The sequence below is a fragment of the Thermus sp. H19.2 genome (genome assembly GCF_054979525.1).
In genome coordinates, this window is the sequence record NZ_CM143429.1 from 1,954,932 (window position 1) to 2,061,657 (window position 106,726).

Below are 106,726 nucleotides of genomic sequence, written 5' to 3' on the forward strand. Positions count from 1 at the left end.
CCACCCGTAGCCCGCCGGGTGCTCGTGGAGGTCCACGTCCAGGAGGAGGACGGTTTCCGCCTTCTCGGGGGCGTACACGGGCCAGGCCCGCCGGCCGAAGAGGAGCTCCGCCCCCCCGTAGACGTTCTCCAGGCTCCAGGCCTCAAAGCGGGCCACCCGCAGGCTGGGGTAGCGGGCCTGGGCCCTCTGGAGGAGGGCCTCGAGCCTAGGCGAGGTGGTGCGGGGAAGGACAAGGAGGGTCTCCCCCTCCCCCAAGGCCCTCCTCCAGGCGGCGAAGAAGCCTTCCCAGTCCGGGGCTTTGCCCTTGCGGGCGGGGTCATAGAGGCTGTAGAGGCCGGCTAAGGGGTAGGGGCCCATGGCCTCCTCCAGGGGGGCCAGGAAGAGGGGGCGCTCCTGGTAGACCTTCACCCGCACCGCTTCGGCGATGCCCGCGTGGGGAAAGGCGGTGACGAACTCCGCCTTCCCCCCTTCCACCACCCACTCCGGCTGGCGCACGTAGGGGATCCCCTTCCGCCGCACCACGGGGGTGCAGGCGGCCAGCGACATCAGCCCCAAGGCCAGGAAGCCCCTCCGGCTCACCGCCCCGAAGGGAAACTCCTCTCGGAAGAACTCCTTTTCCAAAGCGTCTTCGTACCCGCGTCCCTGCATGCTCCCTCCTAGCGGTGGCAGGTGTTGCAGCTGGTGAGGGCCTCGGGAGGGCGCACCTGGTAGACCTCCTTCAGCTTCCTCCCGAGCTCCGGGTCGGGCCGGTAGGCCATGTTGAAGACCTGCTCCCGGGGCCTCAGGTGGGCCTCGGGGTTCCGGTGGCAGGAGAGGCAGAACTTCATGGTGAAGGCCTGGGGCTGGTAGACCACGTTCATCTGGTCCACCCGGCCGTGGCACTCGGCGCACCCCACCCCCTTGGCCACGTGGGGGGCGTGCTGGAAGTAGACGAAGTCCGGGAGGTTCACCACCCGGTTCCAGGGGATGGGTTCCCCCGTTTCCCAGCTCCTGCGCACCAGGGCCAGGTTGGGGCTATCCGGCTTCACGAAGGTGTGGCAGGTCATGCAGGTCTCCGTGGGGGGAAGCCCGGCGTAGGCCGCGTGCTCCACGGAGGGGTGGCAGTAGCGGCAGGAAAGCCCCAGGCCCCCGGCGTGGAAGGCGTGGCTGAAGGGCACGGGCTGCTCCACCGGCAGGGTGCGCTGCTCAAAAGCCCCCACCGCCACCCCGGAGAAGACCACCACCAGCAGGGCGAACACCCCCAGCACCGAACCCCAAAAGAGGGTTTTGACCCAACGGTTTCTTCGCCGCATGCCGCCTCCGGTCTTAAGGGGCAAGGCTACGGGACCGCGCCCGGTGGGTCAATCAAGGGGTTGCACGGATTCCATAAGCAAACCGGTGGTCCCCGCCTCTACCCTTTAGCAAAGTCGTTGCATAGGTACCCTACCGTAAAGGGGTAGGGACAAATGTCCCACCCCCCTTTGGAGAAGGTCCCTGCGCCTAAATGCCCGCTTCGCCACGTGGGCGCCCGAACCCGGGCTAGGAGAAGGCTCTTTTGGGGCCCCCACCGCGGCTTTCGCCGCGGTGGGGTACTTAACGGAGGACCACCCCGGGCTGGACCCTCAGGGCCCGGAATAGGGGCAGGAGGGCGGAAAGGAAGGTGGCGAGAAGGCTCGCGCCGCTTACCTGCAAGAAGTCCCCTACCCGCATCTCCACGGGGAGATGGGTGAGGAAGTACAGCTCCCCCGGCAGGCCCACCGGGCGCCAGGAAAGGTAGAGGCAAAGGAGGTAGCCCAAGAGGTTCCCCAGGGCCACCCCTCCCAGGCCCAAAAGCGCCCCTTCCCAGGCGAAGACCATCCCCACGGTGAGCCTCGAGGCCCCCATGGCCCGGAGAAGGGCGATCTCGGGAACCTTTTCCACCACCTTGAGGACCAAGAGGTTGGCCACCCCCAAGGCGGCCACGGCCACGATGAGGAAAATCAGGACCCCCAGAACCCGCTTCTGCAGGTAAAGCTGCTCCAGAAGGGTGCGTTGGGTGTCCTGCCAGGCCTGGGGGAAGAAGCGGGTGCCCGCCAGGGCCTGGCCCACCTCCCTGGCCCGCCAGGGGTCCTCGAGGCGCACCTGGTAGCCCTGGGCCTTGGTCCCGGAGAGGCCTTCCACCGTGGCCAGGTCCACAAAAGCGTACCCCGAATCCAGGAGGTAGTTTCCCGTGCGAAAAGAGCCCAGCACCTTGAGGCGCACCCTTTCCTGGGTGGCCGAGAGGGCGGTGAGGGACTCCCCGGGGTAGACCCCCAGGCTCTGCGCCAGGGCCGCCCCCAGGTAGATGCCCCCCGGCTCCAGCCTCAGGCCGAGGTCCGGGTAGAGGGACTCCCCCCCCTCCCCCAGGCCCACCAGGGTGGCGAAGTCCACCCCCGGCCCCCGGGCCCCCTCGGCCGGACGCACCAGAAGGGCCTTGGTGGCGGCGAAGGGGGCGCTGGCCTCTACTTCGGGATGGGGAGGCAAAGGGGGAAGCCCCTCCCCCAGGCGAAAGAGGACCAGGTGAGGGTAGGCCTTCAAGGTGGCCCGCACCAGGCCGCTGGTGAAGCCGTTGGCCAAGGAGAGGGCCGCCAGGAGCACCGCCACCCCTACCCCCACCCCTCCCAGGGCCAGGGCGGTCTGCAGGGGGCGGCGCCTCAGGTGGGCCAGGGCCAGAAAGAGGGCAAACCGCACGCCCTTTAGGATACGGGGTCTAAGTGCCCGCACTTTGGTTTCGCGACATGGGATGCCCGAAACGGGTTTAGAAGAGGGCTTTTTTGGGGCCCCCGCCGCGGCGAAAGCCGCGGTGGGGTACTTAACGCCCGGGGTACTCCACCACCTCCAGCCGCACCAGGCGGCGGCCGAAGCGCAAGGCGGTGGCCCGGTCCGGAAGCCACACGTCCACCTTCTCCCGCATCCTGGGGTGCATCACGTCGGCCACCACGAAAACGCGTCCCGCAAAGAGATAGTCAAACTGCCCCCGGCCCCGGCCGTAGACCGAGCCTAGGTCCACTAGGCGCACCTTGGTCCCGTAGGGGAGCACCTTCAGGAGGTCCGGGCTCACCGCCAGAATCCCCAGGCGGGTGCGCATCCCCGTGGCGGTGACGAAAGGGGTGCTGTCGGTCTCCCGCACGCTGGAGGTGTAGGCCGTGGCCTGCAAGATTAGGACCTTCTTGTCACCCGTCTTTGCGAAGGCCCCCGCAACGGCGAGGGCGAAGAGAAGAGGCCAAAGCCAAACCCGCATAGCGAACCCGAGTATGCCCGGGAGTACGGGAGGAACCTTAGAACCATGAGGCCCCCTCCTCATGGGAAGGGGGCCACGCTATTTTAGATTCACTCTGATGGCTCAAGAACCCCGCCCCAAAGGGACCTTCTTTAGGGGGATTGGATGAGAAAACTGATAATGTCCTTTAGCTTTCCCTCATTCTGCGCAAAGGCGGCCTAGGGGCAGGACGCACCGGAAAGCTCCAGGGCGTACCGGCCGCTTCCCGCCTCGTCAAAGCCTGCCCGGGCGAGGCCCCGGTCCCGGACCACGAGGAGGGTGGCCGGGGAAACGGGGGCGCAGTTTTGCACGGCGTCCAGGGCCCTCGGGTAGGGGTCATTCGGGCCGTTGTAGAGGAGGGCCACCAGGTCCAAAGGCCCGGCGTAGGTTAAGCGCAGGAAGCCGGTGGCCGAGCGCACATTGTAGCGGTCAAACTCCCCAATGAACTCAATGGCCCCCTCGAGGCTCCCCGAGGTGAAGGCCTCCTCCTGGCCACGGGGGTTGGGGGTAAAGGGCGTGGCGTCAAGCCCCACCCGGTCCTCCGCCAGGGCGTAGTTTTCCACCCGCAGGTAAAACGCCTGGCCCGCCTGGCCCTTGAGGTTCAGGCGCACCCCGGGGTCGGAGGTGATCCCCTGGGGCCTGAGGGCGAGGGGGGCCACCTCGGGGTAGGCCCCGAACCAGTTCCGGGCCACGCTCACCGCCTGGACCACCCCCCGCTCGTCCAGGAGGACCAGGCGGAGCCGGGCGCTGAGCTGAAGCTCTGCGGAAACCGCCGCCACCCGCACCGCCCCGTCCCGGTCCAGAAGGATGCGGTAGACCCTCACCCCAGGGCGCAGGCTTCCCCCCGGCCCTTCCTGGGCCGGGGGCAGGAGGGCCACCCGGCTACCCCCCACCGGGAGGTCGCCCTCCACGGGCGGGTTGCCCGAAAGGTTGCACGCCGCGAGGAGGAGCGCCAATAGGCCCAGGATCCGCCACATACCAACCCCCTTTCCCCAAAGGATAACCCAAGGAGGGGGAAGGGAAGTTTGGGGTTTTCTTTAGCTACTCCAGCACCCCCAGATAGGCGTAGAGGTCGGGCCCGCCGGGGAGGATTTCCACCGCCAGCTCGGGGAACCTTTCCGCCACCTCCTGCGCTTTCTCCTTGGGCGTGTTGGGCCCCAGGAAGAGGGTGAGGACCTCCTTCCCCTCCTTGGCCAGGCGGAGGAGGCCCTCCAGGACCTCTTCCGGGGTCTTGCCCACCAGGACGAGCCTTCCGTCCAAAAGGCCGATGGGCTTGTCCTTCAGGACCTTGAGGCCGTCCACCTCGGCGTCGCGGCTGGCCCAGGTGACCTCGAGGGTCGCCGCCCCCTGCATGGCCTTTTCCATCTCGGGAAGGAGCTCCTCGGGAAGGCTTTCCGGGTGGTAGCGCACCGCCGCCGCCAGGCCCTGGCCCAGGGTGCGGCTTTTGAGCACGAAGACCTCCTTCCCCTCCTCCTTGGCCAAAGCCGCCGCCCGCTCCGCCGCCAGGAAGACGTTGGGGTTGTTGGGCAGGAGGATCACCTTGGGGTTGGGCAGGCTTCTAATGGCGGAAAGCAGGTCCTCCACGCTGGGGTTTTGCGTCTTTTCTCCGCCCACCACCCGGGCCCCCAGGCTACGGAAGACCCGGGCCACCCCGTGCCCCAGGGCCACCGCCACCAAGCCCGTGGGAGGAGGGGCCTCGTCCAGGAGGCCCGCCATGGCCAGGATCTCCGTGTGCTGCTCGGCCATGTCCTCCACCTTGGTGCGCACCATGCGCCCGAAACGGGCCACGGTGGAAAGAAGGCCGTCGGGATCGTTGGTATGGATGTGCCCCTTCACGTACCCCTCAGCCCCCACCACCAGAAGGGAGTCCCCAAAGGGGGCCACGGCCTCGCGGATGCGCTCTATGGGCACCTCCACCCCCTCCATGAGGAACTCCGTGCAGTAGCCGAAGGCCTCCGTGGCGAAGGCGGTCTGGGCGTAGCGCTCCACCTTGGGGGGCTCGGGCAGGGGAAGCCCCAGGGCGTAGCCCCGCAGACCCTCCAGAAAGCGCACGTACCCCGCCCCGCCGGCGTCCACCACCCCCGCCTGTTTGAGGACCGGAAGCAGCTCGGGGGTCTTCTCCAGGGCCTGGCGGGCGGCCTCGAGGGCGCTCTCCAAAACCGCCTCCAGGGTTTCCCCCTTGGCCCCCTCCCCGGCCGCCCGGGCCACGGTGAGGATGGTCCCCTCCACGGGGCGCATCACCGCCCGGTAGCCCGTCTCCGCCCCCTGGCGCAGGGCCTCGGCCAGGGCCTGGGCGTCCAGGGCCTCCCTTCCCCGGACGGCCTCGCTGAAACCCTTGAGGATCTGGGAGAGGATGACCCCGCTGTTCCCCCGGGCCCCGAGGAGGCTCCCGTAGGCGATGGCCCGGGCCACCTCGGGCATCCGGGAGGTGTCGGCGAGGTCCAGCTCGCGCCTTGCGGACTGGAGGGTAAGGTGCATGTTGGTGCCCGTGTCCCCATCGGGCACGGGGTAGACGTTGAGGGCGTTGAGCTCCTCCACGTAGACGGCGAACCAGTCCGTGGCGTAGCGGAAGGCCTCCGCCAAGGCCTCGGGCTCCCAGCTAGCCACGCCCCACCCCCACCACGTGGACCCGCACCTGGGAAAGCTCCACGCCCGCAAGCTTCTGGGCGGCGAACCCCACCCGCTCCGCCAGAGACTCCACCACCGTGGGGATGCGGACCCCCGGGGCCACCACCACGTAAAAGTCCGCCTGGTACTTCCCCGGGGCCTGGGGATCGGGGCGGACCAGGACCCCTTCGCTGGCCTCCTGCCGCCCCAGGATCCGCACCACCTGGTCCTTGAGCCCAGCGGGGGCCATCCCCACCACCCCGGGAACCTCGTGGGCCGCCAGGGCCAGGAGGGAGGCCAAAGCGCTCTCGGTAAGGGTGATCCGGCCTGGCATCCTACCTCCTCAGGGCCTCCTCCGGAGGCGTGTAGGGTAGGCCGAAGGCCTCGGCCACCCCGGGGTGGGTGAGGAGGCCCTTGTGGGTGTTGAGCCCCTTGCGCAAGGCCTCATCCTCCAGGAGGGCATCCAGCCCCTTCTCGGCAAGCTTCAGCACGTAGGGCAGGGTCTGGTTGGTGAGGGCGAAGGTGCTGGTCCTGGGCACCGCTCCCGGCATGTTGGCCACCCCGTAGTGCACCACCCCCTCCACCACGTAGGTGGGCTCGGCGTGGGTGGTGGGGCGAATGGTCTCCACGCACCCCCCCTGGTCCACGGCCACGTCCACGATCACCGAGCCCTCCTTCATCAAGGGGAGCATGTCCCGGGTGACCAGCTTGGGCGCCTTGGCCCCAGGCACCAGAACGGCCCCAATCAAAAGGTCGGCGTGCTGGATGCTCTTCTTGATGTTGGCCTCCGTGGCGGTGAGGGTCACCACCCGCCCGCCGAAGACGTCGTCCAGGTACTGGAGGCGCTTGTGGTTCACGTCCAGAATGGTCACCTGGGCCCCCATCCCCAGGGCGATCTTGGCGGCGTTGGTGCCCACGGTTCCACCTCCCAGGATCACCACGCTGGCCGGGGCCACCCCCGGCACTCCCCCGAGGAGCACCCCCCGGCCCCCCTTGGGCTTCTCCAGGAACTGGGCCCCCACCTGGGGCGCCATGCGCCCCGCCACCTCGCTCATGGGGACCAGAAGGGGTAAGGAGCCGTCGGGAAGCTGCACCGTCTCGTAGGCGATGCCCGTGACCCCGCTCTTGAGCATGGCCTCGGTGAGGGTGCGGTCGGCGGCCAGGTGCAGGTAGGTGAAGAGGACGAGGCCCTCCCGCAGGAAGGGGTACTCCTCGGGCAGAGGCTCCTTCACCTTCACCACCATCTCCGCCCCCCAGGCCTCCTCTCGGCTCACCAGGAGGGCTCCTGCCCGTTCGTACTCGGCGTCGGTGAGGCCCGAGCCTAGCCCCGCTCCCCGCTCCACCAAAACGGTGTGCCCCCGCCTTACCAGGCTTTCCGCCCCCCCGGGGGTAAGGGCCACGCGGTTTTCCAGGGTCTTGATCTCCTTGGGTACGCCCACCACCATGCTAGACCTCCTTCACGAAAACCCGCTTGATCTTGAGCTTGAAGCCATCCCCCTCGGCGATGGCCAGAAGCCGCCTGCGGGAGTCTACCAGGGTCACGTAGCCCAGGGCAGGGATGGGCAGGGGAATGCCCTCCAGAACCCGCCGGGCCTCGGTATGGGAAAGCTCCACCACGGGGAAGGGAAGGGCGTCCACCTCGGGGATGGCCTTCTCGGGGCTAAGCTCCCCAAGCCCCACCGCCCGCTCCAAGCCGATCTTGCCGATGCGGGTGCGCACCAGACCGGAGAGAAAGGCCTTGGTCTTCAGCCTTTCCCCCAGGTCACGGGCGAAGGCCCGCACATAGGTGCCGGGCCCCACCACGAGCCGCACCACGGCGGTGGGGTAAGGCCCTAAGGGCTTGGGGAGTTCCACCCTCCGCCCCCCCTTCTCGGCCAAACGCCACCCCTTGGCCGAGGGGGCCAGGGGATGGGGAGTGGGCTCGGGGTCCAGGGCGAGAAGCTCCACCTCCAGGTACCTCACCGGCCTCGGCCCAAGCTCCAGGGGCTTCCCCTCCCGGGCCGCCTCGTAGGCCCGCTTCCCCCCCACCTTGATGGCCGAGTACAGGGGGGGCACCTGTTCCTTGACCCCAAGGAAGAAGGCCAGGGCCGCCTCCAGCTCCCGGCGGTCAAAACGCACCGGGGCCTCCTCGCTGATGGGGCCCTCGGCGTCCAGGGTAGGGGTGGTGGCCCCGAAGGAGACCCAGGCGATGTACTCCTTGTCCTCCGCCGAAAGGAAGGGGACCAGCTTGGTGGTCTCCTCGGAGACCAAAAGGAGGAGCCCGGTGGCCAAGGGGTCCAGGGTGCCCGTGTGCCCCACCCGGCGGGTAGAGAGGCGCTTCCTCGCCTCTTCCACCACGTCGTGCGAGGTGAGGTGGAGGGGCTTGTCCACCGCAAAGAGGGCCATGCCTATGGGATTGTATCACCCCCTAGAATGGGAGGGTGGACCTGCAAGGGCGGTATCCCAGCCTAAGCTTCGCCTGGCCCCGGCCCGGGGTGCTGGAGATCGCCCTCGAGGGCGAAAAGCTGAACGCCCTGGGGCCCGCCGCCCACCGGGAGCTGGCCCGGGTGTGGCGGGACTTGGAAGAGGTGGAGGGCTTGCGGGCCGTGCTCCTCCGAGGGAAGGGCGGGGTCTTCTCCGCCGGGGGTTCCTTCGGCCTCATCGAGGAGATGCGCTCCTCCCACGAGGCCCTCCTCCGGGTCTTCTGGGAGGCCCGCGACCTGGTGCTGGGGCCACTCAACTTCCCGAGGCCCGTGGTGGCGGCGGTGGAAGGGGTAGCGGTGGGGGCGGGGCTCGCCCTGGCCCTCGCCGCCGACATCGTGGTGGCGGGGAAGGGGGCGAGGCTTCTGGACGGCCACCTCCGCCTCGGGGTGGCGGCGGGGGACCACGCCGTCCTCCTCTGGCCCCTCCTCGTGGGCATGGCCAAGGCCAAGTACCACCTCCTCCTGAACGAGCCCCTCACGGGGAAGGAGGCGGAGCGCCTGGGCCTCGTGGCCTTGGCGGTGGAGGACGAAAAGGTCTACGAGAAGGCCCTCGAGGTGGCGGAAAGGCTCGCCCAGGGCCCCAAGGAGGCCCTAAGCCACACCAAGCACGCCCTCAACCACTGGTACCGAAGCTTCCTCCCCCACTTTGAGCTCTCCTTGGCCCTGGAGTTCTTAGGGTTTTCCGGGAAGGAGCTGGAGGAGGGCCTCAAGGCCCTCAAGGAGAAGCGCCCCCCCGAGTTCCCATGAAGGAACTCCGCCTCCAGGCCTTCCTCGCCCGGGCCGGGGTGGCGAGCCGCCGCAAGGCGGAGGAGCTCATCCGCCAGGGGCGGGTGCGGGTGAACGGGAAGGTGGCGATCCTCGGCCAGAAGGTGGGGCTCGAGGACCTCGTGGAGGTGGACGGGAAGCGGGTGGCCCTGCCCCAAGAAAGGGTGGTCCTCGCCCTCCACAAACCCAAGGGCTACACCACCACCCGCCACGACCCCCACGCCCGGCGCACCGTCTTTGACCTTCTCCCCGATATCCCCGGCCTCCACCCCGTGGGCCGCCTGGACCGGGACTCCGAGGGCCTCCTTCTCCTGACCAACGACGGGGACCTGACGCAACGCCTCACCCACCCCCGCTTCGGGGTGCGGAAGGTCTACCGGGTGTGGACGGAGGGGGGGACGCTCCCCGAGGCGGTGTGCGGGAGGCTCCTTTCGGGCGTGGACCTCGAGGACGGCCCCGCCCGGGCCCTGGCCTGCCGCCCGGCCCCTGGGGGGGCGGTTCTCGTCCTGGGGGAGGGGCGCAAGCGGGAGGTGCGGCGGATGCTCCAGAGGGTGGGCTACCCGGTGAAGCGCCTCCTGAGGCTCCAGGTGGGGCCCATCCGCCTCGGGGACCTCCCCCCCGGGAAGTGGCGGAGGCTTTCCCAGGGGGAGGTCAAGGCCCTCCTCCGGCTCGTGGGGCTAGAATGAAGGGCATGTTCACGCCGGGGGACGGACCCGTGCAGATCAGCGCCGAGGCCATAAAGAAGCGGGTGGAGGAGCTGGGGAGGGAGATCGCCCGGGACTACCAGGGCAAGACCCCCCACCTGATCTGCGTCCTGAACGGGGCCTTCATCTTCATGGCCGACCTGGTGCGGGCCATCCCCCTGCCCCTCACCCTGGACTTCATCGCCATCAGCTCCTACGGGAACGCCTTCAAGTCCAGCGGGGAGGTGGAGCTTTTGAAGGACCTCCGCCTTCCCATCCACGGCCGGGACGTGATCGTGGTGGAGGACATCGTGGACACGGGGCTCACCCTCTCCTACCTCCTGGACTACCTCGAGGCCAGGAAGCCCGCCTCCGTCCGCGTGGCCGCCCTCCTCTCCAAGCCCAGCCGCCGCCAGGTGGAGGTCCCCATCCACTACCTGGGCTTTGAGATCGAGGACGCCTACGTCTACGGCTACGGCCTGGACCGGGCCCAGTTTGACCGCAACCTGCCCTTCATCACCTCCATCCGCCCGGAGGAGGAATGAGGTACCCGGACCTCCTCACCGCCCTCTTCGCCACGGTCCTCCTCGTCTCCAACGTGGCCTCCACCAAGCTCGTGGTCTTGGGGCCCTTCACCTTTGACGGGGGCACCCTCCTCTTCCCCCTGGCCTACATCTTCGGGGACGTCCTCACCGAGGTCTACGGCTACCGGAGAAGCCGCAGGGTCATCTGGATCGGCTTCTTCGCCCTCCTCCTCGCCACCCTCACCTTCCAGGCCGTGGCCCACCTCCCCGCCCCGCCCGACGAGGAGAGCCAGCGCTTCGGCGAGGCCTTTGGCCTCCTCCTGGGCCTCACCCCGAGGATCGTCCTGGGAAGCCTCCTGGCCTACTTCCTGGGGGAGTTCGCCAACGCTTACGTCCTGGCCAAGCTCAAGGTGCGCACGGAAGGGCGCTTCTTCTGGCTCCGGGCCCTCGCCTCCACCCTGGTGGGCCAGGGGCTGGACACCGGGGTCTTCCTCCTGGTGGCCTTCCACGGGGTCTTTCCGAGCGAGGTCCTCCCCGCCGTCTTCCTCTCCAACTACGCCTTCAAGGTGGGGGTGGAGGCGGTCATGCTCCCCCTCACCTACGCCGTGGTGGGCTTCCTCAAGCGGGCCGAGGGTCTGGACGTCTACGACCGGGACACGGACTTCAACCCCTTCCGCCTGGCATGAGCCCCGGAGGAAGTGGCGTAAGCTTTAGGGGGATGCCGGGGATCGCCATCATCGGAGCGCAGTGGGGGGACGAGGGCAAGGGCAAGGTGGTGGACGTCCTGGCCCGGGAGGCGGACTACGTGATCCGCTACCAGGGCGGGGCCAACGCCGGGCACACCGTGGTGGCCGAGGGGAAGGTCTTCAAGCTCAACCTCCTGCCCTCGGGGGTCATCCACCCCCACGCGGTGAACGTCCTGGGGGACGGGATGGTCATCGACCCCTTCCGCTTCCAGGAGGAGGTGGAAGGCCTGCGGAAGGAGGGGTTTGACCCCAAGATCCTGGTCTCGGAACGGGCCCACCTCGTCCTCCCCCACCACAAGCACGTGGAAAGCCGCCACAACTTCGTGGGGACCACGGGGCGTGGCATCGGCCCCGCCTACTCCGACCGGGCGCGGCGGGTGGGGATAAGGGCCGGGGACCTTTTGGACGAGGCCACCCTGAGGGAGAGGGTGCGCCGCCTCCTCTTAGAGAAGCCCAACTCCACCCGGGAGGCGGGCTGGGACACGGAGGAAAAGGCCCTCGCCGACCTCCACCGCATGCGGGAGATCCTAAGCCCCTACATCGCCGACACGGGGACCCTCCTCCGGGAGGCCTGGCGCAAGGGAAAGCGCCTCCTCTTTGAGGGGGCCCAGGCCACCCTTTTGGACCTGAACTACGGCACCTACCCCTACGTGACCAGCTCCCACCCCACGGTGGGGGGGATCCTGGTGGGGACGGGCCTCTCCCACAAGGCCATCACCAAGGTCTACGGCGTGGCCAAGGCCTACACCACGCGGGTAGGGGAAGGCCCCTTCCCCACGGAGCTCCAGGGGGCGCTGGCCCACCACCTCCGGGAAAAGGGCGGCGAGTACGGCACCACCACGGGAAGGCCCAGGAGGGTGGGCTGGCTGGACCTGGTGGCCCTCCGGTACGCCTCTGAGGTGAACGGCTTTGACGGCCTCGTCCTCACCAAGCTGGACGTGCTCTCCGGGCTGGAGAAGGTGAAGGTGGCCGTGGAGTACCTAGACGGGGCCCGGCCCGGGGAGGCCAGCCCGGAAGCGGTGCGCTACCTGGAGCTTCCCGGCTGGGGCGACCTTTCCCATGTGAAGCGCCGGGAGGACCTCCCGCCAAGCCTCCTCCGCTACCTGGAACTCATTGAGGAGCACACCGGGGTCCCGGTGGTCCTCTTTTCCACCAGCCCCAAGCGGGAGGACACCTTCGGAGCGGTGAGCTGGGTATAACCACCGCCGTCTGCCCGACGGAAGCCGGCGCTACGAGGTGGTGGAGAAGGACCAGGTGGAGCTCCCTGCGTGGGAGCGGTCCTGGACCTGGAGGACTTCCCCTAGGGCCTGAGGAAGGCCACGTAGCGCTCCAGGAGGAGGTAGGCCTCCCCCGAGGCCAAAACCTCCCGGGCCAAGGCCACCCCCTCCCTCAGGGAGGGGGTTTTCCCTGCGACGTAGAACCCCGCCCCTGCGGCCAGGGCCACGGCGTCGGCCAGGGGGCCCCTTTCCTCCCCTTTAAGGAGGCGCCGGGCCAGCGCAGCGTTCTCCTCCGGGCCTCCCCCTTTCAAGGCCTCGAGGGGAGCCCTCTCTAGGCCCACCTCCTCCGGGGTTAGGGTGTAGGCCCCCTTCCCCACCTCCACCACCTGGTTCTCCCCCAGCACGAGCTCGTCCGCCCCCTCCCCGTGGACCACGAGGCCCCGGGCCCCAAGCCTTTCCAGGGCCTCGGCCATGGGGGCGAGCCACCTCGGGCTAAAGACCCCGAGGACGTAGGCGTCCGCCCCGGCGGGGTTGGTGAGGGGCCCAAGGAGGTTGAAGACGGTGCGCACGCCGAGCTCGGCCCGCACCGGGGCCACGTGGCGCATGGCGGGGTGGAAGAGGCGGGCGAAGAGGAAGCCAAAACCCAGCTCCCCTATGGCCTCTTCCACCCTCTCAGGGGGGGCCTCCAGGTCCACCCCCAAGGCCTCCAGGAGGTCCGCGCTCCCCGCCCTGGAGCTCGCCGCCCGGTTCCCGTGCTTGGCCACGGCCACGCCCCCCGCCGCCGCCACCAGGGCGGCCAGGGTGGAGAGGTTGAGAAGCCCTTTCCCGTCCCCCCCGGTGCCCACGATGTCCAAGAGGGGGCGCCGGTTCACCCTTAGGGGCCTCGCCGCCTCCCGCATGGCCTTGGCCATGGCGGCGATCTCGTGGGGCCTCTCCCCCCGCAGGCTCATGGCCGCAAGAAGCCCCGCCGCCCGCACCGGGGAGACCTCCCCCGCCATCAGGGCCCGCATGACCTCGTAGGCCTCGCCCTCCTCCAAAACCTCGCCCAGAATGGCCTTCTTCACCGCGTCCATGGGTCCTCCAGGAAGTTCTTGAGGATGAGTTTACCCGCCTCCGTGAGGTAGCTCTCCGGGTGGAACTGCACCCCGTGGGTGGGGTAGTCCCGGTGGCGGAAGCCCATCACCGTCCGCCCCCCCGCCTCCTCCGCCCAGGCGTTCACCACGAGGGCCTCCGGCACCTCCACCACCGCCAGGGAGTGGTAGCGGGTGGCGGGGAAGGGGCTATCTAGCCCCCGGAAGACCCCGGTGCCGTCGTGGTGAATGGGGCTCACCTTGCCGTGCATGAGAACGGGGGCGGGGACCACCCTCCCCCCGAAGGCCGCCCCGATGGCCTGGTGCCCCAGGCAGACCCCCAGGATGGGGTAGCGGGGGGCGTAGCGCTGGACCAGGGGGATGGAAAGCCCCGCCTCAAAGGGGGTGCAGGGCCCGGGGCTTATCAGGATCCGGTCCGGGTCCAAGGCCTCCACCTCTTCCAGAAGGAAGCGGTCGTTCCGCCACACGATGGGCTCCGCCCCAAGCTCCCCCAGGTACTGCACCAGATTGTAGGTGAAGCTGTCGTAGTTATCGATCACGAGCACCCTCACGCCGCCCTCCTCCCTTCCCGGGGCCCCCATGCTGGCTTGGGCCAGGCATCATAGCCCCTCCTCCGCCATCTCCACCGCCTTGAGGAGCGCCCGCGCCTTGTTCCAGCACTCCTCGTACTCCCTTTCCGGCGCCGAGTCCGCCACGATCCCCGCCCCCGCCTGGACGTGCATCCGCCCGTCCGCCACCACAAAGGTGCGCAGGGTGAGGGCCATGTCCATGGCCCCGTCGTAGGCCAGGTAGCCGAAGCTTCCCCCGTAGGGCCCACGGCGGTGGGGCTCCAGCTCCTCAATGATCTCCATGGCCCGGATCTTCGGGGCCCCGGAGACCGTCCCCATGGGCAGCACGCTGGCCAGGGCGTCCAAGGGGGTCTTCCCCTCGGCCAGAACCCCTTCCACCGTGGAGACCAGGTGCATCACGTGGGAGTAGTGCTCCACGTGGAGGGGCTCGAGGACCCGCACCGTGCCGAAGGCCGAAACCCGGCCGATGTCGTTCCGGGAAAGGTCCAAAAGCATCACGTGCTCCGCGACCTCCTTCTCGTCCTTAAGGAGTTCCTCGGCAAGCCTTCGGTCCTCCTCCTCGTCCTTCCCCCTCGGCCTCGTGCCCGCGATGGGCCGGGTGATCACTTTCTTGCCGTCCGAGCGCAGGAGGCTTTCCGGGCTCGCCGAGACCAAAACCACCTCCCCCAGGTCCAGGTAGCCCATGTAGGGGCTCGGGTTCACGCTCCTCAGGGCCCGGTAGAGGGCGAAGGGGTGGACGGTGAGGGGGGAGGAGAGCCTCAAGGAGAGGACCACCTGGAAGATGTCCCCCGCCCGGATGTAGTCCAGGGCCCTCCTCACCGCCTCCAGGTAGGCCTCCCGGGAAAAGTCCTCCTGGAAGCGGGCCCTCCCCCCCGCCCGCTCCCCCGGCACCCCGGGCAAGGGTCCCTTGAGCCGCCTCTCCGCCCAGAAGAGGCGGGCCTCCGCCTCCTCGGGGTCCTTCCCCGGGGCCACGAGGTGGAGGAGGTTTTTGAGGTGGTCAAAGACGGCCACCACCTCGGGCTCCACGAAGAGGAGGTCGGGGAGGCCGAGGTCGTCGGGCTTGAGGCTCGGAAGCCTTTCGTAGTAGCGGATGAGGTCGTAGGCGGCGTAGCCCACCACCCCGCCGAAGAAGGGGGGGAGGTCGGGGTGGCGCTCCAGGGGAGCGTAGACCCGCTCGTAGAGGGCGCGCAAGGGGTCTTGGGTTTCCACCCGCTCCCCGTTCACCGTGAAGACCCCGTCCTTCAGGCGGAAGGTGCGCCGCGCCCCCACCCCCACGATGGAGAAGCGGCTTTGCCGGCCCCGCTCCACCGACTCCAAGAGGAAGCTCACCGGAGCCTTTTCCGAAAGCTTCAAGTAGGCGGTCACCGGGGTCTCCAGGTCCGCCAGGAGGGTCTTGCGAAAGGGTCTTATGGTCTCCATGCCACCCCCTAAAGAAACCCCCGGGGCGTACACCCCGGGGGAAAGGCCGCCTCCCTCCCGGGGCCTAGCCGGGCCACCAGAGGAGGGAGGCAAGGCGCATGCTTCCAGGATAGCCCAAGGGAGGCTTCCGGTCTATACCCCTTTGGCGGGAGCTCTTCGCCCAAGCCAAGGCGTGGTACCGGGGCCCCCATGCTGGCCCCAAGCCAGCACGGGCACTTAGAAGCGCTCGGCCACGGTCTTCATCTGCAGGAAGTGGAGGAGGTAGTCGGGCCCCCCCGCCTTGGTGTCCGTGCCCGAGAGGTTGAAGCCGCCAAAGGGCTGCACCCCCACCAGGGCCCCGGTGATCTTGCGGTTGAAGTAGAGGTTGCCCACGTGGAACTCCCGCCTGGCCCGCTCCAGGTGCTCCCGCTTCCTGGAGTAGACCCCGCCCGTGAGGCCGTAGACGGTGTCGTTGGCCACCTCCAGCCCCTCGGCGAAGTCCTTCACCCGGATCACCGAAAGCACCGGGCCGAAGATCTCCTCCTGGGCGATCCTGGCCTTGGGAGGTACCTCGGTGAAGACGGTGGGGGCGATGAAGTACCCCTCCCCCTCGAGGCGCTGCCCCCCGAGGACCAGCTGCCCTTCCCCCTTGCCGATCTCAACGTAGGAGAGGATCTTCTCCTCCTGGGCCTTGGAGGCCACGGGGCCCAGGTCGGGGTTCTCCTCGGCCGGCCCCACCGAAAGCCTCTCCGCCCCCTTGAGGACCCTTTCCATCAGGGGCTCAAAGGCCTTCTCGGTGACGATGAGACGGCTTGCCGCCGAGCACTTCTGCCCCTGGAAGCCGTAGGCGGAGACGAGGATGCCTTCGGCGGCGGCCTCCAGGTCGGCGGTCTCGTCCACGAGGATGGCGTCCTTGCCCCCGAGCTCCAAAAAGACCCGCTTAAGCCACCGCTGCCCAGGGGCCAGCCGGGAGGCCGCCTGGTGGATCCAAAGGCCCACCTCGAGGCTCCCCGTGAAGTTGATGAACCGGGTCTTGGGGTGCTCCACCAGGTAGGCCCCCACCTCTTTCCCCTCCCCGGGCAGGAGGTTCACCACCCCCGGGGGGAAGCCCGCCTCGTGGAAGATCTCGAAGACCTTGGCGGCGATGACCACCGTGTCCTCGGCGGGCTTGGCCACCACGGTGTTCCCCACCACCACCGGCCCGGCGATCATGCCGGTGAAGATGGCGATGGGAAAGTTCCAAGGGGCGATGACCACCCCGGCCCCCAGGGGGATGTAGAAGCTCTCGTTGTCCTCGCCGGGGTAAGGCACCACCTCCACCGAGGGGTACTTGTACTTGAGGGCCTGGCGGGCGTAGTACTCCAGAAAGTCGATGGCCTCCGCCACCTCGGCGCTGGCCTCCACCCAGTTCTTGCCGATCTCGTAGACCAAGGTGGCCTCCAGCTCCCGCCGCCTCCTCTTCATGAGGGCGGCGGCCTTGAGAAGGAGGCGGCTCCGGTCCTCCTGGGGCCAGTCCTTCCAGGTCCCGAAGGCCTTCCAGGCGGCCTCGAGGGCGGCCTCGGCCTCCTCCCTTCCCGCCTTGGCCACGCTGCCCACCACTTGGCTAGGGGCCGAGGGGTTCAGGGAAAGGATCCTCTCCCGGGTGTCCACCCACTCGCCCCCCAGGTACAAGGGCCAGTGCCGGCCGAACTCGGCCCGGACGCGCCTCAAGGCCTCCTTCATCTCCCGCTTGGCTCCCTCGTCCTTAAAGGTCTCCACCGGCTGGTTGCGGAAAGGTTCTACCGTCATGGTCTCCTCCTAGCCTCCCAAGAGGCTTCTCAGCACCAAGAAGAGGTTCTCGGGGCGCTCGGCGATGCGGCGGGTGAGGTAGGGGTACCAGTGGGTACCGTAGGGCACGTAGGCCCGCACCACATACCCCTCCTGCGCAAGCCGCTTCTGCTCCTCGGGGCGCACCCCGTAAAGGAACTGGAACTCAAACCGCTCCCTGGGAATCCCCATGGCCTCGGTGTAGCGCCGGACCTCCCGGATCATCCGGGGATCGTGGGTGGCGAAGGCCACGTAAAGCCCTTCCCTCAGGGCCAGCTTCCCCAGGTGCAGGTACTCGGCGTCGATGAGACGCTTGTCCTGGAAGGCCACCTCCTGGGGTTCCCGGTAGGCCCCCTTCACCAGGCGGAGGTTGGGCCGGTAGGGCAGGAGGTCCAGAAGGTCCTTCTCCGTGCGGTAGAGGTAGCTTTGCAGGACGACCCCCACCTGGGAGAAGCCCTCCTCCCGGAGGGCTTTGTAGATGCGTAAGGTGGCCTCCACCCGGGGAGAGTCCTCCATGTCCAGGCGCACGAAGACCCCCCGGGGCTCCGCCTCCCTAAGGACCTCCCGCAAAAGGAAAAGGGCGAGGGCTTCGGAGAGGTCCAGGCCGAGCTGGGTGAGCTTCAAGGAGACGTACCTGGGCCAGGGCTTCTCCGCCAGAGCCCAGACGAGCTCAAGGAGCCCTCTCTGGAAGCCCCGGGCCTCCTCCTCGGTGCGCACCATCTCGCCCAAGAGGTCCAGGATGGCGTGGACGCCCTCCCGCTCCAGGGCCTCCGCCGCCTTAAGGGCCTCCTCCAAGGTCTCCCCCGCCACGTAGCGCCGCACCAGGCCCCGGGCTCGGGTCCGGATAAGGCGCTCCACCTGCGGGTTCCCCGCCACCTCCAGGACAAAGGACCGGTAGGCCAGGTCTAGGTTCATACCCCTCCTTTCAGCCGCCCCACCACCAGGTCGCGGAAGCGGTGGACGTGGGCCTCCACCGCCCGCCTCGCCCCCTCGGGGTCCTTGTGGGAGAGGGCCTCGAGGATCGCCCGGTGCTCCCGCCTCGTGGCCTCGTCCTGGGAGAGGGTGGGGAGGGCGCTCCGGGCCAGGGCCAGGGTGGCGAGGAGGTCCTCGTAGAGGCGGTAAAGCGTCCGGTTCCCGGATAGCCGCACCAGGGCGCGGTGGAACTCCAGGTCGCGGCGCATCTGCTCCGGGTAGTCCTCCCGCGGGGCCTCGTCTATGGCCCGAAGGAGGCGCTCAAGCTCGGCGAGCTCCCACGGGGTGGCCCTTAGGGCCGCTTCCCGCGCCGCCTCCCCCTCCAGGAGGGCCCGCACCCCGTAGACCTCCTCCACCTCCTCCGGGGCGAAGACCCGGACCCTCGCCCCCTTCCCCGGGACCAGCTCCACCAAGCCCTCCTCGGCGAGACGCATCAGGGCCTCCCGCACGGGGGTGCGGGAGACACCGAGTTCCTGGGCCAAAAGGGGCTCGGAAAGCCTTTCCCCCGGGGCGAAGCGGCCCAACAGCAAGAGGTCCTTGAGGTGGCGGTAGACCGCCTCGCGCACCTGGTTGGGGCGGCGGAAGCCCAGGGTCTGCATCCTGTATACAGGATGTACCAAGCGTACCCAATAGTCAAGCCAAGGGCGGCTCTCGAGGCCACCCCTGGCCTTTATTGAGGCTATTTAGCAGGCTGAGGCAAAGGTTGCCCGTCCGGGCCGTATTTGAAGTAAGAGGGCGGAATACGACGAATTAGTTCGTCAACGGCCTTGCTCACCATTACAGCCAAGGCCTTACCCATGGGGGTTTTCTGATACTGGCTCAAAGCACCACCCAAGGCAGCACCAGGAATCAAAGAGCCGAGAAGACCGCCAAAATCCGTATCCGAAGCCTCCCCTTCCACCCGGAAAGCGGCCACAACAGCACCCGTCCGTACATCTACTGCACGGAAGTCCACAGCTACGTAGGCCTTCTTCTGTCCGCCTGCCAAGGCTCCCAAGAGGCCTCCCACTAAGCCTCCACCTCCACCACGCGTACCCCCGGCATCTGGTTCGAAGGCCGTGATGGTCCCGGTTATCAAAATCTCCGCCCCTTGCAGCTGCTGCGCCTGATTACCAATTTGGCTCTCCTTTTGCAGCTGCTCCAATATAGAGCGCTCGTAAACAATGAAGTGGTTGGTATTAATAAGGGCGGTGGTAAGCATATCGGATATACCAGCTCCGATATCGCCCTTGCTGGTAGAAACTTCAACACCAAAGAGCTTACCGAGAATAGCTGCGCCTACTTGTGAGGAGTCTACGCCAGGGCCACACTTTTCTGCTTTGCATGGAAAGGAAGCCACAACCACCTTTGCCCGGGGTCCCGTGTAGTTGAGGTAGGGATTATCCGGGGAAAGCCCTGAGTCCACCTTGGTTGTTACCTGAGGTGCGCAAGCACCCAAAACTACCGCTCCGACCAGAAGAAGCCAGGTCCTCCGCACGAAAGCTTCACCTCCTTCTTCATCTACCCCCATGGGGGCTGTTGGTCAGCCTATGGAGTGGCAACAGGAGAGAGCAAGCGCACTTGCACTTGACAAAAAGGATTTTTTTGGTACTATACCTCTTTTCCCAAGAAAAGGGGCCTTAACATGTCTTTGAACCATCCTCCCCATCGCTTCCAGTAAGGCCCAAATCGCACTTCGTAGCTTTTCGCCGCCTCCTCGGGGGTGGGGTCCACCCCGAGCTCCTGGGCCAGGAAGTAGCGGTGGTCCATGACCCAGAGGTAGAGGTCGGCCTCGGTGCGGCCCGGGAAGTCCCTAAGGAGGCCCAGGCGGCGGATGGCCTCCACCGTGGGCTTGTAGAGGTTTTGGTACCAGTCCACCACCGTCTCCTCCCAGGGGATTTCCCGGTTCTCCTCGAGCCCCTTGAAGTACCGCCGCGTGGCGATGTGGTCCAGGAGGAGGTCGTACCGGCCTAAGGCGGTGAAGCGGATCTCCTCTGCCCCGGGGACGAGGTCTTTGAGCCGCGTCTTCTCCAGGAAGTGGGCGTACTCGGCCTTGAGTATGAGGTCTTTCAGCGTGTCCGAGGCTTCCACGGGCACCGGGACCTCGAGGGCGATGACGTAGGCGTCCATGAACTTCTGCCCCGTGGCCTTGGCCAGGGCCACCCGGTGGTTCCCGTCCTTCACGAAGTAGGCCTCCCCCACCTGGTAGACCTCTATGGGGGGGAACTCCGCCCCCGCAAGCTGGAGGGCGCGGAGGCGCTTCCAGCGCTCCAGGGTGTGGGGGGTCTTGGGGAGGAAGCGGTGGTCAAAGTCCTCGTAGCGGTCCACGGAGCCCACCACCTTGTCCACCTCGATGATCCTGAGGCCCAGATGGCGCTCCCCTCTGGGCCTCAGCGCCAGGGCCTGGTGGAAAGGAAGGAGGACGTTCGGCTCCCCCCTGAGGCGGTGGAGGAGCTCGTGGAGCTTCGCCCGGCGTTCCAGGCGCTCGGCTTCGGTTTCGGCTTGCAGCTCGGCCCTCATGGAACCGCTACCACCCCCATCCCTAGGGTAGCGCCTTTCGGTCAGAGGAAGGTGAGGCCCTGGACAGCCCCGGGGCCCAGGCGGTTAGATAAGGCCATGAGCCTAGATCTGCGCGCACGCGTCCGCGAGGAGCTGGAAAGGCTCAAGCGGGAGGGGCTTTACATCTCCCCCAAGGTCCTCGAGGCCCCCCAGGAGCCCGTGACCCGGGTGGAGGGGCGGGAGGTGGTGAACCTCGCCTCCAACAACTACCTGGGCTTCGCCAACCACCCCTACCTCAAGGAGAAGGCCCGCCAGTACCTGGAGAAGTGGGGGGCGGGAAGCGGAGCGGTGCGCACCATCGCTGGCACCTTCACCTACCACGTGGAGCTGGAGGAGGCCCTGGCCCGCTTCAAGGGCACGGAAAGCGCCCTGGTCCTCCAGTCGGGCTTCACCGCCAACCAGGGGGTGCTGGGGGCCCTCCTCCAGGAGGGGGACCTGGTCTTCTCCGACGAGCTGAACCACGCCAGCATCATCGACGGCCTCCGCCTCACCAAGGCCACCCGGCTGGTCTTCCGCCACGCCGACGTGGACCACCTGGAGGAACTCCTCAAGGCCCACGACACCGACGGGCTCAAGCTCATCGTCACCGACGGGGTCTTCTCCATGGACGGGGATATCGCCCCCCTGGACCGGATCGTCCCCTTGGCCAAGAAGTACGGGGCGGTGGTCTACGTGGACGACGCCCACGGGAGCGGGGTCTTAGGGGAGAAAGGAAAGGGCACGGTCCACCACTATGGCTTCCACCAGGACCCCGACGTGATCCAGGTGGCCACCCTCTCCAAGGCCTGGGCGGTGATCGGGGGCTACGCTGCGGGGGCCCGGGAGCTCAAGAACCTCCTCATCAACAAGGCCAGGCCCTTCCTCTTCTCCACCAGCCACCCCCCGGCGGTGGTGGGGGCGCTTCTGGGAGCGCTGGAGCTTATAGAGAAGGAGCCCGAGCGGGTGGAAAGGCTTTGGGAGAACACCCGCTACTTCAAGGAGGAGCTCGCCCGCCTGGGCTACGACACCCTGGGGAGCCAGACCCCCATCACCCCGGTCCTCTTCGGGGAGGCCCCCTTGGCCTTTGAGGCGAGCCGCCTCCTCCTAGAGGAGGGGGTCTTCGCCGTGGGTATCGGCTTCCCTACCGTGCCCCGGGGCAAGGCGAGGATCCGCAACATCGTCACCGCCGCCCACACGAAGGAGATGCTGGATAGGGCCCTCGAGGCCTACGAGAAGGTGGGCAAGAGGCTCGGTATAATCCGCTAAATGCTCTTCCCTCCTTCCCTCCCTCCCACGCCCTCCGGGCGGAGCCTGGGCCGGGTGGAAACCCCTCCCGAGGTGGTGCGCTTCATGGTGGGGCTAGCCGAGGCCCCTAAAGGGGGAAGGGTGCTGGAGCCCGCCTCTGCCCATGGGCCCTTCCTCCGGGCCTTCCGGGAGGCCCACGGGACGGGCTACCGCTTCTTCGGGGTGGAGATCGACCCAAACGCCCTGGACCTTCCCCCTTGGGGGGAAGGGGTGGTGGCGGACTTCCTCCTCTGGGAGCCGGGGGAGGCCTTTGACCTGATCCTAGGAAATCCGCCCTACGGCATCGTGGGGGAAGCCAGCAAGTACCCCATCCACGTCCTCAAAGAGGTCAAGGGCCTTTACAAGAAGGCCTTTTCCACCTGGAGGGGGAAGTACAACCTGTATGGGGCCTTCATAGAGAAGTCCGTCCGGCTTCTAAGACCTGGCGGGATTCTCGTCTTCGTGGTCCCCGCCACGTGGCTCGTCTTGGACGATTTTTCCCTTCTTCGGGCCTTTTTAGCCCGGGAGGGAAGGGTGGAGGTGTACTACCTGGGCGAGGTCTTCCCCAGAAGAAAGGTGAGCGCCGTGGTCCTTCGGCTTCGGAAGGGAGGAAAGGGCCTCGCCCTCTGGGAGGCGAAGCGGAAGGGAGGGGAGTTCGTTCCCACACTTTGGGAAGAGTACCCCAACTGGCGAGGGGAGATGGTTCGCTTCGAAACCGAGGAAACCCGAAGGCTGGAAGCCTCCGGAACACCCCTCGGTGAGCTCTTCCACATCCGCTTTGCTGCCAGGAGCCCGGAGTTCAAAAGGCATCCCGCCGTCCAAAGGGAACCGGGGCCAGGCCTGGTGCCCGTCCTCACGGGAAAGAACCTGAGGCCGGGTTGGATAGACTACGAGAAAAACCACTCTGGTCTTTGGATGCCCAAGGAGAGGGCCAAGGAACTCAGGGACTTCTACGCCACGCCCCACCTGGTGGTGGCCCACACCAAGGGGACTAGGGTGGTGGCCGCTTGGGACGAAAGGGCCTATCCCTGGCGGGAGGAGTTCCACCTCCTGCCCAAGGAAGGGGTGAGGCTAGACGACTTATCCCTACTAATGGAATGGTTAAACTCTGAAGAAATGCAGGCGCATGTGAGGACCCTTTATCGGGAGTTCGTGCCCCACCTGACGCTGAGGATGCTGGAGCGGCTTCCTGTTCCCCACCTGACGCTATGGGCCTTAAGCAAATTGTGAGAAAAGGGTAAGGAGGGAAGATGGCTTCCAAACAAGCTCGGAGAGCGCTTAAGGCCTTTGAGGATTTTCTCAGGGGTTTGGACCTTGAAGCTTATCAAAAGAAATACCGTCGCATTAAAACGGTAGAGCAAGACCTACCTCAAAAACTCAACCCACTTCCAGACTTGTACGAGCACTATTGGAAACCCGGCGGGGGCACCCTTTCCTTTCCCAGTTTTGAAGCTTTCTTCGACGGTTGGTGGGAGAAGCACCTTAAGCCCCTGGACGAGTTCATACGCAAGTACTTTTGGGGATGCTCCTACGAGTTTGTCCGCCTCGGCCTCGAGGCCAGGCTTTACCGGACGGCCGTTTCCATCTGGACTCAGTTTCACTTCTGCTACCGCTGGAACGCCTCTTGCGAGCTTCCTCTAGAAGCTACCCCAGAACTCGACGCTCAAGGGATAGACGCGCTGATCCGTACAAGCGGGTCTCCAACAGGAATCCAAATCAAAAAGGAAACTTACCGTTCCGAGGCTCGAAGCGAGAACCGCTTTTTAAGGAGGCAAAGAGGCACCGCCCTCATCGAGGTTCCCTACACCCTGCAGACACCAGAGGAGCTCAAAGAAAAAGCCAAGCGGGCAAGAGTGAACAGAGAAACCTACCTTCTATGGGCTAAGGTCGCGCAACATTTGGATCGCCTAGAAAACGGATTCGTCATTTTCCGGGAAAGCTATGTGAAAAGGATTGAGCTTTTTCTCCAGAAAAACGCTCCTACCCTATCTGGGCTCATCCGCTGGGAAAAGGTGGCCCAGGAAGCCCTCACCGCCCCGTGAAGTAAACCCGGAGGACGAGCCCCACGCAGAAGAGGAGCCCCAAGGCCACGAAAAGCTCGGGGCGCCTCGGGGGGTCTTTCAGGCCGCGGTGGAGCCACCCCCCGGGCTCGAGGCCTCCCAGGTAGTGGAGCCCCGCCGCCAGGAGGAGGCCGTAGAGGAGGTGGAGGCCGTCCTTGGGGCGAAGGCCCAGGAGAAGGAGAAGAAAGCCCAAGGCCACCTGGAGGATGGCCACCCAAGCCGCCCCCCGGAGGAAGGCGTAGAACCGGGAGGGCAGGGGGCGGAGGAAGCCGAAAAGGCCCGCGAGGGCCAAGGCGGGCACCGCCGCGAGGAGCAGGGCCCCCAAAAGGGCGTGGAGGAGGATCAGGACCACCATAGAGGGCAGGATACCGGGCAAAGGCCGGGCGGGAAAGCGGGGCTAAGTACCCCACCGCGGCTTTCGCCGCGGCGGGGGCCCCAAAAGGACTTTCTCCCAGCCCTGTTTCGGGTGTCCCATGTTGCGAAAACAACGTGTGGACACTTAGCTTGATATCCGTCCATTCAACCCCTTGGCGCAAAGGGCCACAAGCCCCCTTCCTCATGGCGAAAACCTCCCCCTCAACTTGTGGTATACTGGGGGGGTGAGCTACGACGCTTCCGCCATTAAGGTGCTCAAAGGCCTGGAAGGGGTGCGCCACCGCCCGGCCATGTACATCGGCGGCACGGGGGTGGAGGGCTACCACCACCTCTTCAAGGAGATCCTGGACAACGCCGTGGACGAGGCCCTGGCGGGCTACGCCACGGAGATCGTCACCGCCCTAAACCCGGACGGCTCCCTCACCGTGGAGGACAACGGCCGGGGCATCCCCGTGGACCTCATGCCCGAGGAGGGTAAGCCCGCGGTGGAGGTCATCTACACCACCCTGCACTCGGGGGGCAAGTTTGAAAGCGGGGCCTACAAGGTCTCGGGGGGGCTCCACGGGGTGGGGGCCAGCGTGGTGAACGCCCTCTCCGAGTGGACGGTGGTGGAGGTCTTCCGGGAAGGGAAGCACCACCGGATCGCCTTCAGCCGGGGCGAGGTCACCGCGCCCCTCCAGGTAGTGGGCCAAGCCCCCAAGGGGAAGACCGGCACCCGGGTCACCTTCAAGCCCGACCCGGAGATCTTCGGGAACCTCGCCTTTGACCCCAGCAAGGTCCGGGCCCGCCTGAAGGAGGTGAGCTTCCTGGTGGCGGGCCTCAAACTGGTCTTCAGGGACCTGGTCCACGGCAAGGAGGAGGTCTTCTTGGACAAGGGGGGCGTGGCCTCCTTCGCCAAGGCCCTGGCGGAAGGGGAAGAACCCCTCTACGAGAAGCCCTTCCTCATCCGCGGGCAGGAGGGCGAGGTGGAGGTGGAGGTGGGCTTCCTCCACACCAAGGGGTACACCGCCGAGATCCTCACCTACGCCAACATGATCCCCACCCGGGACGGGGGCACCCACCTCACCGCCTTCAAGGCCGCCTACAGCCGCGCCCTGAACCAGTACGCCAAGAAAGCCGGGCTCAACAAGGAAAAGGGCCCCCAGCCCACGGGGGATGACCTTCTGGAGGGGCTTTACGCCGTGGTCTCGGTGAAGCTCCCCAACCCCCAGTTTGAGGGGCAGACCAAGGGGAAGCTCCTAAACCCCGAGGCCGGGACCGCCGTGGGCCAGGTGGTCTACGAGAAGCTTCTGGAAATCCTCGAGGAAAACCCCCGCATCGCCAAGACCATCTACGAGAAGGCCCTGAGGGCCGCCCAGGCCCGGGAGGCGGCGAGGAAAGCGAGGGAGCTCGTCCGCAGGCAGAACCCCCTGGAGTCCGACGACCTCCCCGGGAAGCTCGCCGACTGCCAGACGGAAAACCCCGAGGAGGCGGAGCTTTTCATCGTGGAGGGGGACTCGGCGGGGGGAAGCGCCAAGCAGGGCCGGGACCGCCGCTTCCAGGCCATCCTGCCCTTGAGGGGCAAGATCCTGAACGTGGAAAAGGCGGGGCTTTCCAAGGCCCTGAAAAACGCCGAGGTGCGGGCCATGGTGGCGGCCATCGGGGCCGGGATCGGCGGGGACGGAGAGGCCCACTTTGACCTCGAGGGCCTCCGCTACCACAAGATCATCATCATGACCGACGCCGACGTGGACGGAAGCCACATCCGCACCCTCCTCCTCACCTTCTTCTACCGCTACATGCGCCCCCTCATCGAGCGGGGCCACGTCTACATCGCCCAGCCCCCCCTCTACCGCCTCCAGGTGGGGAAGAAGGTGGAGTACCTCTACTCCGAGGAGGAACTCCAGGCGCGGCTCAAGGAGCTGGAGGGCAAGGGCTACGAGGTCCAGCGCTTCAAGGGCCTGGGGGAGATGAACCCGGAGCAGCTTTGGGAGACCACCATGAACCCGGAGAAGCGGGTCCTCAAGCGGGTGGAGCTCCAGGACGCCCTCGAGGCCAGCGAGCTCTTCGAGCGGCTCATGGGCCAGGAAGTGGCCCCGAGGCGCGAGTTCATCGAGGAGCACGCCCGCTACGCCGAGCTGGACATCTAAGCTCCCTACCCTGGCCCCCCGAAGATGAAGCCTGGCTGGCTGGACGAGGCGGTAGCCCTGCTCCTAAGGCGGGGCCGCCTCCTCCTTAAGGCCTACCCCGGGGCGGGCAAGAGCACCCTCTTCCCCTTAAGGCTCCTTTCCGCCCTCCCCGGAAAGGTCCTCCTCTTTGAACCCAGGCGGGTGGCGGCCCGGGCGGTGGCGGCGAGGCTCGCCGAAAACCTGGGGGAGCCTCTGGGAAAGACCGTGGGCTACCGGGTGCGCCTGGAGGGGGAGGAGGGGCCAAAGACCCGGCTTCTCGTGATGACCGAGGGCCTCCTTGCGAGGCGCCTCCTGGAAGACCCCACCCTGGAGGGGATCTCCGCCGTCCTCCTGGACGAGGCCCACGAGCGCCACCTGGAGGGGGACCTGGCCCTGGCCCTCCTCCTACGCCTCCAGGAAACCCTCCGGCCCGACCTCAAGATCGCCCTCCTCACCGCCACCCCCGACCCGGACCTGGAAGGGGCCCTGGGCGGGGCCGTGTTGGAAGTGGAGGGAGAAGGCCACCCGGTGGAGGTCTTCCACCTGAAAAGGCCCCCGGAGGGCCCCTTGGAACCCCTCGCCGCCCACTACGCCCGAAGCGCCTTCTTGGAGGGAGAAGGGGACGTTCTGGTCTTCCTCCCGGGGAGGGGGGAGATAGAGCGCACTCAGAGGCTTCTCCAGGACCTTCCCGCCTTCCCCCTCCACGGAGGGCTTCCCCTGAGGGAGCAGGCCGCCCTCCTCAGGCCCGGCCCCCGGAAGATCGTTCTGGCCACCGACGTGGCCGAAACCAGCCTCACCCTGCCCCAGGTGCGCGCCGTGGTGGACTCGGGCCTCGCCAGAAAGCCCCGCTTTGACGCCAGGACGGGCCTCACCCGGCTGGCCCTGGTGCGGATCCCGGAGGAGTCCGCCAAGCAGCGGGCGGGCCGGGCAGGGCGCACGGGACCCGGGCGGGTTTACCGCCTCTACCCCCAAGGCCCCTTTCCCCCCAAAAGGCCCGAGGTCCTGGAAACCGACCTCTCCCGGGCGGTTCTCCTGGCCCTGGCCTTTGGAGAAAGGCTGGAAGACCTCCCCCTGCCCACCCAACCCCCCTGGGGAGCCCTCGAGGCCGCCTGGAGCGTCCTAAGGGCCCTGGGGGCGGTGGAGGGGAGGGCCCTCACCCCCCTGGGCCGGAGGATGCTCCACCTTCCCACCCACCCCCGCCTGGCCCGCCTGGCCCTCGAGGCCGAGGCCCGGGGCCTCCTCCCCCTGGCGGCGGACCTGCTGGCCCTCTTGGAGGAGGGAAGCCCCCTGGAAGAAGCCCACCTCCTCCCCCACCTGGAAAGCCTGCTGGAAGCCCGGAGGAGGGGTCAGGGCCCCCTCCTAAGGGTGGAAAGGGCTTCCGCCCTCTGGCGGAGGCGCCTCGGGACACCTCCTCTGGAGAGCCTCCCGGAACCGGAGACCTTAGGCGCCCTCCTCCTCGCCGCCTACCCCGACCGGGCGGCGGAGAGGGTGGGGCCCGGCCGCTACCGGCTGGCCACGGGGCGGGCCTTGCGTCTGGCGGACCCCGAGAACCCGCCCTACCTGGTGGCCGTGGCGGCGGAACTGGGGGAGAAGGAAGGGTGGGTCCAGCGCTTCGCCCCCCTTGCCCGGGAAGACCTCCTAAGGCGGGCGGAAGTGGTCCCCTGGACGGGTTGGGAGGAAGGACGGCTGCGGGGGTATCTGGAAAGCCGCTTCGGGGCCCTGGTCCTGGAGAGGCTACCCGTGGAGCCGGGAAACCCCACCGCGGAGCACCTGAGGGAGGCCTTGAAGGAGGGCCTGCCCCTTTCCGAGGAGGCCCGGCAGGTCCTCCTCCGCCTCCGCTTCCTTAGGGCCCAGGGAGTGGAGGTGCCCGAGCTCACCGAGGAAAGCCTCCTGGCCGACCTCTCCTGGCTCCTCCCCTGGGCGCAAGGGGTGCGGGGGGTGGAGGACCTAAAGGCCCTTCCCTGGAAGGAGATCCTCCTCTCCCTTTTGGGGGAGAAGAGGGCCCTTCTGGAGGCCCTGGCCCCGGAGAACCTCCCCTTGCCCTCCGGAAGGAAAAAGCGCCTCCTCTACCGAGAAGACGCCCCACCCCTTCTCTCCCTCCGGGTGCAGGAGGCCTTTGGTCTCAAGGAGACCCCCAAGGTGCTGGGCGGGCGCCTTCCCGTGGCGGTGGAACTTCTCTCCCCCGCGGGCAGGCCCGTGCAGGTGACCCAGGACCTAAAGGGCTTCTGGGAGAAGCACTACCCCAGGGTGCGCCAGGAGCTCATGCGCCGCTACCCCAAGCACCCCTGGCCGGAGAAGCCCTAAGGCAAAAAGAGCTCCGCCCGCACCCAAACACGGGCCCTCTCCACCCAAAGGGGGTTGTCGTCCAGGTAGAGGGCTTCCTCCGGGGAAAGCCTCAAGGCCTCCAAGGCCCGGCGGAGGGCCTGGAGCTTGTCCGGGTGGTGGAAGGCGGTAAGGCCCTCGGGAGGAGGGAGATCGGAAATGAGGTAAAAGGGCTCCGAAAAGGCCTGGCCCCGCCTCTGAAAGGCCCTCGGGTAGAGGCGGGAAGCCCCCGGGAACAAGGCCTCCAAAACCCCTGGGCCCTCCTCCTTGAGGCGGGGCAGGAGGTCGTAAAACGCTTGGGAGAGGTAGAAGAGGGGCTCCCCGGTGGCCTCGGAAAGAAGCCGAAGCAGGCGCGGCTCCACGGGCTCGCAAAAGACCCCGGAAAGGTCCAGGAGGTAGACCACCTACCCAGGCTACCCCAAAAGGCTTATACTCGGTGCAAAGGAGGAAGCCATGCAGCTTTTTGGGGAGGATTGGGCCCAAGCCTACTGCCGGAAGCTGAACGAGAGCGAGGCCTACCGCAAGGCGGCGAGCACCTGGGAGGGCACCTTGGCCCTGGCGGTGCGCCCGGACCCTAGGGCGGGCCTCGCCCGGGGGGTGGCCGTGGTCCTGGACCTCTGGCACGGGGCCTGCCGGGGGACGAAGGTGGTGGAGGGGGAGGCGGAGGCGGACTTCGTCATCGAGGCCGACCTCGCCACCTGGCAGGAGGTCCTGGAGGGGCGCCTCGAGCCCCTAAGCGCCCTCATGCGGGGGCTTTTGGAGCTCAAGAAGGGCACCCTCGCCGCCCTCGCCCCCTACGCCCAGGCGGCCCAGGAGCTCGTCAAGGTGGCCCGGGAGGTGGCATGAGGGCGGCGGTTTACAAGGGGCCCTTCCAGGTAGCGGTGGAGGAGGTCCCGGAACCCAGGCTGGAAGCGGACACGGACGCCCTCGTGGAGGTAGAACTTTCCGCCATCTGCGGCTCCGACCTTCACATCTACCACGGCAGGATCGCCGGGGTCCTGCCGGGGACGGTCCTGGGCCACGAGTTTGTGGGGCGCATCGTGGAGAAGGGCCCCCTGGTGCCCTTTCCCTTGGGGGAAAGGGTGGTGGGAAGCTTCCAGGTGGCCTGCGGAGAGTGCGCCGCCTGCCGCAAGGGCCAGTACTTCGCCTGCTTGCGTGGAGGGGTGTACGGCTTTGGCCTGGCCCTCGGGAACCTGCAAGGCGCCCAGGCGAAAAGGGTGCGGGTCCCCTTCGCCCGGCACACCCTCTTCCCCATCGGGGACCTCCCCGCTGAGGAGGCCATCCTCGCCGGGGACATCCTCACCACCGCCTACGGGGGGGTAAGGCCCTTCCTCACCCCCGGCATGAGCGTGGCCGTGGTGGGCTCGGGGCCCGTGGGCCTCATGGCCCAGATGGTGGCCCACGCCCTGGGGGCGGGCCCGGTCTTTGCCATAGACCCCGAGGAAAGCCGCCTGGAAAAGGCCAAGGCCCTGGGGAGCTTTCCCCTGAACCCCAAGGCCGAGGACCCCGTGGCCCGCATCCGCAAGGCCACCGAGGGCCTGGGGGCGGACCTGGCGGTGGAGGCGGTGGGCGGGGAAGGGGAGGCTTTAAAGCTCGCCCTGCGCCTCGCAGGCCCGGGAGGCGTGGTCTCCAGCCTGGGGGTGCCCACGGTGGAGAAGGTGGACTACCCCTGGCTTTCCGCCTTCAGCCGGGGGATCACCCTAAGGAGCGCCCTGGCCAACGTCCCCCGCTGGATCGGCGAGGTCCTGGCCCTGCAGAAGGCGGGAAGGCTCAAGGGTAGCTTCGTCTTCAGCCACCACCTCCCCCTGGAGGAGGCCCCCGAAGGGTACCGCCTCTTCCACGAGCGCCAGGCCAGCAAGGTGGCCCTGGTACCCTAAAACAAAACCGGCCGCCCGCGGGCGGCTTTCTTCTTTTGACTTCTTCAGTATACCACGGGTTGCCCGTATGTAAAGTGGTATGCAACAAAACCCGTCCGCGAAGGGGGTTCTAAGGGGTTGAGCGGGAAAGAGTAAAATCAATCCTATCTAAGAACCGGTGCATCTTGGGTTTCCAGGCCGGTGTGGAGAAGCCCTCTCAGGGCCGAATGTGCTTTGGATCGCGGGCCCCTTCCCGCTTGGGGCTACCCTTAAAGGGGAAGGAGGCGGCCATGGCCCGGTACCTGGTGGTGGCCCACCGCGCGGCCAAGAGTCCGGTGCTGGCGACCAAGCTCAAGGAGCTCCAGGCCCAAGACCCGGAGGCCCGCTTCGTCCTCCTGGTTCCCGCGGTGCCCCCTCCCGGATGGGTCTACGAGGAGAACGAGGTGCGGCGCCGGGCCGAGGAGGAGGCGGAAGCGGCCAAGCGGGCCCTCGAGGCCCAGGGCATCCCCATAGAAGAAGCCAAGGCGGGGGACATCTCTCCCCTCCTTGCCCTAGAGGAGGAGCTCCTCGCCCACCCCGGGGCCTACCAGGCCATCGTCCTCGCCACCCTTCCCCCGGGGCTTTCCCGCTGGCTCCGGCTGGACGTCCACACCCAGGCGGAGCGCTTTGGCCTCCCCGTCATCCACGTGATGGCAGGGCCCTAGGCCCATTCTCATCCTCCGCCCGTATACTGCCCCCGTGCTGGGGCGCTACCTCTTAAGGGAGGTCCTCCTTCCCTACCTGGTGGGGGTTCTCCTTTTCGTCGCCCTCCTCACCTTTGACCTCCTCTCCAGCCTTTCCGGGGTCCTGTTGAGCCGGGGGGCGGGGGCGGAGGCCATCGCCCTCCTCGTCCTCTACCGCCTGCCCTGGACCCTGAGCCTCGCCCTCCCCCTGGGCCTGGTCTTCGCCGTCCTGGTGGGGCTTGCCCGCCTCGTCCGCCACTCGGAGCTGAAGGCGGCCTACGCCGCGGGGGTGCCCCCCTTGGCCCTTCTAAAGCCCCTTCTCCTCCTCTCCCTCCTGGTGAGCCTCCTCAACCTTTTCAACCTGGCCGAGTTCAGGCCCAAAGCCCTAGAGGCTTACGACGGGGCCCTCTCCCGCCTCCTCTACGGGGAAGGGGGCCCAGGCGGGGTTCTCCGGCGGCAGGTCTACGCCCTGGAGGGGCTGGGGGTCTACTACGCCGAGGAGGTGCGCCCCGAGGTGGAGCAGAACCGCCTTTTCGGCCTCCGCGTGGTGGACGAAAAGGGCCGGGTCTACAGCGGCGGGGAAGGGGTCTGGGACCGGGAGGGGTGGCGGTTCAAGGGGTACGTGCTGGAGGCTTCCCGGGGGCTTAAGCCCTTCCAGGGCATCCTCCCCTTTCCCACCCTCTTCCGCCCCAAGGAAAGCCTGGGCTCCCGCGACCCCTACGACACCAGCACCCTAAAGGAGCTCTGGCAAAGGGGCAGGGTGGAGGCGGGGGCCCGCTTCGCCCTCCACCGCCGTCTGGCGGACGCCCTGGGAGGGTTCCTCCTGGGGGTGAGCGCCGCCCTCCTGGGGCTCTCCCTAAAGGAGGCCTCCTGGGCCTTTCTGGGGGTGGTGCTCCTCATCTTCGGCTACTACGTCCTCTGGACCCTTTCCGCCCAGCTTGCCCGGTACGACGTAAGCCCCCTCCTGGCCTACCTGCCGGACCTCTTCTACGGGCTCTTGGCCTCTCTTCTCGCCTGGAGGCTACGGTGAAGACCCTGGACCGCTACCTCCTCAGGGAGGCCCTGGGCCTCTTCGCCGGGGGGCTGGCCGTCTTGGTCCTCCTCTTCCTGGCGGGGGCGGTCTACGAGGTCCTGGCCCCCCTGGTGGCCAAGGGGGCCGACCCCTACACCCTCCTTCTCTACCTCCTTTACCGCACCCCCGAGGCCCTGGTGCGGGGGGCCCCGGTGGCCTACCTCTTCGCCCTCCTCCTCCTCCTCTCCCGCATGGCCGAGGACGCGGAGCTCAAGGCCCTCTTGGCCTTAGGGATCCGGCGGGAACGGGTCCTCCTGCCCTTTTTCCTCCTGGGAAGCGGCATCGCCCTGGCCGCCTTCCTCCTGGGGGAGGGCCTGGTGCCGCGGGCCTTGGCCCAGGGGCAGGACCTCCTCAGGCGGCAGGTGCTGGAAAGGCCAAGAGCCCTCCTCGCCCCGGGGGCCACCTTCCAGGACGCCCGGGGGAGGGTGGTCTACGTGGGGGAGGTGAGGGGGGAGGCCATCGGCAAGCTGCGGGTGCTCTCCCGGGAGGAGGTCCTCCTGGCGGAAAAGGGCCGCTTCCAGGGAGGGGTCTTGCGGGTGGAAGAGGGCCTACGGGTTACCTACGAAGGGGACAGGCCCCGCACCCTAACCCGCTTCCGGCGGGGGGAGCTGGTCCTCAAGGACCTCACCTTCGAACCCTGGCAGAACCCGGCGAACCGCATGCCCCTCCTCGAGCTGCGGAAGGAGGTGGAAAGGCTGAGGGCCATGGGGGTGCGGGCGGGCCTCGAGGCCACCACCTACCACCGCCGCTTCGCCGAGCCCGCCTCGGCCCTGGTCTTCGCCCTCTTCGCCACCGGCCTCGCCTTCTACCTCCTGGGGGGAAGCCGGAGCCTGGGCCTGGTGGGGGTGGCGGTCCTCACCTTCTTCTACTACGCCACCTGGAGCGTGGGGCGCATCATGGGGGAGCAGAACGCCCTGAACCCGGTTCTCGCCGCCTGGGGGCCCAACCTCCTCTACGGGGTCCTGGGCCTTCTCCTCTTCCTGGGAGGGCGGCGGTGAGGTGGCTTCCCCTCCTCTTCCTTCTCCTCCTCCCCGCCCTGGCCCAGGAGAGGGTGCTGAAGGTGCTGGAGGCAGACCGGCTGGAGCTTCGGGAGGAGGGGGGGGAGGAGGTGGTGGTGCTCACGGGAAGCCCGGTGCGCCTGGAAAGGGGCGGGGAGGCCTTGGAAGCGGAGCGGGTGGTCTACTTAAGGGAGAAAAGGTTCCTCCTCCTTTCGGGGAAGGTGCGCTACCGGGACCGGGAAGGGCGCCTCGTGGAGGCGGAAGAGCTTCAGGTGGACCTCTCCGACGAGAGCTTTGACGCCCTGGCGGTGCGCATAGAGGCCAAGGACCTCCTCCTCACCGGCCCCCTCTGCCAGCGGGCGGCGGGGGCCATCCTCCTGGAACAGGGCTACGCCACCCCGTGCGCCTCGTGCGACCAGGAGGTCCCCGACTACGCCTTCCGCGCCCGGGAGATCGTCCTCTACCCCGGGGACCGGGCGGTGGCCCGGGACGTGACCCTCCTGGTCCAGGAGAAGCCCGTCCTCACCCTGCCCGTCCTCCTCCTCTACCTCTCGGAGAGGAGGCCCCGGCTGGAAGTGGGCCAGGACCAGGGGGGCTTCTACCTCAAAGGGGCCCTCCCCTACGTGAGCGCGTTGGGCCTGGGCTACACCCTCCTCGGCTACTACCAGGGCCGGGGCTACGGCTTCGGCCTGGACCACTTCGGAACGGGCGAGGCCAAGGAACGCTACTTCTTTTACCACACCCCTCCCGACACCTTCCAGTACCGGGGGGAGTACGGCCTGAAGCGGGCGGAGTTTTCGGTCGCGGCCCTGGTGGAGCGGGACGACACCCGGGAAAAGCTCACCCGCTTCCGCCTCGAGGCCCTCTCCCCAGGGGCCCCGAGGCCCGAAGAGTGGCGCTACGCCCTAAGGCTCGAGGGCTTCCTGGACCACGACCCCGCCACCCCCCCGCCCCGCGCCCTCCAGCGCCTCCCCGAGCTGGAAGCGCAAAGCCCCACCCTCCGCCAAGGCCCCTTCAGCCTCCAGATGGGCCTTCTTTTGGGCCGCTACCTGGCGGAGACCAACCCCCTAAACCGCTCCGCCCGGGCCCTAGGCCCCTACGCCGAGGCGGGAAGGCTCCTCCTCGCCCACACGGAAAGCCTCGTCCTCGCCCCCTGGCCCGGGGCCACCTTGCGGGCGGAAAACCGCTTCCGGGGCTTCTACTACACCACCCAGAACCCCGACGGGGAGCACGAGCGCCAGGTGGACTGGAGCGCGGGCCTCGCCCTGCGCCAGGCCCTCGGGGGCTTCAGCCTGGAAGCGGGCTACCTGAGAAACGTCCAAGAAGGGGAAAGCCCCTTCCGCTTTGACGCCCTGCCCAAGCGCCGGACCCACCAGGCCACCTTAGGCCTAGGCTTCCAGGAAAGGCCCCTGGCCCTGAGGCTAAAGGGGGGGTGGGATCTGGAGGGAAGCCGGTACCTCCCCTTGGAGGCCGAGGCCAGGCTCCAGGACCAGGGGTACGGCCTCCTCCTCTACCACAAGCGGGGCCTGGAGGAAGGCCCCCTGGAGACCCGCCTGGAGGGAAGCCTCACCCCCTACCCCTTCTCCTTGCGGGCAAGCCTCCGCTACGACCACCAAGGGGCCCGCTTTGACCCCCTCCTCCTCCAGGGGGCCTACGCCCTCCCCGGGGGGAGCCTGAACCTCGCCCACCGCCAGGGCCTCCAGGGGGAAGGGGCCCTGGAAACGAGCCTCACCCTGGCCTACCGGGAGGGCCAGGAGGCCTACACCCTCCAGGCCCGGAGGGACTGGCCCAAGGACACCCTCCAGGCCTCGGGGCAGGCCATCCTGGGCCCCCAAAGCCTCTCCCTCCAGGCCACCCTGGACCCCACCGCCCTCGCCTACCAGGCGGGCTTCCGCTCGGGGATCGCCCCCGGGCCCCTTTGGGACCTCCTCCTCTCCGGGCGGTACCAAGAGGGCTTCCGGGGGACGAACCTCCGCATGGGCCTCACCCAGGCCCTTCCCGAGGTAGCCTTCCGCCTCACGGCCAACCTCCACCTGCCGGAGGTGGAGGACAGGGAAGCCTACCTCAAGGACCTCACCTTCGCGGGCGGCCTGGAGCTTTGGGGGCCCACCCCGCCGGACGAGGGGGGAGAAAACGCCCTCCCCGGGCTTTCCTTTTCGGGAAGCCTCACCTACACCCGAAACCCCGCAAGCCCCGAGGGCTACGCCCTCTCCTTGAGGAACTTCGGCCCCACCCTCACCTTCCTGGGCCGGGAGAACACCAGGCTCCACCTCTCCGCCCTCCTCACCCAGAACCTCCCGGGAACCCCCCTGAAGCCCAAGTTCCTCCTCACCCTGGACCGGTGCTGCTGGGCCATGCGCTTCACCCTGGACGCGGCCAAGGGCGAGGTGCGCCTGGCCTTCCTCTACGGGGGGCAGGCGGCGGAGGTGCTCATGGACGAGGAGGGCGTGCGCTTAGGAGGTCTGCCGTGAAGCGGCTTGGGTTCCTCCCGCTCCTCTTCCTCGCCGCCTGCACGGGAAGCCAGGAGGCCCCGCTTCCCGCCCTCCTGGCGGCGGGGGGGCAGGGCGAGGTGCGCTTCTTCAAGGCCCAGGACCTGCAGCGGGGCACCGCCGCCCCCGTGGACACCTGGAGCGCGCCGGACCTCCAGGACCTGGCCTACAGCATCGCCTTCCGCAGGCTCTACCTCCTCTTCCCCGACCGGGTAGAGGCCTACGACGCCGCGGGCTTCACGGAGGCCTCGGTCCCCAGGGGAGCCCCCTTGGTCCAGGCCTTTCCTGGGGGCGTGGACTGCACGGGGGGGTACCTCCGCCTGGGGCAAAACGCCCTCCTCGCCCACTGCCCGGGGGCGGGGCGGGCCTTCCTCTGGAGCCTGGACGGGAGCGGAAGCCTCCTGGAGGCGGACCTCACGGGCCTGGACCCCGCCTCCCGCCTCGCCCTCCTCCCCCAGGGGAGCCTGGACCTCCTGGCCTACCTGACCCAGGAGGCCCTGGGCTTTCGCCCGGCCCAGGACCCCCAAGGAACCCCTTCCCTGGAAAAGCCCCTAAGCCCCCCCTTGGACCAGGCCCCCTTTGACCTCCGGGCGGACGGGGCCAAAGGAAGGCTTCTGGGCCTGGGAAGCCAGGGCCTCGAGGCCCGCCTCTACACCCTTCAGGGGGAGGCCCTGGGAAGCCAGAAAGTCCTGGGGGAGTTCTTCGGCGCCCCCCGCCTGGCCCTGGACCCCGTGGCGGGCCTTGTGGTCCACGGCCGGGGCTTCCAGGTCCTGGAGCCCAAGGCCTCCTCGGTCCTGGAGCCCTCCACCGACTTCGCCGCGGGGGCCGTGGGGCAGGACGGGTACCTGTACCTGGCCTCCGGAAGCCTCCTCTACGTCTACGACCTCGTCCCCTCCCCGCCCCAAAGGGTGGCCACCCCTTCCCTAGGCTTCGCTCCCAAGGCCTTGGCCTTCCTCCCGGTAGAATGAGGCATGCTGCAGGACAAGGCTTTCCTCATCACGGGAGCGGGTGGGGCCCTGGCCCGGGCCCTCATCCCCGCCTTCCACCGGGCAGGGGCGAGGCTCTTCCTCTCGGACCCCAGGCTCGAGCGCATGGCGGAACGGGCCGAGGCCGTGGGGGCAAAGACCTTCGTCGCCGACCTCACCAAGCTGGAGAAGGCCCTGGCCCTGGCCCGCTTCGTGGAACGGGAGACCCCCCTCTACGGGGTGGTCCACACCGTGGGGGGCTTCGCCGCCGGGCGCTTTCTGGACTCCGACCCCGGGCTTTACGACTGGATGCTGGACCTGAACCTCCGCACCGCCTACAACCTCCTAAGGGCCGTCCTTCCCTACATGGAGAAGCGAGGGGAGGGGTTCTTCGCCGCCTTCGCCGCTGGCCCTGCCTGGACGGGGGCAGGCCCCGGAAGGGCCCTCTACGCCATGGCCAAGACCGCCCTGGCGAGCCTCTTAAGGTCCTTGCAGGGGGAGATAGAAGGGGTGCGCTTCCTCGTGGTCTACCCCATGGGCACCCTGGACACGGAGGCCAACCGCAAGGCCATGCCCGAGGCGGACTTCTCCCGCTGGATCGCCCCCGAGCTCGTGGCGGAGATGGTGGTGGAGGCGGCGAAGGCTAGGGGCGGGAGGCTTCTGGAGCTTCCCATCTACCCGCCCCTCTAGCCCCCAGGTAGGCCCCCAGGAAATCCGCCACGAGGTCCAGGCCGAAGGCCTCCCGCCCGGGGACGTAGCTTTGGTGCGCCTCGTCCACCACCCCGTAGAGGGCGGCGAGGAGGAAAGCGGGAGCGAAGCGCCCAAGGCCCCGCCGCCAAAGGGCCCCGAGGAGGGCGTAGGCCAGGAAGTGGGCGAGCTTGTCCCAAGGATGGGGAAGCCCGCCTCCTAGGGCGGGCCGGTCGGAAAGCCACCAGAGGACCCCCATCCACAAGAGGGCGAGGAAGGCGTAGAAGGGGCGCACTAGGCCTCCACCAGCTCCCACAGGACCCCGAGGCCAAAGCTGGGGTAGAGGAAGGCCACCCGGTGCCCCCCGAAGCCGGGCCTGGGGGTCTCGTCTATAAGCCTCGCCCCTTCCGCCCTAAGCCGGGCGAGGGCTTCCTCTATCCGGGGGGTGGCGAAGGCCAGGTGGTGGAGGCCGGGGCCCCTTTTGGCCAAAAACCGCCCCACGGGGGTATCCGGGCCCAGGGGGGCGAGAAGCTCCAGGAGGGTTTCCCCTTCCCCCTCCAGGAGGGCCGCCCGCACCCCCTGGGCGGCCACCTCCCCTTCCGCCACCACCTGGAAGCCTAGAGCCCGGTAGCGGGCCTTGGCCTCCTCCAGGTCCTCCACGGCGATGCCCACGTGGTGGAGCCGCATGGGGCTATTCTAACGGTGGAGCCAAGTGCCCGCACTTTGCGACACGGGATGCCCGAAATGGGGCTAGGAGAGGGCTTTTGGGGGCCCCCACCGCAGCGAAAGCCGCGGTGGGGTACTTATACCACCCCATGCTGGCCCAAGCCAGCATGGGGTGGGATCAAAGGAGCAGGCTCCAGGTCCTCTTCTCCATCTCCAAAATGCGCTCCAGGTAACGGGCCAAAACCCTGGGGTCCAACGCCCCGGCCATGCCTTGGGCCAGCGCCTCCAGGTCAAAGAGCACCGCCTGGAACTCCGGGGCCGCCCAGTGCTCGGAAAGCTCCTGCCAGGGGCCATCCCCCTCCACGTGGGCGTTCCAGGCCTCGAGGAAGAGGCGGTTGAGGAAGTAGAAGAGCACCAGGCGGTAGGGGTAGGCGAGCCCCCCCATCTCCTCCAGAAGGGCGATGTATTCCCGCCGCACCGGGTGGACGGGAGCCTTAGGGTCCGCCCCTTGGGCCAAAAGCCAGTCCAGCTCCTCCACCGTGGCCAGGAGGGCCTGGACCAGGGGGAAGCGGTGGGCCTGGGGGGCTTCGGCGAGAAGGTCCACCTGATAGCGGTAAAGGGCCTCCACAAAGGGGTAGTCCTGCTTCAGCCAAAAGGCAAAGCGCTCCCGGTCCCAGCGGATGGGAAGAGCCTTAAGCGCCTCCAGAGCCTGGTGGTGGACTCCCGCCCTCTCCAAAAGCCCCATGGTTCCCTCCCAAAAACCCAAAGCGCGCGTAGCCCGTATACTTCAAGGCCTCCACCGCTCGCCTGGCGTGGGCCTCGTCCTCGGCCAGGCCGAAGAAGGCGCTTCCCGAACCGGAAAGGAGGACGCCCCTTAGCCCCAGGGCCCTTAGCCGCGCCTTGACCTCGCGAAGCTCGGGGTGGAGGCGGAAGGCAGGGCCCTCGAGGCTGTTCCAATAGGGCGGCTCCTCCCCCCGGGCCAGGGCCTGGAGGACGGCTTCCACCGGAAGCTCGGGGGCGAAGTCATGGGGCTTCACCTCCCGGTAGACCATGGGGGTGGGCAGGCGCAGACCGGGGGCGAAGACCACCACCGGCAGGGGCGGCAGGGAGAGGGGCCTGAGGCGCTCTCCCACCCCCCGGGCCTCGGCCACCCCCCCCAGGAGGAAGAAGGGCACGTCCGCCCCCAGGGAGAGGGCGAGGGCGAAGAGGTCCACTTCCGCCGGGTAAAGCTCCTTCAGGGCCAAAAGCACCTGGGCGGCGTCGGAACTGCCCCCGCCCAGGCCCGCCCCTTCGGGAAGGGCCTTCTCCAGGACCAGGCGCACCCCCCCCGGCCAGCCCGCCCGCTCCAGGTAGGCCAGAGCCGCCCGGTAGGCCAGGTTTCTTCGTCCGTAGCGGCCGCGGAAGGCGATCCCCTCGGGGATGGGCTCCAGGTGGAGGCGGTCCCCGAAGGAGAGGGCGGCGAAGAGGGTGTGGAGTTCGTGGTAGCCGTCGGGCCTTCTCCCCAAAAGGGAGAGGCCCAGGTTCACCTTGCCTGGGGCGATCCGTTCCATGCTCGCGCCAGGGCCTCCGCCAAGACCAGGTCCTCGGGGTAAGTGATCTTGAAGGCCGTCCTCTCCCCCTCCACCAGGGCCACGGGGTAGCCCAGGGCCTGCACCAGCTGGGCGTCGTCGGTGGCGGAAAACCCCCTCGTGCGGGCGTAGGCGTGGGCCTCCCGCAAGAGGGCGGTGAAGAAGCCCTGGGGCGTCTGCACCAGGCGCAGGGCCTCCCGGGGCAGGACCGCCCCGTAGCCTTCCCCCTCGGGGCGGATGAGGGTGTCGGGGACGGGAAGCACCGGCACCGCCGCCCCCTGGGCCTGGGTGGCCTTCAGGACCCTTTCCACAAGGCTTCGGCTCACGAAGGGCCGGGCCACGTCGTGGACCAGCACCAGGGGGAGGCTTGCCGCCTCCAGCAGGCGGGCCACGGACTCCTGTCGGGTCCTGCCCCCCTCCAGAAAGGCGGCCCGGAGGCCCCCGGGGGGGCTCACTCCTGGGGGCAGGGCCACCAGGACCTCCGCCGCCTCGGGAAAAGCGGCCAGGGTCCACTCCAAGAGGGTCCTTCCCCCCACCCGGAGGAAAGCCTTGGGCCCGAGGCCAAGCCGCTCCCCCTTTCCGGCGGCGGGGATGAGGACGGAAACCTCCACCCTTCCATGGTAGCATGGGCCGCGTGAGCGCTTGGGAAGCCCTTCTCCTGGGCATCGTGGAGGGCCTCACGGAGTTCCTGCCCGTCTCCTCCACGGGCCATCTGACCCTTCTCTTCCACCTCCTGGGCTTGCCCGTGGAGGCCGACCCCTTCCTCAAGACCTTTCTCATCGCCATTCAGCTGGGGGCCATCCTGGCGGTGCTCCTCCTTTACGGGAAGCGCTTCGCCGGGGACCGGGGGCTTTGGGCGCGCATCGGGGTGGCCTTCCTGCCCACGGCCCTCCTGGGCTTTCTCTTTTATCCCCTCATCAAGGGGGTCATCCTGGGGAAGGACGGGGTGGTGGTCTTCTTCCTCTTCTTCGTGGGCCTGGCCCTGCTCCTCGCCGACCGCCTGGCGGAAAGGGCCCGGTACCGGGACGTGAAGGAGCTCCCCCTCCTCAAGGTGGCCTGGATCGGGGTGTTCCAGGGGATGGCCGCCCTCTTCCCCGGCACGAGCCGGAGCGGGGCCACCATCCTGGGGGGGCTCCTCCTGGGCCTAAGGCGCAAGGCGGCGGCGGAGTTCAGCTTCCTCCTGGCCCTGCCCACCATGCTGGCGGCGGTGGGGTACGACCTCCTGAAAAGCGCCCCGGAGGTGCCGGAAGGGGGCTTTGAGCTCCTCCTTTTGGGCTTCGCCTCCGCCCTGGTGACCGCCCTGGCCACCGTGCGCTGGATGGTGGCCTTCGTGGAACGGGTGGGGTTCCGCCCCTTCGCCTACTACCGCATGGCCCTGGCCCTGGTCTACGCCTACTTCTTCCTACGCTAGGGCCAGGGCGCGGTCCAGGGCCTTTAGGAAAGCTCCGTAGAACTCCTTCCGGGCCCCCTCCCCCATGAGGCCGAGCCGGAGCACCTGCCCCCGGGTGGGGCCAATGCCCCCGGCCACGGCCACCCCTTCGGCGTAGAGGGCCTTCACCAGGCGGTCCGCCTCCACCCCTTCCGGGGGGCGCACCACCAAGACCGTGGGGAGGGGGCTTTCCTTGGGATAGGGCCGGAAGCCTCGGGCCTTAAGCTCCTCCAGGACCCAGGCGTAGACCTCCCGGGCGCGCTTTTCCCGGGCCTCGAGGCCCTCCTCCAAGGCCAGATCCAGGGCCTCCAGGAGGGCGTAGTGGAGGAGCACCGGGGTGGTGTGGTGGTAACCGCCCCGCTCCCAGTGCTCGGCGATGCGGGCGAGGTCCAGATACCAACCCCGCCTCCCGGTGAAGGCCCGGCGGCCCTCGGCGGAGAGGGCGATGGGGGCCAGGCCCGGAGGGGCGGAAAGGCACTTCTGGCTTCCGGTGAAGGCGTAGTCCACCCCCATCCCCTTCATGGAAAAGGGAAGCATGCCCAAGGTGGTGACGGCGTCCAGAAAGAAAAGGGCCCCGGCCTCCTTGGCCAGGGCCCCGATGGCCTCCGCCGGGTTCAACACCCCGGTGGAGGTTTCCCCGTGGACCAGGGCCACCATGCGGTAGCGCCTCCTCCTGAGTTCCTTGGCCACCGCCTCCGGGTCCACGGCCTCCCCCGGGGGGAAGTCCAAGACGGTGGGCTCGAGGCCGTGGAGGGCCGCCATCTCGGCCACCCTTTGGGAGAAGGCCCCGTTTACCAGGACCAGCACCGGGCCCCGGTCCAGGTTGGCGAGCCCCGCCTCCATGCCCAGGCTACCCGAGCCCGCCAAGGCGGCCAGCAGGGCCCCTTCGCCGGGGTCAAAAAGCCTTCTCAAGCGCTCCTGGATGGCGCGGTTGACCTCCAGCACCTCGGGGTCCAGGTGCCCCCGCATGGGGCGGAGGAGGGCCTTCTGCACGCGTTCGGGAATGGGGGTGGGACCTGGGGTGAGCAAGAGCATCCTTAAGCCTCCCTAAAAGCCGAGGCCCCCGCGGGCAAACCCGGGGGGCCCTTCCCGAAGGAAGGGGCCCCCTACCGGATAGCTCGCAGGAGCCTCATTGAGGGGCACTTTAGCAAAACCCCTTCCCCTTGTAAAGTGCTAGGTGGATGAAGGACTACTACGCCATCCTGGGGGTAAGCCGGGAAGCCACCCAGGAGGAGATCAAAAAGGCCTACCGCAGGCTCGCCCTCCAGTACCACCCCGACAAGAACCCCGGGGACAAGGCGGCGGAGGAGCGCTTTAAGGAGATCAACGAGGCCTACGCCGTCCTCTCCGACCCCGAGAAGCGGGCCCAGTACGACCGGGGGCTTCTCGGGGAAGGGAGCTTGCCGGCCGAGGACCTCTTCGACCTCTTCGCCCAGGTCTTCGGCTTCCGTTCCCCAGGCCGCCCGGCCCCCCGGGGGGAGGACCTCGAGGTCCAGGTGGAGGTGGAACTCCAAGACCTCCTCCAGGGCAAGGAGGCGGAGGTGGCCTATACCCGCCTGGTCCCCTGCGAGGCCTGCGGGGGCCAAGGGGGCAAGCGGGTGGCCTGCCCCACCTGCGGGGGCCGAGGGGTGGTGGAGGCCTACCAGCGGGGCCTCTTCGGCACCTTCGTGAGCCGCACCCCCTGCCCCCACTGCAAGGGCCAGAGCTTCCTTCTGGCGGAGGCCTGCCCCGTCTGCCGGGGCCGGGGCCGGGTGCCCCGGGAGGAAAGGGTGCGGGTGCGGATTCCCCCGGGCATGGAGGAAGGTTACCTGCTGCGGGTGCCGGGCTACGGCAACCTGGGGCCGGGAGGCCCGGGGGACCTCTACGTGCGGCTTTCCGTGCGCCCTCACCCCCACCTGGAGCGGGAAGGCCCCCATCTGATCTACCGCCTTAAGCTGGGCCTGGCCCAGGCCGCCCTAGGCACCCGGGTGGAGGTGCCGGGCCTCACCGGTCCCCTTCCCCTGGACATCCCGCCGGGCACGGGCCACGGGGAGGTCTTTGAGCTTCCCGGGGAGGGCCTTCCCCACCCTGGGGGGCGGGGAGCCTTGCGGGTGGTGGTGGAGCTTTCCGTGCCCAAGAAGCTCCCCCCCAAGGCCAAGGAGCTCCTTCGGGCCTATGCCCAGGAGGTGGGCGAGGAGGTGGCCCCCGAGGGCTTCTGGGAAAAGCTCAAGGGGCTCTTCCGCAAATAACCCCTCCCGTGGTAAAGTGGGTTATTCCGGGTCGCTTTAGGGTGGCCCCCTGGGTCTAAAGCAACCCCTCAAGCCCCGGATGCGGGTCTTCGGGCCCGGAAGAAGAAGGAGCGGTATGCAGAAGGGTCGGGTCAAGTGGTTCAACGCGGAGAAGGGCTACGGCTTCATCGAGCGCGAGGGGGACACGGACGTCTTTGTCCACTTCAGCGCCATCAACGCCAAGGGGTTCCGCACCCTGAACGAGGGCGACATCGTCACCTTTGACGTGGAGCCGGGCAAGAACGGCAAGGGCCCCCAGGCGGTGAACGTCACCGTGGTGGAGCCGGCCCGCAAGTAAAGGCCTCTGGAAACCGCCCCGGTGGAACCCGGGGCGGTTTTCCATCACCCTCTTCTCAGGAAGATGTGGGTAGGATAGCCGGGATGCGGGCCCTCAGCCTCAGCCTCAGGCCGGCCTCACCGGAGGACGCCCCCCTGCTCCACGGCCTTTTCCTGAAAAGCCCCGGCTACTTCGCCCTGATCGGCATGGAGCCTCCTACCCTCGAGGACGTCCTCCAGGACCTGCGTACCCTCACCCATGACCCCCGCCGCCGGGCCTTCCTCCTCCTTTTGGAGGAGGAGGCCGTGGGCTACCTGGACTACAAGCTCCACTACCCCGAGGCCCAGGACGCCACCCTGAGCCTCCTCCTCATCCGGGAGGACCACCAGGGCCAGGGGCTCGGCCAGCGGGCCCTGAACCACCTGCTGGGCCACCTCGCCGGGGTGGAGCGGCTCTACGCCGTGGTCTACGGGCACAACCCCCGGGCCAAGGCCTTCTTCCGCTCCCAGGGGTTCCGCCACGTCAAAGACGGTGGGCCCGCCCTCAGCTGGTACGTGCGGGAGCTTTAATACCACCCCATACTGGCTTGGGCCAGCACGGGGGCCCCAGCTAGCAAGGCAAAAGAAAGGGTATAAGCGCCCCACCCCGAAGGGTGGGGCGAAGGGTTACTCTAAGCCTGCCAGCTTGCGGTTTTTCTCAATGTAAAACTTCCACTGCTCGGGCACGTCCTCCTCGGGAAAGATGGCGTTCACCGGGCAGGCGGGCACGCAGGCCCCGCAGTCGATGCACTCCTCGGGGTGGATGTAGAACTGGTCCCCCCCGTCGTAAATGCACTCCACCGGGCAGACTTCCACGCAGGACTGGTCCTTCACGCCGATGCAGGGTTCGCAGATCACGTGCGGCATTTTCCACCTCCTGAGCTACCGCTCCCCCCTATTTTAGGGCACCCCTCCTCCTGTCAAGGCCTTTCCGGCAAGCCAAGGCCTGGAAAGGGCCTTCCCGAGGCGTTGGGGCGGGCCAAGTACCCCACCGCAGCTTTCGCTGCGGTGGGGGCCCCCAAAAAGCCTTCTTCTATCCCTATTTCGGGCATCCCATGTCGCGAAACCAGAGGACGGGCACTTAGACCCCCAGGTAACGGAAAAAGGCCTCCCGAGGGATGGCCCCCAGCACCTCCTCGCCCCGGACCACCAGAACCAGGGGCTGGCGGAGGAAGAGGGGGTAAAGCTCGCTCGCCGCCACCTCCGCCTCCACGCTGGGCACCTCCTCCAGGGGAAGGATGTGGTCGGCGAGGCCCAGGACCCCCACCGGCCTCCCCTCCTGTTCCAAAAGGGCCACCCCGCGGCCTTCATAGGCCTCCAGGGCCTCCGTGCGGGGAAGGGGCCGGGCCAGGCGCCAAGCCGGGGTAGGCCCGAACAGCCCGGCGGTGAGGAGGGTGAGGCAGGGCACCCGCACCGCCCGGCTGGCCACGGCCAGGGCGAAGGAGAAGGCGAGGAGGAAGGTCATCCCCTCCAGGAGGCCAAAGAAGTTGAAACCGCCCCACCCCAGCTGCCCCGTCCCCCCCAGGAGGTAGTGGACCACCAAGGAGAAGAGAAGCCCCAGGACCAGGGCCGCCAGGTAGGCGAAAAGCCCGGCCAGGCGAAGCTCCTTCACCGTGCGCATGGGCTTAGCTTACCAGGTCCTCCTCCCGGTCCACGTCCACCCCCACCTCGGGGTAGGGGGTGGGAAGGGCCCGGGCCTCCACCCCCAAAAGGCGCCTGGCCCGCGCCTCCAGGTCCCCCAGGGAAAGCCTTCCCAGAAGAAGCTTCAGGAGGATGTCCCAGCCGATGCGCCGGGCCAGGGCCAGGGGCCTCTTGCGGAGGGCCACCACCTCCTTGGCCAGGGGCAGGGCCTGGAAAAAGAGGGCCTTGTCCAGGAGGAGGAGGTTCCCCCCGGTGAAGGTGCCCTCCCGCAGGCGGGCGTAGGTGCGGCGGTTCCCCGGAAAGCGGGCCTCCACCTGTTCCTTGGGCACGATGGGGTAGACCAAGGCCGCCTCCGGAGCGTTCTCCAGCACGAAGCGCACCGCCTCCGCCCTCAGGTGGGGGATGTCGGCGGTGGCCACCAGGACCTTCCCCTCCACCTGGGCCAGGGCGGCCTCGAGGTTGGCGAGGAGGCTTCCCCGGTCGGGGAGGGTAAGCCTTGGAGGAGGGGAAAGCCCCGGGTTCTCCCCCACGTAGATGGCCGGAAGCCCCGCCTCCTTCAAAGCCTCCAAGACCCATTCCGCCATGGGTCTTCCCCGGTAGGGCACCAGGGCCTTGCTCCTCACCCCGTACTTCTTCGCCCAGGGCTCCTCGCCTCCCGCCAAAACGATGGCCTCCATCCCCACCATGGTACCCCTGGCCCAATGGCCTCAGGGAACTCTCGGCCAGGGCCAGGAGAAGGCCTTTTTGGGGCCCCCAAAGCCGACGGTGGGGTACTTATACCACCCCATGCTGGCTTGCGCCAGCATGGGGGCCCCGGTCAAAAAGGCCCGCAGGACTCCCGTACTCGGGCTTAGGCGAAGGATTCACGCCAAAGGGGTATTAGGACAGGGGCCCCACCCTGGTTTGGGGTGGGACCCCCTCCCGGGAAAAGGCTAGAGGGGATTAAGGGTGAGGCGAAGCACCTGGTTCCCGCTCACCCGCACCGTCTGGACCAGGGTGCGGTAGCCCCTGGCCACCAGGGTAAGCTCGTGCTCGCCGAAGGGGACCTCGAGGCGGAGGTAGCCCCCCTTGGCCACCCCCACCTCCTCCCCGTCCAGAAAGACCCGGGCCTCCACGTTGAGGTAAAGCTCCAAGACCCCCCGCACCGGGACCAGCTCCACGTAAAGGCGCAGGCTCTCCCCGGGGCGCACCTCCACCTGGGCCCGGTACTCGGCGTGGCCCGGGGCCACCACCCGCACCTCGTGCAAGCCGGCCTCGAGGCTCACCCTAAGGGGAGCCCGCCCCAGCAGGCGGCCATCCACGTAGACCTCCGCGCCCTCGGGCCTGGCCTCCAGGAGGAGTTCCCCGGTGCGCAGGGGCCTCAGGGTTGCGGAAAGCCGGGTTTCCCGCCCCCCCTCCACCCGGACCGAGGCCGTGTAGGGCTCGTACCCTGGGAGGCGGAACTCCACCCGGTAGGCGCCCTCGTCCAAGCTCAGGCGCAAGGGGGTGCGGCCCTGGAGGCGGCCCTCCAGGTAGACCTCCGCCCCCTGGGGGCTGGTTTCCAGGTAGAGGGTGCCGGTGCGGGGTAGGGGCACCAGGCGGACCTCCAGCCGGGTGGTCTCGCCCCGGCGCACCTGGACCGTGGCCCGGTAAGGCTGGTAGCCGGAAAGCCTGAGCTCCACCTGATAGCGGCCCTCAGGAAGGGCCAGGCTCAAGGGCGTGCGGCCCCGCAAGACCCCCTCCACGTACACCTCGGCCCCGGATGGGGTGGAGCTCACGCCCAGGGTCCCCTGCCGGGGCTCGGGGACAAGCTGGGCGAAGATCCGCACCTGCTCCCCAGGCTTGGGGTTCACCGTGGCCCGGTAAGGCCGGTAGCCGGAAAGCCTAAGCTCCACCTCGTGCCGCCCCGGGTTCACGGAAAGGGCGAGGGGGGTGCGGCCTTGGAGGCGGCCGTCCAGGTAGACCTCCGCCCCTTGAGGGCTGGAGTCCACGCTCAAGGTGGCCGCGGCCGGGGGAGGGGGCGCCATGCGGCCCACGAAGTACCGGGCCACGTCCGTGACCCAGTCTTTATCCGGCAGGGGCTCTATCACGATGGAGAGGGCCCGGGCCAGGCCTTCCGCTCCCTGGACCCGCACCCGGTTCCCCTCCACGTCCAGGATCTCCCCTAAGGAGAGGGGGCGCCGGCTGGCCACGGCCAGGATCCGGTCCTCCCCCTCGGGGCCGGTCACGGTGTAGCGGTAACGGGCCCCTTCCGGGGGGAAGCGGCGGGTTTCCCCCGCCCGGAGGAAGTTGTCCCGCTCGTAGGCGTTGGGCAGAATGGGGTCTATGCGGCCGTCGGCGTTGATGTTGAAGAGGTAGACGTAGGCGTCCTGGTTGACGTTCACGTAGATAAAGATGGGCTCGCCCACCTGGTAGACGGCACCCCCCCTTTTGCCGGGGTCCTTGTCCACCCAGACCTTCACCCTTAGGTCCGTGGGCACCGGGTTGACGATGATGCCCTGAGGGGTTATCTGCTGGGCCAAGGCGAGGCCTAGGCCCAAAGCCGCCATGAGGAGTTTCCGCATCTCCCTCACCTCCGCCTTTAGGCTAAGCCCAAGGTGTGAAAATCCTGAGGGAAAAAGGCCAAGGCCCCTTAAGGCTCGGCGTAGGCTCCAAGGGCGCGGAAGCGGCGGTAGCGGTCCTGGTAAAGGGCTTCCGGGGAAAGCCCCTTAAGCTCCTCCAGGGTCTTGAGAAGGGCCTCCTTGATGTTCCGGATGGCCCCCTCCGGGTCCTTGTGGGCCCCGCCCTCGGGCTCGGGGACGATGGCGTCCACCACCCCCTGGGCGAGGAGGTCCTTTGCGGTGAGCTTCAGGGCCTCGGCGGCCTTGGGGGCCTCCTTGGCGTCCCGCCACAGGATGGCGGCGCAGGACTCGGGGCTGATGACCGAGTACCAGGCGTTCTCCAGGATGAGGACCCGGTTGGCCACGGCGATGGCCAAGGCCCCCCCGCTTCCCCCCTCCCCCAGGATGAGGGCGATGGCGGGGACACGGAGGCGGCTCATCCGCTGGATGCTCTGGGCGATGACCCAGGCCTGCCCCCTTTCCTCGGCGGAGACCCCGGGGTAGGCCCCGGGGGTGTCGATAAAGGCGAGGAAGGGGTAGCCGAAGCGGTCCGCCAGGTCCATGAGGCGCATGGCCTTGCGGTACCCCTCGGGGTGGGGCATGCCGAAGTTGCGCTGCAGGTTCTCCTTGGTGTCCCGGCCCTTCTGGTGCCCCACCACCACCACCTTCTCCCCCTCCAGGTAGGCGAGCCCCCCCACCATGGCGGGGTCGTCGGCGAAGGCCCGGTCCCCGTGGAGCTCTATAAAGTCCTGGAAGGCCTTTTCCAGGACGTCCAGGGTGGTGGGCCTCCCGGGGGCGCGGGCAAGCTGGACCCGCTGCCAGGGGGTGAGGTTCCCGTAGGTCTCCTTCTTGAGCCGGTCCAGGCGCTCCTCCAGGAGGCGGATCTCGGCCTCTAGGTCCACCCCCGTGGCCTTGGCCGTCTCCTTGAGTTCTTGAATGCGCTTTTCCAGCTCCAGGATGGGCTTTTCAAACTCCAGGGGCATAGGCCACTCCCGGGTGCAGGTGCCGAAGCACCCGAACCAGCTCCTCCCTGAGCTTCCTGCGGTCGGTGACCCGGTCCACCATGCCGTGTTTCAAGAGGAACTCCGAACGCTGGAAGCCCTCGGGGAGCTCTTGCCGGATGGTCTGGCGGATGACCCGGGGCCCGGCGAAGCCGATCAGGGCTCCAGGCTCGGCGAAGATCACGTCCGCTAGGGCGGCGAAGCTCGCCGTCACCCCCCCCGTGGTGGGGTCGGTAAGGATGGAAACGTAGGGCAGGCGCTTGGCCCAAAGGAGGTCCAGGCTCATCACCGTCTTGGCCATCTGCATGAGGGATAAGGCGGCCTCCTGCATCCTCGCTCCCCCGGAGGCGGCCACGATGACCAGGGCCCTCCCCTCCTCCGCCGCCCTTTCCGCCCCCCGGGCGATCTCCTCCCCCACCACGCTCCCCATGGAACCCCCGGCGAAGGCGTAGTCCATGACCAGGAGAACCGCGGGCACCCCCCCGATCCGGCAGGTGCCTCCCAGGAGGGCGTCGGGCCTCCCGGTTTCCTCCTGGTAGGCCTTGAGCCTCTCCGCGTAGGGCTTGGTGTCCACGAAGCCCAAGGGGTCCAGGGGCCGAAGCCCGGTGGTCTCCTGGAAGGTGCCGGGGTCGGCCAAGGCCTCCACCCTTTCCCGGGCGGGCATGCGGCGGTGGTGGCCGCACTTGGGGCAGACGTAGAGGTTCTCCTTGAACTCCTTCTTGTAGAGCTGGGCCCCGCAGGCCTCGCACCGGGTCCAAAGCTCGGGAACGTCCCGCCCCTCCCCTTGGGGTCGCTTCCTCCTAAAAAGCCTTTCCAGGGCCATCACGCCTCCTTGGGGGCCTCGAGGGCCTTGTGCTCCCCGGCCACGCTCTGGCCCACGAAGACCGCCCCCGCCTCCACGTCCAGGGCCTGGGCCCTTAGGGTTCCGGTGAAGCGGGCGGTCTTGGAGAGGGAAACCTTCTCCGCCACCAGGTCCGCCCGCACCTCGCCGTGGATGTGGACCGCCTTGGCCTCCACCTTGGCCCCCTCCACCCGGCCCGTGGGGCCCACCTCCAGCTCCCCCTCCACCAGGACCGAGCCCTGCACCCTCCCATCTATGCGCACCTGGCCCCTGGCCCTAAGGTCCCCCAGGACCTCGGTGTCGGGACCCAGGTAGGTCAAGGCCTCGGCTTGCTTCCGCCTAAGCATGCGCCCCATTTTATCGGCTGGCCAGGTAGGAACGAGGGTCCACCGCCACCCCCCGGCGGTAAATGGAGTAGTGGAGGTGGGGCCCGGTGGAGCGGCCCGTGGAGCCCACGTAGCCCAAAAGCTGCCCCCGCTCCACCCGCTGGCCGGGGCGCACGGCGGCGCGGGAAAGGTGGCCGTAGAGGGTCTGGTAGCCCTGGGCGTGGTCCAGGAGCACCGCCAGGCCGTAGGCCCCCATCCACCCCACCCGGGCCACCACCCCGCTTCCCGTGGCGAAGACCGGGGCGCCGTAGGGCGCGGAGAAGTCCAGGCCGTCGTGGAACTCCCACCCGGGGCCGAAGGGGTTTTTGCGCACCCCGAAGGGGGAGGTCACCCCCTGGTATCCCCGGAGGGGAAGCCCCAGGGGAAGGCTCTCTTCTATCTCCAGGGTGCGCTCCAGGGCGGGGGCTACCTCGGCGAGCTGGTTCTTCAGGTCCAGAAGGGCGGCCTCCACCTCGGTCCAGGCCGCCATGGCCCCGCCCCCTTGGGCCCCCTCCTGGTAGCGGACGGGGGTGGCGTTGATGGGGGAAAGCCCCGCCCGGCGGCGGAGCTCGTCTATCGCTTTCTTTAGGGCTTCCAGCTCCTTCCTGGTGCGCTCCGCCTCCCGGGAGAGGGCCCCGTTCTTGGCCCGCTCGGCCTCGAGGGCCAGGGAGAGGCGCCTGGCCTCCTGGGAGAGGGCGTGGAGCCTGGCCTCCAGGGCCCGCACCTCCCGGGCCCGGTGCCAGAGGTAGAGGTTGGCCCCGCTCCAGAGGAGAAGCCCCCCCAGGAGGGCCAAAAGCGCCCAGCCCGGCAAGTTCCAAGCCCGGCTTCCCCCGCCGCTTTTGGCCAGGAGGAGGGTGTACCGGGCAGGCCGCTTCCTTTTCATCGGGGGGGAGTATACCACCCCGGGAAGCCCGGGGCCAATCCCAAGGCCCTTAGATTGTTTCCAGAATCAAGGGGGCAGGCCGGGCCTCTTCGCCCAGGGCGTAAGCGGCCTTGAGCTGTTCCAGGGCCTCCTCCAAGCCCCGCCCCCGGTGGTAGACCAGGGCCAGGGCCTCCCCCCGCTCCACCCGGTCCCCGGGCTTCTTGAGCAGGTAGACCCCCACCCCGTGGTCAATGGGCTCCCCCTTCCGCTTCCGCCCCCCGCCCAAGGCGAGGACGGCGAGGCCCACCTTATAGGCGTCCACCTCCCGCACCACGCCCTCCCGCTCGGCGAGGAGGGGAAGTTCTTCGGCGAGGGGCAAAAGGGAGAAGTCCTCCACCGCCCTGGGGTCCCCCCCTTGGGCCTCGAGGAAGGCGCGGAACTTCTCCAAAGCCGCCCCGCCCTCCAGGGCCTTCCCGGCGCGGGCGGGGTCCAGGCCCTCGAGCTTTAAGGCCTCCTCCGCCAGGGCCAAGGCCACCTCCAGGAGGTCCCCAGGGCCCTTCCCCTTTAGGGTCTCTATGGCCTCCCGCACCTCTATGGCGTTCCCCACCGCCCGCCCCAGGGGGGCCTCCATGGAGGTGAGGAGGGCCCTGACCCGCCTTCCCGCCCCCAGGCCGATCTCCACCATGGTCTTAGCAAGAAGCCTCGCCTCCCCCAAGGTCTTCATGAAGGCCCCCCGGCCCACCTTCACGTCCAAGACGATGCTCCGCGCCCCGGCGGCGAGCTTCTTGCTCATGATGGAGCTCGCGATCAAAGGCACGCTCTCCACCGTGGCGGTCACGTCGCGGAGGGCGTAGAGCTTCCCGTCCAGGGGGGCGAGGTCCGGGCTTTGGGCGGCGATGACGAGGCCCACCCTCCGGGCCCTCTCCAAAAACTCCGCCTCCGTCATCTCCCCTCGCCACCCCGGCACCGACTCCAGCTTGTCTATGGTCCCCCCGGTGTGGGCCAGGCCCCGGCCCGACATCTTGGCGAAGGTGCACCCGCTGGCAGCGAGAATGGGCCCCACCACCAGGCTCACCTTGTCCCCCACGCCCCCCGAGGAGTGCTTGTCCACGGGGTGCGGCAGGCCGGAGAGGTCCAAAACCCTCCCCGAGCGGGCCATGGTCTCGGTGAGCCAGAGGGTCTCCTCGGCGTCCAGGCCCCGAAGGAAGGCCGCCATGAGCCAGGCGGCCACCTGGTAGTCCGGCACCTCGTCCCGCAGATAGCCGAGGAGAAAGGCCTCGAGGTCCTCCCGGCGGTGCTTTTTCCCTTCCCGCTTCTCCCGGATGAAGGCCACGGGGTTCATGGGCCCATGCTACGCCAAAGCCATGGCCACCCGGTACCGGTTCGGCCTGGAGGAGTGGGAGAGGAGGCGGAGCCTTTGGCCTTTCCCGGGGTGCGGATCCCCTGGGGCTAAGCCCGCCCCACGGAGCCGAAAAGCTCCATGCGGCTTTTCACCACCTCCTTCACCGCCTCCCGGGCGGGGCCCAGGTACTTCCTGGGGTCAAACTCCTTGGGGTTTTTCCCCAGGGTCTCCCGGATGAGGGCGGTGAAGGCCAGGCGCAGGTCGGTGTCGGTGTTGATCTTGGCCACGCCCAAGGAGATGGCCTTCTTGATGTCCTCGGGGTGGATGCCCGAGGCCTCCCCGATCTCCCCCCCTGCGGCCCGGAAGCGCTCCACGAGCTCCTGCGGCACGGCGCTCGCCCCGTGGAGGACGAGGGGGGCAGGGACGAGCCCGGCGATGCGGGCGAGCCGGGGGTGGTCAATGAAGGGACGGCCCTTCCCCTTGTAGGCCCCGTGGCTCGTGCCGATGGCCACCGCCAGGTAGTCGGCCCCCGTGCGCTCCATAAAGATCCGGGCCTCCTCGGGGTTGGTGAGGAGGGCGTCCTTCTCGTCCACGGCCACGTGCTCCTCAATCCCCGCAAGCCGCCCGAGCTCCGCCTCCACCGTGACCCCCACGGCGTGGGCCGCCTCCACCACCCGCTGGGTCTCCCGGACGTTGGTCTCAAAGTCCTCGTGGGACTTGTCGATCATGACGCTGGTGAAGCCCTCCCGGAGGGCCTTGAGGACGCTCTCGTAGCTGGAGCCGTGGTCCAGGTGCACGGCCACGGGCACCCGGGCCTCCTGGGCCAGGGCCACCACCATGCGGGTGAGGGCTTTGCCCCCGTACTTCATCGCCCCCTCGGAGAGGGCGAGGATCACGGGGCTCCTCACTTCCTCGGCGGCCTCGAGGATAGCCTGGGTGAACTCCATGTTGTTGGTGTTGAAGGCCCCCACCCCGTAGCCCTCCGCCCGCGCCTTCTTCAGGATTTCCAGACCGGTGACCAGCATACGCGCCTCCGGCCCCGATTATACCTAGATGGAAGCGTGGAAAACCCCTTGGCGCCCGCGCTTCCCATACCCCTTTGGCGTGCACCCTTCGTCCAAGCCCAGGCGTGGTGCCGGGCCCCCATGCTGGCCCATGCCAGCATGGGGCGGTATCAGTACGCCTGCCCCGTGGCCTTGGTGAGGAGGAGCCGGAACTCGTGGGGGCTGGTGGCGGCGGAAAGGGCGTCCTCCAAGGAGATGAGCCCTTCGGTGTAGAGCTCCACCAGGTGCTGGTCAAAGGTGCGCATCCCGTGGAGGGAGCCCTCCATCATGGCCTCCTTGATCTGGGGGGTCTTGTCCTCGTCCTTGATGAGCTCCCGCACGTAGGGGGTAGCGATGAGGATCTCCAGGGCCAGGACCCGCCCAGCCCCGTCCGCCCGGGGAAGAAGCCGCTGGGAAAGGATGCCCAGGAGGGACTCGGCGAGGAGGATGCGCACCTGCTGGTGCTCGTGCAGGGGGAAGAACTCGATGATGCGGTTGATGGTGCGCCAGGCGTCCAGGGTGTGCAGGGTGGAGAGGACCAGGTGGCCCGTCTGGGCCGCCATGAGGGCGGCCTCCACCGTCTCCTTGTCCCGCATCTCCCCGATGAGGATCACGTCGGGGTCCTGGCGCATGGCGTACTTGACCCCGGAGTAGAAGCTGTCCGTGTCCAGGCCCACTTCCCGTTGCACCACCAGGCTCTTCTTGTGCCGGTGCAGGAACTCTATGGGGTCCTCTATGGTGATGATGTTCTTGGCGTAATGAAGGTTGATGTGGTCAATAAGGGCCGCCAGGGTGGTGCTCTTGCCGCTCCCCGTGGGCCCCGTGACCAAGATGAGCCCCCGCTCCTTGGCCGCCAGGCCTTCCATCACCTCCCGGGGGAGGCCCAGGGCCTCAAAGCTCGGGATCACCTCGGAGACCACCCGCATCACCAGGCCGAAGCTTCCCCGCTGCCTCAGGAGGTTACAGCGGAAGCGGGCCACCCCGGGGATGGTGTAGGCGAAGTCCATCTCCTTGCGGTACTCCATCTCCTCCCACTGCTCCGGGGTGAGGAGGGCCCGGGCGATGGCCTCGGTGTCCTTGGGGGTGAGGGGGCGGTTGCCAAAGGGCCTCAGCTTCCCGTCCACCCGCACCACCGGCGGGGCCCCCGCCTGCAGGTGGATGTCCGAGGCCCGGGCCTGGACCATGGCCCTGAGCATCTCCACAAGGCTTTGCCTGCCTTCCTGGGGGTGGGCCTCGCTCATGGATAGACCTCCAGGTTGTCGATGAGCCGCGCCTCGGGAAACCGCCCGGCCACGATCCCCCTGGCCCCCGGCACCCAGTGGGAAAGGGGCAGGAGGGTCTCGGGGTGGACGATGGCCAGGTAGTCCTTGCGGAACTCGGGCACCTCCCGAAGGACCTCTTCCCCCGCCCCTAGGGCCTCGGCCACGCTCCCGCCCCTCCTGGCCACCTCCCGCATGGCGGAAAGGGCGCGGTAGAGCACCGGGGCCTTCTGGCGGGTCTCGGGGGAAAGGTAGACGTTGCGGCTGGAAAGGGCCAGGCCGTCCTCCTCCCGCACCGTGGGCACCCCCACCACCTCCAGGGGAAAGCCCAGGTCTCGGACCATCTTCCGGATGACGAGGAGCTGCTGGTAGTCCTTCTCCCCAAAGTAGGCCTTTTGGGGGCCTACCAGGAGGAAAAGCCTCGCCACCACCGTGGCCACCCCCTGGAAGTGGCCGGGGCGCACCGCCCCCTCCCAAAGGGCGGTGAGGGGACCCTCCACCTGGACCCGGGTGGCGAAGCCCTCGGGGTACATCTCCTCCACGCCGGGGGCGAAGAGGAGGTCCACCCCCGCCTCCTGCAAAAGGGCCCGGTCCCGCGCGAGGTCCCGGGGGTAGCGGTGGTAATCCTCCCCGGGACCGAACTGCAGGGGGTTCACGAAAATGGAGACCGCCACGAAGGGGTTCTCCCGGCGGGCCCGCTCCACCAGGGCGAGATGCCCCCGGTGGAGGTAGCCCATGGTGGGGACGAAGCCCACCCCCTCCTTAGGCAGGGCCTCCCTTAGCTCGGCCACGGCACGGACCACCTTCACGGGCCCAGTATACTTGGCTCCGTGGGGAAGAAGAAGCGCGAGGAAAAGCTGAAGAAGAAGGCCCTAAAGGAGTGGGAGGCCCGCAGGCCCAAAAGCCTGCGCGAGGCCCTCCGCTACTTCCCCGGGGTCTTCCTGCGCACCGCCTTGGTGATGATGGGGGCGGTGGCCCTTCTCCTCTTGTTGGGCGCCCTGGGGGTTGGGCTCGCGGGGAGCTTCTGGTTCCAGCTTCTGGTTTACCTGGGGTTTTACCTGGGCTTTCAGCGCTTCATCATGGGACCTTTGGCCCCTCCCCGGGTGAAGTAGTCAGACCCGGTCGGCGTCGGCCCAGAAGCCCTCGAGGTCGTAGTAGGCCCGGGCCTCAGGGGTCATGAGGTGGACCACCACCTCGCCGTAGTCCAGCACCACCCAGCGGGGGCTTTGCCCCTCCGTGGGCCGGGGGCGAAGCCCCTCCGCTTCCAGCTTCTCCAAAAGGTGCCGCTCCAGGGCCTGAAGATGGGGGGCGCTGGTGGCGCTGGCCAGGACGAAGTAGTCCAAGCTCTGGGACACCCCGCGCAGGTCCAAGGCCACCACATCCTCCGCCTTCTTTTCCCAAAGGAGATCCTTGATGCGTCCGATGAGATCCAGCGCCTCCTTGGTCTTCACCATCTAAGCTCATTGTAGCAGGTCCCGCCCGAGCTCCACCACCACGCCCACCAGGGGCCGGTGGGGAGCGAGGAGGGGCAGGTGGAAGAGGTCGGCGAAGTAGGCTCCGGCCTCGGGGTCTTGGGCGTAGACGGCGCTCCTAACCACCTGGGTAGCCTCTTCCTCGGCCCTTATCCCCTCCCGGGCCAAAAGGAGCCGGGCCCAGGCCATAAGCTCAGGCTCCCCCCTAAGGCGCACGGCCACCCGGGGAGGCGAGGAGGGGGCGGCCACGCCGAAGAAGGCGGAAAGGAAACGCCCCCTCGCCTCCTCGTCCACGTAGAGAAAGGTCCCGGGGCCTTCCCGGGTGGGGAGGGTAGCCAAGGCCAGCTTCAGCCCCCGCACCGCCGGCAGATGGGCGAGGAGCTCCTCCAGGGTAAGGTTCGTGTCCAGTTCCCCCCAAGCCTCCCGCAGGGCCAAGGTGAGGGCGGGCCAGGTCCTGGGGTCTTGGGCCCTCTTCAGGACCTGCCCCACCACCTCCTTGATCCGGTCCAGTCGAGCGTAGTCCCCCAAGGCGTCGTGGCGGAAGCGCATGTACTTCACCGCCTCCTCGCCCGAAAGGTGAAGCGGGCCCGCGGGAAGGTCTATGTAGAGCCTCGCCGCCCGGTCGGTATAGCGCATGGGCTTTTCCAGGTAGACCTCCACCCCCCCCACGGCGTCCACCACCCGGGCCACGCTTTCCAGGGTGAGGACCAGGTGCCTCTCCGCCACCAGACCCGTGGCCTCCTCCACCGCCCGCTTCAAAAGCTCGGGCCCGCCCCGCCCGTAGGCGGCGTTGATCTTGCCGCCCACCAGGGGGCTAAAGAGGTCCCGGGGGATGGCTACCCCCCTCACCTCTCCTCCCTGGAGGCGAAAGTAGAAGATGGTATCCGTCCGGCTGCCAGGGCCGCAAGGGGTGTGGTAGCCGCAGTACTCTATGTCCCGGGCGGCCACCACCATCCCCATCTCCGGAAGGGGACCCAGCCGCACCGGGCGGACCTCCCCCTCCGAAGGCGCGCGGGGCCAGGAGAGCACCCCCCCCAGGGCAAAGAGGGCCAGGGCCAAGAGGAGGAAGGAAAGCCTAGGGCGCATCCTTCAGGCTGCGGTAAACCGAGAGGGTCTTGGGGTGGACGGGAACCCCCTTGGCGGCGAGGTAGTTCACCTTGTTCTCCACCGCCCGGCGGTAGGCCTGGAGAAGCTGCCCGGAAAGGGCGAGCTCCCGGATCTCCCCGTTCACCCCCCTTCCTGGCTCGGAGATGTCGGCGATGTAGAGGGCCATGCCCAGGCCGTTTCCCGGGTCCACCCCAAAGACGTGGCCCTCTATGGCCTCCAGCACCTCCTCGTCCTCCACCCCCCAGGCCTGGGCCAGCTTGCGGGCCGCCCGGCCGTGGAGGGCGAGGGGGTGGGTCCTCTCCACCTCGTTCTCCGGGGGGGCGAGCTCTAAAAGCGCCTCCTCGGGGAGGTCCCGGGCGGCGTCGTGGAGGAGACCGGCCAGGTAAGCCCGCTCCCCATCCAGACCGTTCTTCTCGGCGATCTCCTTGGCCAAGGCCGCCACCCGGAGGATGTGCTCCAGGCGCTCCGGGCGCACCAAGGGCCTGACCTTCTCCAGAAGCTCAGCGGTAGAGACCGTGCTTTTCAAGGTACACCTCCACGGGGCGGGGAACCCAGTAGCGGACGCTCAGGCCCTCCTTAAGGCGTCTGCGGATCTCGGTGCTGGAGATGCCCACCTCGGGCACCCTAAGGGGCACCACCGGCACGGGCATCCCTTCCAGCGAGTAGCCGGGACGGGCCACGGCCACCAGGGTGGCGAGCTCGGGAAGCCTCCGCCCCTCCTTCCAGGTGAGGACCTCCCGGTAGGCGTCCGCCCCGGTGATGAAGAAGAGCTCGTCCCCCGCGAAAAGCCTCCGGGCCTCCTCCAGGGTGTCCACGGTGTAGCTGGGCCCCGGGCGGTCCAGCTCCAGCCTCGAGGCCGCAAAGCGCCAGTCCTCCCCCGTGGCCAGAAGGACCATCTCGTAGCGGGCCTCCGGAGGGGCCACGGGGGTCTTGTGGGGAGGCCGGGCGGCCACCACGAAGAGCACCCGGTCCAGGCCCAAGGCGCTCGCCGCCTCGCTGGCGGCGATGAGGTGCCCCAGGTGGATGGGGTCAAAGCTCCCGCCAAAGAGGCCCAGGCGCACCTACCCCTCCGGGATGTACTCGAACTCCAGTCCGGCCACCCGCACCACGTCCCCCGCCCTCACCCCCTTGGCCCTGAGGGCGGCCTCCACCCCGTGGCGCTTGAAGACCTCCTGGAGGTACCCTGCGGCCTCCAGGAGATCCCCCTTAAGGCGCCTGAGGTAGCGCTCCACCTCGGGGGCCCGCACCTCGTAAACCCCCTCCTCCAAGGGCACCACCTCCACCCCCGCCCTCACCTCGGTGCGGGGCGTGGGCTTGGGGAGCTCAGGGGCAGGGGTGGCCTGCACCAGGTTCCAGAGGGCCTCCTTTAACTCGGGAAGCCCCTCCCCGGTGAGGGCGCTCACCGGGATCACCGGAAGCCCCTCCTGGGCCAGCCCGGCCACCCGGGCCCTCACCTCCTCCGGGGAGAGGAGGTCCACCTTGGTGAGGGCCACCAGGCTCGGCCGCAGGAGAAGCCCCCGGTCGTAGGCCCCCACCTCCTGCCTTAGGGTGCGGAGGGCGGAAAGGGGGTCCTCTGCGGCGTCCAGAACGTAAAGGAGGACCCGGGTGCGGGCGATGTGGCGCAGGAACTCCAGGCCCAAACCCTTCCCCTGGCTCGCCCCCTCGATGATCCCCGGGATGTCGGCCAGGGTGAAGCGCCCCTCCCCAGGGACCTCCACCACCCCCAGGTTGGGACTTAGGGTGGTGAAGGGGTAGGGAGCGATCTTGGGGTGGGCCCGGGTGGTGGCGGCGAGGAGGCTGGACTTGCCGGCGTTGGGGTAGCCCACCAGGCCCACGTCGGCGATGAGCATGAGCTCCAGGCGAAGCCGCCTTCTCTCCCCCTCCTCCCCCGCCTCGGCGAAGCGGGGGGCTTGGCGGGTGGGGGTCACGAAATGGGCATTCCCCCGCCCCCCTTCCCCGCCCCGGGCCACCAGGACCGTCTGGCCTTCCTCGGTGAGGTCGGCCAGGAGCTCCCCGGTGTCGGCGTCGTAAACCCGGGTGCCTCGAGGCACCTCAATGAAGAGGTCCTCCCCGGCGCGGCCGTGCTGGCCGCTTCCCTTGCCGTGCTCCCCGTCTTCGGCCTTATAGGTGCGCTTGGAAAGCCCAGAAAGGGAGTCCACGCTCCCCCGGGCCCTGAGGTAGACGTTCCCCCCCCGCCCCCCGTCGCCCCCGTCCGGCCCCCCCTTGGGCACGAACTTCTCGCGTCGGAAGGAAACGGCGCCGTCGCCACCCCGGCCGGCGGCGACGGTGATATGGAGAACGTCCTGAAAGGCCAAGGCCCCTTAGCTCAAGGGGCGCACGTGCACGTAGCGGCCTAAGCGCCCCTTGTCCTGGAACTCCACCACCCCGTCCACCAGGGCGAAGAGGGTGAAGTCCCGGCCCATGCCCACGTTCTTACCCGGCTTAAAGCGGGTTCCCCGCTGGCGGACCAGGATGTGGCCCGCCCGCACCACCTGACCGCCAAAGCGTTTCACTCCCAGGCGCTTGGACTGGGAGTCGCGGCCGTTTTTCGTGGAACCAAGTCCCTTTTTGTGCGCCATGGCTCACCCCTGGATTTCCTTGATGAGGAGCTCGGTGTAGGGCTGGCGGTGCCCCTTCTTGCGGCGGTACTGCACCTTGGCCTTGAACTTGGCGATGGTGATCTTCTTGCCCCTGCCGTGGCCCAAGACCTCGGCCACCACCTTGGCGCCTTCCACATAAGGAGCCCCCACCGCCGTCTTCTCGCCCCTCAGGAGGAGGACGGGAAGCTCCACCTGGCTCCCGGGCTCGGCCGCAAGCTTCTCCACCCTCAGCTTCAGGCCAGGCTCCACCCGGTATTGCTTTCCACCTGTCTTGACGATCGCGAACATGGCCTCCCCTTTGGGCCCTTGGGCCCTACCGGTCTTTCACTATACCCAAACCCCGGGCCTCCCGCAAGCCGAAGCCCCCCTTGCGGGGGGCTTTTCTGGTGGAGCCGAGGGGATTCGAACCCCTGACCTCCTCAATGCCATTGAGGCGCGCTCCCAACTGCGCCACGGCCCCAGGCAACGCCTATGGTACCGGGGGGAAGGCTTCTTGTCAACGGGGCCAGAGGCCGATAAGGAGGGCCAAGAGGGCGAAGACCGCCCCCAGGATGACGGTGAGGCGGTAAAGCCCGCCCGTAACCCCCCGGGCGGAGAAGAGGTCGGCCGAGCCCCCCATGAGGTCCCCCGCCCCTTGCTTGGGCTCCTGCACCAGGACCAGGTAGACCAAAAGCCCCGCCACGCCGAGGTAAAGGAGGATGACCAGGGTGTAGAGGAAGTCCATACCCCTCCCACTTTAGCGCGGGAAGGCCAGGGTGTCCACCTGGCAAGATGGGGGCATGGAACTGGCCGAGATCTACGCCGCCTTCCGGCGCATCGCCCCCTACACCCACCGCACCCCCCTCCTCACCTCTCGCCTCCTGGAGGAGCTTTTGGGCAAGCGCCTCCTCCTTAAGGCCGAGCACCTGCAAAAGACGGGGAGCTTCAAGGCCCGGGGGGCGCTTTCCAAGGCCCTCACCCTGGAAGGCCCCAAAGGGCTTCTCGCCGTCTCCAGCGGGAACCACGCCCAGGGGGTGGCCTACGCCGCCAAGGTGCTGGGGGTGAAGGCCCTGGTGGTCATGCCCGAGGAGGCAAGCCCCTACAAGAAGGCCTGCGCCCGGGCCTACGGGGCGGAGGTGGTGGACCGGGGGGTGACGGCCAAGAACCGGGAGGAGGTGGCCCAGGCCCTCCAGGAAGAAACGGGCTACGCCCTCATCCACCCCTTTGACGACCCCTTGGTCATCGCCGGGCAGGGGACGGCGGGGCTTGAGCTTCTGGCCCAGGCGGGGCGGATGGGGATCTTCCCCGAGGCCGTCCTCGCCCCCGTGGGGGGCGGGGGGCTCCTCGCCGGGGTGGCCACGGCGGTGAAGGCCCTCTCTCCCACGACCCTCGTCCTCGGGGTGGAGCCCGAGGCCGCGGACGACGCCAGGAGGAGCCTGGAGGCGGGAAGGATCCTCCGCCTGGAAGCGCCCCCCAGGACCCGGGCGGACGGGGTGCGGACGCTAAGCCTGGGGGAGCACACCTTCCCCATCCTCAAGGAGAAGGCGGACGGGATCCTCACGGTGAGCGAGGGGGCCATCCTCGAGGCCGAGCGCCTCCTCTTCACCCGCACCAAGCAGGTGGTGGAGCCCACGGGCGCCCTCCCCCTGGCCGCGGTGCTGGAGCACGGGGCGAGGCTTCCCCAAACCCTCGCCCTCCTCCTCTCCGGGGGCAACCGGGACTTCTCTCCCTAGGGGGGCGGGGTAAGCTGACCCCGTGGTCGTCAAGGAAAGCCTCCTACCCATAGAGGAAGTGGCGGCGAAGCTCGGCCTAGGCCGGGACCGGCTTTACCTCTACGGCCCCCACATGGCCAAGGTCCTGGGGGAGCCCCCGAAGGCCAAGGGCAGGCTGGTTCTCGTCACGGCCATCACCCCCACCCCGGCGGGGGAAGGGAAGACCACCACGGCCATCGGACTGGTGGACGCCCTCTGGCGCCTGGGGAAGCGGGCGGCCTTGGCCCTGAGGGAGCCCTCCCTGGGGCCCGTCTTCGGGGTCAAGGGCGGGGCCACGGGGGGCGGAAGGGCCCGCGTGGAGCCCCGGCACGAGATCAACCTCCACTTCACCGGGGACTTCCACGCGGTGACCAGCGCCGTGAACCTCCTCAACGCCCTCCTGGACAACCACCTGCACCAGGGGAACCCCCTTGGGATTGACCCCAGGCGCGTGGAGCTCAAGCGGGCCATAGACATGAACGACCGGGCCCTAAGGCACATCGTCTTGGGCCTCGGGGGCAAGGCCCACGGGGTGCCCCGGGAAGGGGGGTTTGAGCTCACCGTGGCCAGCGAGGTCATGGCCCTCATGAGCCTGGCCCGGGACTTCCGGGACCTGAAGGAGCGCCTCGGCCGGATGCGGGTGGGCTTCACCTACGAGGGCAAGCCGGTCTACGCGGAGGACCTCATGGCGGTGGGGGCCATGGCCGCCCTCCTCCGGCAGGCCTTCCTCCCCAACCTAGTGCAGACCGCCGAGAGCAGCCCCGCCTTCATTCACATGGGGCCCTTCGGCAACATCGCCCACGGCACCAACTCTCTGAGGGCGAGCCTCTTCGCCCTGGGCCTCGCCGACTACGTGGTGCAGGAGGTGGGCTTCGCCACGGACCTCGGCCTGGAGAAGTTCATGAACGTGGTGGCCCGCACCACGGGCCTCGTCCCCGAGGCGGTGGTCCTGGTGGCCACGGTGCGGGCCCTTCGCTACCACGGAGGGCAGGACGCCTACGGGATGCCGGACCCCAAGGCGGTGAAGGAGGGCCTCGCCAACCTGGAAAAGCACGTGGAGAACGTGGAGCTTTTCGGCTACAAGCCCGTGATCGCCCTAAACCGCTTCCCGAGCGACGCCCCGGAGGAGATCGCCCTGGTGCAGGGCTTCGCCGAGGAAAGGGGCCTTCCCTTCGCCCCGAGCGAGGTCTACGCCAAGGGGGGCGAAGGGGGCCTGGAGCTCGCCGAGAAGGTCCTCGAGGCCCTGGACCTGCCCCACGCCTACCGGCCCCTCTACCCCCTCGAGGCCCCCCTGGAGGCGAAAGTGGAGGCCATCGCCACCCGGGTCTACGGGGCAGAAGGGGTGGAGTGGAGCGAGGAGGCCAAGAGGGCCCTCAAGGCCGCCAAGAAGGAGGGGTGCGAGGCCCTGCCCGTGGTCGTGGCCAAGGCCGCCACCTCCCTCTCCGACAACCCCAGGCTCCGGGGCAGGCCCCGGGGCTTCACCGTGCGGGTCACGGACCTCCGCTGCCGCCTGGGCGCGGGCTTCGTGGTGGTCTACATGGGCGGGATAGAGACCCTCCCCGGCCTCCCCAAGACCCCCCAGGCCTTCGGGATTGACGTGGACGAGGAAGGCCACATCCGGGGAATGGACTACTAAAGCCCCCAGGAAACCTTTCGCCGGGGCCCCCATGCTGGCTTAGGCCGGCATGGGGTGGCGTCAGATCCCGTGCTGGTCCGCCCGCTGCTTCTCCACGGGAAGCCCCGTGGCCCCGTGGAAGGCCTCCACCTCCTCCAGGAAGCGGCGGAAGAGGTAGAGGGCATCGTGGGGGCCCGGGGCGGCCTCGGGGTGGTACTGGACGGAGAAGACGGGGTAGCGGGCGTGGGCCATGCCCTCGAGGGTGCCGTCGTTCAGGTTCACGTGGGTGGGGCGGAAGTCCTTGAGGGAGTCAATGTCCACGGCGTAGCCGTGGTTCTGGCTGGTGATCTCCACCTTCCCCGTCTGGAGGTTCTTCACCGGGTGGTTCGCCCCCCGGTGGCCGAACTTCATCTTGAAGGTCCGCCCCCCCGCCGCCAGGGCCAGAAGCTGGTGCCCCAGGCAGATGCCGAAGGTGGGCAGAAGCCCCATGAGCTTCCAGATGGTCTCGTGGGCGTAGCGGGGCATGGTGGGGTCGCCGGGCCCGTTGGAGATGAGGAGGCCGTGGGGCTCCAGGGCCATGATCTGGTGGGCCGGGGTCTTCCCGGGAACCACGATGACCTCAAAGCCGAGGGCGGCCAGGTTCTCCACGATGGCGTGCTTGATGCCGAAGTCCATGACCACGATCCGCCGCCCCGACTTCAGGGTGGGCCAGGCGTAGGGCAGGGGGGTGGAGACCTCGGGGGTCATGTCCCGACCGTCGATGTCCGTCCAGGAGCGGGCCTCCTCCTGGAGCGCCCGGAGCTCTTCCTCGGTGAAGGCGTGGTCGGGAGCGCCGAAGAGGCTCGCGTGGGCGATGGTCCCCTTCAGGACCCCACCTTCTCGGATCTTCCGCACCAGGGCCCTCGTGTCTATGCCCTCGATCCCCACCACCCCGTAGAACGCCATGAACTCCCCGATGGTCTGCTGGGCCCGGGGGTTGGAGGCCACGCGGCTAAACTCCTTGGCCACAAAGCCCCTCACCCAGGGGCGGTTGGACTGCATGTCGTAGACGTTCACCCCGTAGTTGCCCTGGTGGGGGTAGGTCATGACCACGATCTGCCCGTGGTAACTGGGGTCGGTCATGATCTCCTGGTAGCCGGTCTGGGCGGTGTTGAAGACCACCTCCCCCACCGTCTTCCCCCGGGCGCCGAAGGCGTAGCCGTGGTAGACGGTCCCGTCCTCCAGGACCAAAACGGCGCGCTCCTTCACTCCAGCCATTCCTCCTCCTCTATCCCCGCTTGCCTCAGGATGCGCTTTAGTCCACACCCATCTCCCCTCGGTGGGGATTGGGCAAGACCAGGCGGACGGACCCCCGCACCCTGAACGGGTGCCTGCCCCCCGTGTAGGGCCCGGAAAACCCCAAGGCCTTAAGCCTGGCCACGAGCTCCCTCCGGGAAACGGGCCTAAGCCGCCTCGCCATGGGGTAGCTCAACGCGGACTTCGCCCAAGGGCGGGGGGTCTCACCCCGGGAGAGCAGAAAGAGAAGCCAGTCCTCAAGGGCCGCCTGCAGGTTGGCCTCGCACTCCTTTAAGCTCTTCCCCGTGGCCCAGACCCCGGGGAGGTCGGGGATCTCCCCATAATAGGGCTCCTCATCAGCGATGAGCTCGTAGCGGGCCCGGGCCATGGCCTCCTCCAGGTAGCGGGTCAGGGTGCCCATCCCGTCCATTCTAGCCCCCGGAAGCCCCCGGGGAAAACTCCTTGATGACGGCGATCTCCCGGCAGTTCTCGTAGAAGGGGCAGGCGTTGCACTCGCTCCAGACCTTGGGGGGAAGGGCCTCCCGGCTCGTGACCCGGTAGCCGAGCCTGCGGAAGAAGTTCACCTGGAGGGTCCAGGCGAAGACCCGGGGAAGCCCCAGGTCCCGCGCCTCCCGCTCCGCCCCCAAAACGAGCCAGCGGCCCAGGCCCTGGCCCTGCCTTGCGGGGTGGACGGCGAGGCCCCGGATCTCGGCGAGGTCCCGCCAGAGGACATGGAGGGCCACGGTGCCCACGATCTGGCCGTCCTCGTCCTCGAGGACCCAGAAGTCCCGGATGTTCTCGTAGAGGTGGCTGTGGCTCCGCACCAGCATCAGGCCCTTCTCCGCCCAGTAGCGGATGAGCCAGTAGATGGCGTCCACGTCGCTTAGCCGCGCCTTGCGGAGCTCTAAGGCGGCCTCTCCCCGCACCTCGGGCAGGGCCACCGTGGCCAGGGGAAGACCCGTCTCAGTCAAGGCCCACCTCCTTCTTGGCCTCCCAAAGCCTTTCCCGCACCGCCTCCGGGGCCGTCCCCCCGAAGGAGCGGCGCCTATGAATGGCCGTCTCCAGCCGGAGGAGGGGGAGGGCGTCCTCGGCGAAGAGGGGGTGGTGGGCCTGGAGTTCTTCCAGGGTGAGGTCCTTGAGGGCCCGCCCCTCCTCCACAAGCCTTCGCACGAGCCTCCCCACCACGTGGTGGGCCTCCCGGAAGGGAAGCCCCTTCTCCGCCAGGTAGTCGGCGAGCTCCGTGGCCAGGGCAAAGCCCTCCTCCGCCGCCCGCCACATCCGCTCCCGCTTCCACCTAAGCCCCGGGAGCATGGCGGTAAGGAGTTTGAGGCTATCCCGGTAGGTGGCGAGGGCGTCCAAAAGGGGCTCCTTGTCCTCCTGGAGGTCCTTGTTGTAGGCGAGGGGAAGCCCCTTCACCACCGCCGAAAGCCCCACCAAGGCCCCGAGGACCCTCCCCGCCTTGGCGCGGATGAGCTCCAGGATGTCCGGGTTCTTCTTCTGGGGCATGATGGAAGACCCGGTGGCGAAGGCGTCGGGAATCTCCACGAAGCCGAACTCCTCGGTGCTAAAGAGGATGAGCTCCTCGGCGAGGCGGGAGAGGTTTAGCTGGCCGATGTTTAGGGCGGAGAGGACCTCCAGGGCGAAGTCCCGGGAGGCCACCGCGTCCAGGGAGTTCCGCATGGGGGCCTTGAAGCCAAGCTCCCTGGCGGTGAAGTGGCGGTCTATGGGGAAGCCCGTCCCCGCGAGGGCGGCCGCCCCCAGGGGGCTTTTGTTGAGGCGTTCTTTGGCGTCCTCCAGGCGCCCTGCGTCCCGCTTAAGCATCTCGTAGTAGGCGAGGAACCAGTGGGCAAGGAGCACGGGCTGGGCCCGTTGCAGGTGGGTGTAGCCGGGGAGAACGTAGGGGGGGTTTAGGTGCCTTTCCGCCTCCCGCACCAGGACCCGCCGGAGCTCTAGAAGGAGGGCCAGGAGCTCGTCTATAGCCCCCCGCAGGAAAAGCCTCAGGTCCGTGGCCACCTGGTCGTTGCGGCTACGGGCGGTGTGGAGCTTGCCCCCCGGGGGGCCAATGAGCTCGGTGAGGCGGGCCTCGAGGTTCATGTGGACGTCCTCCAGCTCCTCCCGCCAGGGAAAGGTGCCCGCCTGGATCTCCTCCTCTATCCGGTCCAGGCCCTGAAGGATGGCCCTAAGCTCCTCCTCGGTGAGGAGGCCCACGGCGTGGAGCATGCGGGCGTGGACCCGGTTCTGCCAGAGGTCCTCCCGCCACAAAGCCCGGTCAAAGGGGAGGGAGGCGTTGAAGCGGGCCGCGAGGGCATCCGGCCCCTCCCCGAAGCGCCCCCCCCAGGTCCTATGCGCCATGGCCCTCCCTCTCCACAAGGGCCCTCACCCGGAGACGCAGGGCCTGGATCTTGATGAAGCCCTCGGCGTCCTTCTGGTCGTAGCCCCCTGCCTCGTCAAAGGAGACCAGGTCCTTGCGGTAGAGGCTTTTGGGCGCCTTCCTTCCCACCACGTAGACGTTCCCCTTGTAGAGCTTGAGCCGGGCCACGCCGGTGACGTTCTTCGCCACGTGGTCAAAGTAGGCCTGGAGGGCCTCCCGCTCGGGAGCGTACCAGAAGCCGTAGTAGACGAGCTCGGCGTACTTGGGGGAGAGCAGGTCCCTTTGGTGGAGGACCTCGCGGTCCAGGGTGAGGCTTTCCACCGCCCGCCGGGCGTGGTAGAGGATCGTCCCCCCCGGGGTCTCGTAGACCCCCCGGGACTTCATGCCCACGAAGCGGTTCTCCACGATGTCCACCCGGCCCACCCCGTGCCGCCCCCCGAGCTCGTTAAGTTTTTGCAACAGGGCCGCCGGGGAGAGCCTCTCCCCGTTCACCGCCACGGGGTCGCCCTGGAAAAACTCCACCTCCACGTACTCCGGGGCGTCGGGAGCCTCCTCGGGGTCTTGGGTCATGCGGAACATCCCCTTGGGGGGCTCGGCCCAGGGGTCCTCGAGGACCCCCCCCTCGTAGGAAATATGCAAGAGGTTGGCGTCCATGGAGTAGGGCTTCTCCTGGGTCACGGGAACGGGGATGCCGTGGGCCTCGGCGTAGGCGATCATCTCCTGGCGCCCCTGGAAGCTCCACTCCCGCCAGGGGGCGATGACCCGGATATCGGGCTTCAGGGCGTAGGCGGTGAGCTCAAAGCGCACCTGGTCGTTCCCCTTCCCCGTGGCCCCGTGGGCGATGGCCTCCGCCCCCTCCTCCTCGGCAATCCGCACCAGGTGCTTGGCGATCAAAGGCCTCGCGATGGAAGTGCCGAGGAGGTAGTAGCCCTCGTACACCGCACCAGCCCGCATCATGGGGAAGACGAAGTCGCGGACGAACTCCTCCTTGAGGTCTAAGGCGATGGCCTTGGAGGCCCCGGTCCTCAAGGCCTTCTCCCGGGCCTCCTCCACCTCCTCCCCCTGGCCGATGTCCGCGGTGAAGGCAATGACCTCGGCCCCATAGGTCTCCTTGAGCCACTTGAGGATGATGCTGGTATCCAGTCCGCCGGAGTAGGCCAAGACGATCTTCATGTCTCTCCCAGTCTACCCCCTCGAGGGGGCGTGCATAAGTATACAACCCCGTTCCCTTGACGGGAAAGGTGTGCAACTTTTAGGATTGCGGACGAAACTGAGCGAGGTCGGCATGAAAAAGCGTTGGCCAGCCATTCTCGGACTCCTAGGGTTTACCCTGTGGGCCTGCACGCCCCCACCCCCCCAAAACCTCCAAGGCCAAGTTTTCACCAGCCCAAGCGCAGGCGGCCAGCCCGTCCATGGGGCTAAGGTGGTGGTGAAGGTGGGGAACCAGAGCGTCCAGACCACCACGGGCCTAGACGGAAGCTTCACCGTGAGCATCCCCGGAAGCGCCCAGACCTTTACCTTGACCGTCATCCCCCCCGCAGGCCAGGGGATGGCGGCCCTTACCTACGAGGCAGTACCCATGGCCGCCTACAAATCCCCTTACGGCGCCGCCTCGGAGTTGAACATCTATCTACCCACCTCATCCTCCAAGACTCTCCCAGGCTACCCTGCCCGCACGGGGTACGTGGCGGGAACGGTGACCCTAAACGGCAACCCGGTGGCGAGCGCCACGCCCAGAAGCCCCTCCCAGCTTTTTGACCCGCCCCAACCTTGCGAGGACGGACTCGTCATCTTCGGGGGCTTCCGCACCGTGACCACGGACGGAAGCGGCCAGTACCAGATCCCCGTAACCTCCACCAACAACCTCTACGCCGCCTCGGGAAGCCTCTGGGCGGGGAACTACACGGGAACCGACACGGGGAACTGCAACACCGCCACCGAGTACTACTGGAGCCAGTTCCAGTACATCCCCGAGGTACGGGTCTACCTGAACGGCTCCACCACCGCTCAAAACGTGGATCTGGAGGCCTTTGAACCCGGGACCAACCCGAACCGGGTTGCCACCCTCCAGGTAACCCATGACTACTCCGGCCTCTCCGAATTCAACTTCGACCTCAGCGATCCCAACTGGAACGCTTTCGCTGTAAGCGTTCCCTCCTTTGTCCACGCTATCCACTCGGGAGAGGTGGAACTCGGGCAATATTACTACCTTGGGCAAACCACCAAGACGGTCCGGGTGTACAAGATCCCTTCTGGAAGCACCGCCCAGCAGATCGCCTTCCTCCACACGGCCCTGCGGCTGGATCCGAATACCTACCAGCTGAAAGGTTTTTCCCAGGTTTACCAGTGGCAGGATGGCACCACCCTTAGCCAAAACCTCACCGCCGCTTTCCTGGACACCCCCAAGCTCCAAGTGGGCGATGGGGCCAGCCTAGGGGCCAACCCCACCCTTTCCTGGAACCCCGTGAACGGGGCCAAGGTCTACGTGGTCTCGGTGTACGATGACCAAGGCGCCCTTGTCTGGGCCGGCTTCACCCCCAACACCTCCATCACTGTCCCCGCGACTTTGCAGAGCGGAGCCACCTACTTCTGGGACGTTTACACCGACGACCAGACGGAGACACTGGACTATATCGGCACGGACCCCGCCGCCCTTCAGGCCCGGCTTTACCTGGAGCTGGAGCGCTACCCACGCTTGCGGCATCTACAAGCCTCTTCGGCTAACCGTTACCGGGGCGAGCTGGCCCAGGTCTTCCGGGAAAACCTTGGCTACCTTCCCGGCCCCCAGGCCGCCTACCAGAACCTCTTACAAAACGGCTACCGGGAGAGCCTGAGCGAAACCCGCTCCTTCACCGTCCAGTAAGGAGGAAGCTATGCGCTGGAAGAACCTGTTTTTCCTCGCTTTTCTTCTTGCCGCTTGTGGCCAGAACCCGCAAACCCAGGCCCCTTCCCCCGGGCCCAGGCTGACCGCCATCGGGGGCGAGCCAGCAGTGGCTGGGGAGATCCTGGTCAAGTACAAGCCCGGCCTCCGGCCCCAAAGCCTGGCCCCTTTAGGGGAGAGCCTGGCCGTGCAAAGCCTTTCCGACCCCGCTTGGGGAAGCCTGGTGCGGGTGAAGGTCCCCGAGGGCCAAGAGGAGGCCTACATCCAGGCCTACAGCACACGCCCTGAGGTGGAGTATGCGGAGCCCAACTACTGGGTGGCGAACCCTGCCCGGGAGGTCCTCACCACCCTAAGCCTTCCCCAAAAGCCCCAGGCCCTAAGGCCCCAGACCTACTCGCAGAACGTCACCGACCCCTACTTCACCAGCGTCCCACCGGGGGACCCCCTAGCGGCCACCGGAGCGGACGGCACCCCCTACACCAACGTCCCCTACCTCTGGGGTATCCACCGCATCCGGGTCCCTGAGGTCTGGGACCAGGGCTACCGGGGCCAAGGCGTGGTGGTAGCGGTGGTGGATGAGGGAGTAGACCTCGCCCACCCCGACCTCGAGGCCAACCTCTGGACCAACCCCAACCCCAACAGCGCCGCCTGCCCGGGCCTTCACGGCTATGATTTCGTGGACGACGACCCCGACCCCTCTGACTCCGGCGGCCACGGCACCCACGTGGCGGGCACCATCGCCGCTGCGGCCAACGGGCAGGGCGTGGTGGGCGTGGCCCCCGAGGCCAGGATCATGGCCCTACGGGGCTTGGGCTACTTCGGCGGCACCAACTACATGCTGGTGCGGGCCCTGAAGTACGCCGCCGACTGCGGGGCCAAGGTGGTGAACAACTCCTGGGGTTCCGGGGGGCGGAGCAGGGCTTACCTGGATGTACTACAGTACGGTACGGGCAAGGGGGTCATCTACGTCTTCTCCGCTGGGAACTCCTACCGCTCCGGCAACCGGCCTTCCTATCCGGTGAGCTACAGCACCCTCCTTCCCGGGGTCATCGGCGTGGGAGCTAGCAGCAACGACAACCGCCGAGCAGGCTTCTCCAATGCTGGTCCCTACGTGACCCTGGTGGCACCGGGAGCCGCCATCCTCTCCACCGTCCCCGTGGCCCAGAACCCCGGTGATCCCTACGCCTTCTTGGGAGGCACCTCCATGGCCGCCCCCCACGTGACCGGGGTGGTGGCCCTGCTCCTTTCCGCCAAGCCGGACGCCGCTCCAGAAGCCATTCGCCTGGCTTTGGAGCAGGGGGCCAATGCCAAGCTGACCGCTCAGGCCGCCAAACCGGACTACGCCGCCGGGGGGCAGTACGGCTACGGCCTGGTGGACGCCAAGGCCAGCCTGGACATTTTGCTAGGTCAGTAGAGCTGCCGGCCAGGTCCCCGGGCCCACCCGGGGACCTTCGCATGGAAGGAAGCCATGGAACGTAAAGTCGGCCTGTTCGTGCTCTTCCTCTTGGGCCTCGCCCTGGGCCAGGCCCCCATCCCCCGGCCCAGACCCCCAGAGGAACCCAAACCCACCTGGGTCTTGCGGGTAGGGGCCACCAAAACCGGCGCGCCCTTACCTGGGGTCTTGGTCCTGCTCCAAGAGGTCTCCCCAAACCGCCTGCCCATCCGGCAAAGCCTGCCTCGCCTCACAAACCCCCAGGGCTGGGTAGAGCTCCCCTTAGAGGCGCCCCCCGAACGGTACCTTCTCCTCCTCTACAGCAAGGAGGAAAACCTCAAGGTCCAGGCACCTTTGGCGGTTCTCCTGGGCACCTGGAGCCTGGGCCCCTACTGCTTCACCCTGACCCTAACGACCCCCTAAAGGTGAATCGGCCGCTCCCACGCCGCCAGGGCGGCCTCCTTGAGGACCTCGGAAAGGGAGGGGTGGGCGTGGGGGGCGCGGCCTACGTCCTCGGCGCTCGCCTTGAAGAAGAGGGCCAGGGCGGCCTCGGCCAGGACGTCCCCCACCCGGGCCCCGATCCCGTGGACCCCGAGGATGCGGTCCGTCTTGGCGTGGGCCAGGACCTTGATAAACCCCTCCGTCTCCCCCATGGCCCGGGCGCGGCCCGAGGCGGAGTAAGGGAACTTCCCCACCTTGTAGGGGATGCCCTTCTCCTTGAGCTCCTCCTCGGTGTAGCCCACGGCGGCGATCTCGGGGTGGGTGTAGACCACGCTGGGGATGGCCTGGTAGTCCACGTGGCCGAAGCCCCGCGCCATGTGCTCCACGGCGGCGATCCCCTCCTCGCTCGCCTTGTGGGCGAGCATGGGACCCCGCACCACGTCCCCGATGGCGTAGATGTGGGGAACGCGGGTCCTCAGGTGCTCGTCCACGGGGATCCGGCCTCTTTCGTCGGTGGCAAGCCCAGCGTTTTCCAAGGCCAGCCCCTCGGTGTAGGGCCTCCGGCCCACGGCCACGAGGACCCGGTCCGCCTCCAAGACCTCGCCTCCCTCAAGCTCCACCCGGGCCCCCTTGGCCTCAGGCACCACGGCGGTGACCCGCACCCCGGTGCGGATCGTGAGGCCCTGCTTCCTAAAGACCCTCTCCGCCGCCCGGGAGACCTCGAGGTCCATGGTGGGGAGGATGCGGTCCATGTACTCTAGAACGACGACCTCCGCCCCCAGGCGGTGCCAGACCACCCCGAGCTCCAGGCCCACCACCCCGCCCCCCACCACGATGAGCCTCTTCGGCACCTCGGGGAAGGAAAGGGCCTCGGTGGAGGTCACCACCCGCTCGTAGTCCACCTGGGCCCACGGGGGGATGAGGGGGGCGCTTCCCGTGGCGATGAGGATGTAGCGGGCCTCCAGCTCCTCCCCCGCCTCCTCCACCAAAACCTTGCGCTCGGAGAGGAAGCGGGCCGTGCCCTGGTGGCGGGCGATGCCGTTCTTTTTGAAGAGGAACGCCACCCCTTGGGTGTTGGCCTGGACCACCTTGTCCTTGTGGGCCATGAGGGCGGGAAGGTCCAGCTCCACCCCCTTCACCTTGGCCCCGAGGAGGCCCTTCTTGGCCTCGTGGATGCGCTCAGTGGTCTCCAAAAGGGCCTTGGAGGGGATGCACCCCACCCTGAGGCAGGTCCCCCCTAGGGCCTTCTCCTTCTCCACCACCCCCACCTTCATCCCGAGCTGGGCCGCGCGGATGGCGGCCACGTACCCCCCGGGCCCGGCGCCGATCACCAGGAGGTCGTACACGCTACACCTCCAGAAGGAGCCGCGCCGGGTTCTCCACGAGCTCTTTCACCCGGCGGAGGAAGGTGACCGCCTCCCGCCCGTCCACGATGCGGTGGTCGTAGGAGAGGGCCAGGTACATCATGGGCCTTATGACCACCTGGCCGTCCCGGACCACGGGGCGCTCCTGGATGGCGTGCATGCCCAGGATCCCCACCTGGGGCGGGTTGAGAAGGGGGGTGGAGTTCAGGGAGCCGTAGATCCCCCCGTTGGTGATGGTGAAGGTGCCCCCCATGAGCTCCTCGGGCCTGAGCTTCTTGGTGCGGGCCCTTTCGGCAAAATCGGCGATCTTCCGCTCGATCTCGGCGAAGGAGAGGCGGTCGGCGTCGCGGATCACGGGGACCACCAGGCCCTCGCCCCCGCCCACGGCGATGCCGATGTCGTAGTAGCGGTGGTAGACGATGTGGCCCTCCCGGATCTCGGCGTTGAGCTCGGGGATCTCCTTGAGGGCCTGGACCACGGCCTTGACGAAGAAGCTCATGAAGCCGAGCTTCACCCCGTACTTTTTCTGGAAGGCCTCGCCGAACTCCTTCCTGAGGGCGATCACCGCCGACATGTCCGCCTCGTTGAAGGTGGTGAGCATGGCCGTGGTCTGGCGGGCCAGGAGGAGCCTCTCGGCGATGCGGCGGCGCAGGGGGGTCATAGGGACCACCTCGTCCACCCGCCAGGGCTTGTCGGCGGGAGGCTGCGTGGGGGCGGAGGGCGGGGGCGCGGGGCGGGAGGGGGGAGGAGGCGGCGGGGCCTCCTGGGGCTTAGCGGGGGTCCTTTCCTCCAGGTGGCGCATCACGTCCTCCTTGAGGATCCGCCCGCCTAGGCCCGTCCCCTGGACCTCCGCCGGGGAGAGGCCCTTTTCCTGCATGAGGCGCTCCGCGGCGGGCATGGCCAAAGGCTCCGGGGCGGGCTCCTTTTGGGCCTCGGCGGGCGCCTGGGGCGTGGCCTCCGCCCTCCCCTCCTCCAGGAGGGCGATGGCCTCCCCCACCCGGGCGGTCTCCCCGGTCCTCTTCAGGATCTGCTTCAGGGTCCCAGGGAAGGGGGCGGGGAGCTCCAAGGTGGCCTTGTCGGTGATGAGTTCCACCAAGGGCTCGTCCGCCCGGAAGGCCTCCCCTTCCCCCTTCAGCCAAGCGCCGATCTCCACTTCCACGATGCTTTCGCCCACGGAGGGCACCTTGAGTTCTTGCACGGCTGCCTCCTTACCTGAACGCTTCCTCCAGAAGCTCCTCCTGCTCCAGCTTGTGGACCTTGGAGGAGCCCACGGCGGGGCTCGGGGACTCGGGCCGGGCCACCACGGTGAAGGGGTGGCCGTAGATCTCCCCGCAGAAGCGGGCGGAGAGGTACCACCAGGCTCCCTGGTTCACCGGCTCCTCCTGCACAAAGACCACGGGCACCTTCTTGGGGTAGGCGCCGAGGGCCTCCCGAAGCTCGGCCTCGGGGAAGGGGTAGAGGAGCTCCAGCCTCAGGATGGCCACGTCCTCCGCCTGAAGCTCCCGCCGCTTCTGCAGGAGCTCGTAGTAGACCTTGCCCGAGGTGAGGAGGACCTTCCTCGCCCCCTTGACCCTTTCGGGGATCACCTTCTGGAAGCGCCCCTCCGCGAGCTCCTCCAGGGTGGAAACCACCTCGGGGTGGCGGAGGAGGCTTTTGGGGGTCATGACGACGAGGGGTTTGCGGATCTTCCGCTTCGCCTGGCGGCGGAGGAGGTGGAAGAACTGGGCGGGGGTGGTGGGGTAGGCCACCTGGAGGTTGTCCTTGGCGCCAAGCTGCAGGAAGCGCTCCAGCCTCGCCGAGGAGTGCTCGGGGCCTTGGCCCTCCAGCCCGTGGGGCAGGAGGAGGACGAGGCCCGAGAGGCGGTTCCACTTGGCCTCGGCGCTGGCCAGGAACTGGTCGATGTAGACCTGGGCCGCGTTGACGAAGTCCCCGAACTGAGCTTCCCAGAGGACGAGCCCCTCGGGGTAGTCCAGGCTGTACCCGTACTCAAACCCCAAGACCCCGGCCTCGGAAAGGGGGGAGTTGTGGATCTCCACCTCCGCTTGGCCCTCCGCCAGGTGCTGGAGGGGGATGTAGGGCCTTCCGGTCTGGTAATCGTAGAGGGCGGCGTGGCGCTGGGTGAAGGTGCCCCGGAGGGCGTCCTGCCCCGTGAGGCGCACCCTATGCCCCTCCACCGCCAAGGTGGCGAAGGCCAGGGCTTCGGCCGTGGCCCAGTCCACAGGACGCTTCTCCTCGGCCATCTCCAGGCGGGCCTCGAGGAAGCGCTTGAGCTTGGGGTGGACCTGGAAGCCCTCAGGGGGCGTGGCCAGGCGCACCAGGAGGTTCTTCAGGGGCTCCTTGGACACCCGGGTGTCCGCCTCGGGCACCCGGTGGTCGGGCCCGCCCACGTACCCCTGCCAGAAGCCGGAAAGCCCGTGGGGCACCACGGGTCCGGGCTCGGCCTTCACCCGGGCGAACTCGCTCTCCAGCCGCTCCAGGTAAGCCTCCTGCCAGGCCTTGAGCTCCGCCTCGGAGACCACCCCTTCCGCCAGAAGGCCCTCGGCGTAGACCCGCCAGGGCTCAGGGCGCCTGGCGATGAGGGCGTACATGTCCGGCTGGGTAAAGGTGGGCTCGTCCGTCTCGTTGTGCCCCCGGCGGCGGTAGCCCACGAGGTCAATGACCACGTCCTTGCCGTAGCGGCTCCGGTACTCCAAGGCGAGGGCGAGGACGAAGAGGAGCTCGTCCAGGGCCTCGGCGTTCACGTGGAAGATGGGGGCCCCCACCATCTTGGCGATGTCCGTGGGGTAGCGGCAGGAGGTGTACTCCGAGGGCAGGGTGGTGAAGCCCAGCTGGTTGTTGGCCACCACGTGGAGGGTGCCCCCCACCTGGTAGCCGGGAAGCTGGGAGAGGTTCAGGGTCTCCTGGACGATGCCCTCGCCGATGAAGGCCGAGTCCCCGTGGACCAGGATGGCCAGGCCCCGCCTCCTCTCCCGGTCCCCGAAGCGGTCCTGTTTGGCGCGAAGCCGCCCCAGGGTCACGGGGTTCACGAACTCCAGGTGGCTCGGGTTGAAGTTGAGGGAGACGTGGACCGGGCCGAAGGGGGTCTCCTGGTCGCTGGAGAAGCCCAGGTGGTACTTCACGTCTCCCGCGTAGCCCTCGGGGAAGATCTCCTCAAACTCGCGGAAGATGCGCTCAAAGGGCTTCCCCACCACGTGGGCCAGGACGTTGAGCCGGCCCCGGTGGGCCATGCCCAGGACCACCTCCCGCACCCCGTGCTTGGCCGCTTCCCAGACCGCCTCCTTAAGGAGGGGGATGAGGCTTTCCAGGCCCTCCACGCTGAAGGTCTTCGCCCCCAGGTACTTGCGCTGGAGGAAGGCCTCAAAGAGGCTGGCCTGCATGAGGCTTTCCAGGACCCGCCTGCGCACCTCGGGGGCGGGCTTGGGCCAGGGGGCCTCCACGCGGGAAAGGAGCCATTCCCTCTCCTCGGGCTCCACGTGGGCCAGCTCAAAGCCCACAGGGCCCAGGTAGGTGGCCTCCAGGCGCTCGAGGAGGGCCCCCAAGGTAGGCGCGCCGAAGAGGGGAGGAAGGGGCTTCCTTAGGTCCTCCGGGGAGAGGCCGTGGGCCTCGAGGGTAAGGGCCTTGGGCCTGGGCCTTCCCCGGCCCAAGGGATCGGTCCGAGCCGCCAGGTGCCCAAGCTCCCGGTAGGCCTGGCGCAAGGCCTCCACCCTGAGGAGAAAGGCCACATCCACCGCCTGGGCCGGGGAAGGGGGCGGTTCTCGTCGCCCGTCCTCGAGGGAGAGGGCGGAAAAGTAGCGCCGCCACTCCTCCGGCAGGGCAAAGGGGTCCTCCAGGTAGGTCCGGTAGAGGGCCTCCAGGTAGCCTTGGCTTTCCAGCGTGAGCTCCATGCCTCGCCTCCAAGGGGGTATACCCCTCCATCTACGCTACACCAAAAACCGGTGTAGGTGCGCTCCCCTTTACAATGGGGCCATGATCCTCAAGGAACGCCAAGACGGGGTCCTGGTTCTCACCCTTCACCGGCCCGAGAAGCTCAACGCCCTCACCGGCGAGCTCTTAGACGCCCTTTACACCGCCCTCAAGGAGGGGGAGGAGGACCAAGCGGTGCGCGCCCTCCTCCTCACGGGAACCGGAAGGGCCTTCTCCGCCGGGCAGGACCTCACGGAGTTCGGCGACCAAAAGCCCGACTACGAGGCCCACCTCCGCCGCTACAACCGGGTGGTGGAGGCCATGGCGGGTCTGGAGAAGCCCCTGGTGGTGGCGGTGAACGGGGTGGCGGCGGGCGCAGGGATGAGCCTCGCCCTCTGGGGTGACCTGCGCCTCGCCGCCGCGGGGGCGAGCTTCACCACGGCCTTCACCAAGATCGGCCTGGTTCCGGACTCGGGGATGAGCTTCCTCCTCCCCCGCCTGGTGGGCCTGGCCAAGGCCCAGGAGCTCCTCCTTCTCTCCCCTAGGCTCTCCGCCGAGGAGGCCTTGGCCCTGGGGCTCGTGCACAAGGTGGTGCCCGCGGAAGGGCTTTTGGAGGAGGCCCTCTCCCTGGCCAAAGAACTCGCCCAAGGCCCCACCCGGGCCTACGCCCTCACCAAGAAGCTCCTTTTGGAGACCTACCGCCTCTCCCTCACCGAGGCCTTGGCCCTCGAGGCCGTCCTGCAAGGGGAGGCGGGGAGGACCCAGGACCACGAGGAGGGGGTTAAGGCCTTCCGGGAGAAGCGCCCGCCCCGCTTCCAGGGCCGATGATCCGCTACCTCCGGGGCCAGGTCCTCAAGAAGGAGGCGGGCGGCTTCGTCCTTCTCGCCGGAGGAGTGGGGTTCTTCCTCCAGGCTCCCACGCCCTTCCTCCAGGCCCTGGAGGAGGGAAAGGAGGTGGGGGTCCACACCCACCTCCTCCTCAAGGAGGAGGGGCTTTCCCTCTACGGCTTCCCCGACGAGGAGAACCTCGCCCTTTTTGAACTCCTCCTCTCGGTGAGCGGGGTGGGGCCCAAGGTGGCCCTCGCCCTCCTCTCCGCCCTCCCCCCGAGGCTCCTCGCCCGGGCCTTGGCGGAGGGGGACCTGAGGCTCCTCACCTCGGCAAGCGGGGTGGGGAAAAGGCTCGCCGAAAGGATGGCCCTGGAGCTCAAGGGGAAGGTGCCCCCCCACCTTCTCACCGGGGAGAAGGTGGAGAGCGAGGCCGCCCTGGAGGCGGTGATGGCCCTCGCCGCCCTGGGGTTCAAGGAAGGGCAGGCCCGGGCGGTGGTCCTGGACCTCTTGCGCCAAAACCCCAAGGCCAAGGCCCAGGAGCTCATCAAGGAGGCCCTGAAGCGCCTTCGCTAAAAGGGGGCAGGACCAGCCGGGCCACCAGGCCGGAAGGGGCATGGGGAAGGAGCTCCAACCTCCCCCCGTGGACCTCGGCCACCTTGCCCACCACGGAAAGGCCAAGCCCTTCCCCGGGCTTCGCCGAGGCCCTAAAAAAGGGCCTTCCCGCCGCCTTTAGGGCCTCCTCGGGCATGCCCGGGCCCTCGTCTTTTACCTCCAAAAGGAGGGTGTCCCCCTGCGTAGCCAGCCTCACCTCCACCCCCTTGCCCTCCCCGTGGAGGAGCGCGTTTCTGAGGAGGTTCCGCAGGGCCTGGGCGAGGAGGAGGGGGTTCCCCCGGTAAGGAAAGGTCTCCGGGCCCCGGTAGGGCACCCCGAAGCCCGCCGCCGCCTCCCGGGCCAGGGCGGCCAGGTCCAGGTCCAGCCGCTCCACCCGCCCCTCCCGGGCGAGAAGGAGAAGGGCCTCCACCAGCCGCTTCATGCGGAGGAGTTCCTCCTTCGTCGCCTGAAGGGCCTCGCCCTCGGACAGGTAGCCCGCTTCCGCCGCTTCCAGCTGGGCCAAGGCCGCCGCCACAGGGGTCCTGAGCTCGTGGGCGGCGTCCCGGGTGAAGCGCTTTTCCCGCTCTAAGAAGGCCTGAAGGCGCTCCAGCATGTGGTTGAAGGCCTCGGCCAGGGTTCTGAGCTCCCCGCCGCCCTCGGGGGGCACCCGGTGGGAGAGGTCCTGGGAGTCGGCCACCCGCCGCGCCACCTCCGTGAGGCGGGAAAGGGGCCTCAAGGCCACCCCGGCCAAACGGGAGGCCAGGAGGGAGAAGAGCAGGGTGAGGACCGCCCCCACCCCGAAAAGGGCCAGACGGAAGCGGGTGAGGGCCAAGGAGGCCTCCGGCTCGTAGCGGGCCACGGTCAGGGTGCCTCCCGGCACCTCCAGCACCCAGACCCGCCACCCCTCCTTCCAGTACCGCCCCGGGCCAGGGGGGGAGAGGTCGGGGAAGTTGGGGCTTTGGGTCTCCGCCCCGCCTTGGACCAAGCGGAAGGCGAACTCGCCCCGTGGGCCAGGCCGGCCCTCGGCGAGGGCACGGGCGTAGAAGAGAAGGGAGCGGTCCAGGTCGGCCTCCAGGAGCCCCTTGAAGGCCACGTAGCTCAAGGCCCCCTGGAAGAAGAGGGCGAACCCGATGGCCAGGGCGAAGAAGAGGGCGAGCCGCGTCCTAAGGCTCATCCCCAAGCCGGTACCCCCCGGGCACGGTGCGCACCACCTCCGGGAAGAGCTTCTGCCGGAGGTAGTGGACGTAGACCTTCACCGCCCCCACCTTTTCCGGGTCGCCGAAGACCCGCTCGGCGAGCTCCTCGGGGGCGAAGACCCGGCCCGGGTGGAGGAGGAGGGTTTCCAGGAGAGAGAACTCCTTCAGGGAAAGGTCCACCCGCCTGCCCGCCACGTAGACCCCCCGCCCCGCCAGGTCCACCTCCAAGGGTCCTAGACGCGCCCGGGAGGCCTTCACCTCCGAGGCCCGGCGGAGAAGCGCCCGCACCCGGGCCAAAAGCTCCTCCAGGTGGAAGGGCTTCACCAGGTAGTCGTCCCCGCCCAGGTCCAGGCCCTGGACGCGGTCCTCGAGGGCGTCCCGGGCGGTGAGGAAGAGGATGGGCCCCTTGTAGCCCGCTTCCCGCGCCTCCTCTGCGAAGCGGAAGCCCCCGTCCGGGTCCTCGGGGAGGCGCACGTCCAGGACCATGAGGTCGGGCTCCAGCTCCAGGAAGGCCTCCCGGGCCTCCTCCAAGCCCTTGGCCCAGCGCACCCCGTAGCCCTGGGCGGCGAGGGCCCGGGCCACCGCCTGGCCCAGCCGGGGCTCGTCCTCCAGAAGGAGCACCTGCACCCCTTCAGTATGCCCGGAGGCGGTTAGGGCCGGGTTATGGGCGTAAACCCGTGGAGACGGGGCCCCTTAGGCCAGCATGGGGTGGTATTAACGGCCACCTAACCGCCCGGCCTTATCCTCCTGGGCATGGGCCGGTACGGGGCCAGGTGGGAAGGGGTTTTGGGAAGCTTCCTGGAGGTGCAGCTCCTCGCCCCTCCCTGGTGGGCCCGGAGGGCCTTCGGGGCGGCGTTGCGGGAGGTGGAACGTTTGGAAGGGGTCTTCAGCCGCCGCCGGGAGAGCGAGCTCACCCGCCTCGTGCGCCAGGGGGGCGGCCGCCCAAGCCCCGAGATGCGGGAGGTCCTCGCCGCGGCCTTGACCCTGCAAGAGGCCACGGGTGGGGCCTTCCACCCCGCGCCCGCCCACGGCGGGGAGGCCTTCCGCTTCATGGGCGAGGAGGTGGAGGTCCTGGCTCCCCTGGACCTGGACGGCCTGGCCAAGGGCTACATCGCCGACAAGGCCGCCGAGGCGGCCCTTAGGGCGGGGGCCAGGGCCGCTTTGGTGAACCTCGGCGGGGACCTCGCCCGGAGGGGCCCCGGGAAGGCCGAGGTCCTGGTGGAGGACCCCCTGGGTCCCGACAACGCCCGCCCCGCCTTCCGCCTCCTCCTGGAGGAAGGAGGGGTGGCCACCAGCGGGGTGCGCCACCGGGGAAGCCACCTCCTGGACCCCCGCACCGGGAAGCCCGCCTCCGGCCTCCAGGCCACGGTGCTGGCTCCTTCCGCGCTTCTCGCAGACGGCCTGGCCAAGGCCCTCTTCGTCCTGGGGGAGGCGGCCTGGTCCCTGCTCGGCCCCTTCGGCGCCAAAGGGGTCGTCTTCGGCCCCAAAGGTCCCGTGGAAGGCCCATAGGGAGGGAAGAATGCTCAAGCGTTACTACAGCCGGAGAAGGTTTCTCAGGATGGTCTCGGGCGCCTTGGCCCTGGGCCTCGCCCGGGGGCAGGCGGGGAAGCCCTGGCCCCAGGGGTTCCAGCTCCAGGTCACCTTCGCCTACCAGGGCGGGGGGTTCCGCTACCGGGCCCCCTACGTGGCGGCCTACGTGGAGGACGCGGGGGGGAACCTGGTGAGGACCCTGGGCCTCTTCCTCATGCCCAGCAAGGGGGAAAGGTGGTGGGACGCCTTGAAGCGCTACTACCTTTTGGGGGACGTGGCCACCATGCGCACCCTCTCCGGCCCCACCCGCCCCCCGGGGCGGTACACCGTGGCCTGGGACGGCAAGGACGAAAGGGGAAAGGCCGTGGCCCAGGGCGTCTACTACGTCTGCGTGGAGTACGCCCGGGAGCACGGGCCCTACGAGCTTTTTCGGGAAAAGGTGGAGCTACTGGAGAAGCCCTTCCAGCGGGCCTACCCCCTAAAGGGGGAGCTTCAGGAGGTGGTCCTTGACTACGGCCGAAAAGCCTAGGCCCAGGGCCCACCCCTGGCGGAGCCGGCTTTACATCCTAAGCCGCACCCTCCACCTCTACCTCTCCCTCCTCGCCTTCCTCGCCCTCCTCTTCTTCGCCGTCACCGGCCTCACCCTGAACCACCCGGAGTGGTTTGGGGAAGGAGCCCCGAAAAAGCTCTCCGGGACCCTTCCCGGCGCCCCTTACCTCGAGGGGAAGGCCCTGGACTGGCTCCGCCTGGCGGAGGACCTGAGGGCTTTGGGCCTTAGGGGACGGGTGGCGGACCACGGGGAAAGCGGTGGGGAGGCCTGGGTCTCCTTCCGCGCCCCCGGCTACGCCGCCGATGCCCAGGTGGACCCCAAGACGGGGGCCTACCGCATGGTGGTGACGGAACACGGCCTGGTGGCCGTCCTCAATGACCTGCACAAGGGAAGGGACACCAGGGGAAGCTGGAAGGTCTTCCTGGACCTCTCCGCCCTCTTCCTGGCCTTGGTGAGCCTCACGGGGCTTCTTTTGGGGGTGGTCCTCCCCAAGACCCGGAAGGCCGCCCTCCTCACCCTGGGGCTTGGGGCCCTGGGCTTCCTCGCCCTGGCCTTATGGGCCTCCCTTTAGGTCCCGTAGGGCCCTCACGAGGGCCAGGACCAGCCGGGCGCGAGGGTGGCGGGGAGGGCCCTTATCCCGGAGGGCACGGGCCCCCTCCCCTTTGGGCCGCCAGAACCTGGCCTTCATGCCCCTCAGGGTAGGGGGGCTTCCGGGCCCTTCGCAAGGGACAACCGCCCCTAAGTGCCCCCGCTTCGGTTTCGCGGCATGAGGTGCCCGAACGAAGGCTAAGGCTCTTTTGGGGCCCCGGCGGCGGGGTACTTAGCCCAGGTCGTCCAGGGCCTCCCGGAAGCCTCGAGGCACCCCCAGATACCCCCCCTCCGCCACGGCCAAGGGAAAGAGGACCTCCAGGGGGCCCTCCAGCAGGACCACCCGCCCTCCCGCCAAGAGGCGGGTCCCCCCAGAAGGAGAGGCCTCCAGGCCGTAGGGGAAGAGGGCCAAAGCCCCTCCCCCGGGCTCCCCTTCCCCCCGGTCTAGGAAGAGGCCCACGGGTTCCAAGAAGCCCAGCATCCGGGCCCGGTGCATCTCCCGGCGCAGGCCCTGAAGGGCCTTCAGGTCCTCCGCTCCCTGCCAGAGGAGGAGGTCCGCCTCGGCGGAAAGGCCCACCAGGCTGTAGGCGGAAAGAAACCCCCCCTTGGCCCGCCAGCGGGAAAGGAGAAGGGAAAGCTCCTCCTTCAGGTGCTCCTGGTGCTCGGCCTCGAGGCGCCGGAACTCGGGGAGGAGGCGGAAAAGCCCAAGGGCCCAGAAACGCTCCATGCCCCTAGCTTACGCCCAGGAAGCGGGAGAGGGCTTCCTCGTCCAGGTACTTGCCCACGAAGAAAGGCCCGAACTCGCCGTAGCGCGCCGAGACCTTGTCAAAGCGCATCTCGTAGACGATCTTCTTGAACTGGACGGGGTCTTGGCTGAAGAGGTCCACCCCCCACTCCCAGTCGTCCAGGCCCTGGGCCCCGCTGATGACCTGCAGGACCTTGCCTTGGTACTTCCTCCCCGTTTCCCCGTGGGCCTTCATGAGCCGGGCCCGCTCCTTGGCGGGAAGCATGTACCAGTTGTCCCCCCCCTGGCGCCTTTTGTTCATGGGGTAGAAGCACACATACCCCTCCTTGGGAACCTTGGGGGTGAGGCGGGGCTTGACGTAGGGGGACTCGGGGTCCAGGGGTTTCTCTTGGCTCCCCAGCTCCACCACGGAGTAAAAGCCGTAAGCCGGGCGCAGGAAAGCGGCGAGGCGGCTTTTATTCAGGCGCTCCTCCACCTCCAAAAGGGCGTCTAGGCTTTCCCGCAGGTTTAGGAAGAGGAGGTCCGCCTTCTGGGTAATGACCTGATAGACGCCGAAGGAGCCCCTCCCCTCGGCCTCCACCCGCTCCCAGGCGGAAAGCATCCCCTTAAGCTCCTCCCAAACCTCCCGGCGCTCCTCCACAGGGGTAGAGAGCCACCGGGGAAAGTCCACACGGCGGAAGTCGTGGAGGAGGTGCCAGCCCTCGAGGGTGTGGGTGGGCTCAGGCAGGTGGCCTTCCATGCCCTTCACTATAAGGCCGGGAGCCTTTGGGTATAGTGCCCCCATGGCGCCTTGGCTCCAAGCGCTCCTCGCCCTTTTGGTGGCCTGGTTTCTGGGCCGGTACGGGGCCAGGCTCTTCACCGCCTTGGGCCGCCTCACCCCCACGGAAAGGGACGACCGCTTCTTCCGCGCCCTGGGCTTCCTCTGGTGGGGGGTGGTCCTCCTCCTCCTGGGAAGCTACCTGGTCCACGCCCTGGGCCTGCCCCACGAGCCCTTCCGCTCCTGGGGGAAGGGAATCGCCTCCTGGCTGGGAAAAAGGGGGCTTGCCGCCCTATCCATCCTGGCCCTCACCTTCCTGGGCTACCGCCTCATCCCCATCCTCCTCCAAGGGCTCCCCTCCCCCGAGGGGGTCCACACCCGGGAGGCCGTGCGGCGGCGCACCCTCAAGGTGGTGTCCGAGTCGGTGCTCAAAGGAGCGGTCCTCCTCCTCGGGGGGCTTTTGCTCCTCTCCAACCTGGGCCTGAACGTCACCACCCTCCTGGCCGGGGCGGGGGTGGCGGGGCTTGCCCTGAGCTTCGCCGCGCAAAACCTCCTCCGGGACTTTATCAACGGCTTTTTCATCCTCCTGGAGGACCAGTACGGGGTGGGGGACATCGTCCAGATAGGCGGGGTGGGAGGGCAGGTGGAACGCTTCACCCTAAGGCTCACGGTGCTCCGGGACCTGGAAGGGAGGGTGCACTTCATTCCCAACTCCGAGGTGCGCCAGGTGACCGTCCTCACCCAGGAGTGGAGCCGGGCGGTGGTGGACGTGGGGGTGGCCTACAAGGAGGACCTGGACCGGGTCTTGGCGGTCTTCCGGGACGAGGCGGAGCGCTTCCACCAGGACCCCCTCTGGCGGGAGCGCTTCGCCGACGCCCCGGAGGTCTTGGGGGTGCAGAGCCTGGCCGACTCCGCCGTGGTCATCCGGGTCCTCTTCAGCACCAAGCCCGCAGAGCAGTGGGCCGTGGCCCGGGAGTTCCGCCGACGCATCAAGAACCGCCTGGACCAGGAGGGCATAGAGATCCCCTACCCCCACCTCAAGCTCTACCTGGGGGAGGCGCTCCGGCTGGAAAGGGGGTAGGCTAAAGGGGATGCGGGACATCCACGGGGAGATCCTAGAGGCCCTCCGCCCCCATCTGGGGCCCCGGGCCCACGCGGTGCTGGACGAGGGGCTGAAACGCCTGGGCAAGCGCCCCTCCGAGCTCACCCCCAAGGACGGGGAGACCCTGCTCAAGGGCCTCGTCTTCCGCGAGCTCCAAGCCCGTCTGAGCCCAGGGGAGGCCAGGCGGGTGGTGGAGGAGGTCTTGGCCCGTATAAAGGAGGAAGCCCCCGGCCTCGAGGCCCTGGAAGAGGCCCTCAAGCGCTTCGGCCTCTACCTGGACTGGCCCGAGGTGGCCCGCTTCCGGGCCCTTCTAAACCGCCTCCGCCAGGAACCCGATCCCAGGCTCTTCCGCGAGGCCCAGGAACTTTTGGAGGCCCTGGAGGAGAAGCTGGAGGAGGCCCTCTTGCGCCAGGCCAAGGACCTGGCCTACCTGGAGGAAAGCCTGGAAAGGGTCCGGCACCTGGGCGGGCCCAAGGTGCGCAGGCTGGAAAGCCTGGTGGAGATGGTGCGCCAAGCCCAGGCCGAAGGCCTCCTGGCCCAGGCGGAGGTGGAGCGGGCCAGGAAGCTGGCCCTGGACCTGCGCAAGCTCCTGGAGTCCAGCGTGGCCCGGGCCCCCACCCTGCCGGAGATCGTCTTTGAAACGGCGGAGGAGGCCCCCAAGCACCCCACGGAGGCCCTCCTCACCGTGGAGGAGGCGGGGGATCTGGAAGGGGAGCTGGTCATAGACCTCCAGGCCCTCCCCGAGGAGGCGGCCAAGCGCCTCCAGGCCCTGGAGGTGGAGGAGGAACGGCGGAAGCTGGAAGGGCTCCTCTCCCGCTACGCCCCCCTCCTGGAGCGGGCCACGGTAAGCCCCCTCCTTTCCGAGGTGGAAGCCCTCCTGGAGGCGGGAACCCCCGCCGGGGAAAAGCTCCTCCTCCTGGAGAAGGCCTTCCAGGAAGCCGAGGCCAACCTGAGGGCGGAAAGGCGGGCCAGGCTCATCCAGCTCTCCGAGGCCCTCCGGAGCCTTCCCCTTCCCCAGGCGGCCAAGGCCCCCCTGGAAAACGCCCTGGGGCTGGCGGAGGAGACCCTGAGGGAGGGAGGCCTCCCCGACCTCCTTCCCCTGGAAGGGGAGCTCCGGCGCCTGGAGGAGGAAGCGAGGCGCCGGGAGGAGGAGGCCAGGCACCTGGGGGAAGAGCGGCGGGCCCTCTTGCGGGAGCTGGAGGGGAAAGGCGAAGCCTTCCTCCCCCTCCTGCAAGAGCTCCAGGGGCTTCCGCCGGAAGCCCTTCCCGAAAGGCTTCCCGAGCTCAAGGCCCGCTACGCCGCCCTCCTCAAGGCCCAAGGGGAGGAAGCCGCCCTAAAGGCCAAGCTGGCGGAAGCGGCCCAGGACCTGGAGGCCCTGAGGGAGGAGGCCCTGGCCCTGGGCCTGGAGGGGCTTTGGGCCGAGGCGGAAAGGGCCCTGCAAGAGGGGAGCCTGCAGGCCCTCGAGGCCCTGCGGAAGGCCCTGGGGGAGGCCAGGGCCCGGGCCAAGCAGATGGCCCTGGAAGAGCTCGCCCGCCTTCAGGGCCTGGCGGAGCGCTTCCGGGGCTTCGGGGGGGAAAGCCTCCTAAAGGCCATCGAGGAGGAAAAGGCCAAGCCCGAGCCCAACCCCGCCCCCATCGCCCGGGCCCTCCAGGCCCTGAAGCGGCGGCTGGAAGCCAAGCGGGAGGAGCTCCTCACCCGCCTCACCGCCTTTTTCCAGACCCACGCCCGCCTCCAGGGCTTCCAGAGCGAGACCGCCCGCCGCCTCAAGCCCCTCCTTTCCGTGCTGGAAAGCGCCAAGGAGAAGCTTCCCCGTCTCGGGCCCAAAGGGCTTCTCCAGGTGGAAAGCACCCTGGCCCAGGCGGAAGCCCTCCTGAGGGAGCTGGAGAAGGAGGCGGAGGCGGCCAAGTCCGTGCTCCGGGAGCTCCGGGGGGCGGACCTGGAAGCCCTCCTGGAGGTCCTGGACGGGAGCACCCCCCAGGACCTGGAGCGGCTCCGCTTGCCCGGGGTGGAGGCGTTGGCCTATCTGGAAGGAGGGGGTCTATCCCTCCCCAAAGAGCCCCTCCTCCGGCTCAAGGAGGCCCTGGACCGCCTGGACGAGGCCCTCGCCCAAAGGCGGGGTCCCGCGGCCCTGGTCTTCGGGGGAAAGGCCCTGGTCCTCGCCCCCCTTAAGGGGAAGACCCTGGTGGCCCTCCTGGAACGGTCGGTCCTCTCGGCTTTCCTCCTAGAGCTCTCCTGAAGGGCTTGGGCGGGTGCTACACTAAAGGTAGTGGTCGTCCGCGAAGCCCTTTGGGAAAACCTGGCGGCGCGCCTCTCCTACCTCTCCCCCGAGGAGCGGGAAAGGGTCCATAAGGCGTACCTTTTCGCCGAGGAGGCCCACCGGGGCCAGCTACGAAGAAGCGGGGAGCCCTACATCACCCACCCCGTGGCCGTGGCGGAGATCCTGGCCTCCTTGCACATGGACGCCGACACCCTGGCCGCAGGCCTCCTCCACGACACCATGGAGGACTGCGGGGTCTCGGGGGAGGAGTTGGAACGGCGTTTCGGCCCCACCGTGCGCCGCCTGGTGGAGGGGGAGACCAAGGTCAGCAAGCTCTACAAGCTGGCCAACCTCGAGGGCGAGGAGAAGAGGGCCGAGGACCTCCGCCAGATGTTCATCGCCATGGCGGAGGACGTGCGCATCATCATCGTCAAGCTGGCGGACCGCCTGCACAACCTCCGCACCCTGGAGCACATGCCCCCCGAGAAGCAAAGGCGCATCGCCCAGGAGACCCTGGAGATCTACGCCCCCCTGGCCCACCGCCTGGGGATGGGCCAGATCAAGTGGGAGCTGGAGGACCTTTCCTTCCGCTACCTCTACCCGGAGGCCTACCAGGGGCTCCTCCTTCGCCTACAGGAGACCCAGGAGGCCCGGGAGCGCCTGGTGCGCCGGGCCACGGCCATCCTGGAGGAGGCCCTGAGGCGGGACGAGCTCTTGCAGGCCCAGCTCAGGGGCTTTGAGGTCACGGGGCGCCCCAAGCACCTCTACTCCATTTGGAAGAAGATGGAGCGGGAGGGCAAGGCCCTGGAGCAGATCTACGACCTCCTGGCGGTGCGGGTGGTCCTGGACCCCAAGCCGAGCCCCAAGGAAGAAGAGGTGAGGGAAAAGCAGGTCTGCTACCACGTCCTGGGCCTGGTCCACGCCCTCTGGCAGCCCATCCCCGGCCGGGTAAAGGACTACATCGCCGTGCCCAAGCCCAACGGCTACCAGAGCCTACACACCACGGTCATCGCCCTGGAAGGCCTGCCCCTGGAGGTGCAGATCCGCACCCAGAAGATGCACCGGGTAGCGGAGTACGGCATCGCCGCCCACTGGCTCTACAAGGAAGGCCTCACCGACCCCGAGGAGGTCAAAAGGCGGGTCTCCTGGCTCAAGAACATCCAGGAGTGGCAACAGGAGTTCTCTAGCTCCCGGGAGTTCGTGGAGGCGGTGACCCGGGACCTCCTCGGGGGGAGGGTCTTCGTCTTCACCCCCAAGGGCCGGATCATCAACCTCCCCAAGGGGGCCACCCCCGTGGACTTCGCCTACCACATCCACACCGAGGTGGGGCACCACATGGTGGGGGCCAAGGTCAACGGGCGCATCGTCCCCCTCTCCTATGAGCTCCAGAACGGGGAGATCGTGGAGATCCTCACCGCCAAGAACGCCCACCCCTCCAAGGGCTGGCTGGAGTTCGCCAAGACCCGGAGCGCCAAGAGCAAGATCCGCCAGTATTTCCGCGCCCAGGAGCGCCAAGAGACTCTGGAAAGGGGCCAGAAACTCTTGGAGCGCTACCTCAAGCGCAAGGGTCTCCAAAGGCCCGCGGAAAGCCAGCTGGAGGAGGCGGCCAAGCGCCTGGGCCTCACCCCTTCCCCCGAGGAGCTCTACCTGGCCTTGGCCCTGAACCGCATCACCCCGCGGCAGGTGGCGGAAAAGCTCTACCCCAAGGCCCTCCTCAAGCCGGAAAAGCCCAAGGCCACCCCCCAAAACCAGTGGGGCATCCGCCTGGAGCAGGACCTCGAGGCCCCCATCCGCCTGGCTTCCTGCTGCGAGCCCATGAAGGGGGACAGCATCCTGGGCTTCGTCACCCGGGGCCGGGGGGTAACGGTGCACAAGGCGGACTGCCCCAACCTCCGCCGCCTCCTCCAGGGCCCCGAGGCCGACCGGGTCATCGGGGCCTACTGGGAGGGGGTGGGGGGCAAGGTGGCCACCCTGGAGGTCCTGGCCCAGGACCGGGCCGGGCTCCTCCGGGACGTGATGCAGGTGGTGGCCGAGGCGGGGAAAAGCGCCCTGGGTTCCGAGACCCGCATCCTGGGCCCCCTGGCCCGGATCCGCCTCCGCCTCACGGTGAAAGACGGGGAGCGGGAAGCCCTGGCGGAGGCCCTGAAGGGGGTTAAAAGCGTCCAGGAGGTGCGCTGGGTCTAGAGGAGGCGCACCCAGACCTCCCGCTCCCTAGGGCCGTCGTACTCCGCCAGGAAAACCTGCTGCCACCTCCCGAGGACCAGGCGCCCTCCCTCCGCCGGCAAGAGGAGGAACACCCCGGTGAGGAGGCTTTTCAGGTGGGCGTGGGTGTTGCCCTCGGCGTGGCGGTCCTGGGGATGGAAGCGGGGAGCGAGCTCCGCAAGCCGCGCCAAGAGGTCGTGGGCCACCTCGGGGTCGGCCCCCTCCTGCACGGTAAGGCCGCAGGTGGTGTGGGGCACGAAGAGGTAGACCAGGCCCGTGTGCCCTCCTAGGGTCTCTTCCACCGCCCGGGTGATGTTCACCAGGCCTTCTTTTGGGGTGCGGACATAGAGCTTCCTCATCCTCAGGAAAGGCGGGAGGTGCGCAGGAAAAAGCGCTTTTCCACCGGGAAGGGGCGGTCCAGGTCGCCGAACTCGGCCTCGGCCCAGGCCCAGAGCCTGGACATGGCCCTCTCGTGGACCTCCTGGGGCACGGCGCGGGTGAAGGAGTAAAGCCTTTCCTGAAGGGCCTCGAGGGCCTCTCGGGGGGTGCGCTCCTCCCGCCAGGCCACCACCTCCCGGGTCCTAGGCCTGAGGCCAAGCCGCCGCAAGGCCTCCTCCACCTCCTTTAGCCGCTGGCTGTGGGTCCCCCGGACCACGGGGAAGCCCTCCTCGGCCACCAGGGCCTGCCACCTCTCCTGGAGGCGGCACTCGGCCTCGGCCTCCACCCGGTCCCACCCCTCCAGGAGGACCCCCCCCGGCTTCAGGACCCGCAAGGCCTCGGCCAGGGCCCTGGGCCAGTCGGGGAGGAGGTGCCACAGGTGGACCACGATCACGGCGTGGACGCTCTCGTCGGGCAGGGGAACCTCCCGGGCATCCGCAAGGAGAAGGCGCACCTTGCGCATGACCCCGGCCGCCTTTTGCCGGAAAACCTCCAGCATGGCGGGGTCGGCGTCCAGGGCGATGTAGCGGTAGCCCCGGGCGATGAGGGGGAGGGCGATGCGCCCCGTGCCCACGCCGAGCTCCAGGAGGACCGGCTCCTCCCGGGTCAAGAGGGCGTGGCTCAGGGCGGTGGCGATCCGCCCCGCCACCTCGGGCGGGTAGGCCCGGAGGCGGTCGTAGGCGTAGGCCACCCGGGTGAGGGCGTTGGACATCTCCCCCCTTATTGTACGGGGTATACTCCCGGGCATGAAGGGACTCATCCTGGCCGCAGGCCGCGGCACCCGGCTTCGCCCCCTCACCCACACCCGGCCCAAGCCGGTGATCCGGGTGGCAGGGCGGCCCATCATCCACTACGCCGTGGACAACCTCTTGGCCGCCGGGGTGGAGGAGATCGGGGTGGTGGTCTCCCCGGAGACGGAAAAGGACCTCCGCGAAGCCCTGGCCAGCTACCCGGTGCGCTACATCCTCCAGGAGGAGCCCCAGGGCCTGGCCCACGCCGTGTCCGTGGCCCGGGCGTTTTTAGGGACGAGCCCCTTTGTGCTCTACCTGGGGGACAACCTCTTCCAGAGGGGCATCGGCCGCTTCCTAAAGGCCTTCGGGGAAGGGGTGAGCGCCGTCTTGGCCTTGGTGCGGGTGGAAAACCCGCGGCAGTTCGGCGTGGCGGTGATGGAAGGAGACCGGATCGTCCGCCTCCTGGAAAAGCCCCCAACCCCCCCCTCGGACCTGGCGGTGGCCGGGGTCTACGTCTTGGGCCCGGAGATTTGGGAAAGCCTCGAGGGCCTTAAGCCCTCGGCTCGAGGGGAGTACGAGATCACCGACGCCATCCAGGGGCTCATCGACCGGGGGAAAAGGGTGGTGGGGGTGGAGGTGGAGGGCTGGTGGAAGGACACCGGCCGCCCCACCGACCTCCTGGACGCCAACCGCCTCCTTTTGGAGGAGCTTTCCCCCCGTGTGGAGGGGGAGGTGGAGGCGAGTCAGCTCACGGGGCGGGTGGTGGTGGAAAGGGGGGCCAAGGTGGTGAAGAGCACGGTGATCGGCCCCGCCTTCATCGGGGAGGGGGCGGTGGTGGAGGAGGCCTACGTGGGACCCTTCACCTCCTTGGGACCGGGGGTGCGGGTGGTGCGCTCGGAGGTGGAGTACTCCCTCCTGGAGGATTACGCCGTCCTCGAGGACGTGGCCTTGCGCCTGCAGGAGAGCATCCTAGGGGTGGGGGCCCAGGTGAAAAGCCGCCCCGGCCTTCCCCGGGCCCACCGGCTCATCCTCGGGGACCTCTCCCAGGTGGAACTGGTCTAAGGGATGCCCGGGCTTTTGGGCCTCCTCACGGAGTCCTGGCAAAGCGGCGAGGCCCTGGCGAGGGCCTTAGGGGTGAGCCGCATGGCGGTCTCCAAGGAGGCGAGGAAGCTGCTCGCCGAGGGCTACCCCGTGGAAGCCTCCCGAAGGGGCTACCGCATCCTCCCGGGCACCCCCCTCCCCCACCTCTTCCAGCCCCAGGGAAGGCTGGGAAGGCCCTACCGCTACCTGGGCCGGGTGGAAAGCACCCAGGACGTCCTAAGGGCCTGGGCGGAGGAAGGGGCCCCGGAAGGGGCTTTGGTCCTGGCGGAGGTCCAGGAGAAGGGGCGGGGCAGGCGGGGAAGGCCCTGGGAAAGCCGCCCCGGGGCGAGCCTCACCCTCTCCCTCCTCCTCAGGCCAAGCCTTCCCCTTCCCGCTCTGGGGCTCCTTCCCCTCCTTTCCGGCCTCGCCCTGCGGGAAGCGGTGGGGGTGGGGGGGCTCAAGTGGCCCAACGACCTCCTCGCCCCAGACGGCAGGAAGCTTGCCGGGGTGCTCCTGGAGGCCAAGGCCGAGGGGGAGGAGGTGGCCTACGCCCTCCTGGGCGTGGGGGTGAACGTGGCCTGGGCCCCGGAGGGGGCGGCCTGCCTCCGGGAGTTCGGCCCCTTTTGCCGGCGGGAGGTGCTGGAGGGGTTCCTCCTTAAGCTGGAAGCCCTCCTCCCCCTCCTGGAAACCCCCGAGGCCCTCCTCCTCCGCTACCGCCAGGCCTCCCTCACCCTGGGCCGCCCCGTGCGGGTGCACACGGGCAAGGGGGCGGTGGAGGGCCTAGCCGAGGACGTCCTTCCCGACGGGAGCCTCCTGGTGGGCGGGGTGCGGGTGGGGGCGGGGGAGGTGGAGCTTCTGCCCTTGATTGAGTAAGCCAGGCTTAGATTTTCCTCACCGTTTCTGCTAGGATAGGGGTAGGTATGTTCGCCCGGATCTTCACCAAGGAAGAGGCCGATGCCCTCCTGCCCGAGATCCGCCGGGTCCTAAAGGAGATGCGCCAGAACCGAAAGGAGCTCCAGGAGGCCCAGAGGCGGCTTGCCGAGGCCCGGGGGCTTGAGCGGAGAGCCCTGGAGGAGGAGGCCCGCTTCCTCCTGGGGGCCCTCGAGGCCGACGCCCGCTACCTGGCCTCCCTGGGGGTCTTCCTCAAGGACCTGGACCGGGGCCTGGTGGACTTCCCCGCCCGCATCGGGGGCGAGGTGGTCTTCCTCTGCTGGCAGGAGGGGGAGCCCGAGGTGGCCCACTACCACCCCCTCTCCGGGGGCTTCCAAGAGCGCAGGCCCCTCGCGGAGGAAGCCCCTACCCTTCCCCAAAGGCCCCGCCCCGGCGAAAGGCGTCCAGGCGCCTGAGGTCCTCCCGGGCGAGGTCGTCCCGCCCCGCCAGGGACTCCAGGTGGTGCCTGAGCTCGTGGAGGAGGGTTTCCCACACCTCGGCCTCCCAGTCAAACCCCTCCCCCGCCACCTTCTGGAAAGAGCCGTAGTAGAGGGCGACGTGCCGCCCCAGGCCCTCAAACCCCCCAAGGGCCGAGGGCGGCCCGGGGTCCAGGTACTCCCCGAGGCGCCAGACGCCCTCGAGCCCTGGCTCCGGCTTGGCCTCGGGGAAGACGTGCACCCCCTGGAGGCCCCTTTTGAAGTCCTCGGGGACCTCCTCCCAGAGCCTCTCCACCAGCTCCACGAAGGCCTCGTAGGTCATGGCCGGTGGTAGGGGTGCCCCGCCCGTAAGGCGAGAACCCGGTAGAGCTGCTCCAAAAGCACCAGAAGGGCGAGCTCGTGCTGGAGGGTTAAGGGGGAGAGGGAAAGCAGAAGGTCGGCCGCCTCCCGCACCGCCTCCGGGTGCCCCTCGGCCCCGCCCACGAGGAAGGCCACCCGCTCCCCCTCAAAGGAGAGGAGCCTCCGGTAGAGCTCCTCGGTGGTCAAGAGCCTCCCCCGCTCGTCCAGGACCACCTTCCGGTGGCCCTCCGCCTTGGGGAGGAGCTCCTCCCCTTTCCGGACGAAGACCAGGTCCAAAGGCGCGTACCTCTGGATGCGCCCAGCGTACTCCTCCACCCCGAGCCGGGCGTAGGCCAGCCGGGGCCTTCCCACGGCCACCACCCGAAGCCGCACCCCCTGATCCTAACCCGGTATACTCAGGGGGAAGGGAAAGTGGGATCCAGCCCCACCCCCGAAAAGGAAGCCCAGGGCCCTTACCCAGGGCGGGCTTCCCGGCGCCAAAAGCGCCAAGAAGGAGGGTGCCATGGTCAAGGAGACCCATCGGTTCGCGCCCTTCACCGAGGAGCCCATAAGGCTCATCGGGGAGGAAGGGGAGTGGCTTGGGGACTTCCCCTTGGACCTCGAGGGGGAGAAGCTAAGGAGGCTCTACCGGGACATGCTGGCGGCCCGGATGCTGGACGAGCGCTACACCATCCTCATCCGCACGGGCAAGACCAGCTTCATCGCCCCCGCCGCGGGGCACGAGGCCGCCCAGGTGGCCATCGCCCACGCCATAAGGCCGGGCTTTGACTGGGTCTTCCCCTACTACCGCGACCACGGCCTGGCCCTGGCCCTAGGGATCCCCCTCAAGGAGCTCTTCGGCCAGATGCTCGCCACCAAGGCCGACCCCAACAAGGGCCGCCAGATGCCCGAGCACCCCGGCTCCAAGGCCCTCAACTTCTTCACCGTGGCGAGCCCCATCGCCTCCCACGTGCCCCCCGCCGCAGGCGCCGCCATCAGCATGAAGCTTCTGCGCACGGGCCAGGTGGCGGTCTGCACCTTCGGGGACGGGGCCACCAGCGAAGGGGACTGGTACGCCGGGATCAACTTCGCCGCCGTGCAGGGGGCGCCCGCGGTCTTCATCGCCGAGAACAACTTCTACGCCATCAGCGTGGACTACCGCCACCAGACCCACAGCCCCACCATCGCCGAGAAGGCCCACGCCTTCGGCATCCCTGGCTACCTGGTGGACGGGATGGACGTGCTGGCCAGCTACTACGTGGTCAAGGAGGCGGTGGAGCGGGCGAGAAGGGGGGAGGGCCCGAGCCTCGTGGAGCTCAGGGTCTACCGCTACGGCCCCCACTCCTCCGCCGACGACGACAGCCGCTACCGGCCCAAGGAGGAGGTGGCCTTCTGGCGGAAGAAGGACCCCATCCCCCGCTTCCGGCGCTTCCTCGAGGCCCAAGGCCTCTGGAACGAGGAGTGGGAGGAGGACGTGCGGGAGGAGATCCGGGCCGAGCTGGAACGGGCCTTAAAGGAGGCAGAGGAGGCCGGGCCCGTGCCCCCCGAGTGGATGTTTGCGGACGTCTTCGCCGAAAAGCCCTGGCACCTCCTCCGCCAGGAGGCCCTCCTCAAGGAGGAGCTTTAGGGGGTGGGTATGGCCCTCATGACCATGGTGCAGGCCCTGAACCGGGCCCTGGACGAGGAGATGGCCAAAGACCCCCGGGTGGTGGTCCTGGGGGAGGACGTGGGGAAAAGGGGCGGGGTCTTCTTGGTCACCGAGGGGCTTCTCCAGAAGTACGGCCCCGACCGGGTCATGGACACCCCCCTCTCCGAGGCGGCCATCGTGGGGGCCGCCCTCGGCATGGCCGCCCACGGCCTGAGGCCCGTGGCCGAGATCCAGTTCGCCGACTACGTCTTCCCGGGCTTTGACCAGCTCGTGAGCCAGGTGGCCAAGCTCCGCTACCGCTCGGGGGGCCAGTTCGCCGCGCCCTTGGTGGTGCGGATGCCCTCAGGGGGCGGGGTGAAGGGCGGGCACCACCACTCCCAAAGCCCCGAGGCCCACTTCGTCCACACCGCCGGGCTCAAGGTGGTGGCCGTCTCCACCCCCTACGACGCCAAGGGCCTCCTCAAGGCCGCCATCCGCGACGAGGACCCCGTGGTCTTCCTGGAGCCCAAGAGGCTCTACCGCTCGGTGAAGGAAGAGGTGCCCGAGGAGGACTACACCCTTCCCATCGGCAAGGCGGCCCTAAGGCGCGAAGGAAAAGACCTCACCCTCATCGGCTACGGCACCGTGATGCCCGAGGTCCTGCAGGCGGCGGAGGAACTGGAGAAGGCCGGGGTCTCGGCCGAGGTCTTGGACCTAAGGAGCCTCATGCCCTGGGACTACGAGGCGGTGATGAACTCCGTGGCCAAGACGGGGAGGGTGGTCCTGGTTTCCGACGCCCCCCGGCACGCGAGCTTCATAAGCGAGGTGGCGGCCACCATCGCCGAGGACATCCTGGACACCCTCCTCGCCCCGCCCCTCCGGGTCACGGGGTTTGACACCCCCTACCCCTACGCCCAGGACAAGCTCTACCTGCCCACCGTCACCCGCATCCTGAACGCCGCCAAGCGGGCGCTAGACTACTGATATGCCGAGGGAAGTCATCTTCTTGGTGGAAGAGGCGGAAGAGGGGGGGTTCGTGGCCCGGGCCCTGGGAGAAGCCATCTTCACGGAGGGAGAAACCTGGGAGGAACTCAAGGAGATGGTGCGGGACGCGGTGCGGTGCCACTTCGGCGAAGAAGCCCCCCCCATCATCCGCCTGCACTTCGTCCGCGAGGAGGTCCTTACCCCGTGAAGCTTCCCCGCGACCTCACCGGGGAGGGGCTCGTCCAAAAACTGGCCCGCCTGGGCTACCAGGTAGAGCGGCAAACGGGAAGCCACGTGCGCATGGTCTGGAAAGGCCCAAAGGGTGAACACGCCGTCACCATCCCCCTGCACCGGCCGCTGAAGGTAGCGGCCGGAATCCTGAGGGCGGTGGCGGAGGCCCGCGGCGTGGACCGCAAAGCCCTTGAGCGCCTTTTGGACCTGTAGAGGAGGAGTATGCCCAAGGAAATCCTCATGCCTGAGCTCGCCGAAAGCGTGGTGGAAGGTGAGATCCTGAAGTGGCTCGTGGAGGAAGGGGACTACCTGAAGAAGGACCAGCCCTTCGTGGAGGTCATGACCGACAAGGTCACGGTGGAGCTGCCCTCGCCCTACGAAGGGGTCCTCTTGAAGAAGCTAGCCAAGGAGGGAGAGGTGGTCAAGGTCCACGCCCCCATCGCCCTCATCGCCGAGCCCGGCGAGGCGGTGGAGGGCGCGAAGGAGGCCCCCCCGGTGCAGGCGGTGGAGGAGCGCTCCATCGTGGAGCCGGGCCTGCCCGCGAAGGAGGAGAAGGAGGACCTCTCCCTCTTCAAGCCGGACCCCACGCAGGTGGCGATGAAAAACCCCTTCCTCTCCGGGGAAAAGCCTAAGGAAGGGGCGAGGCCGGGGCGGGTCCTCGCCGTCCCCGCCGCCCGGAAGCTTGCCCGGGAGCTCGGGATCCCCATTGAGGAGGTGCCGGGCTCGGGGCCCTTGGGCAGGGTCCGGGTGGAGGACGTCCGGGCCTATGCGGCAAGCCGCAAGGCCCCACCCGCCCCCGCCGAGGCCACCCGGGAGCACGAGGCGCCGGCCCCCGGCTTCCCGCCCCCGCCCAGGTACGCCCCGCCCAAGGGGTACGAGCACCTGGAGGAGCGGGTGCCTCTAAGGGGCATCCGCCGCACCATCGCCCAGGGGCTCTGGCAGAGCCACCTCTACACGGTGCGCACCCTCAACGTGGACGAGGCCGACCTCACGGAGCTCGTGGCCCTTCGCGAGCGCCTCAAGCCCCAGGCCGAGGCCCAGGGGGTCAAGCTCACCTACCTGCCCTTCATCGTCAAGGCGGTGGTGCGGGCCCTGAAGAAGTTCCCCATGCTGAACACCAGCCTGGACGAGGAAAGGCAGGAGATCGTCTACAAGCGCTACTACCACATCGGCCTCGCCGTGGCCACGGAAAGGGGCCTCATCGTCCCCGTGGTGCGGGATGCGGACCGGAAGAGCGTCTTGGAGCTCGCCCAGGAGATCGCCGAGCTCTCCCAGAAGGCGCGGGAAGGCCGCCTCGCCCCGGAGGAGGTCGCCGGGTCCACCTTCACCCTCACCAACATCGGCTCCGTGGGGGCCACCTTGAGCTTCCCCATCATCAACCTGCCGGACGCGGCCATCCTCGGCGTGCACTCCATAAGGAAGCGCCCCTGGGTCATGCCGGACGGCTCCATAAGGCCGCGGGACATCATGTTCCTCTCCCTCTCCTTTGACCACCGCCTGGTGGACGGGGCCGAGGCGGCCATGTTCACCCGGGAGGTCATACGGCTCTTGGAAAACCCCGACCTGCTCCTTCTGGAAATGTAGGATGGCGCCTATGAAGACCTACGACCTCATCGTGATCGGCACCGGCCCGGGAGGCTACCACGCCGCCATCCGGGCCGCCCAGCTGGGCCTCAAGGTGCTGGCGGTGGAGGCGGGCGAGGTGGGGGGGGTCTGCCTCAACGTGGGCTGCATCCCCACCAAGGCCCTCCTCCACGCCGCCGAGACCCTCTACCACCTGAAGGTGGCCGAGGGGTTCGGCCTGAAGGCCAAGCCGGAGCTGGACCTGAAGAAGCTCGGCGGCTGGCGGGACCAGGTGGTGAAAAAGCTCACCGGGGGCGTGGGCACCCTCCTCAAGGGGAACGGGGTGGAGCTCCTCAGGGGCTTCGCCCGCTTGGTGGGCCCCAAGGAGGTGGAGGTAGGGGGCGAGCGTTACGGGGCGAAAAGCCTGATCCTCGCCACGGGGAGCGAACCCCTGGAGCTCAAGGGCTTTCCCTTCGGCGAGGACGTCTGGGACTCCACCCGGGCCCTGAAGGTAGAGGAAGGCCTCCCCAAGCGCCTCCTGGTCATCGGCGGGGGGGCGGTGGGCCTCGAGCTCGGCCAGGTCTACCGCCGCCTGGGCGCGGAGGTCACCCTCATTGAGTACATGCCGGAGATCCTCCCCCAAGGGGACCCCGAGACCGCAGGCCTCCTAAGGCGCGCCCTGGAAAAGGAGGGGATAAGGGTTCGCACCAAGACCAAGGCCGTGGGCTACGAGAAGAAGAAGGACGGCCTCCACGTGCGCCTCGAGCCCGCCGAGGGGGGCGAGGGGGAGACCCTGGTGGTGGACAAGGTCCTGGTGGCCGTGGGCCGCAGGCCCCGCACCCAGGGCCTGGGCCTGGAAAAGGCCGGGGTCCAGGTGGACGAGCGGGGCTTCATCCGGGTGAACGTCCGGATGGAGACGGGCGTCCCCGGGGTCTACGCCATCGGCGACGCGGCCCGCCCCCCTCTCCTCGCCCACAAGGCCATGCGGGAGGGGCTCATCGCCGCCGAAAACGCCGCCGGCAAGGACAGCGCCTTTGACTACCAGGTCCCGAGCGTGGTCTACACCTCCCCCGAGTGGGCCGGGGTGGGCCTCACCGAGGAGGAGGCGAAGCGGGGGGGCTACAAGGTGAAGGTGGGGAAGTTCCCCCTCGCCGCGTCGGGGCGGGCCCTCACCCTGGGCGGGGCCGAGGGGATGGTCAAGGTCGTGGGGGACGAGGAGACGGACCTCCTCCTCGGGGTCTTCATCGTGGGCCCCCAAGCGGGGGAGCTCATCGCCGAGGCCGCCCTGGCCCTGGAGATGGGGGCCACGCTCACCGACCTCGCCCTCACCGTCCACCCCCACCCCACCCTCTCGGAAAGCCTCATGGAGGCGGCGGAGGCCTTCCACAAGCAGGCCATCCACATCCTGAACCGCTAGAGGAGGCCCAAAAGCCCGTAAAGCCCCGCCCCCAGAAAGACGGCGAGGCCGAGGTTTCCCGTAAGGCGTGCGCCCAGGTAGGTGCCAAGAAGGGCCAGGAGGGCGCGGAGCTACTCGGGAGAGGGGGGCGGGCCGAAGGCGGAAACCAGAAAGAGGGCCACCACCAAGGCGGGCCCCGACTGGCCCGCCCTTAGGCCTTTTTCCGCCCGCCAGGGCAGGAACCGGAGGAGAAAGGTGCCCAGGGCCAGAAGGAGAAGGGCCAAGATCATGGACGCCTCCTTTCGCCAAATCCCTTTCCAAGAAGCCCGATGACCCCTGCCAGGAAGAGGCCCCAGGCCGTCTGGCCCAGGAGGTGGAAGCCCAGGGCCACCCCGCCCGCCAGCAGGGCCACGGGGTTCTCTAGATGGGGCAGGGCCAGGAGGAAGAAAAGGGCGGGAAGGGCGAAGGAAAGGGCCTCCCCTAAACCCGGAAAGGCCAAGAGCCCCTGGGCCCCCAAGACCCCAAGGGCGGTGCCCAGGTTCCAGGAAAGGTAGGCGCCGAGGCCCAAGCCCAGGAAGTAGCCCCGCCTCTCCCCCGGAGGAAGGCCCGGGAGGGCCCTCAAGGCCAAGGCGAAGACCTCATCGGTGAGTAGGAAGGCCTCCAGAGGACCTCCCTTCAGGTAGGGCCTTAAGGCGGGGCCATAGAAGGCGTGGCGTAGGTTGAGAAGAAGGCCCAAAAGGGTGGCCAACAAGGGCGGCACTCCCTGGGCCCAAAGCCCCACCAGGGCGAACTGGCTGGCCCCGGCGAAGACCAGGAGGGAGGTGAGCTGGACCCAAAGGGGGCCAAGCCCCGCCTGGGCCCCTAAAGCGCCGAAGGCCACGGCCACGGGGAAATACCCCAAGGCGATGGGCCAGGCCGCTTGCAGACCCTGTCTCATCTGGGCCTCCTGAGGAGGAAGAGGTGGGTCCCCCCGTCCCAAGAACCGCTGCCATGGGTAGCGAACAGGCGCTGGTGGCGCTCTAGCTCAAAGCCCACGGCAAAGGCCAGCTCCAAAAAACGGCGGGGGTAGGTCTTGGTCTCCACCTCGTAGTCCAGCCCGGCTAAAAGGGCCTGGAGCTCTAACCGAGCGAAGGCGGCCAGAGGATCGGACCGCGACTCAAGGCCTCGCAACGCCTCTTCCACCAATCTCCTAAGGCCCCGGGACTCTCCCTGGAGGGCGAGAAGACGCAAAGCCCAAAGGGCCTCGGGTTCTTCCAGGGGAAAGGGGAGCAGGTAGGCCGTGTGATGCAGCACCAGGTTCCGGGCCCGCTCCTCTCGGGTGGTGAAGGGGCTCAAAAACTCGTCCGCCACCGCCAAAAGGCCCCCAGGGCGCAGGAGCCGGTAAGCCTTCTCTAAGAAGCGCCACGTGGACATGTGGTGGCTGGCCCCCACGCAGACGACCAGGGGAAAGGTTTCTTCCAAATCCAAAAGGGTGAAATCCGCGGGCAACACCTCCACGCCTGGTAGGAGCTGGGCCAAGGCTTGCCTCGAGGCCGGGCTGGGTTCCACCGCCACCGGTTCCAAATGGGGCAACAGCTCCAAGAGCAGGAGAAGGTGAGGCCCAGGCCCCGTGCCCACGTCCAAAAACCTTCCCCTCTCCAGGCCCACGGCCTGCAACCCATGGGCCAGAAAAAGGGGCTGCCTGGCGTAGCCGGGATGGAGGAGTTCCACCCGGGCGTAGAGGTCCACGGAGATGCGACTTTCCCAATTCTCTTCCTTCGACGAACCCGCAGGAGGCCGCGCGGTTTGGAAGAGAAGGGGGGCCGGGTCGGCCACCTCTCCCTTAAGGAGCAACCCCTCCCAAGCCAGGGTCCGTAGGAGGAGGCTGGGGCTTTGCCCATAGGACCTCAGATCTTCTGCCGGGGCATGGAGGAGGGCCAAGGCCTCGCCCAAAAGCCCCTGGGCCTCGAGGCGGGGTAGGGGGGCCACAGGGAGGCTGAAGAGGTAGGTGCGGTTCCCGCTCCAACGCACAAAAACCCCCTCCTGAAACCCCGGGGCAAGCCAGCGACCCTCCAAGGCCACCCCCTCCACCCCCAAGCTCACCTCCCGCAGGGCCAGGGAGGCTTTCTCCGGGCTCCCGGCCTCCCCTTTGGGCCGGGGAAGCAGGGGGTAGTGCAGAAAGACCAGGAGGCTGGCCCCCTCTTCGCTGGCGTACACATGGGGTTCATCCCCGGAGAACTCCACCTCCTCTCCCGGCCCCACCTCTCTGCCCGGAAGCGGTCCCACTCGGGCCTTCCCCCTTAGGCCGATGACCCGCTCACGGAGGCCAGGCTCGTGGGCCTCCGCCCAACGCACGGAACGGGGGGAGAGGTCCATGCGGTACACCTCCAGCCGCTCCCCTGCCCGCCCCCGGGTTTGTTCAACAAGCTGAACCACCGCACCTTCGTCCGCCACGGGACGGGCCTGGACCAGCTCGCCAAAAGGCACCTCCAGGGCCTGAGCCAAGGCCCAAAGGGTGGCCAAAGTAGGGTTAGCGCGTCCCGCTTCTAAGACGTGAAGAAGCGATTTCGCCACCCCGGCCTTGGCCGCCAAGCCAGAAAGGGTGAGCCCCCGCGCCTGGCGCAGGCGACGGAGGTTTTGTCCCACTTCGTAGAACAAATCGTTCTTCATACAGAACACTTTAGGGGGACGTCCCCCAAAGGTCAACCCTTCCCGGGCAGACTTGACCTATATACGGCCCCTGGGGTAAAGAAGAGGCATGACCCTACGCGAAGCCCTGTCCCAGATCCCCGACCCCCGGGCCCGCAACCGGCGGTACCCCCTGTGGGGCCTCCTGGCCCTCATCCTGGTGGCCTTCCTTTCCCGCGTGGACTCCCTGAGGGGCGTGGAACGCTTCGCCCGCGCCAACCCTCACCTCTTGCCCCACCTCGGCCTGCGCAAGCCCCCGGGCCACACCATCCTCACCCTTCTCCTGCACCGCCTGGACCCCCATAAGCTCCAGGAAGCCCTGCTCAAGGTCTTTCCCGAAGTGGAGCTGGGGGAGGTCCTGGTGGTGGACGGGAAGCACCTTCGGGGAAGCGGCAAGGGGAAAAGCCCCCAGGTCAGGCTGGTGGAGGTCCTGGCCCTGGGTCTGCGGACCACCCTGGCCCAGGCCCAGGCGGAGGGGAGGGAGGACGGGGCCCTTTTGGAGCTCCTGGACCGCCTTGGGGCGGAGGGGCTCAAGGGGAAGGTGGTGGTGGGGGACGCGGGGTACCTGTACCCGGAGGTGGCGGGGAAGGTGGTGCAAAAAGGGGGGCCTACCTTTTCCTTTTGAAGGCCAACCAGGGGGAACTGCTGGAGTGGGCTCTGGAGGTGTTCAAGGGGATGGAGGAGAGGCGGCTTCCCGGGGAGACCGAGGCGGTGTGGCATCTGGCGCGGGACGGGGAGGTGTGGACCTACCGGGTCTGGGCCTCCCCCCACTTGCCGGAAGAGGTACGCGCCTTTCCCGCGTGCCGGCAGGTGGTGCGGCTGGAGCGGGAGGTGGTGCACAAGGGGACGGGGGAGGTGCGGCGAAGGGTGAGCTACGCCCTCACCAGCCTGGGGCCGGAGGTGGCGGAGGCGAGGCGGCTTGGGGAGCTTCTCCTTTCCCGGTGGGAGGTGGAGAACCGGTCCTTTTGGGTGCGGGACGTTCTCTTCCGTGAAGACGCCTGCCAGGTGCGGGGGGTGGGGGCGCGGGTCTTGGCGGTCCTCCGGGCCTTTCTGGTCTCCCTCTTCCACCGCCGAGGGGTCAGGGAGAAGAAGGCGGCCATGGAGGCCTTCTCCTTCCATCCCCTCTCCGCCCTCAAGTTCCTGGGGCTCTATGCAGTATAGCGGTCAAGTCTGGGCAAGCCCCCAGGCGGTGGGCTTGCCTTGCAAAGGTCAGGGGGACGGGTGTATATCATCCTCCTGATGGGCAAGCGAGGCTTTGCTCGCAGGGAGGCAAGCCCCAAGGAGGTCCTGGAACACTGCCTGCGCCTGGCCCAGGAGGTAGCCCCACCCACCCCCAAGGGCAAGCGGGGCCGCCCCTGACGCTACAGCCACGCCCTTTACCTGGCCCTCCTCCTTTACCGCGCCTTCTTCCGCCTCACCTACCGCAAGACGGAGGCCTCACTCCAGGACCTCATGGAAAGGCCCTTCCCTCCAAGGTGTTTCCCTGACGGGAAAGCAACCCACCAGTCCCTGGCCCGCTACGCCGTGCATCACCTGGACCCCGAACTCCTTGAGGCCCTCCTGGAGAGGCTTTCCCGGGAACTGGAGGCCCACCTGGCCTCCTTGCCTTCTCCTGAAGAGGAGGGTCAGGAGCCAGGGCGCCCCCAGGCCTCTTCCCCGGGAGCCCCTCCCGGGGCGCTTTCCCCCCCTCTACCTCATGGACACCACGGGGCTGGCCTACCGCAGCAAGGACCGGCTTCTCCGCTTTCGTCGGGGGAAGGAGGTGCGGCGGGTGCGGGGGCACGCGCGGCTTCTGGCCCTGATGCGTTGGGATAGGGGGAGGCGGCTCTTGTGGCCCTGGGGTGGGGTGGCCGGGGAGGGCTACGCCCCGGACCCCCGGCTTGGGGGGAAGGCCCTGGGGCGGTTTGCCCTTACTGGGGGGTGGCTTTTGGCGGACGCGGGGTTTGACGGGAAGGAGGTGTGGGGGGCTTTGGGGGAGGCTGGGGTGCGGCCGGTGATCCGGCTTCGGGGTGGGGGCGAAGCCAGGGAGGAGGCGCGGGTGCGGGCGCGGGAGGGGTGGGACCCCGAGGTGTACCGGTTTCGCGGGGTAGTGGAGGGGGTGTTTGGGGGGATGAAGACGCGGCTGGGTGGGGGATACCTCATGGAGCGGAAGCCTTGGACGGCCATGGCGCGGGCGCTTTTGGAGCTCATCGCCTACGGCCTTAGGGTTCTTCTCTCCCTTCTCCCGCCCCCTCCGGGGTACAAGGCAATTTACTAGGCAAGCCCACCCTTCCCCCTGGGAGAAGGGGCCCCTAAGGGGCCCCCAATCTGGTTTCCCGGCGAATTTAAGGCGGGGTATAGGGCCGACCCAGCGGACCGGAGGAGAGAACTTGGGGTCTTTTCCCCGTCCAGCGCATTTAACCTGAAGGGCGGAAGCTCCGGATGAAGTCGCCAGGGGTGAGGACCCTTAGGGGGAGATCCTGGCGGGCCATCAAGGGACCGAAGTGGCAGGTATCCCCGGTGAGGAGAACAGAAGCCCCTGCGGCCACGGCGGCGGCGAGGACGGGAAGGTCTTTTTCGGGCACCAGGCCCTCCATCCAAACCTCGCCTTTGGCTTCCGGCACCAAGCGCACCACCTTGAGCCGGTCCTCTAGCCCTCTAAGGGCTTGGGGTCGTTTGCGCGCGAGGTTTTCCCAGGCCTCCAGCAGGCAGTAAGGGCTTGTGGCCAGCCGGTACCTTCCCTTCCTGGCCCCCAGCCAGATCGCCTCAAACACCTCCCCCCCGAGGCTGGCGGAGAAAAGGACGTTGGCGTCCAAAAAGACCAACTCAGAGGCCCCAGGCCCGGCGGAAGGCATCCAGCTCCTCCGGGGTGGCCTGGGCGTTTTCGGCGAACTCCCGGATGCGCTCCTCCGTGTAGAGCTCCACGGGCAACACCACCGCGGGCTCTAAGACGACCCGGCCCGCTTCCACCCGGACCACCAAGGTGTCCCCCGGCTTCAAACCCAAGGCCTGGCGTACCTCCGCGGGGAGGGTGATCTGGCCCCGTTTGGAGAGGGAGGTAAGCGCCTTCATGTTTTCAGTATATCCGAAGACTGGAAATACAGAAGACCCCTCACAATAGCTCCCCGAGGACCGAGGCGTCTTTGCAGGGTATTGATGAACCGATTCCCCACCCTTAGCATTGCGCCATGAGGCGAACCGAGCACACCCCTTTGCTGGAACACACGCCCAAAGCGGGATGGGCAAGGTTCTGGCCTGAAGGAGGAGACAATGCGGCTTCCCCTTGAGGCCCTGGCCGCGGGGATAGGAGAACCCTTTGGGTCTTCCGACCTCAAGGAGGCCATAGACCTTGCGGAGCGCGCCCTCGAGGCCGCCCTCGCCCAGGGGGCCGAAACCTTCGTCCTCACCTACTCGGGGGGCAAGGACTCCACCGCCACCACCGTCCTCACCCTGGAGTGGTGGAAAAGGCGGGGGAAGCCCGTGGAGGTCCATGTGATCTACGCCGACACGGGGCTGGAGATCCCCACCCTCCACGCCCAGGCCCTGGGTTTCCTGGAGGCTTTGAAAAGACTCCACCCCGAGATCGGTATCCACATCGCCAAGCCCCGCCCGGAGGAGAGCTTCTGGGTCCAGCTCATCGGCAAGGGCTACCCCCCGCCCCACAACCGCTTCCGCTGGTGCACCAGGCGGCTGAAGATCGCCCCCATGGACCGCCTGGTCCAGAGCCTTCCGGGGAAAAAAGCCATCCTCACGGGGGTCCGCTTCGGGGAGTCGGACGCCCGGGACGGCAGGCTCCTTCACAAGATAGCTTCCCTGACCTCCTGCTCCCGGGGCGGGGAGTGCGGTCAGGGAGTGCTCTTCCAGGAGGCCAAGCGTCTAAACGCCCTCTACGTGGCCCCCATTGCCCTTTGGCGGGAGTGCTGGGTGTGGGACTACCTGAACCTGGTGGCCCCCAGTCTTGGCTATCCCACGGGGGCCCTGGAAGGGGTGTACGGGGGCCGGGACACCCGCTTCGGGTGCTGGACCTGCACCGTGGTGCGGCGGGACAAGGCCATGGCGCGGGCCTTGGAAAACGGCCACGCCCACCTCTTCCCCCTCCACGAGTTCCGGGAGTGGCTGTGGTCCTGGACGCGGGATCCCAAAACCCGGGTGAAGCGGAAGGACGGCCAGCCCGGGAGGCTCACCCTGGAGGCCCGGCGGGAGGTCTACCGGAGGCTGAAGGAGGTGGAGGCGAAGCTCGGGATGGAGTTCCTCACCCGCGAGGAGGAGGCACTTATTCGGAAGCTGTGGCGTTCCGGGAGGTACAATGGAAAAGGCAGGTGAACCCTATGCCATATGCGGGAGAAGGAAGTAATCCCCTTGGCCTTAAGGACTTCCTTGACGATCTCAGGCTGGACCATTACCAGGATCTCCTGCGCGAGCTAGACGAGCTTTACCAAAAGCTCCAGCAGGAGCGCCGAGTACCCTTGCATGGAGGCGGGGAGGCCTACCCCCTCCTCACCCTTACCGTGGACGGAGGCGAGGGACGCACCTTCGAAGATCTTCCGCTCCTCTCCTTCGGCCTCGTGCGCGTTGCTGCGGTGGGGGTGAAGGGTTTCCGCCTGCCTTCCATTGCCCACCTCCTCCCTGGGTATGAAGTCCTACGGGACCCCAAGGGCTATCTGGAAGGCCTCCTTGAGCGCTCCGAAGAAAGCCCCGCCGCCGATGCCTTGAAGACCTTCTTCCGGGCCACAGGCATCTCCCTGGAAGATCTGGGGGAATACTACACCAAGGACCTCAGGGCCTTCATGGGGATCTTCCGGGACGTCCTGGAGTGGGCCTACCTGGTTTGGGGGGTGGAGAAGGTCCTGCAGGAAAGTTACAAAGACTACCTTTTCATCAAAGACGGGCGCCTGGCGCAATTGGGCGTCAGAGAGAGTTTCCGCTCTAAGCTACAGGACTACTTCGCAAGTAAGCACCTCCTTCTCGCTGGGGTCACCAAGCGCTCCCGCCTCCTCGCTGAAGGTCTCACCTCCTTGGT

At 68.2% G+C, this 106,726-nt stretch carries 113 protein-coding genes, 1 tRNA gene and 3 pseudogenes (2 of these 117 only partly in view); 49 read left to right on the plus strand and 68 right to left on the minus strand.

Annotation, left to right across the window (positions count from 1 at the left end; genetic code table 11):
• The 9 genes from ACY5J6_RS10565 to truB all read right to left on the minus strand — a co-directional run.
• Positions 1-648, minus strand: partial view of a 4Fe-4S dicluster domain-containing protein gene (locus ACY5J6_RS10565; protein ID WP_462845021.1) — the 5' end (the start) only. 1,986 nt of this gene lie to the left of the window's left edge; only the first 648 of its 2,634 coding nucleotides appear in the window; it begins with the start codon at positions 646-648; its stop codon lies beyond the left edge, outside the window.
• 8 nt (positions 649-656) lie between these two features.
• Positions 657-1,292: a cytochrome c3 family protein gene (locus ACY5J6_RS10570; RefSeq protein ID WP_462845023.1), complete on the minus strand. Its 636-nt coding sequence runs from the start codon at positions 1,290-1,292 to the stop codon at positions 657-659.
• Positions 1,293-1,572: 280 nt separating this feature from the next.
• Positions 1,573-2,688 carry an ABC transporter permease gene (locus ACY5J6_RS10575; RefSeq protein WP_462845024.1) on the minus strand — a complete coding sequence of 372 codons (1,116 nt, stop codon included), beginning with the start codon at positions 2,686-2,688 and terminating at the stop codon, positions 1,573-1,575.
• A 121-nt stretch (positions 2,689-2,809) separates the two neighbouring features.
• Entirely contained in the window at positions 2,810-3,238 is a 429-nt protein-coding gene (locus tag ACY5J6_RS10580; RefSeq protein ID WP_462845026.1) for a 3D domain-containing protein, read from the minus strand.
• 197 nt (positions 3,239-3,435) lie between these two features.
• The gene (locus ACY5J6_RS10585) at positions 3,436-4,233 is read right to left on the minus strand and encodes a hypothetical protein (RefSeq protein ID WP_462845028.1); all 798 of its coding nucleotides are present in this window, start codon (positions 4,231-4,233) and stop codon (positions 3,436-3,438) included.
• Between the two features lie 64 nt (positions 4,234-4,297).
• Positions 4,298-5,863 carry a DAK2 domain-containing protein gene (locus tag ACY5J6_RS10590; RefSeq protein ID WP_462845030.1) on the minus strand — a complete coding sequence of 522 codons (1,566 nt, stop codon included), beginning with the start codon at positions 5,861-5,863 and terminating at the stop codon, positions 4,298-4,300.
• Entirely contained in the window at positions 5,856-6,197 is a 342-nt protein-coding gene (locus tag ACY5J6_RS10595) for an Asp23/Gls24 family envelope stress response protein (RefSeq protein ID WP_462845031.1), read from the minus strand. Before ACY5J6_RS10595 ends, ACY5J6_RS10590 begins: the two co-directional genes overlap by 8 nt.
• A 1-nt stretch (position 6,198) precedes the next feature.
• A complete protein-coding gene (gene ald, locus ACY5J6_RS10600; protein WP_462845033.1) occupies positions 6,199-7,308 on the minus strand; it encodes an alanine dehydrogenase in 1,110 nt (369 codons plus the stop codon).
• A gap of 1 nt (position 7,309) precedes the next feature.
• A complete protein-coding gene (gene truB / locus ACY5J6_RS10605) occupies positions 7,310-8,248 on the minus strand; it encodes a tRNA pseudouridine(55) synthase TruB (protein ID WP_462845034.1) in 939 nt (312 codons plus the stop codon).
• Positions 8,249-8,283: 35 nt separating this feature from the next.
• Between truB and ACY5J6_RS10610 the strand changes: the two genes are divergently transcribed.
• From ACY5J6_RS10610 to ACY5J6_RS10630, 5 genes are read left to right on the plus strand one after another with little or no spacing between them, the layout of a single operon-like run.
• Positions 8,284-9,072, plus strand: a complete 789-nt coding sequence (locus ACY5J6_RS10610) for an enoyl-CoA hydratase/isomerase family protein (RefSeq protein WP_462845036.1) — start codon at positions 8,284-8,286, stop codon at positions 9,070-9,072.
• Positions 9,069-9,776: a pseudouridine synthase gene (locus tag ACY5J6_RS10615; RefSeq protein ID WP_462845038.1), complete on the plus strand. Its 708-nt coding sequence runs from the start codon at positions 9,069-9,071 to the stop codon at positions 9,774-9,776. The genes ACY5J6_RS10610 and ACY5J6_RS10615 overlap by 4 nt, the downstream gene beginning before the upstream one ends.
• On the plus strand, positions 9,773-10,318 hold the full coding sequence (hpt, locus tag ACY5J6_RS10620) for a hypoxanthine phosphoribosyltransferase (RefSeq protein WP_462845040.1): 546 nt from the start codon (positions 9,773-9,775) through the stop codon (positions 10,316-10,318). The genes ACY5J6_RS10615 and hpt overlap by 4 nt, the downstream gene beginning before the upstream one ends.
• Complete coding sequence (locus ACY5J6_RS10625; RefSeq protein WP_462845042.1) at positions 10,315-10,983, plus strand: queuosine precursor transporter; 669 nt, start codon at positions 10,315-10,317, stop codon at positions 10,981-10,983. The genes hpt and ACY5J6_RS10625 overlap by 4 nt, the downstream gene beginning before the upstream one ends.
• 32 nt (positions 10,984-11,015) lie before the next feature.
• Entirely contained in the window at positions 11,016-12,242 is a 1,227-nt protein-coding gene (locus ACY5J6_RS10630; protein WP_462845043.1) for an adenylosuccinate synthase, read from the plus strand.
• Positions 12,243-12,343: 101 nt separating this feature from the next.
• Here ACY5J6_RS10630 and trpD read toward each other — a convergent pair whose 3' ends face one another.
• From trpD to ACY5J6_RS10670, 8 genes are all read right to left on the minus strand, one after another.
• Positions 12,344-13,333 (minus strand): anthranilate phosphoribosyltransferase, encoded by a 990-nt coding sequence (trpD, locus tag ACY5J6_RS10635; protein ID WP_462845045.1) that lies wholly within the window; start codon positions 13,331-13,333, stop codon positions 12,344-12,346.
• Complete coding sequence (locus ACY5J6_RS10640; RefSeq protein ID WP_462845047.1) at positions 13,321-13,902, minus strand: anthranilate synthase component II; 582 nt, start codon at positions 13,900-13,902, stop codon at positions 13,321-13,323. The genes trpD and ACY5J6_RS10640 overlap by 13 nt, the downstream gene beginning before the upstream one ends.
• A 48-nt stretch (positions 13,903-13,950) precedes the next feature.
• A complete protein-coding gene (gene trpE, locus ACY5J6_RS10645; protein WP_462845049.1) occupies positions 13,951-15,339 on the minus strand; it encodes an anthranilate synthase component I in 1,389 nt (462 codons plus the stop codon).
• A gap of 216 nt (positions 15,340-15,555) precedes the next feature.
• Positions 15,556-17,106 (minus strand): L-glutamate gamma-semialdehyde dehydrogenase, encoded by a 1,551-nt coding sequence (gene pruA, locus ACY5J6_RS10650; protein ID WP_462845051.1) that lies wholly within the window; start codon positions 17,104-17,106, stop codon positions 15,556-15,558.
• 9 nt (positions 17,107-17,115) lie between these two features.
• A complete protein-coding gene (locus ACY5J6_RS10655; RefSeq protein WP_462845052.1) occupies positions 17,116-18,039 on the minus strand; it encodes a proline dehydrogenase in 924 nt (307 codons plus the stop codon).
• Positions 18,036-18,695: a GntR family transcriptional regulator gene (locus tag ACY5J6_RS10660; protein ID WP_462845054.1), complete on the minus strand. Its 660-nt coding sequence runs from the start codon at positions 18,693-18,695 to the stop codon at positions 18,036-18,038. The genes ACY5J6_RS10655 and ACY5J6_RS10660 overlap by 4 nt, the downstream gene beginning before the upstream one ends.
• Before the next feature lie 80 nt (positions 18,696-18,775).
• Positions 18,776-19,573, minus strand: coding sequence for a CsgG/HfaB family protein (locus tag ACY5J6_RS10665; protein ID WP_462845056.1), 798 nt, complete (start codon positions 19,571-19,573; stop codon positions 18,776-18,778).
• A 113-nt stretch (positions 19,574-19,686) separates the two neighbouring features.
• Entirely contained in the window at positions 19,687-20,595 is a 909-nt protein-coding gene (locus ACY5J6_RS10670; protein ID WP_462845057.1) for a DUF4032 domain-containing protein, read from the minus strand.
• Between the two features lie 96 nt (positions 20,596-20,691).
• Here ACY5J6_RS10670 and ACY5J6_RS10675 point away from each other — a divergent pair, with 96 nt between their 5' ends.
• Genes ACY5J6_RS10675 through ACY5J6_RS10685 form a run of 3 tightly spaced genes read left to right on the plus strand, consistent with a single transcriptional unit; the run spans position 20,692 to position 23,939 of the window.
• Positions 20,692-21,879 carry a glycine C-acetyltransferase gene (locus tag ACY5J6_RS10675; RefSeq protein WP_462845059.1) on the plus strand — a complete coding sequence of 396 codons (1,188 nt, stop codon included), beginning with the start codon at positions 20,692-20,694 and terminating at the stop codon, positions 21,877-21,879.
• Positions 21,880-23,127: a TaqI-like C-terminal specificity domain-containing protein gene (locus ACY5J6_RS10680; protein ID WP_462845061.1), complete on the plus strand. Its 1,248-nt coding sequence runs from the start codon at positions 21,880-21,882 to the stop codon at positions 23,125-23,127.
• A gap of 20 nt (positions 23,128-23,147) precedes the next feature.
• Positions 23,148-23,939: a TaqI family restriction endonuclease gene (locus ACY5J6_RS10685; RefSeq protein WP_462845063.1), complete on the plus strand. Its 792-nt coding sequence runs from the start codon at positions 23,148-23,150 to the stop codon at positions 23,937-23,939.
• Here ACY5J6_RS10685 and ACY5J6_RS10690 read toward each other — a convergent pair.
• Entirely contained in the window at positions 23,926-24,312 is a 387-nt protein-coding gene (locus tag ACY5J6_RS10690; protein WP_462845065.1) for a hypothetical protein, read from the minus strand. The genes ACY5J6_RS10685 and ACY5J6_RS10690 overlap by 14 nt on opposite strands.
• A 244-nt stretch (positions 24,313-24,556) precedes the next feature.
• On the opposite strand from ACY5J6_RS10690, the gene gyrB reads away from it, so the two are divergent.
• Together gyrB and hrpB are read left to right on the plus strand one after the other, a co-directional pair.
• On the plus strand, positions 24,557-26,461 hold the full coding sequence (gene gyrB, locus ACY5J6_RS10695) for a DNA topoisomerase (ATP-hydrolyzing) subunit B (RefSeq protein WP_462845067.1): 1,905 nt from the start codon (positions 24,557-24,559) through the stop codon (positions 26,459-26,461).
• Positions 26,462-26,485: 24 nt separating this feature from the next.
• The gene (gene hrpB, locus ACY5J6_RS10700; RefSeq protein ID WP_462845069.1) at positions 26,486-28,783 is read left to right on the plus strand and encodes an ATP-dependent helicase HrpB; all 2,298 of its coding nucleotides are present in this window, start codon (positions 26,486-26,488) and stop codon (positions 28,781-28,783) included.
• Here the strand turns inward: hrpB and ACY5J6_RS10705 are convergent.
• Positions 28,780-29,205: a hypothetical protein gene (locus ACY5J6_RS10705; protein WP_462845071.1), complete on the minus strand. Its 426-nt coding sequence runs from the start codon at positions 29,203-29,205 to the stop codon at positions 28,780-28,782. The two genes, hrpB and ACY5J6_RS10705, sit on opposite strands and share 4 nt — an antisense overlap.
• Before the next feature lie 49 nt (positions 29,206-29,254).
• On the opposite strand from ACY5J6_RS10705, the gene ACY5J6_RS10710 reads away from it, so the two are divergent.
• The 8 genes from ACY5J6_RS10710 to ACY5J6_RS10745 all read left to right on the plus strand — a co-directional run bounded on the left by ACY5J6_RS10710 (position 29,255) and on the right by ACY5J6_RS10745 (position 37,593).
• A complete protein-coding gene (locus ACY5J6_RS10710) occupies positions 29,255-29,647 on the plus strand; it encodes an SCP2 sterol-binding domain-containing protein (RefSeq protein WP_462845072.1) in 393 nt (130 codons plus the stop codon).
• Complete coding sequence (locus ACY5J6_RS10715; RefSeq protein WP_462845074.1) at positions 29,644-30,678, plus strand: alcohol dehydrogenase family protein; 1,035 nt, start codon at positions 29,644-29,646, stop codon at positions 30,676-30,678. Before ACY5J6_RS10710 ends, ACY5J6_RS10715 begins: the two co-directional genes overlap by 4 nt.
• A 269-nt stretch (positions 30,679-30,947) precedes the next feature.
• Positions 30,948-31,361: a hypothetical protein gene (locus ACY5J6_RS10720; protein WP_462845076.1), complete on the plus strand. Its 414-nt coding sequence runs from the start codon at positions 30,948-30,950 to the stop codon at positions 31,359-31,361.
• Between the two features lie 34 nt (positions 31,362-31,395).
• Positions 31,396-32,409, plus strand: a complete 1,014-nt coding sequence (locus ACY5J6_RS10725) for an LptF/LptG family permease (protein WP_462845078.1) — start codon at positions 31,396-31,398, stop codon at positions 32,407-32,409.
• Complete coding sequence (locus tag ACY5J6_RS10730) at positions 32,406-33,449, plus strand: LptF/LptG family permease (protein WP_462845080.1); 1,044 nt, start codon at positions 32,406-32,408, stop codon at positions 33,447-33,449. The genes ACY5J6_RS10725 and ACY5J6_RS10730 overlap by 4 nt, the downstream gene beginning before the upstream one ends.
• Positions 33,446-35,920, plus strand: a complete 2,475-nt coding sequence (locus ACY5J6_RS10735) for an LPS-assembly protein LptD (RefSeq protein ID WP_462845082.1) — start codon at positions 33,446-33,448, stop codon at positions 35,918-35,920. The genes ACY5J6_RS10730 and ACY5J6_RS10735 overlap by 4 nt, the downstream gene beginning before the upstream one ends.
• Complete coding sequence (locus tag ACY5J6_RS10740) at positions 35,917-36,906, plus strand: hypothetical protein (protein ID WP_462845084.1); 990 nt, start codon at positions 35,917-35,919, stop codon at positions 36,904-36,906. The genes ACY5J6_RS10735 and ACY5J6_RS10740 overlap by 4 nt, the downstream gene beginning before the upstream one ends.
• Positions 36,907-36,909: 3 nt before the next feature.
• Complete coding sequence (locus ACY5J6_RS10745; protein WP_462845086.1) at positions 36,910-37,593, plus strand: SDR family NAD(P)-dependent oxidoreductase; 684 nt, start codon at positions 36,910-36,912, stop codon at positions 37,591-37,593.
• Here ACY5J6_RS10745 and ACY5J6_RS10750 read toward each other — a convergent pair.
• The 5 genes from ACY5J6_RS10750 to ispD all read right to left on the minus strand — a co-directional run bounded on the left by ACY5J6_RS10750 (position 37,547) and on the right by ispD (position 40,435).
• Positions 37,547-37,885, minus strand: coding sequence for a VanZ family protein (locus tag ACY5J6_RS10750; protein WP_462845088.1), 339 nt, complete (start codon positions 37,883-37,885; stop codon positions 37,547-37,549). The genes ACY5J6_RS10745 and ACY5J6_RS10750 overlap by 47 nt on opposite strands.
• Positions 37,885-38,277 (minus strand): methylmalonyl-CoA epimerase, encoded by a 393-nt coding sequence (gene mce, locus ACY5J6_RS10755; protein WP_462845090.1) that lies wholly within the window; start codon positions 38,275-38,277, stop codon positions 37,885-37,887. The genes ACY5J6_RS10750 and mce overlap by 1 nt, the downstream gene beginning before the upstream one ends.
• Before the next feature lie 157 nt (positions 38,278-38,434).
• Positions 38,435-39,001, minus strand: a complete 567-nt coding sequence (locus tag ACY5J6_RS10760) for a hypothetical protein (protein ID WP_462845092.1) — start codon at positions 38,999-39,001, stop codon at positions 38,435-38,437.
• Entirely contained in the window at positions 38,949-39,806 is an 858-nt protein-coding gene (gene ispE / locus ACY5J6_RS10765; protein ID WP_462845094.1) for a 4-(cytidine 5'-diphospho)-2-C-methyl-D-erythritol kinase, read from the minus strand. The genes ACY5J6_RS10760 and ispE overlap by 53 nt, the downstream gene beginning before the upstream one ends.
• Positions 39,779-40,435, minus strand: a complete 657-nt coding sequence (gene ispD / locus ACY5J6_RS10770; protein ID WP_462845096.1) for a 2-C-methyl-D-erythritol 4-phosphate cytidylyltransferase — start codon at positions 40,433-40,435, stop codon at positions 39,779-39,781. The genes ispE and ispD overlap by 28 nt, the downstream gene beginning before the upstream one ends.
• 14 nt (positions 40,436-40,449) lie before the next feature.
• Between ispD and ACY5J6_RS10775 the strand changes: the two genes are divergently transcribed.
• Positions 40,450-41,235: an undecaprenyl-diphosphate phosphatase gene (locus ACY5J6_RS10775; protein ID WP_054638577.1), complete on the plus strand. Its 786-nt coding sequence runs from the start codon at positions 40,450-40,452 to the stop codon at positions 41,233-41,235.
• Here the strand turns inward: ACY5J6_RS10775 and ACY5J6_RS10780 are convergent.
• Complete coding sequence (locus tag ACY5J6_RS10780; protein WP_462845098.1) at positions 41,227-42,288, minus strand: aminotransferase class V-fold PLP-dependent enzyme; 1,062 nt, start codon at positions 42,286-42,288, stop codon at positions 41,227-41,229. The two genes, ACY5J6_RS10775 and ACY5J6_RS10780, sit on opposite strands and share 9 nt — an antisense overlap.
• Positions 42,289-42,434: 146 nt before the next feature.
• Between ACY5J6_RS10780 and ACY5J6_RS10785 the strand changes: the two genes are divergently transcribed.
• The 3 genes from ACY5J6_RS10785 (at position 42,435) to ACY5J6_RS10795 (ending at position 44,366) form a co-directional block, all read left to right on the plus strand.
• Positions 42,435-43,481 carry a DnaJ C-terminal domain-containing protein gene (locus ACY5J6_RS10785; RefSeq protein ID WP_462845100.1) on the plus strand — a complete coding sequence of 349 codons (1,047 nt, stop codon included), beginning with the start codon at positions 42,435-42,437 and terminating at the stop codon, positions 43,479-43,481.
• Positions 43,482-43,596: 115 nt separating this feature from the next.
• On the plus strand, positions 43,597-43,818 hold the full coding sequence (locus tag ACY5J6_RS10790; protein WP_038064636.1) for a cold-shock protein: 222 nt from the start codon (positions 43,597-43,599) through the stop codon (positions 43,816-43,818).
• An 83-nt stretch (positions 43,819-43,901) separates the two neighbouring features.
• Positions 43,902-44,366, plus strand: coding sequence for an N-acetyltransferase family protein (locus ACY5J6_RS10795; RefSeq protein WP_462845103.1), 465 nt, complete (start codon positions 43,902-43,904; stop codon positions 44,364-44,366).
• Positions 44,367-44,462: 96 nt separating this feature from the next.
• Here the strand turns inward: ACY5J6_RS10795 and ACY5J6_RS10800 are convergent, their stop codons facing one another.
• The 12 genes from ACY5J6_RS10800 to panC all read right to left on the minus strand — a co-directional run bounded on the left by ACY5J6_RS10800 (position 44,463) and on the right by panC (position 55,577).
• Positions 44,463-44,702 (minus strand): ferredoxin, encoded by a 240-nt coding sequence (locus tag ACY5J6_RS10800; protein ID WP_054647405.1) that lies wholly within the window; start codon positions 44,700-44,702, stop codon positions 44,463-44,465.
• Positions 44,703-44,916: 214 nt separating this feature from the next.
• Positions 44,917-45,456 (minus strand): hypothetical protein, encoded by a 540-nt coding sequence (locus ACY5J6_RS10805; RefSeq protein WP_462845105.1) that lies wholly within the window; start codon positions 45,454-45,456, stop codon positions 44,917-44,919.
• 4 nt (positions 45,457-45,460) lie between these two features.
• Positions 45,461-46,153, minus strand: a complete 693-nt coding sequence (locus ACY5J6_RS10810) for an NTP transferase domain-containing protein (RefSeq protein ID WP_462845107.1) — start codon at positions 46,151-46,153, stop codon at positions 45,461-45,463.
• Between the two features lie 255 nt (positions 46,154-46,408).
• Positions 46,409-48,019, minus strand: a complete 1,611-nt coding sequence (locus ACY5J6_RS10815) for a PEGA domain-containing protein (protein WP_462845109.1) — start codon at positions 48,017-48,019, stop codon at positions 46,409-46,411.
• Positions 48,020-48,087: 68 nt separating this feature from the next.
• Positions 48,088-49,038, minus strand: a complete 951-nt coding sequence (locus ACY5J6_RS10820) for an acetyl-CoA carboxylase carboxyltransferase subunit alpha (RefSeq protein WP_462845111.1) — start codon at positions 49,036-49,038, stop codon at positions 48,088-48,090.
• A complete protein-coding gene (gene accD, locus ACY5J6_RS10825; RefSeq protein WP_462846528.1) occupies positions 49,022-49,879 on the minus strand; it encodes an acetyl-CoA carboxylase, carboxyltransferase subunit beta in 858 nt (285 codons plus the stop codon). Before accD ends, ACY5J6_RS10820 begins: the two co-directional genes overlap by 17 nt.
• Positions 49,879-50,253, minus strand: coding sequence for a bactofilin family protein (locus tag ACY5J6_RS10830; RefSeq protein ID WP_462845113.1), 375 nt, complete (start codon positions 50,251-50,253; stop codon positions 49,879-49,881). The genes accD and ACY5J6_RS10830 overlap by 1 nt, the downstream gene beginning before the upstream one ends.
• A 1-nt stretch (position 50,254) precedes the next feature.
• Positions 50,255-51,145, minus strand: a complete 891-nt coding sequence (locus ACY5J6_RS10835) for a M23 family metallopeptidase (RefSeq protein ID WP_462845115.1) — start codon at positions 51,143-51,145, stop codon at positions 50,255-50,257.
• Positions 51,146-51,194: 49 nt separating this feature from the next.
• Positions 51,195-52,466 (minus strand): thymidine phosphorylase, encoded by a 1,272-nt coding sequence (locus ACY5J6_RS10840; RefSeq protein WP_462845117.1) that lies wholly within the window; start codon positions 52,464-52,466, stop codon positions 51,195-51,197.
• Positions 52,467-52,573: 107 nt separating this feature from the next.
• Positions 52,574-53,491 (minus strand): class II fructose-1,6-bisphosphate aldolase, encoded by a 918-nt coding sequence (gene fba / locus ACY5J6_RS10845; RefSeq protein WP_462845119.1) that lies wholly within the window; start codon positions 53,489-53,491, stop codon positions 52,574-52,576.
• A 149-nt stretch (positions 53,492-53,640) separates the two neighbouring features.
• A complete protein-coding gene (locus ACY5J6_RS10850; protein ID WP_462845121.1) occupies positions 53,641-54,750 on the minus strand; it encodes a type IV pilus twitching motility protein PilT in 1,110 nt (369 codons plus the stop codon).
• Entirely contained in the window at positions 54,747-55,577 is an 831-nt protein-coding gene (gene panC, locus ACY5J6_RS10855; RefSeq protein ID WP_462845123.1) for a pantoate--beta-alanine ligase, read from the minus strand. Before panC ends, ACY5J6_RS10850 begins: the two co-directional genes overlap by 4 nt.
• Before the next feature lie 21 nt (positions 55,578-55,598).
• On the opposite strand from panC, the gene ACY5J6_RS10860 reads away from it, so the two are divergent.
• Positions 55,599-55,880, plus strand: a complete 282-nt coding sequence (locus ACY5J6_RS10860) for a hypothetical protein (protein WP_462845125.1) — start codon at positions 55,599-55,601, stop codon at positions 55,878-55,880.
• Here the strand turns inward: ACY5J6_RS10860 and rsfS are convergent, their stop codons facing one another.
• The 9 genes from rsfS to secG form a co-directional block, all read right to left on the minus strand.
• Positions 55,881-56,222 carry a ribosome silencing factor gene (gene rsfS, locus ACY5J6_RS10865; RefSeq protein WP_462845127.1) on the minus strand — a complete coding sequence of 114 codons (342 nt, stop codon included), beginning with the start codon at positions 56,220-56,222 and terminating at the stop codon, positions 55,881-55,883.
• 6 nt (positions 56,223-56,228) lie between these two features.
• Positions 56,229-57,326 (minus strand): LCP family protein, encoded by a 1,098-nt coding sequence (locus tag ACY5J6_RS10870; RefSeq protein WP_462845129.1) that lies wholly within the window; start codon positions 57,324-57,326, stop codon positions 56,229-56,231.
• On the minus strand, positions 57,316-57,873 hold the full coding sequence (gene yqeK / locus ACY5J6_RS10875) for a bis(5'-nucleosyl)-tetraphosphatase (symmetrical) YqeK (RefSeq protein WP_054638241.1): 558 nt from the start codon (positions 57,871-57,873) through the stop codon (positions 57,316-57,318). Before yqeK ends, ACY5J6_RS10870 begins: the two co-directional genes overlap by 11 nt.
• Positions 57,848-58,408 carry a nicotinate-nucleotide adenylyltransferase gene (nadD, locus tag ACY5J6_RS10880; RefSeq protein WP_462845132.1) on the minus strand — a complete coding sequence of 187 codons (561 nt, stop codon included), beginning with the start codon at positions 58,406-58,408 and terminating at the stop codon, positions 57,848-57,850. The genes yqeK and nadD overlap by 26 nt, the downstream gene beginning before the upstream one ends.
• Positions 58,409-59,662: a GTPase ObgE gene (obgE, locus tag ACY5J6_RS10885; RefSeq protein ID WP_462845134.1), complete on the minus strand. Its 1,254-nt coding sequence runs from the start codon at positions 59,660-59,662 to the stop codon at positions 58,409-58,411. It abuts the gene before it with no gap.
• A gap of 6 nt (positions 59,663-59,668) precedes the next feature.
• Positions 59,669-59,926 (minus strand): 50S ribosomal protein L27, encoded by a 258-nt coding sequence (gene rpmA / locus ACY5J6_RS10890; RefSeq protein WP_054638771.1) that lies wholly within the window; start codon positions 59,924-59,926, stop codon positions 59,669-59,671.
• Positions 59,927-59,929: 3 nt separating this feature from the next.
• Positions 59,930-60,235 carry a 50S ribosomal protein L21 gene (gene rplU, locus ACY5J6_RS10895; protein WP_462845136.1) on the minus strand — a complete coding sequence of 102 codons (306 nt, stop codon included), beginning with the start codon at positions 60,233-60,235 and terminating at the stop codon, positions 59,930-59,932.
• A gap of 96 nt (positions 60,236-60,331) precedes the next feature.
• Positions 60,332-60,407 (minus strand) — tRNA-Ala (locus ACY5J6_RS10900).
• A 36-nt stretch (positions 60,408-60,443) separates the two neighbouring features.
• Complete coding sequence (gene secG / locus ACY5J6_RS10905; RefSeq protein WP_054638773.1) at positions 60,444-60,671, minus strand: preprotein translocase subunit SecG; 228 nt, start codon at positions 60,669-60,671, stop codon at positions 60,444-60,446.
• A 55-nt stretch (positions 60,672-60,726) separates the two neighbouring features.
• Between secG and ACY5J6_RS10910 the strand changes: the two genes are divergently transcribed.
• Together ACY5J6_RS10910 and ACY5J6_RS10915 are read left to right on the plus strand one after the other, a co-directional pair.
• A complete protein-coding gene (locus tag ACY5J6_RS10910) occupies positions 60,727-61,659 on the plus strand; it encodes a threonine/serine dehydratase (RefSeq protein ID WP_462845139.1) in 933 nt (310 codons plus the stop codon).
• Between the two features lie 22 nt (positions 61,660-61,681).
• The gene (locus tag ACY5J6_RS10915; protein WP_462845141.1) at positions 61,682-63,313 is read left to right on the plus strand and encodes a formate--tetrahydrofolate ligase; all 1,632 of its coding nucleotides are present in this window, start codon (positions 61,682-61,684) and stop codon (positions 63,311-63,313) included.
• 60 nt (positions 63,314-63,373) lie between these two features.
• On the opposite strand, the gene carA is transcribed toward ACY5J6_RS10915, so the two are convergent.
• The 6 genes and pseudogenes from carA to ACY5J6_RS10945 form a co-directional block, all read right to left on the minus strand.
• Positions 63,374-64,549, minus strand: coding sequence for a glutamine-hydrolyzing carbamoyl-phosphate synthase small subunit (carA, locus tag ACY5J6_RS10920; RefSeq protein ID WP_462845143.1), 1,176 nt, complete (start codon positions 64,547-64,549; stop codon positions 63,374-63,376).
• Between the two features lie 37 nt (positions 64,550-64,586).
• Positions 64,587-64,751: a type II toxin-antitoxin system HicA family toxin gene (locus ACY5J6_RS10925; protein ID WP_462845145.1), complete on the minus strand. Its 165-nt coding sequence runs from the start codon at positions 64,749-64,751 to the stop codon at positions 64,587-64,589.
• Positions 64,735-64,997, minus strand: a pseudogene (locus ACY5J6_RS10930) (type II toxin-antitoxin system HicB family antitoxin). The gene ACY5J6_RS10925 and the pseudogene ACY5J6_RS10930 overlap by 17 nt, the downstream one beginning before the upstream one ends.
• A gap of 1 nt (position 64,998) precedes the next feature.
• The gene (locus ACY5J6_RS10935; protein ID WP_054638056.1) at positions 64,999-65,538 is read right to left on the minus strand and encodes an N-acetyltransferase; all 540 of its coding nucleotides are present in this window, start codon (positions 65,536-65,538) and stop codon (positions 64,999-65,001) included.
• On the minus strand, positions 65,531-66,919 hold the full coding sequence (gene argH, locus ACY5J6_RS10940) for an argininosuccinate lyase (protein ID WP_462845147.1): 1,389 nt from the start codon (positions 66,917-66,919) through the stop codon (positions 65,531-65,533). The genes ACY5J6_RS10935 and argH overlap by 8 nt, the downstream gene beginning before the upstream one ends.
• Positions 66,909-68,111 carry an argininosuccinate synthase gene (locus ACY5J6_RS10945; RefSeq protein ID WP_462845149.1) on the minus strand — a complete coding sequence of 401 codons (1,203 nt, stop codon included), beginning with the start codon at positions 68,109-68,111 and terminating at the stop codon, positions 66,909-66,911. Before ACY5J6_RS10945 ends, argH begins: the two co-directional genes overlap by 11 nt.
• 250 nt (positions 68,112-68,361) lie before the next feature.
• Between ACY5J6_RS10945 and ACY5J6_RS10950 the strand changes: the two genes are divergently transcribed.
• The 3 genes from ACY5J6_RS10950 to ACY5J6_RS10960 are packed head-to-tail and all read left to right on the plus strand — an operon-like array spanning position 68,362 to position 71,674.
• Positions 68,362-69,801 (plus strand): hypothetical protein, encoded by a 1,440-nt coding sequence (locus ACY5J6_RS10950; RefSeq protein ID WP_462845151.1) that lies wholly within the window; start codon positions 68,362-68,364, stop codon positions 69,799-69,801.
• Between the two features lie 10 nt (positions 69,802-69,811).
• The gene (locus ACY5J6_RS10955) at positions 69,812-71,233 is read left to right on the plus strand and encodes a S8 family serine peptidase (RefSeq protein ID WP_462845153.1); all 1,422 of its coding nucleotides are present in this window, start codon (positions 69,812-69,814) and stop codon (positions 71,231-71,233) included.
• 54 nt (positions 71,234-71,287) lie between these two features.
• Entirely contained in the window at positions 71,288-71,674 is a 387-nt protein-coding gene (locus ACY5J6_RS10960) for a hypothetical protein (RefSeq protein WP_462845155.1), read from the plus strand.
• Here the strand turns inward: ACY5J6_RS10960 and lpdA (ACY5J6_RS10965) are convergent.
• The 3 genes from lpdA (ACY5J6_RS10965) to ACY5J6_RS10975 are packed head-to-tail and all read right to left on the minus strand — an operon-like array spanning position 71,671 to position 76,940.
• Positions 71,671-73,038 (minus strand): dihydrolipoyl dehydrogenase, encoded by a 1,368-nt coding sequence (lpdA, locus tag ACY5J6_RS10965; protein ID WP_462845157.1) that lies wholly within the window; start codon positions 73,036-73,038, stop codon positions 71,671-71,673. The genes ACY5J6_RS10960 and lpdA (ACY5J6_RS10965) overlap by 4 nt on opposite strands.
• A gap of 1 nt (position 73,039) precedes the next feature.
• A complete protein-coding gene (odhB, locus tag ACY5J6_RS10970) occupies positions 73,040-74,254 on the minus strand; it encodes a 2-oxoglutarate dehydrogenase complex dihydrolipoyllysine-residue succinyltransferase (protein WP_462845159.1) in 1,215 nt (404 codons plus the stop codon).
• 10 nt (positions 74,255-74,264) lie between these two features.
• The gene (locus ACY5J6_RS10975) at positions 74,265-76,940 is read right to left on the minus strand and encodes a 2-oxoglutarate dehydrogenase E1 component (RefSeq protein ID WP_462845161.1); all 2,676 of its coding nucleotides are present in this window, start codon (positions 76,938-76,940) and stop codon (positions 74,265-74,267) included.
• Positions 76,941-77,022: 82 nt separating this feature from the next.
• Here ACY5J6_RS10975 and ACY5J6_RS10980 point away from each other — a divergent pair, with 82 nt between their 5' ends.
• Together ACY5J6_RS10980 and ruvA are read left to right on the plus strand one after the other, a co-directional pair.
• Positions 77,023-77,787 carry an enoyl-CoA hydratase/isomerase family protein gene (locus ACY5J6_RS10980; protein ID WP_462845163.1) on the plus strand — a complete coding sequence of 255 codons (765 nt, stop codon included), beginning with the start codon at positions 77,023-77,025 and terminating at the stop codon, positions 77,785-77,787.
• Positions 77,784-78,359 (plus strand): Holliday junction branch migration protein RuvA, encoded by a 576-nt coding sequence (gene ruvA / locus ACY5J6_RS10985; RefSeq protein ID WP_462845165.1) that lies wholly within the window; start codon positions 77,784-77,786, stop codon positions 78,357-78,359. Before ACY5J6_RS10980 ends, ruvA begins: the two co-directional genes overlap by 4 nt.
• Here the strand turns inward: ruvA and ACY5J6_RS10990 are convergent.
• Together ACY5J6_RS10990 and ACY5J6_RS10995 are read right to left on the minus strand one after the other, a co-directional pair.
• Positions 78,331-79,551: an ATP-binding protein gene (locus tag ACY5J6_RS10990; RefSeq protein ID WP_462845167.1), complete on the minus strand. Its 1,221-nt coding sequence runs from the start codon at positions 79,549-79,551 to the stop codon at positions 78,331-78,333. The genes ruvA and ACY5J6_RS10990 overlap by 29 nt on opposite strands.
• Positions 79,541-80,200, minus strand: coding sequence for a response regulator transcription factor (locus ACY5J6_RS10995; RefSeq protein ID WP_462845169.1), 660 nt, complete (start codon positions 80,198-80,200; stop codon positions 79,541-79,543). Before ACY5J6_RS10995 ends, ACY5J6_RS10990 begins: the two co-directional genes overlap by 11 nt.
• 126 nt (positions 80,201-80,326) lie before the next feature.
• Here ACY5J6_RS10995 and ACY5J6_RS11000 point away from each other — a divergent pair, with 126 nt between their 5' ends.
• Genes ACY5J6_RS11000 through ACY5J6_RS11010 form a run of 3 tightly spaced genes read left to right on the plus strand, consistent with a single transcriptional unit; the run spans position 80,327 to position 82,224 of the window.
• Positions 80,327-81,082: an FAD:protein FMN transferase gene (locus ACY5J6_RS11000; protein ID WP_462845171.1), complete on the plus strand. Its 756-nt coding sequence runs from the start codon at positions 80,327-80,329 to the stop codon at positions 81,080-81,082.
• Between the two features lie 10 nt (positions 81,083-81,092).
• Positions 81,093-81,632, plus strand: coding sequence for a DUF2271 domain-containing protein (locus ACY5J6_RS11005; protein ID WP_462845173.1), 540 nt, complete (start codon positions 81,093-81,095; stop codon positions 81,630-81,632).
• On the plus strand, positions 81,610-82,224 hold the full coding sequence (locus ACY5J6_RS11010) for a PepSY-associated TM helix domain-containing protein (protein WP_462845175.1): 615 nt from the start codon (positions 81,610-81,612) through the stop codon (positions 82,222-82,224). The genes ACY5J6_RS11005 and ACY5J6_RS11010 overlap by 23 nt, the downstream gene beginning before the upstream one ends.
• A 249-nt stretch (positions 82,225-82,473) precedes the next feature.
• On the opposite strand, the gene ACY5J6_RS11015 is transcribed toward ACY5J6_RS11010, so the two are convergent.
• The gene (locus ACY5J6_RS11015; protein ID WP_054638138.1) at positions 82,474-82,968 is read right to left on the minus strand and encodes a chlorite dismutase family protein; all 495 of its coding nucleotides are present in this window, start codon (positions 82,966-82,968) and stop codon (positions 82,474-82,476) included.
• A gap of 4 nt (positions 82,969-82,972) precedes the next feature.
• The gene (hemQ, locus tag ACY5J6_RS11020) at positions 82,973-83,725 is read right to left on the minus strand and encodes a hydrogen peroxide-dependent heme synthase (protein WP_462845177.1); all 753 of its coding nucleotides are present in this window, start codon (positions 83,723-83,725) and stop codon (positions 82,973-82,975) included.
• Between the two features lie 43 nt (positions 83,726-83,768).
• Here hemQ and ACY5J6_RS11025 point away from each other — a divergent pair, with 43 nt between their 5' ends.
• The 3 genes from ACY5J6_RS11025 to ACY5J6_RS11035 are packed head-to-tail and all read left to right on the plus strand — an operon-like array spanning position 83,769 to position 89,286.
• Entirely contained in the window at positions 83,769-84,824 is a 1,056-nt protein-coding gene (locus ACY5J6_RS11025) for a mechanosensitive ion channel family protein (protein ID WP_462845179.1), read from the plus strand.
• 10 nt (positions 84,825-84,834) lie between these two features.
• Positions 84,835-87,081 (plus strand): hypothetical protein, encoded by a 2,247-nt coding sequence (locus ACY5J6_RS11030; protein ID WP_462845181.1) that lies wholly within the window; start codon positions 84,835-84,837, stop codon positions 87,079-87,081.
• Positions 87,082-87,111: 30 nt separating this feature from the next.
• On the plus strand, positions 87,112-89,286 hold the full coding sequence (locus ACY5J6_RS11035; protein ID WP_462845183.1) for a RelA/SpoT family protein: 2,175 nt from the start codon (positions 87,112-87,114) through the stop codon (positions 89,284-89,286).
• Here the strand turns inward: ACY5J6_RS11035 and ACY5J6_RS11040 are convergent.
• On the minus strand, positions 89,283-89,663 hold the full coding sequence (locus ACY5J6_RS11040) for a secondary thiamine-phosphate synthase enzyme YjbQ (protein WP_462845185.1): 381 nt from the start codon (positions 89,661-89,663) through the stop codon (positions 89,283-89,285). The genes ACY5J6_RS11035 and ACY5J6_RS11040 overlap by 4 nt on opposite strands.
• 2 nt (positions 89,664-89,665) lie before the next feature.
• Positions 89,666-90,454 carry a class I SAM-dependent methyltransferase gene (locus ACY5J6_RS11045; protein ID WP_462845187.1) on the minus strand — a complete coding sequence of 263 codons (789 nt, stop codon included), beginning with the start codon at positions 90,452-90,454 and terminating at the stop codon, positions 89,666-89,668.
• 34 nt (positions 90,455-90,488) lie between these two features.
• Between ACY5J6_RS11045 and ACY5J6_RS11050 the strand changes: the two genes are divergently transcribed.
• The 3 genes from ACY5J6_RS11050 to ACY5J6_RS11060 are packed head-to-tail and all read left to right on the plus strand — an operon-like array spanning position 90,489 to position 92,899.
• The gene (locus ACY5J6_RS11050; protein ID WP_462845189.1) at positions 90,489-91,535 is read left to right on the plus strand and encodes a glucose-1-phosphate thymidylyltransferase; all 1,047 of its coding nucleotides are present in this window, start codon (positions 90,489-90,491) and stop codon (positions 91,533-91,535) included.
• 3 nt (positions 91,536-91,538) lie between these two features.
• Positions 91,539-92,426: a biotin--[acetyl-CoA-carboxylase] ligase gene (locus ACY5J6_RS11055; protein ID WP_462845191.1), complete on the plus strand. Its 888-nt coding sequence runs from the start codon at positions 91,539-91,541 to the stop codon at positions 92,424-92,426.
• A 47-nt stretch (positions 92,427-92,473) separates the two neighbouring features.
• Entirely contained in the window at positions 92,474-92,899 is a 426-nt protein-coding gene (locus ACY5J6_RS11060) for a DUF2203 family protein (RefSeq protein ID WP_462845193.1), read from the plus strand.
• Here ACY5J6_RS11060 and ACY5J6_RS11065 read toward each other — a convergent pair.
• On the minus strand, positions 92,850-93,242 hold the full coding sequence (locus ACY5J6_RS11065; RefSeq protein WP_462845195.1) for a metallopeptidase family protein: 393 nt from the start codon (positions 93,240-93,242) through the stop codon (positions 92,850-92,852). The two genes, ACY5J6_RS11060 and ACY5J6_RS11065, sit on opposite strands and share 50 nt — an antisense overlap.
• Complete coding sequence (locus ACY5J6_RS11070; RefSeq protein ID WP_462845197.1) at positions 93,239-93,652, minus strand: 23S rRNA (pseudouridine(1915)-N(3))-methyltransferase RlmH; 414 nt, start codon at positions 93,650-93,652, stop codon at positions 93,239-93,241. Before ACY5J6_RS11070 ends, ACY5J6_RS11065 begins: the two co-directional genes overlap by 4 nt.
• A 130-nt stretch (positions 93,653-93,782) precedes the next feature.
• Between ACY5J6_RS11070 and ACY5J6_RS11075 the strand changes: the two genes are divergently transcribed.
• The 6 genes from ACY5J6_RS11075 to lpdA (ACY5J6_RS11100) are packed head-to-tail and all read left to right on the plus strand — an operon-like array spanning position 93,783 to position 99,081.
• Positions 93,783-94,886 carry a thiamine pyrophosphate-dependent dehydrogenase E1 component subunit alpha gene (locus tag ACY5J6_RS11075; protein ID WP_462845199.1) on the plus strand — a complete coding sequence of 368 codons (1,104 nt, stop codon included), beginning with the start codon at positions 93,783-93,785 and terminating at the stop codon, positions 94,884-94,886.
• Between the two features lie 9 nt (positions 94,887-94,895).
• Complete coding sequence (locus tag ACY5J6_RS11080; RefSeq protein WP_462845201.1) at positions 94,896-95,870, plus strand: alpha-ketoacid dehydrogenase subunit beta; 975 nt, start codon at positions 94,896-94,898, stop codon at positions 95,868-95,870.
• Position 95,871: 1 nt separating this feature from the next.
• Positions 95,872-96,078: a 2-oxoisovalerate dehydrogenase gene (locus ACY5J6_RS11085; protein WP_054638462.1), complete on the plus strand. Its 207-nt coding sequence runs from the start codon at positions 95,872-95,874 to the stop codon at positions 96,076-96,078.
• Complete coding sequence (locus ACY5J6_RS11090; RefSeq protein ID WP_462845203.1) at positions 96,075-96,314, plus strand: type II toxin-antitoxin system HicA family toxin; 240 nt, start codon at positions 96,075-96,077, stop codon at positions 96,312-96,314. Before ACY5J6_RS11085 ends, ACY5J6_RS11090 begins: the two co-directional genes overlap by 4 nt.
• 9 nt (positions 96,315-96,323) lie before the next feature.
• Positions 96,324-97,685 (plus strand): dihydrolipoamide acetyltransferase family protein, encoded by a 1,362-nt coding sequence (locus ACY5J6_RS11095; RefSeq protein WP_462845205.1) that lies wholly within the window; start codon positions 96,324-96,326, stop codon positions 97,683-97,685.
• 10 nt (positions 97,686-97,695) lie between these two features.
• A complete protein-coding gene (lpdA, locus tag ACY5J6_RS11100; RefSeq protein ID WP_462845207.1) occupies positions 97,696-99,081 on the plus strand; it encodes a dihydrolipoyl dehydrogenase in 1,386 nt (461 codons plus the stop codon).
• Between the two features lie 110 nt (positions 99,082-99,191).
• On the opposite strand, the gene ACY5J6_RS11105 is transcribed toward lpdA (ACY5J6_RS11100), so the two are convergent.
• The 3 genes from ACY5J6_RS11105 to ACY5J6_RS11115 are packed head-to-tail and all read right to left on the minus strand — an operon-like array spanning position 99,192 to position 101,709.
• Positions 99,192-99,350, minus strand: a complete 159-nt coding sequence (locus tag ACY5J6_RS11105) for a hypothetical protein (RefSeq protein ID WP_462845209.1) — start codon at positions 99,348-99,350, stop codon at positions 99,192-99,194.
• A complete protein-coding gene (locus tag ACY5J6_RS11110; RefSeq protein ID WP_462845211.1) occupies positions 99,347-99,997 on the minus strand; it encodes an AzlC family ABC transporter permease in 651 nt (216 codons plus the stop codon). The genes ACY5J6_RS11105 and ACY5J6_RS11110 overlap by 4 nt, the downstream gene beginning before the upstream one ends.
• Positions 99,994-101,709, minus strand: a complete 1,716-nt coding sequence (locus ACY5J6_RS11115; protein ID WP_462845213.1) for a helix-turn-helix domain-containing protein — start codon at positions 101,707-101,709, stop codon at positions 99,994-99,996. The genes ACY5J6_RS11110 and ACY5J6_RS11115 overlap by 4 nt, the downstream gene beginning before the upstream one ends.
• Positions 101,710-101,797: 88 nt before the next feature.
• On the opposite strand from ACY5J6_RS11115, the pseudogene ACY5J6_RS11120 reads away from it, so the two are divergent.
• Together ACY5J6_RS11120 and ACY5J6_RS11125 are read left to right on the plus strand one after the other, a co-directional pair.
• Positions 101,798-102,888 (plus strand): annotated as a pseudogene (locus tag ACY5J6_RS11120) (ISAs1 family transposase).
• A gap of 511 nt (positions 102,889-103,399) precedes the next feature.
• Positions 103,400-103,984: pseudogene (locus ACY5J6_RS11125) on the plus strand (transposase); the annotation flags it as partial.
• A gap of 139 nt (positions 103,985-104,123) precedes the next feature.
• Here the strand turns inward: ACY5J6_RS11125 and ACY5J6_RS11130 are convergent.
• Positions 104,124-104,561, minus strand: coding sequence for a PIN domain-containing protein (locus ACY5J6_RS11130; protein WP_462845215.1), 438 nt, complete (start codon positions 104,559-104,561; stop codon positions 104,124-104,126).
• Positions 104,533-104,778, minus strand: coding sequence for an AbrB/MazE/SpoVT family DNA-binding domain-containing protein (locus ACY5J6_RS11135; protein ID WP_462845217.1), 246 nt, complete (start codon positions 104,776-104,778; stop codon positions 104,533-104,535). The genes ACY5J6_RS11130 and ACY5J6_RS11135 overlap by 29 nt, the downstream gene beginning before the upstream one ends.
• Positions 104,779-104,976: 198 nt before the next feature.
• Here ACY5J6_RS11135 and ACY5J6_RS11140 point away from each other — a divergent pair, with 198 nt between their 5' ends.
• Complete coding sequence (locus ACY5J6_RS11140; protein WP_462845219.1) at positions 104,977-106,029, plus strand: phosphoadenosine phosphosulfate reductase domain-containing protein; 1,053 nt, start codon at positions 104,977-104,979, stop codon at positions 106,027-106,029.
• Between the two features lie 5 nt (positions 106,030-106,034).
• Positions 106,035-106,726 carry the 5' portion of a hypothetical protein gene (locus ACY5J6_RS11145; RefSeq protein WP_462846529.1) on the plus strand. It continues 436 nt past the right edge of the window, so only the first 692 of its 1,128 coding nucleotides appear in the window; it begins with the start codon at positions 106,035-106,037; its stop codon lies off the right edge, out of view.

Excerpts from the sequence above, each read along its gene's own strand:
- ACY5J6_RS10715 (WP_462845074.1), top strand. The coding sequence starts at position 29,644 with ATGAGGGCGGCGGTTTACAAGGGGCCCTTCCAGGTAGCGGTGGAGGAG.
- ACY5J6_RS11135 (WP_462845217.1), bottom strand. The coding sequence starts at position 104,778 with ATGAAGGCGCTTACCTCCCTCTCCAAACGGGGCCAGATCACCCTCCCC.
- ACY5J6_RS11015 (WP_054638138.1), bottom strand. The coding sequence starts at position 82,968 with ATGGAGCGTTTCTGGGCCCTTGGGCTTTTCCGCCTCCTCCCCGAGTTC.
- ACY5J6_RS10775 (WP_054638577.1), top strand. The coding sequence starts at position 40,450 with ATGGGCCGCGTGAGCGCTTGGGAAGCCCTTCTCCTGGGCATCGTGGAG.
- ACY5J6_RS10790 (WP_038064636.1), top strand. The coding sequence starts at position 43,597 with ATGCAGAAGGGTCGGGTCAAGTGGTTCAACGCGGAGAAGGGCTACGGC.
- ACY5J6_RS11065 (WP_462845195.1), bottom strand. The coding sequence starts at position 93,242 with ATGACCTACGAGGCCTTCGTGGAGCTGGTGGAGAGGCTCTGGGAGGAG.
- ACY5J6_RS10945 (WP_462845149.1), bottom strand. The coding sequence starts at position 68,111 with ATGAAGATCGTCTTGGCCTACTCCGGCGGACTGGATACCAGCATCATC.
- ACY5J6_RS10955 (WP_462845153.1), top strand. The coding sequence starts at position 69,812 with ATGCGCTGGAAGAACCTGTTTTTCCTCGCTTTTCTTCTTGCCGCTTGT.
- ACY5J6_RS10815 (WP_462845109.1), bottom strand. The coding sequence starts at position 48,019 with ATGCGGAAACTCCTCATGGCGGCTTTGGGCCTAGGCCTCGCCTTGGCC.
- argH (WP_462845147.1), bottom strand. The coding sequence starts at position 66,919 with ATGGCGCATAGGACCTGGGGGGGGCGCTTCGGGGAGGGGCCGGATGCC.
- ACY5J6_RS10810 (WP_462845107.1), bottom strand. The coding sequence starts at position 46,153 with ATGGAGGCCATCGTTTTGGCGGGAGGCGAGGAGCCCTGGGCGAAGAAG.
- ACY5J6_RS10990 (WP_462845167.1), bottom strand. The coding sequence starts at position 79,551 with ATGAGCCTTAGGACGCGGCTCGCCCTCTTCTTCGCCCTGGCCATCGGG.
- ACY5J6_RS11050 (WP_462845189.1), top strand. The coding sequence starts at position 90,489 with ATGAAGGGACTCATCCTGGCCGCAGGCCGCGGCACCCGGCTTCGCCCC.
- accD (WP_462846528.1), bottom strand. The coding sequence starts at position 49,879 with ATGGCCCTGGAAAGGCTTTTTAGGAGGAAGCGACCCCAAGGGGAGGGG.
- ACY5J6_RS10660 (WP_462845054.1), bottom strand. The coding sequence starts at position 18,695 with ATGCAGACCCTGGGCTTCCGCCGCCCCAACCAGGTGCGCGAGGCGGTC.
- ACY5J6_RS11130 (WP_462845215.1), bottom strand. The coding sequence starts at position 104,561 with ATGCCTTCCGCCGGGCCTGGGGCCTCTGAGTTGGTCTTTTTGGACGCC.
- ACY5J6_RS10670 (WP_462845057.1), bottom strand. The coding sequence starts at position 20,595 with ATGAGGGCCGAGCTGCAAGCCGAAACCGAAGCCGAGCGCCTGGAACGC.
- hrpB (WP_462845069.1), top strand. The coding sequence starts at position 26,486 with ATGAAGCCTGGCTGGCTGGACGAGGCGGTAGCCCTGCTCCTAAGGCGG.
- ACY5J6_RS11060 (WP_462845193.1), top strand. The coding sequence starts at position 92,474 with ATGTTCGCCCGGATCTTCACCAAGGAAGAGGCCGATGCCCTCCTGCCC.
- ACY5J6_RS10690 (WP_462845065.1), bottom strand. The coding sequence starts at position 24,312 with ATGGTGGTCCTGATCCTCCTCCACGCCCTTTTGGGGGCCCTGCTCCTC.
- rplU (WP_462845136.1), bottom strand. The coding sequence starts at position 60,235 with ATGTTCGCGATCGTCAAGACAGGTGGAAAGCAATACCGGGTGGAGCCT.
- pruA (WP_462845051.1), bottom strand. The coding sequence starts at position 17,106 with ATGACGGTAGAACCTTTCCGCAACCAGCCGGTGGAGACCTTTAAGGAC.
- ACY5J6_RS11040 (WP_462845185.1), bottom strand. The coding sequence starts at position 89,663 with ATGAGGAAGCTCTATGTCCGCACCCCAAAAGAAGGCCTGGTGAACATC.
- ald (WP_462845033.1), bottom strand. The coding sequence starts at position 7,308 with ATGGTGGTGGGCGTACCCAAGGAGATCAAGACCCTGGAAAACCGCGTG.
- ACY5J6_RS11080 (WP_462845201.1), top strand. The coding sequence starts at position 94,896 with ATGGCCCTCATGACCATGGTGCAGGCCCTGAACCGGGCCCTGGACGAG.
- ACY5J6_RS11105 (WP_462845209.1), bottom strand. The coding sequence starts at position 99,350 with ATGATCTTGGCCCTTCTCCTTCTGGCCCTGGGCACCTTTCTCCTCCGG.
- ACY5J6_RS10710 (WP_462845072.1), top strand. The coding sequence starts at position 29,255 with ATGCAGCTTTTTGGGGAGGATTGGGCCCAAGCCTACTGCCGGAAGCTG.
- rsfS (WP_462845127.1), bottom strand. The coding sequence starts at position 56,222 with ATGGTGAAGACCAAGGAGGCGCTGGATCTCATCGGACGCATCAAGGAT.
- trpE (WP_462845049.1), bottom strand. The coding sequence starts at position 15,339 with ATGGAGACCATAAGACCCTTTCGCAAGACCCTCCTGGCGGACCTGGAG.
- ACY5J6_RS10795 (WP_462845103.1), top strand. The coding sequence starts at position 43,902 with ATGCGGGCCCTCAGCCTCAGCCTCAGGCCGGCCTCACCGGAGGACGCC.
- ACY5J6_RS10780 (WP_462845098.1), bottom strand. The coding sequence starts at position 42,288 with ATGCTCTTGCTCACCCCAGGTCCCACCCCCATTCCCGAACGCGTGCAG.
- ACY5J6_RS10680 (WP_462845061.1), top strand. The coding sequence starts at position 21,880 with ATGCTCTTCCCTCCTTCCCTCCCTCCCACGCCCTCCGGGCGGAGCCTG.
- ACY5J6_RS10850 (WP_462845121.1), bottom strand. The coding sequence starts at position 54,750 with ATGAGCGAGGCCCACCCCCAGGAAGGCAGGCAAAGCCTTGTGGAGATG.
- hemQ (WP_462845177.1), bottom strand. The coding sequence starts at position 83,725 with ATGGAAGGCCACCTGCCTGAGCCCACCCACACCCTCGAGGGCTGGCAC.
- trpD (WP_462845045.1), bottom strand. The coding sequence starts at position 13,333 with ATGGACGCGGTGAAGAAGGCCATTCTGGGCGAGGTTTTGGAGGAGGGC.
- ACY5J6_RS10980 (WP_462845163.1), top strand. The coding sequence starts at position 77,023 with ATGATCCTCAAGGAACGCCAAGACGGGGTCCTGGTTCTCACCCTTCAC.
- rpmA (WP_054638771.1), bottom strand. The coding sequence starts at position 59,926 with ATGGCGCACAAAAAGGGACTTGGTTCCACGAAAAACGGCCGCGACTCC.
- ACY5J6_RS10570 (WP_462845023.1), bottom strand. The coding sequence starts at position 1,292 with ATGCGGCGAAGAAACCGTTGGGTCAAAACCCTCTTTTGGGGTTCGGTG.
- ACY5J6_RS10585 (WP_462845028.1), bottom strand. The coding sequence starts at position 4,233 with ATGTGGCGGATCCTGGGCCTATTGGCGCTCCTCCTCGCGGCGTGCAAC.
- ACY5J6_RS10615 (WP_462845038.1), top strand. The coding sequence starts at position 9,069 with ATGAAGGAACTCCGCCTCCAGGCCTTCCTCGCCCGGGCCGGGGTGGCG.
- ACY5J6_RS11000 (WP_462845171.1), top strand. The coding sequence starts at position 80,327 with ATGGGCCGGTACGGGGCCAGGTGGGAAGGGGTTTTGGGAAGCTTCCTG.
- ACY5J6_RS10910 (WP_462845139.1), top strand. The coding sequence starts at position 60,727 with ATGGAACTGGCCGAGATCTACGCCGCCTTCCGGCGCATCGCCCCCTAC.
- ACY5J6_RS10820 (WP_462845111.1), bottom strand. The coding sequence starts at position 49,038 with ATGCCCCTGGAGTTTGAAAAGCCCATCCTGGAGCTGGAAAAGCGCATT.
- ACY5J6_RS10625 (WP_462845042.1), top strand. The coding sequence starts at position 10,315 with ATGAGGTACCCGGACCTCCTCACCGCCCTCTTCGCCACGGTCCTCCTC.
- ACY5J6_RS10685 (WP_462845063.1), top strand. The coding sequence starts at position 23,148 with ATGGCTTCCAAACAAGCTCGGAGAGCGCTTAAGGCCTTTGAGGATTTT.
- ruvA (WP_462845165.1), top strand. The coding sequence starts at position 77,784 with ATGATCCGCTACCTCCGGGGCCAGGTCCTCAAGAAGGAGGCGGGCGGC.
- ACY5J6_RS11030 (WP_462845181.1), top strand. The coding sequence starts at position 84,835 with ATGCGGGACATCCACGGGGAGATCCTAGAGGCCCTCCGCCCCCATCTG.
- ACY5J6_RS11055 (WP_462845191.1), top strand. The coding sequence starts at position 91,539 with ATGCCCGGGCTTTTGGGCCTCCTCACGGAGTCCTGGCAAAGCGGCGAG.
- carA (WP_462845143.1), bottom strand. The coding sequence starts at position 64,549 with ATGGCTGGAGTGAAGGAGCGCGCCGTTTTGGTCCTGGAGGACGGGACC.
- ACY5J6_RS10630 (WP_462845043.1), top strand. The coding sequence starts at position 11,016 with ATGCCGGGGATCGCCATCATCGGAGCGCAGTGGGGGGACGAGGGCAAG.
- hpt (WP_462845040.1), top strand. The coding sequence starts at position 9,773 with ATGAAGGGCATGTTCACGCCGGGGGACGGACCCGTGCAGATCAGCGCC.
- ACY5J6_RS10960 (WP_462845155.1), top strand. The coding sequence starts at position 71,288 with ATGGAACGTAAAGTCGGCCTGTTCGTGCTCTTCCTCTTGGGCCTCGCC.
- ACY5J6_RS10580 (WP_462845026.1), bottom strand. The coding sequence starts at position 3,238 with ATGCGGGTTTGGCTTTGGCCTCTTCTCTTCGCCCTCGCCGTTGCGGGG.
- ACY5J6_RS11005 (WP_462845173.1), top strand. The coding sequence starts at position 81,093 with ATGCTCAAGCGTTACTACAGCCGGAGAAGGTTTCTCAGGATGGTCTCG.
- ACY5J6_RS10975 (WP_462845161.1), bottom strand. The coding sequence starts at position 76,940 with ATGGAGCTCACGCTGGAAAGCCAAGGCTACCTGGAGGCCCTCTACCGG.
- ACY5J6_RS10830 (WP_462845113.1), bottom strand. The coding sequence starts at position 50,253 with ATGGGGCGCATGCTTAGGCGGAAGCAAGCCGAGGCCTTGACCTACCTG.
- lpdA (WP_462845207.1), top strand. The coding sequence starts at position 97,696 with ATGAAGACCTACGACCTCATCGTGATCGGCACCGGCCCGGGAGGCTAC.
- mce (WP_462845090.1), bottom strand. The coding sequence starts at position 38,277 with ATGCGGCTCCACCACGTGGGCATCGCCGTGGAGGACCTGGAGGAGGCC.
- ACY5J6_RS11110 (WP_462845211.1), bottom strand. The coding sequence starts at position 99,997 with ATGAGACAGGGTCTGCAAGCGGCCTGGCCCATCGCCTTGGGGTATTTC.
- ACY5J6_RS10835 (WP_462845115.1), bottom strand. The coding sequence starts at position 51,145 with ATGAAAAGGAAGCGGCCTGCCCGGTACACCCTCCTCCTGGCCAAAAGC.
- ACY5J6_RS10785 (WP_462845100.1), top strand. The coding sequence starts at position 42,435 with ATGAAGGACTACTACGCCATCCTGGGGGTAAGCCGGGAAGCCACCCAG.
- ACY5J6_RS10800 (WP_054647405.1), bottom strand. The coding sequence starts at position 44,702 with ATGCCGCACGTGATCTGCGAACCCTGCATCGGCGTGAAGGACCAGTCC.
- ACY5J6_RS10655 (WP_462845052.1), bottom strand. The coding sequence starts at position 18,039 with ATGAACCTAGACCTGGCCTACCGGTCCTTTGTCCTGGAGGTGGCGGGG.
- ACY5J6_RS10760 (WP_462845092.1), bottom strand. The coding sequence starts at position 39,001 with ATGGGGCTTTTGGAGAGGGCGGGAGTCCACCACCAGGCTCTGGAGGCG.
- ACY5J6_RS11085 (WP_054638462.1), top strand. The coding sequence starts at position 95,872 with ATGCCGAGGGAAGTCATCTTCTTGGTGGAAGAGGCGGAAGAGGGGGGG.
- ACY5J6_RS10720 (WP_462845076.1), top strand. The coding sequence starts at position 30,948 with ATGGCCCGGTACCTGGTGGTGGCCCACCGCGCGGCCAAGAGTCCGGTG.
- secG (WP_054638773.1), bottom strand. The coding sequence starts at position 60,671 with ATGGACTTCCTCTACACCCTGGTCATCCTCCTTTACCTCGGCGTGGCG.
- ACY5J6_RS11115 (WP_462845213.1), bottom strand. The coding sequence starts at position 101,709 with ATGAAGAACGATTTGTTCTACGAAGTGGGACAAAACCTCCGTCGCCTG.
- ACY5J6_RS10925 (WP_462845145.1), bottom strand. The coding sequence starts at position 64,751 with ATGGCGAGGCGGCTTAGGCCCGTTTCCCGGAGGGAGCTCGTGGCCAGG.
- ACY5J6_RS10745 (WP_462845086.1), top strand. The coding sequence starts at position 36,910 with ATGCTGCAGGACAAGGCTTTCCTCATCACGGGAGCGGGTGGGGCCCTG.
- ACY5J6_RS11095 (WP_462845205.1), top strand. The coding sequence starts at position 96,324 with ATGCCCAAGGAAATCCTCATGCCTGAGCTCGCCGAAAGCGTGGTGGAA.
- ACY5J6_RS10675 (WP_462845059.1), top strand. The coding sequence starts at position 20,692 with ATGAGCCTAGATCTGCGCGCACGCGTCCGCGAGGAGCTGGAAAGGCTC.
- ispE (WP_462845094.1), bottom strand. The coding sequence starts at position 39,806 with ATGGAACGGATCGCCCCAGGCAAGGTGAACCTGGGCCTCTCCCTTTTG.
- ACY5J6_RS11045 (WP_462845187.1), bottom strand. The coding sequence starts at position 90,454 with ATGTCCAACGCCCTCACCCGGGTGGCCTACGCCTACGACCGCCTCCGG.
- ACY5J6_RS11140 (WP_462845219.1), top strand. The coding sequence starts at position 104,977 with ATGCGGCTTCCCCTTGAGGCCCTGGCCGCGGGGATAGGAGAACCCTTT.
- ACY5J6_RS11025 (WP_462845179.1), top strand. The coding sequence starts at position 83,769 with ATGGCGCCTTGGCTCCAAGCGCTCCTCGCCCTTTTGGTGGCCTGGTTT.
- ACY5J6_RS10840 (WP_462845117.1), bottom strand. The coding sequence starts at position 52,466 with ATGAACCCCGTGGCCTTCATCCGGGAGAAGCGGGAAGGGAAAAAGCAC.
- ACY5J6_RS10870 (WP_462845129.1), bottom strand. The coding sequence starts at position 57,326 with ATGCGCCCTAGGCTTTCCTTCCTCCTCTTGGCCCTGGCCCTCTTTGCC.
- ACY5J6_RS10805 (WP_462845105.1), bottom strand. The coding sequence starts at position 45,456 with ATGCGCACGGTGAAGGAGCTTCGCCTGGCCGGGCTTTTCGCCTACCTG.
- fba (WP_462845119.1), bottom strand. The coding sequence starts at position 53,491 with ATGCTGGTCACCGGTCTGGAAATCCTGAAGAAGGCGCGGGCGGAGGGC.
- truB (WP_462845034.1), bottom strand. The coding sequence starts at position 8,248 with ATGGCCCTCTTTGCGGTGGACAAGCCCCTCCACCTCACCTCGCACGAC.
- ACY5J6_RS10595 (WP_462845031.1), bottom strand. The coding sequence starts at position 6,197 with ATGCCAGGCCGGATCACCCTTACCGAGAGCGCTTTGGCCTCCCTCCTG.
- ACY5J6_RS11075 (WP_462845199.1), top strand. The coding sequence starts at position 93,783 with ATGGTCAAGGAGACCCATCGGTTCGCGCCCTTCACCGAGGAGCCCATA.